A 115343-nucleotide genomic window follows, 5' to 3' on the forward strand; every position below is an offset into this window, starting at 1 on the left:
AGGCCAGCGCCGATGCGAACGCCCAAACGCCATCGTCAACGACCGATGACACCACACCGTTGCCCAACGCAGATGCCGATAGCGGGGAAGACAACGCAACACCATCGGTTATAGATGCCAGCGACACTGCCCCGACGGGCGAACCCGAAGCCGCGCCGGGCGAGCGCGCGGCGGATGCGAACGAAGCCGAAGACAACGCCGTCGCGACGACGACCGTGGCTGTTGACGATGCCGATTCCGAACCACAGGCCGACGCGCACCGCGCCGACCGGAGCCAAGTAAATGAGTGACACCACCCGCAAGCCATCGTTGAACACGCTCTCGCTCAAACGCGACGCGAGCGCCACCGAGCAGCCGAAACTGGAAGAACGTCTGCACAAGGTCCTGGCCCAGGCCGGGCTAGGTTCGCGCCGCGCGCTCGAACAACGCATCGCCGATGGCCTAGTCAAGGTCAATGGCGAAGTCGCGCAAACCGGCATGTCGATCAAGAGCGGAGACAGAATCGAACTGGATGGACGCAACTTTGTCGCCAGCGCACTGACCGAGCCCTCGCGCGTGCTCATCTACAACAAGCCCGAAGGCGAAGTGACCACGCGCGAAGATCCCGAAGGCCGCCCCACCATTTTCGAGGCACTGCCGGCACTGAAGGGCGCACGTTGGATCGCGATCGGCCGCCTGGACATCAACACCACCGGCCTGCTGCTGCTCACCACCGACGGCGAACTGGCCAACGCGATGATGCACCCCTCCTACGAGATCGAACGCGAATACGTGGTGCGCGTGCGCGCCCCGGAAGGCGAGGAAAGCGTGCCGGACAGCATGATCGAGCGCCTGGCACGCGGCGTCCTGCTGGAAGACGGTAGCGCGAAGTTCGACGAGATCGAACGCATCGGCGGGACCGATTCGCACGACTGGTTCCGGGTGGTGGTCAAGGAAGGACGCAACCGCGAAGTGCGCCGTCTGTGGGAATCGCAAGGGTGCCAAGTCAGCCGACTCAAGCGTACCCGTTACGGCAAAGTGGCGCTGCCGCGGGAAATATTGCGCGGACAATCCATGGAACTGGCGCAAGACAAAGTCGAGGCGCTACGCGCCGAACTGAAGCTGGAAGAAGGCGCGCCGTCGGCACTGACCTTGCAGCCGGTGATCGGCCAACGCAAAGCCGCCAAGGCGGCCATGCATGTGGGTCGCGGCGGCAATGCCTACGTCAACGGCCATAACGCCGCCGACGAGGGCCGCGAACTGCGCCGCTTCGACACCTTCCGCGAGGATCGCGGCCGTGGCCGCGGCGGCAAGAAACCGCACGGTGGGCTGACCGTCAGCGGCGAAATGGCCGCCAAACAGGCGCAAAAGCCATTCAAACAACGCACACCGAAGGGACCCAAGCCACTACCGGACGGCAACCCCGCCGCCTTCCGCACCTGGTACGTCCCCGATGGCGTCAGCACCGGTCCAAGCGGGCACCGCAACGCTGGTCCAGGTGGTCGCGGCCAAGGGCAAGGCCAAGGGCGTCCCTACGCCAAGCCGCGTCCTGCAGGCGCAGGCGCAGGTGCAGGTGCAGGTGCAGGCCAAAGCCGCAGTCAAGGTCAAGGCCAGCGCAAGGCGCATCCTTACGGACACCCGGGCAATGCACCCAGCTTTCCATCCGACCACGCCAATCCTGGTTTCAACCCTTACGGCGCCGCACCGCGCTCCGCACGTCCCGCCGGCCCGCGCGCCGACGGACACAAACGTGGCCCGGGTGGGCCAGGCGGTCGCCCGGCTGGTAATCGTCCCGGTGGCGGGCGTCCAGGTGGTGGCCGTCCGGGTGGCGGTAATCACGGCCCACGCGGCGGCGGCTGAGTCTGCTGACACTGGCGCAGGCGCGGACGATCACCGACATCCATCAAGGGTGCCTGCGCAAAGGCACCCTTTGGGGTGGCCAGCGATAGCAATCGGGAATGCGGAGACAGTGATGAACGCACATCCGACTGCGTTCGCATTGCATCGCGCATTCGTCGCACAACACAGCATCGCCCGCGCAAGCAGAGCACCGCACCACAGCGCACGCAGCACACACCGCGGGAGATCGTGACGTTAGCGAGCGTGGTCAGTCGTGATAGCGAAAAACCAGACGCCAAGCAGCATCGCGAGGCGTCGAGCAGCACCAGCCTCTCTCTGTCATCCATCAAAACCACACGTGTGGATGTGAGAGCGACCTCACTAGCTGTGCGGTCGGCAGTCGGGCCCATAAGCAACGCGGTAGGGTCGGCGCATGCAACGCGCCAAGCCCTCGACCACGTCAATATTCATTGGCCAGCGCATTTCGAACGTCTGCCCGCCGGGCAATGGCATCCGCAGCATTCCGTGCTGTAGCGGTGGTAAGTCCGCAGACGGCCGCACTGCTTTCAGCGCACGCTTGGCTTTGGCAAATCCCGCGCGATCGTGCTCCAGGAACGCCACGGTCGCATCGACATAAGGATTCCAACCGGTGATGTCCTGCGAAGGCGGCTTCTTGGCCGCCTGCATCAACGCGATGGCCGCAGCGCTGTCGCCAGCGAATGCGCGCAATTGCCCTTCGTGCCAGGAGAGCAACCCGACATCAGCCGAGTGGGGATGGGCTTTCCTGTAATCGCGGATCAAATCGGCAGCGGCCAGTTCGCAACCTGGGCGCGCCGCCAATGCACGCCAACCACCGCCACCGTTGCTGACATCCTGGTCGAACTGCTGCTGGTCAAGCGCCAGCAATGCCGGCCGGTCGACTGCGCACGACGCCACCGCCAACTCGACAGCGCTGCAAATAGGAACAAGCAATAGCGAGAACAACAGCGCAACAACGGCAGCCATGGCAATTGGCACATCGCCTCGATGCAGGTCGTGCGGGTAAAAAGACATTGGCATCTTCTCCTGGGTCATACGCACTCGGCAGATTTTCTTGTGCGACCAGACCACGCGCTAGCGGCACATTGGCGCGACTCCGGCAAAACCAAGATATTGTGCGGACACTGCGCCCGTCACACGCGACCGGCAGCACCGACCAAAAAGGCGGATGACACGTCGTGTGGTTAGCTGTCGGCGAACATTGCGCATCCTAGCGACACCCTTGCCACTGCGCACCATTGCGTTCGCCTGACCGCATCACACCCGAGTACCATGAAGTGGAAAAAGTGCGCGCTATCGTCATCAACGACAGCGCCATCACGCCGAACGCGCGCTATCCGAATATCTTCATCTCGGACACACCTCCTCCCCCTCGCTCGGCCTGCTTTCGTGGCTGTCGGCAGTAAAAAAGCGCGCCCTTCGACGCGCTTGTACAAGCCAATGAAATGCCACCGGCCGACGCATAACAGCGACCGGCCGGTGGCAGTCCGGCTTACCACACCATACCGGCCCCCACTGCCACACCTGTATCGCCACGGGTGGTGGCACTGGCGTTGACCTTGAACAGGTAACGGCCACTTTCGCTGATCTTCGACACGCCCAGCGCAATCGCCTGCTCGCCATGGAACGAGCTCAACGACACGCCTGCCACGCTTTGATCGGGCTGGTACGCCTGCGGCAAGCTGGACATCGCCATCGCCGCTGCGACGCCGGCACTGGCGCGCCGATCGACCTGACCCACACGCGCATCGGTGTAATTGCGCGACCAATCCGCCACACCGCTCAGTCCATCGTTCAATTGGCCTAGGTTGACCGCATCGGTGCGCTGCGTTCCCGCCGCCACATTGGTGATCTGGCGCTGATTCGTGGCCGAACCCACCGACACGCTATTGGCACGATCGGCCACCGATCCCTGGCCCAAGGCGACGCTGTTGTCCTCCGTGGCATTGGCTCCCTTACCTACGGCCACGCTACCGGTACCGGAAGCGACCGCATCCGCACCCATCGCCGTCGCGTTCAAACCACTGGCCTGACTGTTGTTGCCGGTCGCCGTGGCACTGGTGTTACTGGCCGTGGCCATCGGCCCAAGCGCCACCGAGGTCCCGTCGTTGCCAACGATCACTGGCACCACCTGAATGACTGGGTCGACATTGGCGGAACTGGCATCGCCCGTGCTGCTAGTTCCCCTGCCAGCCGACGAGGCACCGCCGCTGTCGGTAGTCTGCTGAATGGTGGTCATCGAGCTCTGCAACGTGGAGATCGCGCTGGAGTTGTCTTGCACTTTTTGGTTGGTGGCATACAGTTGCGAGCCATTTACCGCATCGGTGCTGCTGGCACTCAGGCGGCCGGCAGCGACATTCTGGATCTGTCGCTCCGCACCCACCGCACCGACGCTGAACGCACCGACCGGCGCGCTGCCCGCGAAGTTGTAGCTGGAGCCACCGAGAGTCGTCGATGCCACCGCCGTGGTCGCCGCCGTGCGGGTACTCGCACCAATCGCCACATCATTCGCGTTGCTGGCGACCGCATCGGAGCCGATCGCGACGCTGTCGGTACCCGTGGCGACGCTATCGTCCCCGCTCGAATTGACCCGCATGTACTTCACACCATCGCCGCTCTTGATGCCCTTGATCGCATCGTCGATCTTGCTCAACTCGGTGTTGGTCGCATGCAACTGCGAACCGTTGACTGCATCGGTGCTGGTGTCGGACAGACGACCAGCAGCGACATTGGTCACGGTGCGCTCCTTGCCTTCACTCCCCACGCTGACCGTGCTGGTCGGCGTGGTACCGGCAAAGTCGTAGCTGCGACCATTGAGCACGACGCTTTCAGTGGCAACCGTCGAACTGGTCTCACTACGGGTCCCCAGGGCGACATCGCTGGCGTAGCTGGCCACCGATTTGCTGCCAAGGGCAAGCGCGCCGTTAGCATTAGCATTCGCGTAGAAGCCCAACGCCGTCGCACCGGCTTCGGTGGCTTGGGCTCCATAACCGACGGCGCTTGCCAGGCCGGCGGTCGCCTGGGCCAGATAACCGAAGGCGCTGCTTCCAAAGCTGGTGCTATTGGTCCGACTACCGACCGCGACACTGCGCGGCCCAGACGCCATGCCGTAGCTGCCAAACGCCACCGCGTCGCTGCCGCCGGCGTTGGCAGCAACACCGATGGCACTACTATAATTGCCGTTGGACTTGGCAAACGAGCCAAGCGCCAGCGAGTCGGCGCCGCCGGCGTTGGCTTTATAACCGAGGGCGCTGCTCTCTATGCCGGAGGCCTTGGCCACCCTGCCCAACGCCAGCGAGTAGTTGCCGCTGGCGTTGGCTTGATAACCGAGGGCGTTCGCGCTGTCGCCACCCGCCGTGGCAGCGTAGCCCAGCGCAATGCTGTTGCCGCCAGTGGCCTTGGCCGAATTGCCCAACGCCACATCGTTGATGATCGTCGAGGAGTTGTCCGGCTGGTCGGTCGTGTTAGCCTTGCCCGCAACCGCACCATTGCCCAGCGCCAGGGCATTGTCACCATAAGCCGTCGCCGCTGGTCCCATCGCACTGCTATCGGTGCCACTGGCGTTACTGTCGTCCCCAGTGGAGTTGGTATGGGCGTACTTCACGTCCGTCACCGCTTCTGCATTCACATTGCAGACCAGCATTGCTAAGGCCAAACCAAGAAACGGCGAATAGCTCGCCCGCTTCTGCCGCCCTCCCTTGGCCTTGGTCTTGGCCAATTCAGACACGATCACCCATGCGCCCATGACACGATTCCACACGATCTTGAATGCCCTGTTCATTTCTATGCTCCCGCTGAAGATTGCATAGAAATGTAGAGTTCGCCCGGCACCACGACGATGGGATCGCCCCCAATTCATCATTGGGCCAACGCCTAAAACAGCCGTGTCGCACGCCATGGTTTGCTTAGCAAAAAGCAAGGATTTGCGGCAGCCACGCGGCTCTTTCCGCTGAGCCATGGCTGCCAGGGTTGCCGTATGATTCGTCGGATAGGCGCGCCGATGACGGCAATTACCCACAGGAACTGAACAATGGACAGGATCCGTGTCGGCATCGCCGACGACCACCCGATCGTGCTGCTCGGCGTCACCAGCGTGCTGAAAGACAATCTGGACATCGAAGTCGTGTTCAGTTGCGATGCCATCGACCAGTTGCTGCGGTCGCTCGCCGAGCAGCCGGTGGATGTGCTGTTGTGCGACTACGAGTTCGAAAGCGACCCACAAGCCGATGGCTTGCACCTACTGCAGCGCCTGCGCCGGTTCTCTCCCAATATGCGACTGTTAGTGCTCAGTGCGCATACGGCACCGTCGATCGTCTCGGCAGCCTTGCAACTCGGCGCTTCCGGTTTCATCGGCAAGAGCCGTGCCGATTTCGGCAACCTGGTCGCCGCGGTACGCGACGTGGCAAGCGGCCGCCTCTATGTACCAAGCTCGCTGTCGGCGGCGCTGCTGAGCACGCGCTATAGCAGGAGTGGCGCCACCGGGGTGAACACCCTCTCCGCCAAGGAAGCCGCGGTGGCACGGATGACCGCCGATGGATTGTCGCTGGGCGAAATCGCCGCGCGACTCAAGCGTAGCCCCAAGACGATCAGCAACCAGAAGATCGCGGCCATGAGGAAGCTAGGTGTCAAGAACGACGTGGAACTGGCCGCCTTACTGCGCGAACTGGACATCCAGGACACCTAGCCCGCCGCAGAGCGGCGACAGACAGGAACCCACGAACCCGGGTCACGCACGCTCAACTCAACTTAGCCTCTATATGCGACAGGAGTTGCCGGCAGAGCGACCTCAGCAACATCCAATCGCCGCCAGCATAAGCCTGCTGCAGCAATTGCAGTTCTTCCACCAGCTCGTCCATTCCCAAGGCCATCAACGCTCCCTGCAGGCGATGTATACGTCGGCGTAGCGACTCCAAGTCCTGTACGGCCAACGCCTGCTCAATGAGCTGCCGCTCACTGCTCCATTCAGCGTAAAACGCCTGACGCAACATCGCGTCCAGTTCATCGGAGCGGTACTCCTGAGGCTTTGCGGAACTTGTGGAGGAGGATCGGGACAACATGGCATTCCTCAAGACGCGACGCAGGTCGCTCAATAACACCGGTTTTTGCAACGAATCGGAGAACTGCTCGGTATCGGCACTGATTTCCGCCGCCGCCGACGCCGAGGTCGCCACCACCCGCGCGCCCGGATCGAATTCGCGCAACTTGCGCAGCAAACCGACGCCATCCAGGTGCGGCATGCCCAGATCGGTGATGACCAGATCGGCGCGGCGCTCGAGCCATAGCTTGAGCGCTTCCATACCATCGATCGCCACACGTACCCGGGTACACCCCAGCGCGGCCAGTTGGTGTTTGATCAACGTGCGGTTCACCGCATCGTCTTCGGCAACGAGAATGTCCAGATTCTGCTCCACGCCCTCCACCCCGGCTCCGCTCGCGTGCCGCTGTGCATGCTCGGCGGCTGTGCCCGTCAGCTCGGCCAGCGCTTCCAACAGCCCCGCATAGCTCAACGAACTCACTTCGACCTGATTTTCGTGCCGCTTCGGAGTCAGCGGTCCTTTGGCCGAAACAAAGACCGTGCCGAGCACGGGAACCGCACTCAGATCGGCGGTGCGCCAGGCGCGGTTATCGGCTTCGGCCACGATGCGCACATGCAGCGAGGCGTTCGCAGCGTCGGCAGTATTCAAGGTCGCGCCCCAGCGGCGCAGACGCTCGGCGAGCATGGCGCGCCAGGCAGGATGCGGACACAGCACATCGACGACGAAACCCTCCAAAGGTCGCGCTTCGGCAAGCAGAGCGCGGCCAGTGCGCTTGAACGGCAGATCGACCCAGAACACGCTACCAGTGCCGGGCTCGCTGCGCACACTGATGCGCCCACCCATCAGATGACACAGATTACGGCACAGGAACAGGCCCAACCCGGTCCCGCCGAAGCGCCGGCTGATACTATCGTCGGCCTGCGCCAACGGATTGAAAATCGCCGACTGCATCGACGCGGGAATGCCGATTCCGGTATCGGCCACCTCGAAGCGCGCCCATAGCTGGCCGTCGGCCTGCTTCAGGCAACGCGAGGAGATCATGATCGAACCGCGTTCGGTAAACTTGGCGGCATTGCCGAGCAGATTCTGCAGAATTTGCGCCAAGCGTTGATCGTCACCCTCCAACATCGCATCCAGATCCGGATCGGTGACGCAGTAGAACGCCACCCCACCCTGCAGAATCGACGCACCGAAGCTGCGGGCGCAACGCTCCAGCACCTCGTTGGGCGACATCTGCACCGGATTGATCTTCAGGGCATTGGCCTCGAGCTTGGTCGAATCGAGCAGATCGTTGACCAGGTTCAACAAGGCGTCGAACGAGCGGCGGATCATGTCCACCCACTCGCCCTGCTCGAAGCTCAGCGCACTGCGCGAAAGCAGCTCGAGATGCCCCATCGCCCCGTGCAACGGTGTGCGAATCTCATGGCTGACGATCGCCAAGAACATCGACTTGGCCCGATTGGCCTCGTCGGCGGTCTGCTTGGCTTCCATCAACAGCATTTCGTTGGCTTTGCGCTCGTTGATATCCACCAGACCCAGCAGAATCACCGGTTGTCCGCCGAAACGGGTCTGCGAAGACGCCACGCCGATGTAGCTGCTCTGCCCTTCGGCCAGATCCCAACGCACCTCGATGAAGGAATGGTGGTCGCCAGTCACGGCTTCGGCGTTGCGTTCGCGCATGACATGACGATAGAAGCCCAGGCTTCCCTCATCGAGGCGATTGCCGAGCATGCGCTGGGCCACCCCGTTCTCCAGCATCACCGCATCGCTGTCTGGCGCGTAGATACCAATCCCGATCGGCAAGGTATCGATAATCGCCTTACTGAAATGCTCAGCCTCGATCAATTTCTCGGCATTTTTGAGTAGCGGCTTGGTTACGCGCAGGTCGAAATACACTGCGGCGGCCCACATGAACCCAAGCGCCAGCAAACAGACCAGCGCGCCGGTGACGAACTCGTGCTGCAGATTGGCCAACACGTCTTCCCAGGTGTAGGCATAGACAGCGATCCAATCCGGGCCACCGATGCGCTGTGCCACGAAGAAGGTGCCACTGCGGTAGAACGCGATCGGCTCGCCACCCACACGGGAAAATTGCTCAGTCTGCGCGCGCACCCTACGCAGCAAGTCCACTTCCTCGGCACTGCGCGGGGAATCCCCCAGATTCTCTTGACCGGCATTGCTCAACAAAAAGAAACCGGGACGCCGGGTCTCCTTGCGCAGGAAAAAGCGCATGAACTGACGATCCGGCAACGACAGCGCAATGGTAAAAACACGCTGCCCATCACGAAACATCGGCACGATGAGTTGCGATACCGACAAGCCTCCGTCACGTTCGTCGGCGGGCCGCCACAGCGGCCGCTGGCTGCGCAGGTCTTGCGTGGGCGTGGCCGCGATCAAACGTTCTGGCTCGTCGATACGCTGGCGGATGAATGCCCTCACTCCGTCGCTGCGTGCGCTCTGCAACTGAGCCAATCCCATGACCGGCGACACCGCCATGAAGGTGGCATCGGGTGAGTAAAGGAAACCATCCAGAGTCACTCCGGTTTTCCTGGCATCGATGGAAGGCGCTGCGGACATGTCGCGCACCACGCGCAGCGCCGTGGCCAGCCGAGCCACATCTGCTGTGCCGTTCAATGAACTAATCAAGGTAAACGGCGTCGCGGTGAGGTCGTCCTCGGTGACAGTGACACCCTTCCCCTCTGCAAGCTTGCGCGCATAATGCTGCACCGGCACCACGTCGTTCTGACGCAGATTCCATACGCCTTCGTAAAGATCGGCGAACTGGACCAGCCGCGCCGAAAGTTCGTCCACCTGCGTCTGCACCTCTTCGCTGCTCTTGACGAACTGTGCGATCTGCTTATCGCGGTACTGGTCGATAATGCCGCTGCAGAACAGCAACGCGGCGGCGACGATGGACATGGACAGCGCGGTCGCGGCACCGTAGAGGATGCGCCGGTAGTATCGGCCCGTTCTGGCGAGCAACTTTTGCGGCATGTTTATTCCCGAACGAGCACAACACGTGACGGCAGGGCAAAAAGAACATTGCGCTTCAGCATAGCCCAGCGTCTGCGCTATCACCAGCGAAGATATTTCCAGCACCTAGCTTACATGCGCCACGCACGCATGTATCGCCAACATGGCGACCATCAGCATTTTGGGCAACCGCCTATGTATAGCTAGGCAACGCGCCATCGCGTAAGAACTGGCATACCCACATGCTGAAACTCCTCGATTGTATCGATTATGCAATCGCACACCATTGCCAGCAGCCTTGAGCGGATCAACCATGAACAGCACCACGCACATTCCTTTTATCAGCATAAAGAATGCCATCGTGGCTTACGAAAACGAATTGCAAGGCAGCTACGTGAGCAAGCTCTTGCAACGTCTCGGTGCAACGCACATCTACAGCACCCCTGATAGCGGAGCAGTGTTCGAACAAATCCGCACGACATCCTTCGACCTACTGGTCGCTTCCGCGCGTCTACCGGGTGCGTCGATCCTGCAATTAGTGGATGCCCTGACCCAGATCCGCTATAGCGGCCACATGATCGTGAGCGGCTTGACGGACATGCGTATCCAGAGCGCGATCTATGAGTATGCGAGGCAACACGCCAGTAGTTCGATGCAGGTGATCTTCGCTGGAGAACCCCTGCGCCTGTTCGATTTCACCGACATGCTATACCGGGCGGCAACACCGATCACCGCCGATGCGAATGGTCAGGTGATCGAGGATCCTGCCCCACTCATTGGCGCCAACGAAGTGTTTCGCGCCTATCGCGCCGGCGAGATCGCCGCCTTCTTTCAGCCAAGCTACTACCTGACCACTGGCACCATGGTCGGTGCGGAAGCGCTGGTGCGCTGGCACCACCCAACGCTGGGCATCATAAGCCCGGATCGCTTTCTGACCAACCTACAAGAGTGCGACCTTGGCTGGGAACTGATCGACCAATTCATCGACACGGTTGCCAGCGTCAGCCAATCGCTGACTGCAACACACCCACTCAAGCTGTCGATCAACATTTCTTCCAGGGATATCGCCTCAGCGACCTGGGCGGACAACATCGTGCAACGCCTCAAACACTCTGGTGGCAGCAGCAATCAATTCGCCATCGAAGTGACAGAGAGCGGCAGCACGAACAACAACGACACCATCATTGCTGGCGCGGTAGCGCATTGGCGCCTGAATGGCATCGATTGCGTCATCGACGATTTCGGCACTGGTGCGTTTTCGCTCAACCGTCTGTGCACCGCGCCGTTCAATCTCCTGAAAATCGACCGGCGAATGGTCTGGCGCTCACGACTCACCCGTCATGTATTCGACATGCTCGAAGCGATAGTGCAATTGGCGCACGGACTGGGCATGCGTGTCATTGCCACAGGCATCGAAACCGAAGAAGACCTGATGCGGATGCGCAGCATCAAATGCGACATCGGCCAAGGCTATTACTTCAGCCGACCGTTGCCGATCACCCAGTTCCAGGATCTTGCCAACTCCCAACAGAACATCTTCGGGCGGAGCACCAGCAAAGCCCACTAACCAGCGGGACAATCACCGCACCGAACACGCGCGCTTACCTGCACGAATCGATCATCCAATCGCATGCTGCGGCCGTCTCGCCCGCACTTGCTTACAGGGCGAGACGGCGAGAATTGCAGTGCGGGCGCAGTCAGCGGCGCTCGATGGTGAAACCGGCAACGTCCAAGCCCAGATCCACGCCCTTACCGGTACCGGCCAACGCCAACGAGATATCGCCCTTGGTCATCACCTGGGCATCGGAGGACTTGACCACACCGGCATGCGCTTCTGCCGACGCATAGGTGCCAAACAGATCGTTGAGCGAATAGGCGCCGGTAAAACGCCCACGGCCATTGACGATCTTGGATTTACCCACGCTCAGGCCGCCGCCCTTGACGTTGATCCGGACCGGGATGCTCGCACCGTTGTCGCAGGTGATGGTGCCGTTGCCTTTAGCAGTCTTGTACAACAGCGACCAACCGGACAAGTTGAAATGCAACTGGCAGTCGATGTTGCCGGCGGCATGCGCCTGCGGCATGAAGACAATACCGGCAAGCAACGCGGCAGTCGTGAGCAATTTAGTCATGGCAACGCTCCGTTTGGATAATCCGGGGCGAGCCTAGCAGCGCCTACGACTAGGCGGTGTGTGCGCCGCCAGCGCCGTCACGGTGCCGTTCAGGCATCGGCATTGGGTGCGCCGAGGACGAAGCCATCGGCATCGAGCATCGCCGGGAAGCGCGCACGATGTGCCGCCAATGCCTCCGCAGAAATGGTCGTGGTCGCGACCTGTTCGCGCCCGCGGATTTCCAACTGCGGCTGACCGAGGAAGTCGATCACCGCGCTGTCGCCCGCGTAATGCAGATCGTTGCCATCCACACCGACGCGGTTGACTGCCGCCACGAAGCAAAGATTCTCGATCGCCCGTGCGCGCAGCAAGGTCTGCCAGGCATAGGCACGAGCCGATGGCCAGTTGGCGACGAACAATTGCAGGTCGAAATCCATCTCCCCCGGACGTTCGACGTCGTAGCGGTTGCGACAGAACACCGGAAAACGCAGGTCGTAGCAGACCTGCGGATTGATCCGCCAGCCTTTCCATTCCACGCATAGGCGCTCGCGCCCAGCGGCATAGCGCAGATGTTCGTTGCCGTAGCGGAACAGATGACGCTTGTCGTAGTGGTGCAAAGCGCCGTCGGGCGTGACCCACAACAAACGGTTGAACACCCTGCTGCCGCCGTGTGCATCGGATACGCGCAGTTGCACGCTGCCGGTCACTGCCGCATTCAATCCCATCGCCTGCGCGCGCATCCACGCCACCGTCGGCCCCTGCATGTCTTCGGCCTGCTCCAGCGCGTCGTTGGAGAAACCGCTGGTGAAGGTCTCCGGCAGAATCACCAGATCGGTCACGTCGGCCAGCGGCGCCAGCAGTTCGGCGTAATACAGGCGATTCCCAGCAGGATCGTGCCAGCGGGTGTCGCCTTGGACGAGAGAAATGCGCAGGTCGTGAGTGGGGTACATGAGATGTCCGCAGGAGTGAAAGATCCGGACCGGTGATCCGGAAAATCAACAGCGAGATCGGTGTCGATGAACGCTTCCGAGTGCTGGGCCCCGGCAATGCATCAAAGCCGCCGCAGCCGCTCGATCGCCGTATCCAGCGTGGCCGCATTCTTGGCGAAGCACAGCCGCGCCAGCCGTTGGCCGTGCGGCGGGGTCTGATAGAACGACGACAGCGGGATCGCCGCCACGCCTTTCTCGATCGTCAGCCACTTGACGAACTCGGTGTCGGGCAGATCGCTGATCGCAGAGTAATCGACCAGTTGGAAGTAACCGCCCGGCACCGGCAGCGGCGTGAGCCGTGTGCCGCGCAATTGCTCGGCGAAGCGGTCACGCTTGGCCTGGTAGAACGCACCGAGTTGCTCGTCGTGTTCTGGCTCTTCACGGATCATCGCGGCGAACGCATGCTGCGCCGGGCCGAAGCTGGTGAACGTGTTGTATTGGTGGACCTTACGAAACTCGGCGCTGAGTGCTGGCGGCGCGATTGCGTAGCCGATCTTCCAGCCGGTGCAGTGATAGGTCTTGCCGAAGCTGGAGATGACGAATGCGCGCTCACGCAGTTCCGGCCAGCGCAGCACCGATTCATGACGGCGGCCGTCGAACACGATGTGCTCGTAGACCTCGTCGGAAATCAGAAAGATGTCGCGACCGCGCAGCAGTTCGGCGACCGCCTGCAAATCCTCGGCGCCGAGCATCGCGCCGGACGGATTATGCGGGCTGTTGATCATCAGCAGCCGTGTGCGCGGCGTGATCGCTGCACGCACGCGCTCCCAGTCCACGGCGAAACTGTGCGGGTCCAGCGGGACATGCACCGCGCACGCGCCAGCCAGATCGATCGCCGGCTCGTAGCAGTCGTAGGCGGGATCGAGCACGATCACCTCATCGCCGGGCCGCACGACCGCATGAATGGCGTTGAACAACGCCTCGGTGGCACCGCTGGTCACGGTGACCTCCGTGTCCGGATCAACCTGCGCGCCGTAGCAGCGCAGCGCCTTCTCGGCGATTGCCTGACGCAACACCGGCACACCTGTCATCGGCGGGTACTGGTTGTGGCCTTCGCGCGCCGCCTGGGCCAGTGCGTCGATCAGGCGCGCTGGCGCAGGGAAGTCGGGAAACCCTTGCCCCAGGTTCACCGCGCCATGCTCAGCGGCCAATTGCGACATGACGGTGAAGATGGTGGTGCCCACCTTGGGCAGCTTGGTCTGCAGGTGCATGGGGGAAAAATGCGGCAGTGGGAAAGCACCCAGTGTACGCAATGCCGTTTGTCAGCGATGCGCCACGACGGCGCAAAATCGTGTGGCGGCACACACCGGCAACAACCGCCGGACGCCCGCATCTCTTACAATGCGTCTTCTCTTGCCAAGCCCGCCGCCGCGCGATCCGTCGCGGCTCTTCGCCGATGACCGATCCGCTGCATGCTTCGCCACCGCTGTTGGCTGCGCACGGGCTCACCTTCGCCCGCGACGATGCGGCCGTGTTCGGCCCGCTGGACTTCCGTCTGGATCCCGGCGAGGCGCTGCTGGTGCAAGGCGACAACGGTGCCGGCAAGACCACCCTGCTACGCGTGCTGGTGGGCCTGCTGCGTGCGGAGGCTGGACGGATCGAAATCGACGGCCACCCGGTCCGACGCGGCGACCGTGCCCGCTTCATGGCCTACCTCGGTCATCTGGGCGCATTGAAGGCGGACCTGAGTACGCTGGAAAATCTGCACTACGTCTGTGGCCTGCAAGGCCGCCGCGCCAAACAGATGCCCGGCAGCGCATTGGCCATCGTCGGCCTGGCCGGCTATGAAGACACACTGGTCCGACAACTCTCCGCCGGACAGAAGAAGCGCCTGGCGCTGGCGCGCATGTGGTTGTCGCCAGCCCCGCTCTGGCTGCTCGACGAGCCCTACGCCAATCTCGACCTGGACGGCATCAATCTGGTCAACCGCATGATCGCCGCACACCTGCGCAGTGGTGGCGCGGCCTTGGTCACGACCCATGGCGCCTATGCCGCGCCGCCGGTGCGCACCCGGCTGCTGCAGTTGAGCGGAGTGCAGGCATGAGCCCGGCAGCGCCCGTTCCCGGCCTGTGGCAAGCCACACGCGCATTGCTGCGGCGCGACCTGCGCCTGCTATGGCGCCGCCGCGGCGATGCGCTGCAGCCCGTGCTGTTGGCGCTGCTGATCGTGGTCCTGTTCGCACTGGCGTTGGGCAACCAGCCACGCCTGCTTGGCGAAGTCGCCGCCGCCACGCTGTGGCTGGCCGTCCTGCTGGCCGGACTGCTGGCACTGGACAGCCTGTTTCGCAGCGACGCCGAGGACGGCTCGCTGGAGCAATGGCTGTTGGCGCCGGTCCCGTTGGCCTGGCTGGTGCTGGTACGGGTGCTGGTGCACTGGACGACCACCGCCTTGCCGTTGATCGTGGCGACGCCCTTGCTGGGCGAATTACTGCACCTGCCGCATGAGCGCATGCCGGCGCTGCTGGCATCGTTGGCGCTGGGAACTCCGCTGCTCAGCCTCATCGGCGCCGTCGTGGCCGCGTTGACGGTCGGCATGCAGCGCGCGGGGATTCTGGTCGCGCTGCTGGCGCTGCCGCTGTACGTCCCGGTGCTGGTGTTCGGCGCCGGCAGCGTGGCGGCTGCGGCGCAGGGACTGGATCCTGGCGGTGGCTTGCTCTTGTTGGCGGCGGGACTGGTGCTGGGGCTGGTACTGGCGCCACTGGCGGCGGCGGCGGCAATCCGCATCGCGCTGAGCTGAGTACTGTTGGCGCAGCGTCGACGCCGTATGGGCCGTACCATGCAGCGGTGGCGTTGCCGCAGCGCATCGCTGTCGCCGCATCGACGCCCGCCTTCCGCCCGCTAGAATCGACCGCATGGCCTCCTTCGTCCGCTGGTTTCACCAACTCGGTTCGCCGCCCATTTTCGATCGTCTCGCCGCGCGCTGGACACCGTGGTGCTACCTGCTTGCACTGCTGCTGGCCGGCGTGGGCATCTGGCAGGCGCTGTTCGTGGTGCCGGCCGACCGTCTGCAGAGCGACGCCTTTCGCATCCTCTACATCCACGTGCCCTGTGCCTGGATGAGTTTGTTCGTGTTCGGGCTGATGGCCGTGTATGCGGCCATCGCGCAGGTGTGGCGGATCAAACTCTGCGAGATCCTGGCGATGGCCTGCGCGCCGATCGGTGCCGCCTTCACCTTGATCACCCTGCTGACCGGCAGCATCTGGGGGCGGCCGATGTGGGGCACATGGTGGGATTGGGATCCACGCCTGACCAGCGAATTGATTCTGCTGTTCCTGTACATCGGGGTGATGGGCCTGTACCGGGCGATCGAGGACCGACGCATCGCTGCGCGTGCCGCCGGGCTGCTGGCCATCGTCGGGGTGGTGTTACTGCCGGTGATCCGCTATTCGGTGGTGTGGTGGAACTCGCTGCACCAAGGCCAGACCATCCGCCTGTTCGGCCAGTCCAGCATGGACCCGAGCATGCTGCCGCCGTTGTGGTGGATGGTCGCGGCGACCAAATTCTGGTTCGCCGGCGCGTTGCTGACGCGGGCACGCGCCGACAACCTGCGCCGCGAAGCCGGCAAGGACTGGGTCGCGCAACAGGCGCAGGTGCGCGGATGAACTACCTGCCCTACGTGATCGGTGCCTATGCGGTATTCGCTGGCGTGTTGCTGGCCGACTTCATCCTGGCGCGCGTGCAACTGCGCAGTGCCGTGCGTGCGGCGCGGCTGCGTGCGCAACGCAAGCGCCAGACCAAGACCGAGCCAGCCGCGCCGCTGGATCTGAGCCGATGAATTCGCAGCACCTCGGCATCGTCCGCTTAGGCTCTGCCTGGACCATGGATTCACCGTCCCTTGTCCCAGCTTTATGGTTCAAGGATCGCGAGCTGTGGGACTGGCACCATGTTGCCTGAACTGGGCCAACTCCTGCTGATCCTCGCCCTGCTCACCGCCGTGCTACAGGCCGTGGTGCCGCTGGCGGGGGCGCAACGCGGGGACGCGCGCTGGATGGCGGTGGCACACCCGGCGGCATACGCGCAATTGTTGCTGGTTGCTGGCGCGTTCGCCGTGCTCACCCATGCCTTCGTGACCGGGGATTTCTCGGTGGCCTACGTAGCCGACAATTCCAACGCGCTGCTGCCGCTGGTGTACCGTTATTCGGCGGTGTGGGGCGCGCACGAAGGGTCGTTGCTGCTGTGGACGCTGATTCTTGCGCTGTGGACCGCGGCCGTGGCGCTGTCGTCTCGGCATCTGCCGGCCAGCGTGATGGCGCGGGTGATCGGCACACTGGCATTGGTGAGCACCGGTTTCCTGGCGTTTCTGCTGTTCACCTCCAATCCCTTTGCGCGGCTGTTACCAGCGCCACTGGAAGGGCACGATCTCAATCCGCTGCTGCAAGACCCTGGCCTGGTGATCCATCCACCGCTGCTGTACGCCGGTTACGTCGGTTTCGCGGTGCCGTTCGCGTTCGCCGTGGCTGCGTTGCTGGATGGTCAGGTGGATGCGCGCTGGCTGCGTTGGACGCGGCCGTGGACCAATGTGGCCTGGGGATTTTTGACCATCGGCATCGCCCTCGGCAGTTGGTGGGCGTATGACGAATTGGGCTGGGGCGGCTGGTGGTTCTGGGATCCTGTGGAGAATGCCAGCTTCATGCCGTGGCTGGCCGGGGCGGCATTGCTGCATTCGCAGGCGGTCACGGAGAAGCGCGGCAGCTTCACCGCGTGGACGCTGCTGCTGGCGATCGCCACGTTCTCGCTCTCGCTGCTGGGCACGTTTCTGGTGCGCTCGGGGGTGCTGACGAGCGTGCATTCGTTCGCCGCCGATCCGGCCCGTGGTCTGTTCATTCTGGTCTTCCTGAGCTTGCTGTGCGGTGGCGCGCTCCTGTTGTACGCGCTACGCGCCGGCCATGTGGGGGCCAGCGCGGACGCTGCGCGGCAAACCTTCGCCGCCGCCTCGCGCGAGACCCTGCTGCTGATCAACAACCTGCTGCTGACCTGCGCCTGCGCGATGGTGCTGCTGGGCACGTTGTATCCACTGCTGGCCGATGCGCTGGGCCTGGGCAAGCTCTCGGTCGGCCCGCCCTATTTCGGCACGCTGTTCGTGGTGCTGATGGCGCCGCTGGTCGCCCTGCTGCCATTCGGGCCGCTGACCCGCTGGCAGCGCGAACAAGCATCGCGGCCACTGGCACTACTGGCACCGTGGGCGGCGCTGGCGCTGCTGGCCGGGATACTCGGCTTTTTCCTGGCGCCGCAAAGCCCATGGAAAACCGGCGTCGGCATCGCCGCGGCAGCCTGGGTGCTGCTCGGCACGGCACGCTTCGTATGGAGTCGGATGCAGCTCAAAGGCAGCCGTTTCAGCGCAGAAATGCTCGGCATGAGCTTGGCTCATGGCGGTATCGCGGTGTTCCTGATCGGCGCGCTGCTGGTGCAAGCGCTGGAACAACAGCGCGAGGTGGCGTTAGCACCGGGGCAGCATGTGGAGATAGGCCGTTACCGCTTCGAACTGCGCGATCTCCAGCAGCATCGGGGACCAAACTACATGGCCGAACGCGCCCACCTACAGGTGCTGTACGACGATCACCCAATGACACGACTGTTTCCCGAGAAGCGCCTGTATGCCAGCGGCGGCCAAGCCATGACCGAAGCAGGCATCCACGCTGGTCTATTCGGTGACATCTACGTCTCCCTGGGCGAACCACTGGGCGGCAACGCCTGGGCGATGCGCCTGCACGTCAAACCCTTCGTGCGCTGGATCTGGCTCGGCGCGGCACTGATGGCGCTGGGCGGTTTCGTCAGCGCGGCCGACCGGCGCTTCCGTCGTTCTCCGGAGACCCCATGATGTCCAACCCCACCTCCGCTCGCCTGCCGCTGCCGGTCATCCTGCTCGGCGCACTGTGCGGCCTCTGCCTGCTGGCGCTGTTGCTCTACGCGGTCAAGCATTCCGGCAGCGGCAGCAGAAATGCTCGGCATGAGCTTGGCTCATGGCGGTATCGCGGTGTTCCTGATCGGCGCGCTGCTGGTGCAAGCGCTGGAACAACAGCGCGAGGTGGCGTTAGCACCGGGGCAGCATGTGGAGATAGGCCGTTACCGCTTCGAACTGCGCGATCTCCAGCAGCATCGGGGACCAAACTACATGGCCGAACGCGCCCACCTACAGGTGCTGTACGACGATCACCCAATGACACGACTGTTTCCCGAGAAGCGCCTGTATGCCAGCGGCGGCCAAGCCATGACCGAAGCAGGCATCCACGCTGGTCTATTCGGTGACATCTACGTCTCCCTGGGCGAACCACTGGGCGGCAACGCCTGGGCGATGCGCCTGCACGTCAAACCCTTCGTGCGCTGGATCTGGCTCGGCGCGGCACTGATGGCGCTGGGCGGTTTCGTCAGCGCGGCCGACCGGCGCTTCCGTCGTTCTCCGGAGACCCCATGATGTCCAACCCCACCTCCGCTCGCCTGCCGCTGCCGGTCATCCTGCTCGGCGCACTGTGCGGCCTCTGCCTGCTGGCGCTGTTGCTCTACGCGGTCAAGCATTCCGGCAGCGCCGATCGCGATACGCTGCCATCGGCGCTGATCGGCAAGCCCGCGCCGACCTTCGCGCTACCCTTGCTGCACGACGCCACGGTACGCGTGCGCAGCCGCGATCTACTCGGCGCACCCTACGTACTCAACGTCTGGGGTAGCTGGTGCCCGTCCTGCCGCGAAGAACACCCGGTGCTGACCCAATTCGCCCTGAGCAAGCGCGTGCGGGTGATCGGCTACGACTGGAAAGACAACCGCGACGATGCCCTGCACTGGCTGGAGCAGTTGGGCAACCCGTTCCTGGCAGTGCTGTTCGATCCCGAGGGCCGCACCGCAATCGACTGGGGCGTGGCCGCAGCGCCGGAAACATTCCTGGTCGATGCGCATGGTGTGGTGCGCTGGAAACATGCCGGCCCACTGAGCGAGCGCATCATCCAGGACGAACTGCTGCCAGCGCTGCGCCAGGCCGAACGCGACGCTCCCGCAGCGACACCAAGCCAGGCAGGCCAATGAACCACTGCCGGCACGCGTTGCGGGGTGGATTGCTGGTACTGCTGGCGTGGTCCACGCTAGCCGGTGCCGTGCCGGTCTCCGACCCGACCCCGCTGGCCTACCGCTCCGCCGCCGAGGAAGCGCGCTTCCATGCGCTGACCGCTGAGTTGCGCTGCGTGCAATGCCAGAACCAATCGCTGGCCGACTCGCATGCGCAGATCGCCATGGACTTGCGTCGCGAGGTGCTGGAGCTGATGCAGCAGGGCCGTTCGGATGCACAGATCAAACAGTTCCTGGTCGCGCGCTATGGCGAGTTCGTGCTGTACCGACCACGACTCGAAGCACGCACCTGGCTGTTATGGTTCGGGCCATTGGCATTGCTCGGCGCTGGTGCGCTGCTGCTGGTCCGACTGGTGCGTCGACGCACCCCGGCCGCGGACACCAATGCACTGCTGGATCAACAGGAGTGGTGAGGCGATGCTGAGTTGGCAGATGTCCAGCATCGCCGTGGGACTGGCAGCGTTGCTGTTCACGACGGTGCTGTGGCCGCTGCGCGGCGATCGACGTCGTGGCGTGCTGCTCGTGGTCGCGGTGCTGGCGCTGAGTGCTGCGACCGCCGCGCTGTATGCGCTGGTCGGCACGCCACAGGCGTTGCAGGTGCAACAGCGACAAGCGCCGCACACGCTGGAAGAAGGCGTCGCACAATTGCAGGCGGCATTGCGTCAAGACCCCACGCGCGCCGACGGCTGGGCGTTGCTGGGCCGCAGTCAACGCGCGCTAGGACGCAACACCGAGGCCGCTGCCGCCTTCGCCCGTGCGGCACATCTGGCACCGGACCAGGCACCGATCCTGATCGAAGCCGCACAGGCGCGTGCGCTCGCCGACCCGCAGCGGCGTTTCGACGACCAGGCGCTCGCCTGGCTAGAACAGGCGTTGCAAATTGCGCCAAACAGCGAACGCGCGGCGTGGTTCCTGGGGATCGCGCAACGCCAACGCGGCCAGAATGCCGCCGCTGCCGCCACGTGGCAGGCGCTGCTGCCACGTGTGGATGCGGGAACCGCGCAGGCATTACGCCAGCAGATCGATGCTGCCCGTGCCGCCGCTGGCCTACCGCCATTGCCACCAGCCGCGATCGCCGGCACCATCCGCGCAACCGGCAGCGCAGCGCCCGCCGCCGCGACGCTCGCCGTGGTGGTCTCGGTGGAGCCCGATGTCGCCGCACGCATGCGCCTGCGCAAAGACGCCAGTCTCTTCGTGATCGCACGCGTTCCCGGTGGCTCCCCGATGCCGGTCGCGGTGCAAAAACAACCGCTGCGGGCACTGCCGTTGCAGGTCACGCTCAGCGATGCGGACAGTCCGATGCCCACGCAAACGTTGTCGCAACTGCGGCAAGTCGAAGTGGTCGCGCGGCTATCGGCCAGCGGCGATGCCAGGCGTCAGGACGGCGACTTGGAATCGGCAGCGGTCATCGTGACGCTGCCGACCAGCACACCGGTGCAACTGCGCATCGGCAAGCACTGAAGCAAACCTAGCATCCACGCACCACGCTCCATGCCAGAACTGGCGAGGTGCGCGAGGCAACCTACGAGTCGGCACCGAGCCGGTGTGGATGCGGCGACAGCGCGCGCCGTATCACGGTGGAACGCGCACTCGGATTGCGTACATCGCCCAGTGATCGCACTGGCGAGGCGGCGCTCGGCCGATCTCCACGGCGGCACCGCCAACCTACATCACACGCTCTAGAATCGGCACATGACCGAATTCATCCCGCCCGGTAGCCGTTTCCTCGCCCTGCCCTCGCCGTTCCCGATGAAACGCGGCGGCCATTTGCTCAACGCGCGGGTGGCTTACGAAACCTGGGGCACACTGGCGGCGGATCGCGGCAACGCGGTCCTGATCGTCACCGGCTTGTCGCCGGACGCGCATGCCGCCGCGCATGCCGACGATCCCACACCGGGCTGGTGGGAAAACATGCTCGGCCCCGGTAAACCGATCGATACGCAACGCTGGTTCGTGATCTGCATGAACGCACTGGGCAGTTGCAAAGGCTCGACTGGTCCGGCATCGCCGCATCCGGACGATGGCCAGCCGTACCGCTTGCGCTTTCCAGAGTTATCCATCGAGGACGGCGCCGACGCCGCCGCGCATGTGGTGCGTGCGCTGGGCATTGCGCAACTGGCCTGCCTGATCGGTAATTCCATGGGCGGCATGACCGCATTGGCGCTGCTACGCCGGCATCCCGGACTGGCGCGCAGCCATCTCAACATTTCCGGCAGCGCACAGGCACTGCCGTTCTCGATCGCGATCCGCTCGTTGCAGCGCGAGGCGATCCGCCTGGACCCGAATTGGAACGACGGCGACTACGACGCAACCACCTATCCCGAATCTGGCATGCGCATGGCGCGCAAACTCGGCGTGATCACCTACCGTTCGGCGCTGGAATGGGATGGCCGCTTCGGCCGCGTAAGACTGGATTCGGACCAAACCGACGACGATCCGTTCGGCCTGGAGTTCCAGGTCGAAAGCTACCTCGAAGGCCACGCGCGGCGTTTCGTGCGCCGCTTCGACCCCAACTGCTACCTGTACCTGAGCCGCTCGATGGACTGGTTCGACCTGGCCGAATACGGCAATGGCGACGTCCTCGCCGGGCTGGCGACGATCCGCGTCGCGCGCGCCCTGGCCATCGGTGCCAACACCGACATCCTGTTCCCGGTGCAACAACAGGAACAGATCGCCGAGGGCCTGCGCAATGGCGGTGCCGACGCGCAGTTCATCGGCCTGGACTCGCCGCAGGGGCACGATGCCTTCCTGGTCGATTTCGCACGCTTCGGGCCAGCGCTGCGGCAGTTCCTGGACACGCTGTAAATCACTCGCCGCCATGCACCAATGCGGTCCTTGCCGCTATCGCCGCCGATGGCGACGCGCTCGCCCTCGACGGCGGCGCGACTACGCACGCACCTTGGTAGCATCGCCGCAGTCGTCCTACGCCGCCGCCAGAGACCCCGCATCATGCGCATCGTCGGCCTTGTGCGCTTTCCCTGCCTGACACCACCCTACTTCCAACCAGCTCCGTCTGGGATGCCGGCATTACCATGTTCGATGACATGGGATTGGGGCCAGACGAAGTTAAGCTAAGCAAGGCCACCAGCCCGACATGCTGAAAATTTTTCGCCAAGGATCTTGCCGAAGGCGGGGGGTAACCCGTATCATGTGCGGCTTATTCGGGGTGTAGCTCAGTCTGGTAGAGCGCTACGTTCGGGACGTAGAGGTCGCAGGTTCGAATCCTGTCTCCCCGACCATCAATCAAGCCTGGAAAACGACAGTTTTCCGGGCTTTTTTGTACCTCGAACAGTCGATCCGGCGATCCATCGCACCACTGGTGGTAACGCATACGACATGCCATCGCCTTGGCTGAAAGGATATTCGCGGCTGCACCAGGCGAAAAAGCACGGGGAGATGGCGGGCACTGTGCATCGCAGCACTTGCGTGCAAAGCACATTGCACAGTCCCAACCGAAGTTGCGGCAGAGCAAAAACACGCGCGAATGGCGATGATCCAAGCACCGAACATCGCAAGACCAAACTGCGCGCGAAGAATGCAACGCCCAATGGACGGAACCTGAGATTGACAGTGCGGCCTGAGTGAATCGTGTTGCATTCCCCGCCCTCAGAACGAATCCTAAAAACCCTCCTTCAGCACCGCGCAGCTCGATACAAGGGACATTGCAAGCCCAGCCGCGATATTCACGCCGCGGTGGTGCGCATGCTGGAGCGCCTACCCCCATGGAATGCGCGCTCGCGCTGGCCATGGGGCCATCGCACTGGAGAGCGACTACCAAACCCGTGCCGCACCAATCGACGCACCGCTATCACCACGGCTGTTGGAACTGGCGCTCAGCCGATAAACCCAACTGCCGCTTTCGGAAACCGTGGAAAGACCGATCGCGATACCGCTTTGTCCGTGGAAGCTACTCAATGCCACCGCCATCGCGCTCTGATCCGGCTGATAGGCCTGCGGCAAGCTCGCCATCGCCATCGCGGAGGCAGTGCCGGCATTGGCGTGCTCACTGACTCTGCCGATATTACTGTCGAGGTTTGCGAAGCGTTGGTCGGTATACGACTTCGACCAATCTTTTGCAGCCTGAACACCCGCATTCAGTTGGCCGACATTGACCGCATCGCTCGTCGCCGTACCAGCGGCCACGTTATGCACGGCCACCGGAGCGCTGACACCAGCGGGATTGGCACGCCCCAGGGTCAGGCTTTGGTAATTGGCGCTGCCATCGGGATTGGTGTCGTAACCGACCGAACCGTTCTGCACCTGTTGCACCTGCGACTGCACACCTTTGAGCTGCGCGACGTTGACCGCATCGCTGTCCTGCGAACCTGCCGCCACCCCGTTGATCTGGCGATAAGTACCGTTAGCCGCATCGCCGACCGACACACTCGCCAGTGTGCTGGTGGTGGCATTGATCGCGACGGCCTGACTCGCGCTGGCATTGGCGGGCACATACCCGGCCGCACCGGCGGCCGTGGAAGCCACCGCGCCTGCGCCCAACGCGACGCCGCCAGCCTGGCTCACCTTGCTGCCGGCCCCCACCGCCACACCTTGCGTGGCCGCCGCCGATGCCTGCGTCCCCAATGCCACCGCATCGGCCAACTGAACATTGGCGCCCTGACCAATTGCAATGCCGCCGGGCGCAGCTCGCTGCACCACCGCACCATTGCCGACACCGATGCCGTTATCGCCGTTGACCACGGTCTGCGGCCCCACCGCCACCGATTCGGCACCGATTGCCAATGCATCGGTCGCGGTGGAGTTGGCATGGAAATACTGTACCGGGGTCACCGCAAAGGATGTCAGCGCACCGGCCAACTGACGCACGGTCACCGCATCCTGCGCTTGCGTACCGTCGGCGACATTGGTGATCTGCCGATAGCTGGTGCTACTGCCAAGGCTGAGCGCACCAAGCAAGGTGCGATCGGTGGTGTTGTAACTGATCAACGAACTTCCCGCAGGAATCGTGCCGGTAGCGGCGGCCACCGCACGATTGGAGACCGCACCCGCCCCCAGCGCCACGCTGTTGTCGATACTGGCCGATGCGCCCAGGCCAGCCGCAAACGCCCACTGGCCCGAAGCCGATGCGTTCTTACCCACCGCCGTCGCATTGCCGCCAGTGGCAGCATCGTTCGCGAAATTGCTGCCGACCACGCCATTATCGTTCGCGCTGTAGTAGTGGATGGTGGTGGCCTGCACCGAACTGGCCAGGCTTTGCATGGCACTGTTGGTGGCGAACAACTGGCTGCCGTTGACCGCGTCGGTACTGCCGAGACTGAGCCGGCCAGCGGCCAGATTGGTCAGCGTGCGCTCGTTGCCGGCGGTGCCGATGCTGAGCGTGCCGACCGGCGCGGTCCCAGCGAAGGAATACGCGGTCCCGTTGATCGTGGCGCCCGTGGTGGCGACCGCCGCCGCGGTCACACCGCTGCCCTGCCCCAGCGCCACGTTGGCCCCGGCGATGCCCGCCGCAATGCTCGCGCCACGGCCAATCACCACGCTGTTGCTGGCGCCGCTGCCGGCCACCACCGAGCCCACACCGTTTGCCGTGGTGGAGAAACCCAGCGCAAGCGCATTTGCAGCCTGAACACCCGCATTCAGTTGGCCGACATTGACCGCATCGCTCGTCGCCGTACCAGCGGCCACGTTATGCACGGCCACCGGAGCGCTGACACCAGCGGGATTGGCACGCCCCAGGGTCAGGCTTTGGTAATTGGCGCTGCCATCGGGATTGGTGTCGTAACCGACCGAACCGTTCTGCACCTGTTGCACCTGCGACTGCACACCTTTGAGCTGCGCGACGTTGACCGCATCGCTGTCCTGCGAACCTGCCGCCACCCCGTTGATCTGGCGATAAGTACCGTTAGCCGCATCGCCGACCGACACACTCGCCAGTGTGCTGGTGGTGGCATTGATCGCGACGGCCTGACTCGCGCTGGCATTGGCGGGCACATACCCGGCCGCACCGGCGGCCGTGGAAGCCACCGCGCCTGCGCCCAACGCGACGCCGCCAGCCTGGCTCACCTTGCTGCCGGCCCCCACCGCCACACCTTGCGTGGCCGCCGCCGATGCCTGCGTCCCCAATGCCACCGCATCGGCCAACTGAACATTGGCGCCCTGACCAATTGCAATGCCGCCGGGCGCAGCTCGCTGCACCACCGCACCATTGCCGACACCGATGCCGTTATCGCCGTTGACCACGGTCTGCGGCCCCACCGCCACCGATTCGGCACCGATTGCCAATGCATCGGTCGCGGTGGAGTTGGCATGGAAATACTGTACCGGGGTCACCGCAAAGGATGTCAGCGCACCGGCCAACTGACGCACGGTCACCGCATCCTGCGCTTGCGTACCGTCGGCGACATTGGTGATCTGCCGATAGCTGGTGCTACTGCCAAGGCTGAGCGCACCAAGCAAGGTGCGATCGGTGGTGTTGTAACTGATCAACGAACTTCCCGCAGGAATCGTGCCGGTAGCGGCGGCCACCGCACGATTGGAGACCGCACCCGCCCCCAGCGCCACGCTGTTGTCGATACTGGCCGATGCGCCCAGGCCAGCCGCAAACGCCCACTGGCCCGAAGCCGATGCGTTCTTACCCACCGCCGTCGCATTGCCGCCAGTGGCAGCATCGTTCGCGAAATTGCTGCCGACCACGCCATTATCGTTCGCGCTGTAGTAGTGGATGGTGGTGGCCTGCACCGAACTGGCCAGGCTTTGCATGGCACTGTTGGTGGCGAACAACTGGCTGCCGTTGACCGCGTCGGTACTGCCGAGACTGAGCCGGCCAGCGGCCAGATTGGTCAGCGTGCGCTCGTTGCCGGCGGTGCCGATGCTGAGCGTGCCGACCGGCGCGGTCCCAGCGAAGGAATACGCGGTCCCGTTGATCGTGGCGCCCGTGGTGGCGACCGCCGCCGCGGTCACACCGCTGCCCTGCCCCAGCGCCACGTTGGCCCCGGCGATGCCCGCCGCAATGCTCGCGCCACGGCCAATCACCACGCTGTTGCTGGCGCCGCTGCCGGCCACCACCGAGCCCACACCGTTTGCCGTGGTGGAGAAACCCAGCGCAAGCGCATTTTGCGCAGCAGCGGTGGAGGCATTGCCCAGCGCCACCGCACTCTGCGCACTGGCACTGGAGGCTGGACCAATCGCCACGCTATCGGTGCCGCTGGCGGTCGCATCGGCTTGGGTCGAATTACTACGGAAATACTTGATGCCGCCACCGTTATTGATATTGCCCACGCTACTGCCCAAGCTCTGCACCGCACTGTTGGTGGCGAACAACTGGCTGCCATTGACCGCGTCCGTGCTGCTGGCGCTGACCTGACCAGCAGCCAGATTGGTCAGCGTGCGCTCGTTGCCGGCGGTGCCGATGCTGAGCGTGCCGACCGGCGCGGTCCCGGCGAAGGAATAGGTGGTCCCGTTGAGCGTGGCGCCCGTGGTGCCGACCGGCGCCGCGGTCACGCTGCTGCCCTGCCCCAACGCCACGTTGACCCCGGCGATGCCCGCCGCAATGCTCGCGCCACGGCCAATCACCACGCTGCTGGTGGCGCCGTTGTCGCTGGCACCACTGCCCACCACCACCGAGCCCACACCGTTTGCGCTGGTGGAGAAACCCAGCGCGACCGCGTTGGTGCCAGTGGCAGCGGCGGATTGACCAATCGCCACCGCACGTTGCGCACTGGCGTTGGAGTTCCCCCCTAGCGCGATGGCGTTCGAGCCATTGGCCGTCGCGGTATCACCCAGCGCGATGGCGCTCGCCGCACCGGCGGTGGACGCGTTGCCCAAGGCCACCGCGCCTTGCCCGATCGCGCTATTGGCATTACCGATAGCGACCGCGCCGTTGGCCGTGGTGTTGCCAGCGGCATCACCGGCCGCCGTGTTGTTCTCACCCACCGCCACCGCACCGGTACCGTTGGAGACGTTGGGATCGCCAATGGCCACCGCACCGTTGCCGGTGGCGTTTTGACTCAGGCCGATCGCCACCGCACCGCCCGCCGTCGTGCCGCTATTGGCCGACGCCGAGGAGCCGATCGCCACGTTCTGGCCAGTGGCGCCGGATTGAGCGGTATTGCCGATGGCGATACCCGACGCGGCCTGCGCACTGGAAGACACACCGATGGCGATGGCCGAGGCATTGGCGCCGGCATTGGCCGCATTGCCCAGCGCCACCGCAGAGGTACCGCTGGCAGTGGCACCACTTCCCGCCGCCAAGGCCCTCGTCCCGGCGTTGGCCCCGTTACCCAGCGCGGTTGCCAGCAGCGCGTTGGCGAACGCGTTGTTGCCGATGGCCACGGCTTGCGCCGCCGCCGTCGCATTGGTGCCCATCGCCATCCCACCGCACTCTGCGCACTGGCACTGGAGGCTGGACCAATCGCCACGCTATCGGTGCCGCTGGCGGTCGCATCGGCTTGGGTCGAATTACTACGGAAATACTTGATGCCGCCACCGTTATTGATATTGCCCACGCTACTGCCCAAGCTCTGCACCGCACTGTTGGTGGCGAACAACTGGCTGCCATTGACCGCGTCCGTGCTGCTGGCGCTGACCTGACCAGCAGCCAGATTGGTCAGCGTGCGCTCGTTGCCGGCGGTGCCGATGCTGAGCGTGCCGACCGGCGCGGTCCCGGCGAAGGAATAGGTGGTCCCGTTGAGCGTGGCGCCCGTGGTGCCGACCGGCGCCGCGGTCACGCTGCTGCCCTGCCCCAACGCCACGTTGACCCCGGCGATGCCCGCCGCAATGCTCGCGCCACGGCCAATCACCACGCTGCTGGTGGCGCCGTTGTCGCTGGCACCACTGCCCACCACCACCGAGCCCACACCGTTTGCGCTGGTGGAGAAACCCAGCGCGACCGCGTTGGTGCCAGTGGCAGCGGCGGATTGACCAATCGCCACCGCACGTTGCGCACTGGCGTTGGAGTTCCCCCCTAGCGCGATGGCGTTCGAGCCATTGGCCGTCGCGGTATCACCCAGCGCGATGGCGCTCGCCGCACCGGCGGTGGACGCGTTGCCCAAGGCCACCGCGCCTTGCCCGATCGCGCTATTGGCATTACCGATAGCGACCGCGCCGTTGGCCGTGGTGTTGCCAGCGGCATCACCGGCCGCCGTGTTGTTCTCACCCACCGCCACCGCACCGGTACCGTTGGAGACGTTGGGATCGCCAATGGCCACCGCACCGTTGCCGGTGGCGTTTTGACTCAGGCCGATCGCCACCGCACCGCCCGCCGTCGTGCCGCTATTGGCCGACGCCGAGGAGCCGATCGCCACGTTCTGGCCAGTGGCGCCGGATTGAGCGGTATTGCCGATGGCGATACCCGACGCGGCCTGCGCACTGGAAGACACACCGATGGCGATGGCCGAGGCATTGGCGCCGGCATTGGCCGCATTGCCCAGCGCCACCGCAGAGGTACCGCTGGCAGTGGCACCACTTCCCGCCGCCAAGGCCCTCGTCCCGGCGTTGGCCCCGTTACCCAGCGCGGTTGCCAGCAGCGCGTTGGCGAACGCGTTGTTGCCGATGGCCACGGCTTGCGCCGCCGCCGTCGCATTGGTGCCCATCGCCATCGAGGCAATCGCCGTGGCCTGCGCATTCGTGCCAATGGCAATGGTATTTTGCGCAGAGGCCACCGACTGACCACCGATGGCAATGGCGCCGAGGCCAGAAGCTTGCGCGCCGCTGGTGGAATTGCTGCCAATTGCCACTGAATTGGCTCCCGAGGCGGTCGTCGAGTTGGCCTGAGACAGCGGGGTAGTACCGTCGCCGCCGGCCCCACCAATGGCCACGCTGTTCAATGCGCTGGCAGTGCTGCCGAAACCCAACGCGGTGCTGGCCGTGCCGCTGGCCTGGTTTTGCAGACCGAACGCCGAAGCCCAGCGCGCGGCCGTGGACTGGGAACCGAACACCGATGCGCCGGCGCCCGTCGCCTGACCGAAGCTGCCGAAAATACTGACCGCATCCAGGCCAGCGCCGGTCGCATTGCAACCGGCCACGCTTGCAAAGGTACCCGAACCATCGGTCGGATAGGCGTTGGTGGCCCCCGGATTGCTCCTGCCTACGAGAACTCCCCCGCCAGAGGTGCAGCTAGTGACATTGCCAGCGGAATTCACCGGCGCAAAGACGCTGGCCCAGCCCGCTCCCGACCAACCCACACTTGCCAGGGCCACAGCCAATGCGGATGCGGTCAAGCGCAATCGGCGCCGCTGCTCAAGTTCGCCGCCAGTGGAGGCATCGCGCACAGGTGCCTCCAAGAACATTCTCGCGTGTGCCGCCATTGCGTTCTGGCGCTTGCCATATCGCTTTCTCATATTGGGTGTCCTGGGTTTGCACAAAGGAAAGCACTCGATCAATCGCCCATTGGGCAATTCAAGTATCGAAATGCTGCATTATTTTTTTCAGTCACGATGCCGGAGTACTGACGAGGCAGCACCGTCGAACAGAAACAATCCGGAGATCTCAACAAAAAACGTCTTTAGATTCACCAACAACACCACTGTAGTGCCGCCGGACAAACGCGGAAAATGCTGGAAATATTCATGCATAACCTTTGTGCATCGCGATTCCCGCGCGCCGCGCATGCTCACCCCATCACGACTCGCGACGCTTTTTTAACCACAGTCAATGCCAATCAAGGCATGGACAGCGCGAATGCAGAAAGATGGCAACAATGTATTTAAAAAGCTCTGAAAGCCCAGAATGAGATTGGCTGCTTGATAATGGAAATTACGCAGACCTTGCAACTTCCAGACCACATTGCACATGCATGAAAATATTTCCAATACGTATACACTCGCACACTCGGACCATGGGTAGACAAAATTCAGGAATGAACAATCAACGCGCAACCCTAATTACATTGTGATTTTTATGAATACGCAGCCGCATGAGAAAATATGCAGAAAATACTCAGAAATCCGACTGAAAAAAGCACGAAACCTTCGAATTATTTTTCGCACTCGAATCCAGAGACCATACTTTTTGCAAATGCGGCGATGCAGATGGGCCACTGAAAATGTCTACGCAGCACTCACGACCTGATGCGTTCAATCAGGTTTTCCGCTGATATATGCGCATCCAGCAGGACGCCGTATGCTTGCCGGAATCAATCGAGCGGGCTTGGCGTTTTCGGTCCGCATGCACACACTCGGCACGGATCGTGCGCAAGCGATTGACCGCATTCGACAAACGCCCAACAGGCCCGCGCTCATGCACGTTCGCGTCACTGACGACACCACTTGCAAGGCGCCATGCGCCGCACTGCGGGGCGCCCGGTGGTGGGCGTCCCGCAGTGCGGCACTGATGCGCTCACGGCATGCTCAATACACCGGCAGCTCGATGAAGCTGGGCTGCTGCGGCGTGTGCCAGATCCGCTGCGTGGCTTTTTGATAATCGCCGGGCTTGACGAAATAGATATTCGGCACGTAGGTCTGCGGGTTACGGTCGTACAGTGGGAACAGGCTGGATTGCACCTGCACCATCACCCGGTGACCACGCTGGAAGATGTGGTTGGCGGTGGGCAACCCGAACGTGTAAGCCAGCGGCTGGTTCGGCGCCAGCGGTGCGGGATGCTCGAAACTCTCGCGGTAGCGGCCACGGAAGATCGCCAGCGATATCGGCAATTCGTAGCCGCCCATTTGCGGATCGGAAGCCACCTGATCCGGGTACACATCGATCAACTTGACCACCCAGTCACTATCACGGCCGCTGGTGGATGCCTGCAGATGCACCTGTGGCGCACCGGCGATGCGCAACGGCGCTTGCAACGGCTCGCTGACGAAGGTCAACACATCCGGGCGGCCATCGACGAAACGTTGATCGTGGACCAGCCAGGTGGTCCACATGCCGCGGTCACTGAACACAACCGGACGCGGCACGAACGGCACCGGCTTGGCGGGGTCGGACACATATTCGGTGTACTCGCCCTGCCCGGCCTTCGGCGCCTCGAACGACACCGTGCCGCCAGCTTCCAGGTACAGCGGCTTGCTCTGCGCCGCGCAGCCCTGCGCGCAGCTCAACGGCCAGTGCTGCAGGCGATCCCAGTGGTTGGCGCCGGTGTTGTAGATCAGCACCGGCGGCGTGTCGGCCTTGGGCGCGCCATCCACCAGGTATTGGTCGAAGAACGGCTTGAGCACGTCGCGGCGGAACTGCAACGTGGTATCGCCGTCGAACTGCAATGCGCCCAACGATGTGCCGCTGGCGTTGACCTGACTATGCCGCCACGGCCCCATCACCAGATAGTTGCGGTCGTTGCCGGTGTCGCGCGGCTCCATCGCCGTGTAACTATGGATCGCGCCCCACATGTCTTCCTGATCCCACAGACCCTGCAACCACATCGTCGGCACTTTCAACGGCGTGCGCGCCATGACCTTGTCCAGCGCCTGAAGTTGCCAGAACGCATCGTAAGCCGGGTGCTCGGTGAGCTTGTGCCACCACGGCAGTTGCTCCAGGCCAGCGGCCTTGGCATAGGCGCCGGCCGAACCGGCGCGCAGGAAGTTGCTGTAGTCGTCGTACCCCTGGCGCGCAATGCTCGTGCCCTTGCCGCGCTTGCTCAGCTGGGCGGTGAAGTAATCCAGGTTGACCTGGCGGAAAGCGCCGTAGTTGAGCCAGTCATCGCCCATCCAGCCATCGATCATCGGGCTTTCCGGCGCTGCCACCTTCAGCGCCGGATGCGGATCGGTCAGCGCCATGACCACGGTAAAACCTTCGTAAGACGAGCCGATCATGCCGACCTTGCCGTTGGACTCGGGCACATGCTTGACCAGCCAGTCGATGGTGTCCCAGGCGTCGGTGGCATGATCCACCTTGGTGGAATTGAGCGGGCCGCGCAGTGGCCGCGTCATCACGTAATCGCCCTCGGAACCGTACTTGCCGCGCACGTCCTGGTATACGCGGATGTAGCCGCCGTCCACGAAGACCTCATCGCTCTGCGGCAGCAGCTCGCGCATCTGCGGGGAGAACAGACGTTTGGCGCGCTCGCTGGCGTCGTAGGGCGTGCGCGTCAGCAGGATCGGCGCGCCATGTGCATGCTTGGGCAACACGATCACCGTATGCAGCTTGACCCCGTCGCGCATCGGGATCATCACCTCGCGCTTGATGTAGTCGTCCATCGCGGTCGGCGCGACGAAAGGCTTGCCGGTGATGTCCGGCGTCATCGGCGCGGTCTGGGCGATCGCGCCACTGGCGATCATGACGGCGACGGCGGTGGCAAACAGACGGGGAACAAGACGGCGCATGGGCTGATCGCATCACATTGGAAGGCAGGTGTTTCAGGTTAGACGGCGACAGGCCGCCAGGGGAGTGTCAAAGGTCGCAGATCGCCTGCTTCGATGCTCGCCAGAGAGTACGGCCTGCCGATGACGTATGGCGCAACCAGACAACACAACTGCTGCGGCCGCCAGCGCGCACCACAACTTGGTATGAGCGGATACATCAGGACGCAGTGTCCGGATGCCGCACCTGGCCTTCGCCGCGCACCACGAAACGCTCCACGGTCAACGCGTCCAACCCCATCGGGCCATAGGCGTGCAGGCGTGTGGTCGAGATGCCGATCTCCGCACCCAGGCCAAGCTCGCCACCATCGGAAAACCGCGAGGAGGCATTGACCATCACCACCGCCGCGCGCAGCGCCTGCACGAACGCCTCGGCATTGGCGGTATCGGCGGTGGCGATGACCTCGGTATGGTCCGAGCCGTAGCGGCGGATATGCGCAATCGCCGCATCCAGATCCGGCACCACCGCGACCGCCAGAATCAGGTCCAGGTACTCGGCGGCGTAGTCGTCGTCGCTGGCCGGGTCGATCTGCGGTAGCAGCGCGCGGGTGGCGGCGTCGCCACGCAACGCCACGCCGCGTTGGCGCAACGCCTGTGCCGCCAACGGCAGGAAGCGCGCGGCGATGTCGGCGTGGACCAACAATGTCTCCAGGGAATTACAGGCCGCCGGACGCGTGGTCTTGCCGTCGATCAGCAACTTGACCGCCAGATCCAGGTCGGCCGAGGCGTCCACGAACAGATGGCACACGCCTTTGTAGTGTTTGATCACCGGCACGCGCGCGTGTTCGGCAACGAAACGGATCAAGCCCTCGCCGCCACGCGGGATCGCCAGATCGACGAGATCGTTGAGCTGCAGCAACTCCAGCATGGTCTCGCGGCGCAGGTCCTCGACCAAGGTCAGCGCGGCCTCGCCGAGACCGGCCTCGCGCAGCGCGCGGCGCAGCGCTGCGGCGATGGCGGTATTGGAATGGATCGCCTCCGAGCCACCGCGCAGGACGACTGCGTTACCGGCCTTGATGCACAGCGCGGCAGCATCGGCCGTCACGTTCGGCCGCGCCTCGTAGATCATCGCCACCACACCCAGCGGCACACGGATCTTCTGCACGCGGATGCCGTTAGGGCGCACGTCGTCGCGGGTGATCTGTCCGACTGGGTCGGGTAGCGCGGCCACCTCGCGCAACGCCGCGGCGATGCCGTCCAGGCGCGAACGGTCCAGCGCCAGCCGATCCAGCAGCGCGGTACCGACGCCCTTGGCCCGCGCCGCATCCAGATCGCGCGCATTGGCGGCGAGGATCGCCTCGGCATCGGCCTGCAGCGCCGCCGCCATCGCCTCCAACAACGCCTGCTTGGCTGCGGACGACAACTGCGCCAGCGCCTGCGCGGCATCGCGGCATTGCAGGACGAGGTCGCGGATGGAGGTCATGACTTGGCTCCAGAAGATGGATGATTGAGGCGCAATGAGATATCCGAGAAAAGCGGCGCGTTCGCCGAATCGTATCGAACCAACGCACTGGCGCTGACGCGTGGCCGCGGCGCCAGCAAACCAGGGGAGCGCTATGCCGCTGTTCCGCGTCCCGAGTCCCCGGTCCCGGGCCCGGGACCGGGGACCGGCTCCTGCAGCACCAGATCGTCCCGATGGATCACGTTCTCGCCATAGTTGTAGCCCAGGATCGCCTCGATGTCGCGCGAGTGATGGCCGGCGATGCGGCGGATGTCCGCCGCCGCGTACTGGCTGACCCCACGCGCCAGGCAGCGCTCGCCAGCGGCCTGACGCAGACATACCTGGACCATGTCGCCGCGACGGAATTCGCCGTCGGCCCCCGCGACGCCGCCCGGCAACAGCGAGGCGCCCTTGTCGACCAGCGCGGCCGCAGCACCGGCGTCGATCCAAATCGCACCGGGTTCCACCGGCACATGGCGCAGCCAGTACTTGCGCGCGGCGATGCGGGTGCGTGCGGCATGGATGCGGGTACCACGCAGACGATCCTGCGCCAGCGCGCGCACCACCTCGGCATTGCGACCATTGAACAGATAGGTTTCGATGCCCGCGGCACCGGCCTTGGCCGCCGCCTCCAGTTTGGTGCGCATGCCGCCGGTACCGACACCGCTGCCGCTGCCACCGGCCATCGCCAGCACCGACGCGCTCAATTCCTGCACCACGTCCAATGGCTGCGCCTGCGGATCGCGGCGCGGATCGGCGGTGTACAGGCCGTCGATGTCGGTGGCGATAAACAAAGCATCGGCATCGATCAACGCGGCGACGATTGCGGCGAGATTATCGTTGTCGCCGAGCGTGAGTTCGTCCACCGACACGGTGTCGTTCTCGTTGACCACCGGCAGCGCGCCCAGCCGCAGCAGTTCGCCCAGAGTGGCGCGCGCGTTGAGATAGCGGCGGCGGTTGCGCAGGTCGTCGTGGGTCAGCAGCACCTGCGCCACCGGTCGTTCGAAGAAACGCTGCCACAGCGCGATCAATTGCGCCTGACCGAGCGCGGCCAGCGCCTGCCGCGCCGCCAGAGCAGCACCCGCCTCGGCGGCTTTGGGCACAATCGCGCGGCCAGCGGCAACCGCGCCGGAGGAGACGATCACCAGTTCGCGCCCGGCTGCCAAATTGGCGGAGACGAACTGCGCCAGGCCCAGCGCGAAACGCGGACTGACGCCACCGCCATCGGCGGCCAACAGACTGCTACCGACCTTGAGCACCGCGCGCCGCCACGGCGGCAGCGCCTGCTCGGCGAAGGCGGACACGGCGACGGATGCGGTCGGTGTACTCATCGTGCTCTCGTGCGGCTCAGTGGGTATTCCAAGCATAGATGGTCAACTCGGACGCATTGCGCAACAGCAACGGATCCTCGGCGACAATCGCCCGCGCCTGTTCGAGACTGGCGACATTCTTCAGCACGTAAGCGCCGCCACTGCCGTCGGCGAAACCACCCGTGAGTTCCAGCAATCCCTGCGCACGCAACGCGGCAAGAAAATCACGGTGCGGCTGGATCACCGACTGTGGAAACTCCGGCTTGCGCATCGCCATGAGCAAGTAATGTGTCATCGTTTCGTGTCTTGTTGGATCGATTCGGTTGGGTCTGCGCCAAATGCAACGACGCGGCAGCCAGCATCAAACGCCCAGTGCGTGCCAGCGCGCATGCAATTGCGCCAGGCGCAGATCGGCGGCGGCGCCGGGCGACACCCGCGCGGCCAGGCTGCCTTGCGGAGTGCGTCCCTGTCCGGCGCGATCGGCCGTGGCCGCCGCTGCCTGATACGCCTCGCGGAACGGCACACCGGCCAGCGCCGCTTCCACGGCCACGTCGGTGGCGTACATGCCCGAGTCGATCGCCGCCCGCAGTTTATCCTCGCGCCACTCCAGGTTGGCCAGCAACGCCGGCAACAACTCAAGTGCGGCCAGACCACGACCAAACCCGTGGAAAATCGCGCCCTTGCTGCTCTGCAAATCGCGGTGATAACCGGAGGGCAACGACAGCAACTGTTCGATCTCGGTCCGCGCGGCGGCCACGCTGGCATGGGTGGCGCGCATCAATTCGATCACATCCGGATTGCGCTTGTTGGGCATGATCGAACTGCCGGTGGTGTACTGCGCCGGCAGCGCGACAAAACCGAACTCGCCACTGGTGAACAGCGACAGATCCCAGGCTAGACGACGCAGATCCAAGGTGGCGCTGCCGAGCGCTTCCAGTGCCGCCATTTCGAACTTGCCGCGCGACAATTGCGCGTAGATCGGGCTGACCTGCAACCGCGCGAAGCCCAGCGCGGCGGTGGTGTGGTCGCGATCCAGCGGCAAATTGACCCCGTAACCGGCAGCGGTGCCGAGCGGATTGCAATCCACCAAGCGGAGGGTGTCGGCAGCGCGCACCGCATCGTCGATGAACGCCTCGGCCCAGCCGGCCCACCACATACCCGCCGACGACACCACCGCGCGTTGGATGTGGGTATAGCCAGGCACCGGCAAGTCCTGCTCGGCCTGCGCGCGGTCCAACGCGACCTTGGCGATGTCGGCGCTGAGCTGGGCCAAGCGGGCCAACTTGTCCTTGAGCCACAGCCGGGTGGCGACCAGAATCTGATCGTTGCGGCTGCGTCCGGTGTGGATCTTGCGTCCGGCATCGCCGAGGCGCTCGGTCAACCGTGCTTCGATCGCCGAATGTCCGTCTTCAAAACGTGCGTCGAGGACGAAGACACCGCTGCGAAAATCCTCGGCCAGCATCGCCAACTCGCGTTGCAATCCGGCCAGTTCGTCCGTCGAGAGGATGCCGATACGCTGCAAACCTTCGGCATGCGCGCCGCTGGCGGCGATGTCGTGCAGGAAGAATTCGCGGTCCAACAACACGTCATCGCCCGCCAGAAATGCCTGGATTTGCGCATCGACAGCGACGCCGGGTTTTTGCCATAGGAGATTGGTCATGGGAGCCCTTTTTTGCGGGACCCGGGTTGCGGGCCCCGATGATGTCACACCGGAATCGACGTCAACTCGTCCAGTCCCAGCGCCAGGTTGAGATTCTGCATCGCCTGCGTCGCCGCGCCCTTGAGCAGATTGTCCAACGTCGCCACCAGCACCAAGCGCTTGTTGCCCGGCGCAAGAGTGAAACCGCCGATCTGCACACCGTGGCGACCCGCGATACGGCTCACCCACGGTGCGGTATCCAGCACCTCGATCAAGGCTTCGCCGGTATAGCGCTCGCGATAGCAGCGCTGCACCGCGTCGAGCTTCATCGGCTGCTGCAGCCACAGGTTCACGGTCATGGTGATACCACGGAAATGCGGTGCCACGTGCGGCATGAACTCCACCGGCACACCGAGTTGTGTGGACACTTCACGCTCGTGCAGGTGATCGGTCAGCGCATACGGCATCAGGTTGTCGCGCAGCAGCGCCGGGTCGTTCTTGTCCGAGGGCGTGGTACCAGCGCCGGAATAACCCGACACGCCAAAGCATTGTGGTGGGCCGGCGAGTTGCTCGAGCAGCGGCGCGATCGCCAACTGCATCGCGGTGGCATAGCACCCAGGATTACTGATGCGCCGCTGCCCGGCATAGCGCGTCCGGGTCAGCTCCGGCAAACCGTAGTACCAACTAGAATCGAAGCGATAGTCCGCGGACAGATCGACGATCAGCGGATCCACCGCCGTCGCATTCGCCTGTTGCGCCTCCTCCAGCGCGACCACGTAAGGCGCGGCCTTGCCGTTGGGCAGTGCCAGCACGACCACGTCGGCACGCTTGGCCGCAACCGCCTGCGGATCCAGATTTTCGTAGCGCAGCTCCCCCTGGTAGGCGTCGTGATGCGCCTCGACGCGCTGGCCGTCCAACTCGCGCGAAGACACGAAGGCCAGGCGCAATTGCGGATGCGCCGCGATCAGGCGAATCAATTCGGCGCCGGTATGGCCACGCGCACCGACGATGCCAATGGAATAAACGGAAGTGCTCATGCGTGCGAATCCAGGCGGAACTGCAGGTGGCGTTTCACCCCGGCCCATTCCGTATCGATGATGGAGAAGATCACGGTATCGCGCGGCGTGCCATCGCAGTGGCGCTTGTGGTTGCGTAACACGCCATCCTGCTTGGCACCGAGCCGCGCGATCGCCACACGCGAGGCGTGGTTGAACCAGCTTGTCTCGAACACCACGCTGATGCAGTCGAGGGTGTCGAAGGCATAGCCAAGCAACAGCAACTTGGCCTCGGTGTTGACGCCGGTACGCTGCACGCGCGGCGCGTACCAGGTGTAGCCGATCGACAGCGTCGGCACCTGCGGGTCCAGGCCGTAGAAGCGCGTACTGCCGACGATCTCACCGTGCGTGTCGCGCACCACGAACGGCAGCACGCGACCCAGCGCCTGCACCTCCAGGGCCTCGGCGACATAGGCATCCACCCGTTCCGGCGCCGGTACGCTGGTGTACCACAAGGTATCCAAGCCGCTACCGGCCAGCGCAGCACGCAACCCCTGAGCATGCGCAGACTGCAGCGGCTCCAGGCTGACGTGACGTCCGCGCAGGGTGGGGACGCGACGCCAGGCCTCGGCAAGATCGCAGGAGGATGCAGACATGGCGGCGGCCGGGTTCATCCCAGCAAGGTCGGCGTGCGTGTGGCGCAGTGCGCTACGCAGTGCTGGATCTGCTCGAAATTCTCCAGCCCGTACCAGAACACCTTCCACTTCTCCTGCTTGAAGCAGCCGTCGGATTCGGCGTAGTAAAAAATGTTGACTTGGTTGTTGTGCCGCGAACGCCAGAACAGTTGCGGGGTTTCCTCGCGCATCACATTCCACACCGCGCGACCGAGGCCCTCGCCTTGTGCGTCGTCGAGCACCGCGAACTTGTCCAGGTAGGTGTAACCATCCTCGTTGGTCAAAATGACCGCGGTACGATAGTTCTCGCTGACGTAGGCGCGCAGCAACCGAGTCGTATCGAAATAGTCCGGCGCCAGCGTGCGACCGAAACTGGATTCGATCAGCGTCTTCAAGCGTGGCATATCCAGCTCCTGCCACGAGGTCGCGCGCAACACCCTCTCGCCACGTCGCACCAGGGTGCCGGAGCCTTTATGGGTGAACAATTCCTTGGCCAGATCGGCCGGGCGGGTGATCGACACAGACGACTCCAACGGCAGCCGGTCCAGCAGATCCTTGATCTGCTCGATCTTCAGCCGCATGCCGCCGTTGATCCACGGCTGCTGCATCAGATGGGCATATTCGGTGGACAGATTGATGGAGTCGATCACCGTGCCGCACTCGTCGAGCAAGCCACCCGTGCCGGTGAGGAAGATGATCTTGTACGGCTGCAACTCCCGCACCAGTTCGTTGGCGGCGATATCGGCATTGACGTTGAGAATCTGTCCACTGGGGGTTTCACCCAGGCTGGTGATGACCGGAATCGAGCCGGCCTGCAGACTGGCCTCGATCGGCGCCAAGTTCACCGCGGTGACTTCGCCGACCAGGCCATACGTGGCTTGATCCAAGTAGTGCGCCTCGAACACTCCACCGGTGATCGAGGTGGCACGCGCACCGTTTTGCTGCAGTGCCTCGACCAATTTCAGGTTCGAGGTCTGGAACACCCGACGCACGATCGCCAGTGCTTCCGGCGAAGTCACGCGCAGGCCATTGACGGTGCGTTTTTCGATTCCGGCTGCGGCCAGTTCCGCATCCAGTTGCGGGCCGGCACCGTGCAGCACAATCGGCGTCAGCCCCACTTCCTGCAAGAACGACAGCGATGAAGTCAGCGCTTCCAGGTCGTCGCGCAGCACCGCGCCGCCGACCTTGACCACGGCGAAACGCTTGGCGTCCAACTGCGAGAAACGCTTCAGATACTGGCTGATTTCCTTCGCGCTCGCCATGCTCGAAAGCAGGCGCACGATGGTTTGACGGGTTTGACGGTTGGCGTGCATGGCAGAAAGGGATGTCCGAAAAAATCCAGTGGGGTCGGGCACAGTGGACGCGCGGATCAGCGCGCGCCGTTGAGGATGCGATGAACAGAGGTGGCGTAGCGCTGCAACTGCGCCAGCGTCACGAACTCGTCGGCGGTGTGCGCCTGGGCGATATCGCCTGGGCCATACACCAGCGCGGTATAACCACCTGCGGAAAACAGCGAGGCTTCGGTCCAGAAGTCCACCGCATTGCCAATCGGCAGTTCCAACGCATCGGCGATATCGCGCGCGGCCAAGCGGCGCTCCTCGGCCCGGGCGATGTCGCCGGATGGCAGGCTCGGCCCACGGAAAGTTTCCTCGAAATGCGCGGCCACCGGATCGGCAAAGCCGGCGAACGTTGCCAGTAATGCGCCCACCTCCATCGACGGCAACGGACGGAAACCAAAGCGCAGCTCGGCTGCCGGCGCGATCATGTTGGCCTTGATTCCACCTTCGACCCGGCCGATGTTGAAACGCAGCCCGGTGAGGCCGCCGAAGCGCGCATGCGCCAGCGATTCCACATGATTCAATGCGCGCTCGCCCCAGCGGATCGCCTGGTGCAGCGCGCTGGCGGACGGATCCTGCTTGCCGGACGCATGCCCGGCTCGGCCAGCGAAACGCATCAGCACCGAACTGATGCCACGATGCGCCAACACCGCCTCGCTCATCGTCGGCTCGGCCACCAGCACGGCGTCATAGGGAATACCGCGCGCCAGGAACGCGGCAATGCAACGCGGGTCGTTGGCTTCTTCGTCGCTGGAAAACAGGAAAGCGGCATCGCCATCGCCGGCATTGGCCGCGGCGATCAGCGCGGCCGCCGCGCCCTTGATATCGCATACGCCCAGGCCGATCACCCGATCCTCGGTGCGACGCATGACGTGCGGATCGGCGCTCCAGTGCGGGGAGTCCGGCACGGTGTCCAAGTGCACGTTGAACAGGTACTTCGGCGCACCACGCACCGCGTAGAGACTGACCGCGCCGGCACCGTGATCGATCACCTCGACTCGGAAACCCGGCAGTTGCGCGCGGATATAGTCGAAGATGCCAGCCGTGGTGATCGCGCGCGGCGGGTTGCGGGTGTCGAAGGACACCAGTGTTTGCAGATGCGTCAGCGTGGAATCGAGCAGGTCGGTCATGTCGGTTCGATTGGATGGACGCGGTGGCGACCAACTAGGCGCGGAGGGAAGCACCTCCTCCCACCGTGGGAAGAGATGCCGTGGGATCTATTTGAGGATAGGCGACACAGCTTCATACACTAGGCGGTCGAAAATCTGAATAAGCCAGGTAACGAAGCAGCATCGGCTTAAACTAAATTTTATGCTGCATGCCGACCAACCCCAAACAAAATAGCTTGTAAATCAGCGGCAGCTACGGCAGCTGATTTTGTGGAGTCACGACGCATGATTGAGACCATATTAATAAATGCTGCCTGTTGCTCAGGATTTTCCATAGCTCCGCCCAGCTTATCAAAATGAGCGAACGCAGCAATCGCCTCATATGATCCGTACAAGCAAGTACGACATTTAGCGTCCATGATACCGGCCAAAATTTCATGACCATCAGATGATCTCGTCTGATCTGGATTGATACTCTCGCTTAAGCAACGCAGGTAGTCAGTGTAGGCATTTGTCCGAGCATCTCGATGAGCACGAAGGCTATCCAAATGGCGGGAGAAGAAATACTGGAGTGCAGCGCCGACGATGATGCCGAAGAAAGAGAAAATTGCCACTGTCATTTGCGTTACCTGCTATGCAACATAACATCACTTGAACGAATGAAAGGCCCGCTTCTCTCACATCAAGAAGCGGGACTCTCGTCGCTCAGCGATTCACCTGCGCGTACAGCGTGGAGCTCATCCCGAACAGTTTGATGAAACCCTCGGCCTCGGCCACGCCCCAGTCGGCCGACTGCGCGTAGGTCGCGCCCTTGGCATTGAGCAAATGCGGCGACTGCACCGCCACCGCATCGACGCGACCGCCGCGCGTCTCCAGCGTCACCTCGCCGTTGACCATGGTCTGCGAGGAATGCAGGAACGCCTCCAGATCGGTCTTCAGCGGATCGTGGTAGAAGCCTTCGTAGACAAGCTCCACCCACTTGCGCGCCACGTCCGGCTTGAAGCGATTCTGCTGCTTGGTCAGCACCGCATCCTCCAACGCGCGGTGCGCGGCCAGCAACGCGACCAGGCCCGGCGCCTCGAAGACGATGCGGCCCTTCAGACCGATCACGGTATCGCCGGTGTACATGCCACGGCCCACGCCATATTGGGCGAACAATTTGTTGAGCTTGGCCAACAACGTGGCGCCTTCCAACGGCTTGCCGTCCAGCGCCACCGCCTCGCCGTGTGCAAAGGTCAGCGTCACCGTCAACGGCTCGGTCGGCCAGGCGCTGCGCGGCGCGCACCAGCCACGGGTGCCCTCGCCCGGCGCTTCCCAACGGTCGATCTCGCCCCCGGACATGGTCACGCCGAGCAGGTTTTCGTTGATGGTGTACGCCTTCTGCTTGGCGCGCACGCCGAAGCCGCGCGCCTCCAGATACTTCTGCTCGTAAGCGCGGGTCTGGGTATGCTCCTTCTGGATTTCGCGGATCGGCGCGACGATGGTGTAGTCGCCCAGCGCCTTGACTGCCAGATCGAAACGCACCTGATCGTTGCCCATGCCGGTGCAGCCATGCGCGATGTGCTTGGTGCCGAGTTCGTCGGCGCGCTTGAGCGCGGCATCGACGATCAAATAGCGGTCCGACACCAGCAGCGGGTACTGGCCCTGATAGCCCTCGCCGGCCCACACGAACGGCTTGACGAAGCCCTTCCAGATCGCTGGGCCGCCGTCGACGGTGACGTGGCTGGCCGCGCCCAATTCCGCAGCGCGCTTCTCGATGAAATCGCGCTCATCGGCATCCACGCCACCGGTGTCGGCGAACACGGTGTGCACGGCATAGCCCTTGGCCTGCAGATAGGGAATGCAGAAGCTGGTGTCGAGGCCGCCAGAAAAGGCGAGAACGATGTCTTTACTACTCATGACGAAGATCCTGGGGGAAGGTGGAAAAGGAAAACGACTGGACAACCACGACGCGCGGCTCGCAGCGCACCGGGAAGTTGACCGAACCGGCGATGAAACAGGCGGCATGTGCGGCGCGGTGCGGCGCCTGCGCGGCTGCCGGATCGCCGGCGCTCAGCGTGACAACCGGATGCAACACGACCTGGTTGAACTGGCCGCCGCCGGCGATGGTGGAGGTCACCGCTCACGTCCGGCCCTGGCCCACCAACGCGGCCATCACCGCCTTCTGCACATGCAGCCGATTCTCGGCCTCGTCGATGGCGATGCAATTGGGCGAGTCCATCACCGCGTCGGTGGCCTTGACGTTGCGGCGCAGCGGCAAGCAATGCGAGAACACGCCGTTGTTGGTCAGCGCCATCTTGCGTTCGTCGACGATGAAGTGCTGATACTGGTCGCGGATCGGTTTCTCCGGGCCCCAGTTGCCGAAGAACGGCAAGGCGCCCCAGCTCTTGGCGTAGACCACGTCGGCACCGGCATAAGCGCTGTCGATGTCGTGACTCACCGTCAGCGAACCACCGCTCTGTGCCACATTCTGCGCGGCCCAGCCCATGTAGCGTTCGTCGAGTAGATAATCCGGCGTCGGGCACAGCAGGGTCACGTCCATGCCCAGACGAGTCGCGATGGTCAGCGCGGAATTGGCCACCGCCGTGTTCAGCGGCTTGGGATGGTACGTCCAGGTCAGCACGTATTTCTTGCCGCGCAGGTCCTGGGTGCCGAAATGTTCCTGCAACGCCAGCGCGTGGGCCAGTTCCTGGCAGGGATGCGTGATGGTTTCCATGTTGATCACCGGCACCGGCGAATATTTGGCGAAGCTCTTGAGCACTTGATCTTCGCGGTCCTTGGCCCAGTCGATGAACTTCGGAAACGCGCGCACGCCAATCAGGTCCACGTAGCGTCCGAGCACACGCGCCACCTCGGCAATGTGTTCCTCGGTCTCGCCATCCATCACCGTGCCCAGATCGAACTCGATCGGCCAAGCATCCTTACCCGGCTGCAACACCACCGCATGGCCGCCCAACTGAAACGCACCGAGTTCGAAGCTGGTGCGGGTGCGCATGGACGGATTGAAGAACACCAGCGCAATCGATCTACCCTTGAGCTCATTGCCAAGACGATTGCGCTTGAACAGCGCCGCCTGCGTCAGCAACGCGTCCAGATCGGTGCGGCTCCAGTCCTGGGTGTTCAAGAAATGCTTCAGAGACATCGATCCATCCTTTGCTGCGAGGAACCATCGAGAGTCGATGGCATGCGCGGGGCGCGCGATAGCTTCTTTACGGGTGAAACTTTTCCGGACAATGAAAACGAAAAAACCCAGCCTCTGGCTGGGTTTTCAGAACGCACGCAGCGACGCCCCGGTTACCCAGCCAAAATGTGGGATTCCGGTCGACGCGCACGCGAGGTCATGCCCGAGGCAAGACAAGCGGCACTGAGGACATGCTGAGGCAGGTTCGCTTTCATTGGCGCGCATCCTCGCACGCGCGCGACGCAGGCGCAAGCTGGGCTCATCGCGGCGGCACCACCACCGCGTCTGGCACGTATGGCACCACCGACACGCGGATGCGCAGGCGGTTGCCCGGGTCTTCGGGCAGGCGCGAGCGATACTTGGTGCCCTTATAGACATAATCCACGTCGTAAGCGATCGGCCGGCGGAACTCCCGACCGACTGTCACCGTCCTGCAATTGCGTCCGCTCGATGGCGCCGCCGCAGGCGTTGGAGCGGCTGCGAGCTCCTCATGCCGGCGGCTGAAAATGTCCTTCACCGAATCCATCATCCGACCGATCCGGCTATCGTCCTGAACCGGCTTCGGCAGCTCTGGCTCCAGCTCTCGCGCCGCCGCTGGCAGCGGGTCGCACTGCTGTTCGGTGCGGGTGGCGCGCAAGGTCTGATAGACCGGCTCCACGTTGAGCACCTGCGCATACTCCAGCCTGACGTTCTCGATCACCACCACCCGATTACGCGTCTCGCTGTCCTGCGCTGCGGACGCCGACGCAGCGCAAACAAGCATGCCGACTAGCGGCGACAAAAGCTTTAGACGCATTGGAAGCAAGCTTCGCGATTGCAGGCTTGTCAGTGTAGGCATTGCGGCTTGCGTCGGGCTGAACGCACGCCCACGCCCGCATGGCCCACCCAGCCCGCAACGACTGCCGGTAGAATCCGATAGCCCCTCCATGCTCGATGCCGATGCGCCTGCGCCTGTATAACAACCTGACCCGCCAGCTCGATGCCTTCGAACCACTCGATCGCAATGCCGGCCCGACCTTCTACGTCTGCGGCCCGACCGTGTATAACTACGCGCACATCGGCAACGCACGCGGCCCGGTGGTGTTCGACGTGCTGGCCAAGCTGCTGCTGCGGCGCTACGGGCGGCTGCGCTACGCGCGCAACATCACCGACGTGGACGACAAGATCAATGCCGCCGCGCAGGCTCAGGGCGTGCCGATCAGCGCGATCACCGACCGCTTCACCGCCATCTACCGGCAGGACATGGCCGCGTTGGGCGTGGCCCCGCCGGACATCGAGCCGCAAGCGACCACCCACATCCCGCAGATCGTGGCGATGATCCAGCGACTGATCGACAACGGCCACGCCTACGCCGCCGAGGGGCATGTGCTGTTCGCAGTGGCCAGCTTCGCCGACTACGGCAAACTCTCGCGGCGCGACCCTGAAGAAATGCTGGCCGGTGCCCGCGTCGAGGTGGCACCTTACAAACGCGACCCAGGCGACTTCGTCCTGTGGAAGCCCTCCAGCGACGACCTGCCCGGCTGGGATTCGCCATGGGGCCGTGGCCGCCCGGGTTGGCACATCGAGTGCTCGGCGATGGCCGCCGCGCACCTGGGCGAGACCATCGACATCCATGCCGGTGGCGTGGACCTGCAGTTCCCGCATCACGAGAACGAAATCGCGCAGAGCCAGTGCGCCCACGGTGGCGCCACCTTCGCCCGCTTCTGGCTGCACAACGGCATGCTCACTTTCAGCGGCGCCAAGATGAGCAAGTCACTGGGCAACATCGAAACGGTACACGAGCTGATCGCCAAGCATCCGCCCGAAGCACTGCGCTACGCGCTGCTGAGCGCGCATTATCGGCAACCGCTGGACTGGTCGCAGACGCTGATCGCGCAATCGAAAAACACGCTGGATCGGTTATATGGAACGCTGCGCGACCTGTCCGATTATGCCGCCGAACAGGAGATCCCGGCCGAAGTGGACATCGCGCTCGACGACGATCTCAACACCCCACGGGCGCTGGCCGAGCTGTCCGCGCTCGCCTCGCGCGCGCGGACGATCCTGTCCAAACCCGAGCGCATTGGCCCGACCGAACAGGCCGAACTTGCTCATGTAAAAGCCAACCTGCTCGGTGCCGGCCTCGCCCTGGGCCTGTTGCAGCAGGATCCCGGCGTATGGTTCAAAGGCAGCGATAACGAGGACGATGCGTCCATCCAAGCCTTGATCGACGAGCGCAGCGCCGCCAAGCAACGTCGCGACTTCGCCCGTGCCGACGCCATCCGCCAACAACTCGCCGACACCGGCATCGTGCTCGAAGACACCCCGCAAGGCATCCGCTGGAAGCGTGCCTGATCGGCATCTCGCCCCCTCTCTCCTGAGCCTACCCTGCCAGTGACCGACACCGATTTCCCGCTCGAACCCACGCCCACCGCCGCCCAGGCCGCCATCGCCGAGGAGTTCGGCTTCTTCGGCGACTGGTCCGAGCGTTACCAATACCTGATCGACCTGGGCCGCAAACTCCCCGCCTTCCCCGAGGCATGGAAGACCGAAGAACATCGCCTGCACGGCTGCCAGTCGATGGTATGGATCGTGCCCGAGGGGAACGCCGAGCGCCTGGTGTTTCATGCCATCAGCGATTCGGCCATCGTCTCCGGGCTGATCTACCTGGTGCTGCGGATCTACTCCGGGCGCAGTGCCGCCGACATCCTGGCCACCGCGCCGGACTTCGTCACGGCCATCGGCCTGGGCCAGCATCTCTCGCCGACCCGCAGCAACGGTCTGGCCGCCCTGCTGGCCTTCATCCAAGACACAGCCCGCGCACAGCAGACATGAGCGCATCATTGCACACGCCGCACACGCTGCGCACCTTGCTTGCGCATCCCGGCTTCCCTCTGGTGCTGGGCTATCGCATCTGCACGATGCTGTCCTACCAGATCGTCGCGGTCACGGTTGGCTGGCACATCTACGAAATCACCCACAATACGTTCTCGCTGGGCCTGATCGGGCTGGCCGAGATTCTGCCGTTCTTCTGCATCGCCCCATTTGCCGGCTACCTGGTCGATCACCTGCCGCGACGCCGGCTGGGCATGCTCTCCTGCCTGGGCCTGATCGCCACCGCTGGCGTGCTGACCGCGGTGAGCCGCAGCTGGCTGCCCGTGCATGGGGTGTGGCCAATCTACGCGGCGATTGCGCTGACCGGCGCAGCGCGCGCGTTCCTGACACCGGTCTACAACGCGCTGTTCGCGCATGCGCTGCCGCGCGCAGCGTATGCGCGCGGCGCCGGGATCGGCAGTGTCGCGTTCCAGGCCGGCATGGTGATCGGGCCGGCACTGGGGGGCGTGCTGGTCGGCTGGGGCGGCAAAAGCCTGGCCTACGGCACAGCCATGGGCACGGCCACCCTGTCACTGCTGGCGCTGTGGTTGTTGCGCGTCGCCGAACCGATCCATGACGGCCCACGCGCACCGATCTTCCGCAGCATCGCCGAAGGCGCGCAGTTCGTATCCTCCAATCAGATCATGCTCGGCGCGATGGCCCTGGACATGTTCTCGGTCCTGCTGGGCGGCGCGGTGTCGATGCTGCCGGCCTTCATCCACGACATTCTGCACCACGGCCCCACCGGCCTGGGCATCCTGCGCGGCGCGCCAGCGCTGGGCTCGATCCTGATCGGCGTGTGGTTGGCGCGGCATCCATTACAACGCAATGCCGGACGTGTATTGCTGATGGCCGTGGCCGGCTTTGGCCTGTGTACCATCGCCTTCGGCTTGTCGCGGCACTTCTGGCTATCGGCCGCGATCCTACTGGTCTACGGCATGTGCGATGGGGTCTCGGTGATCGTGCGCTCGACCATCCTGCAACTGGTCACGCCAGATGCGATGCGTGGCCGGGTATCGTCGATCAGCAGCATTTTCATCGGTTCGTCGAACGAACTGGGTGCCTTCTACGACGGCGTCATGGCGCGGCTGATCCATCTGGTGCCGGCGGTGATCCTGGGAGGCTGCGTCACCCTGGGCGTGGTCGGCATCACCGCCTGGAAGGCGCCCAAGCTGCGCCGGTTGGATTTGCGCGACCTGCAGTAGCAAATGCGCCCCGCATGCGCCGCCGCCATGCTCAATGTGCAACGGGGGACGACAACGCGACGTCATGGCTCCACGCGTGCGCGCAATCGGGCACACCCAAGGGTTGCGCCAGCCCTGCCCGAGTGGCCAAAAACCGGCACGTCGCCGCGAACACCGCCGGCACCGCCCTGGAACGGATCGGCGAGGCCAGGACATGGTCGTTCGCCATCGGAAAATTCACCGCCTGGCGCAGCGCAGGCGATGTCCCCAACTGTTTGAACATCGCCTGCATGGACGCCACCGACACCGTTTTGTCCTGATGTCGCGCGTCGCGGTAGTAATACCCCAGGAAGACTGGTACGTGGATCCGCGCGTAGGTCGCCGGCTGCATGCCGCCGCGCGTCAGTGCCGCCAACGCACGATAGCCATCCACATGCGTTGCCTCGGCCCAGTATGCGTTCTCGACTGGATGGCGCAAGATCGGATCACCGCCGTTGTAAATCAGGGCGAGCATCTGCACGCCCCAGGGCCACAGCATCGGTTGCAACTTTGCGTCGCATTCGCGCACCAACGGCGACCACAACACCAGGGCCTGCACTTGGCGCGGATTCGCAGCCACCGCTTGCACCGCCAATGCTCCGCCCATTGAATTGCCGATCACCACCACCCGCTCGCCCAACACCCGCGTCACCGCCAGGGCCTCGGCGGCGCCGACGAGCAAGCGTCCGGCATCGACACCGCGCAACGCATCGACCGCAACCAGACCATGCCCCGGGAAGCGTGGCAGATACAGATTGCAACCGAAGCTACGCGCCAGACGCACATGCGTGGGCGCCCCTTCGCCTTGGCTGGCGGTAAAACCATGCAAATAGACCATTGCACAGCCGCGCCGCCCCGGATGCGCCGGGTCGGCCCAGACGATGCGCGCCTGATTGTCCGCCCGCAGCCCTGGCGTGGCGCGTTCGCGCGCATCGATCCACTTCTGTAGTGCCAGCGGATCCTGTGGTACCGCTGGCGCCGCGATCCGAGGCAAGACCACACTGACTCGTGGCCCCAGCACAATGATCGCCGCCAGCAGCAGTAACACGCTGGACAACAGCCAGCGCCATCTACCACGGCGACACGGTTGCTGCCGCGCCGTCACGCGTTCGAACGCATCACGCATTGACTTCCCCATGCCCACCCACTCTCACAACGACGATCAAACAGAAACGACGATTGGATGACATGAACGCGCAACGACCACATGGCGATATCGCCATCTACTCAGCGTGCGGTAGTGGCATGACAAGGGCATGTAGGACATGGGTGGAGTATGTCGCATCGCAGTTGAATCACGGCATCATCCGTTCGCTGCAGTGACGGGCATGCACCGCAACGCCGCGCGGGGGAAAGGTGGGCGCAGTATCGGCGTCATCAGCGAGAACTGTGCGCACGCCAAAGCGAATGGCACCAGACACAGCGAGCGTGCGTGGCGCAGACGTCATCGCCACCTCACCTTGCCCAGCGGATCGCACTACTTGGCGGCAGGCGATCCCGGCGGATAGGCGCGACGATCCACCAGAAAACGCAAAGCCCCGCGGGTGCGGGGCCTTGGCGACGCAGAAGTGGCTGTGGAGAATCAGTCGCCCTGCTGCTTCTGCAAATGCTCCCAGCGTTCCTGCGCGTCGATCGTGCGCTCGGCGGTCAGACGCGCATCCAGACGCTCCAGGCCAATTTCCTCGCCTGTGTCGACGCAGTAGCCGTAATCGCCTGCATCCAGGCGCTTGAGCGTGCTGTCGATCTTGCCGATCAACTTGCGGTAACGGTCGCGGGTACGCAGCTCCAGCGAGTTCTCGGTCTCACGGGTGGCACGCTCGGCTTCGTCGCCGATGTCGCGGACCTCCTCGCGCAGATTCTCGATGGTCTGCTTGGATTCCTCCACCAGATCGGCACGCCAAGTGAGCAGGCGCTGACGGAAGTATTCCTGCTGCAACGCACTCATGTATTCCTCGTCCGCCGCAGGCTTATAACCCTTGGGCAGGATAGGACGGCCGGTCGCCTCGTCGGTCATGTAATCGACCACTTTGTATTTGGCTGGCTTGACCGGCGCGCTGGACTTGGCAGCCACAGCCACGGCGACTTTGCCAGTGGGCCTGGCGACCGGCGCCTTCGGGGTGGGTTCGGATTTGGTGGGGATTTTCGCGGAGGATTTCGAAACGGACACAGGATTCTTTTGTGGCGGGGCCGGAGACGTCACGGGCGCGGCGGCGACGGGCTTGGGAGCCGGTGCCGCAGCTGGCGCGACAGACTTGGCCTGGACAGGCTTGGCCGCAGCCGGCTTGGATGCCGGCGTCGGTACGGAAGTGGACGTCGCAGGGGCGGCGACCGGTTTGGACTTGACGGCCGGTTTGGATTTGGCGGCAGGCGCAGCCGGCTTGGCAACAGGCTTCGGCGCCGGTTTCACTACCGGTTTGTTGGCAACATGCGCAGACTTGCCGACAGATTTGGCGGCGGGCTTGGCCGATTTTGCCGCTGATTTTGCCGACGTTTTTTTGACAATTGCGGATTTGGCGGCTGCGACAGGCTTACCCGCCGATTTTTTGACCGCAGGCTTATTTGCGGGCTGCTTCGCAAGCGCAGCCTTCGCCACTGGCTTGGCCGGCGTTTTTTTCGACGGCTTGGCAGCAGCAGCGCCGGCCGTCGCTTTCTTGGCGACCTTAGCGACCTTGGCGACAGGCTTGGCGGGTTTTTTGACGGCCTGGACGGCCTTCTTTGCAGGTTTTTTGGCAGCCACGAAACGCTTCCTTGATCTTCCCGGGGCCCGGGAAAGCGGGCCTTTATAGCCTACCCTACCCTTAGCGGCAACAACGCCGCGTATACGCCGACCTACAGCGCCTAGTCCAGTAGGTGGCATATCATGGTGGCGTGATCGTCCGCGCGCTCATTATTCTGCTACGCCTGTACAAGCACTTCATCAGTCCGCTGCTGGGGCCGCGCTGCCGTTTCGTGCCCAGTTGCTCGACCTACGCAATGACCGCTATCGCCCGTTATGGCGCGCTGCGTGGCGGCTGGATGGCCGTTTGCCGCGTCAGCCGCTGCCATCCCTTCCATCCCGGCGGGTTCGATCCGGTACCAGACCCCACCACTCCCCCAACCTGTCGCTGCCGAGGAAAATCCTGATGTCCGCTTCCACACTCATCGTCAACGCGCGCCTGGTCAACGAAGGCCATGAAACCCAGGGCGACCTGCGCATCGCTGACGGCCGCATCGCCGCGATCGCCTCGCAACTGAGCGCACGCGAAGGCGAGACGGTGGTCGATGCCAAGGGGCGCTGGCTACTGCCAGGCATGATCGACGATCAAGTGCACTTCCGCGAACCAGGCCTGACCCACAAAGGCGACATCGCCAGCGAATCGGCGGCCGCAGTGGCCGGCGGCCTGACCAGCTTCATGGACATGCCCAATACCAATCCGCCGACCCTGGACGCTGCCGCCTTGCAGGCCAAGTACGACGCCGCGCGCGGCCGCGCCTGGGGCAACTACGGCTTTTACCTGGGCGCCAGCAACGACAATCTGGCCGCGATACAGACACTGGATCCGAAGACCGCGCCTGGCATCAAGGTGTTCATGGGCGCCTCCACCGGCAACATGCTGGTGGACAATCCGCACACGCTGGACGCGATTTTCCGCGACGCGCCGACACCGATCATCACCCACTGCGAAGACACGCCGACCATCGACGCGACCCTGGCCGCGTTCAAGCAGCAGTACGGCGAAGCGCTGAATGCGCAGATGCATGGGGACATCCGCTCGCGCGAGGCCTGCCTGAAATCCTCGCAACTGGCGGTATCGTTGGCAAAGAAGCATGGCACCCGCCTGCACGTGCTGCATATTTCCACCGCCGACGAACTGGCACTGTTCGCACCGGGACCGATCCAGGGCAAACGCATCACCGCCGAGACCTGCATCCACTTCCTGCGCTTCGACCGCGCCGACTACGCCACGCTCGGCAACCTGATCAAGTGCAATCCGTCGATCAAGGACGCCAGCGACCGCGAGGCGCTGATCCGCGCACTGACCGAGGACGTGATCGACGTGCTCGCCACCGATCACGCCCCGCATACCTTGGAAGAGAAGAGCAAACCGTATGCGCAGGCGCCGTCGGGGTTGCCGCTGGTGCAGTACGCACTGGTCGCGGCGCTGGAACTGGTCCATGAAGGCCGGCTCAGCGTGGCCCAGGTGGTGCACAAGTTCGCGCATGCGCCTGCGCTGCTGTTCGACGTGCACGAACGCGGTTTCCTGCGCGAGGGCTATCACGCCGACCTGGTGCTGATCGACGACAGCGCCTTCACCGTGCAGCGCGAGGATGTGCTGTCCAAATGCGGCTGGTCGCCGTTCGAGGGCCGCCGATTCCGCTCGAAGATCGCCACCACCTGGGTCAACGGCGAGCTGGCCTGGGATGGAACGCGTTTGGTCGGCCATCCGAATGGGCAACGTCTGATCTTCGACCGCTGATGTTCCGCAGCATCTTGCCGAGCAGCGCGTGGCGGGCGTTCGGCCTGCTGGTGACGGCGATGGCCCTTCCATTGCGGGCGCAGCCAGCAGGGGCCATCGGCGCCGAAACGCGCAGCGTAATATCCCCGACCGATCAGTACCAGCATATGTTGGCATACTATTAAAAAATATTTATTCCACTCAGAACAACCTATGCAAGCAGTGTGGAATGCACATGAAACATGCCAATGATAAATCCCGCGACGACACAACCATCGAATTCAGCGAATAGCAAGAATACGATGGTTACCTTAACGAATAAATTAACCGCAACACGGTCGGAATTGCACTTTCTAAATTTCCATATTTTTTGGAAAATTATCAAAAATAAAAAAATATTGATCATTATCCACAATGGAAAGCCACATAAAAAATCCGAACATGTACGCACCACATCCCGTTTAAGATACCGGCTATCAAAAATCCGAACATGTACGCACCACATCCCGTTTAAGATACCGGCTATCACCTTGAAATAGAAGACCCATATGCGACTTCCAACTTGGCTGTACTCCTGCGCATTACTGACGCTCTTCCACTCCCTCGATTGCAATGCGCAAAGTTTGATAAACACTACCGACAGACCGCAATTAAGCGACGCCGATGCAAAGAACTATACGGCTTCCACCTATCTGGCCCAAGCCGGCACGATCGGCTCGCTGGTCACCGACAATTGGGACCCAAGCGCGGGCGTGGCGTTGCTGAGCCCCGACTATCTCGTCGATGCCGATGGCTCGACACCGTTCACCAGCGTCCAGGCAGCGGTGGACAAGGCTGTGGCGGACGGCGGCACCATACGCCGCTACATCGGCATCAAGCCAGGAATCTACAGAGAAGTAGTGTGCATCCCTGAGACAGCGCCACCGATCACGTTGTTCGGTCTCGGCGCAAGCCGTAGTAGCACATTGATCACCTTCAACAACGCCAATCCGACACCAAAACCCGTCGGCAAACCCACCAGCCCCTGCGCCAATAATGCCAATGCTGACATTATTGGCACATCAGGCAGCGCCACGTTCACAGTGAAAGCGGACGAATTCCAGGCGCGCAATCTGACCTTCGCCAACGATTATGTGGAGGACACCTACCCAAACATCAACCAGTCAGCGGTCGCCTTGGCCGTACGCGGCGACAAGATGATTTTCGACAATGTCGCAGTGCTGGGCAACCAGGATACCCTGCTCATCAGCCCTGCTAATGCTACATTAGTGAAACGCGCATTCTTCAAGAACAGCCTGGTGCAAGGCGACACCGACTTCATCTTCGGCTCAGGCACCGCGGTCTTTTCCCACAGCATCATCCGCTACGATGCCAGACGCTTGAAAAACATTGACAACACCTATTTATTCGCCCCAAGTACCAATCCTGGCAACACATATGGCTTTCTTGCCATCGATAGCATCTTCGATGTGATCGGCCCTGCCATCAGCAATACCATATCTCTGGGCCGCGCCTGGGACCAGGGGGTTGGCAACCTTTCCAATTATGTCAACGGCAAATCACCTAATGGTCAGGTGACAATCCGCAATTCGACTCTCGGCGAGCATATCCGGAAATATGCGCCATGGGCGACGTCCACCTCCGGACGTCCTTATTGCAATGCCAATTGCATCTATTCTGCCAACCGTTTCTACGAGTATGCCAACACCGGCGCAGGCAGCGCCATCTCCCCTCCTCCCAATTGACATAGACCGAACCGCAACGACGTCCGCTCCAATCAATCAGCAAGCCGACACATCCTGCGCACTTCTTATTGAAAAACACTTTCATGACCACTGCAAATCCGTTTTCTTGCCTCACATACAGTCTGTCGCTACTGGCGACTATCTCACTTCATGCCTCTGCAACTTCACTCCATGACCATGCAAGACCGCAAAAATTCCAACATTACAGTGACGAAAAGACTTCGATCGCTACCTCCTGGGGAGTGATCGACGAGCCGACGCTACCAGAGAACGTCTGCACGACACTGGCTGCAACGCTGCAACCGATCAACGGATCGCTGGACAGCATCGATGCGGACCCCACCTACTCGGCACCGGATACACTACGCATCCAGAATGCCATTAACGACTGCCCTGCCGGCAGCGCGGTGAAGCTGGCGACGGGAGACGATGGCGAATCCGGTTTCCTCACCGGTCCGTTGACTCTAAAGAGCGGAGTGACCCTATGGATCGACGGGGGCGTCACCTTATTCGCCTCGCGCAACCCACAAGATTACGATACCGGCGTAGGGAGTTGCGGTACCGCAAATAACGACAAAACCAAAACCTGCAAACCGCTCATTTACGGCAACTCTCTCAGTGGCAACGGCATCGTCGGCGACGGCAAGATCGACGGGCGTGGCGGCAGCGTCCTGACCGCAGGCCCCAACGCGGGCAAGCGTAGTTGGTGGGATGTGGCCTACCAGACCGTGAGCCAGGGACTCATCCAGCACGCGCCGCGTCTGCTGCAAATCGATAACAGCAGCAATATCGTCATGTATCGGTTAACCCTGGAGAACTCGCCGAATTTTCACGTGATCACCAACAATGTGACAGGCATGACCGCCTGGGGCCTGAAGATCCTCACCCCGAGTCTTGTCTACACGCAACCAGGCTATAACTGCCCAGCCGGCACCACACCGGATATGCAAACGCCTGCCACTTGCTTCACTCCGGGAAACGTCAAAAACACCGATGGCTTCGATCCAGGTCAGTCCAAGAATGTCCTGTTGGCATATTCCTATATCAGCACCGGCGACGACCACGTCGCCATCAAAGCGCATGCCACTGGCACATCGAGCATTCCGTCGACATATATGGCCTTCGTCAATAACCATTTTTATTATGGCCATGGTATGTCGCTAGGTAGCGAGACCGACTCTGGTATCAATAATATCGTGGTGAGCAACCTGAGCATCGACGGACTCAATTCCACCGATTCAGGCACAGACACTGCGTCAGGTAATGGCCTACGGATCAAATCCGACAGCACCCGCGGCGGACAGGTTTCCGATGTACTGTTCGAGAATATCTGCATGCGCAGCGTGGAACGTCCGCTGGTGTTCGACACATTCTACAGCAAGCCGGCGAGCAGCGCCCAAAAGGCATCTTATCCGCATTTCAATGGAATCACCTTGCGCAACGTGCACTCGCTGGGCTTGAGCAATTTCGGCGCTGGTCAATTGAGTTTCTACGGCTACATGGATAAAAATGCATCCTATCCAATCACGATTTCCCTGGATAATGTCGTGATCGACGGTGGCAATGTCTCCTTCGCCTTCCCGCACAATAGTGGACCGAACGCCAATCCGGCGGCCGCGCACTTCAATTTTACCGGCGGGCCGGTCAGCTTCGCTAGTTTGCTAGCACCCTCCAAGCAGTACGACGTGCAGTTGAATGGCACACCTGGACAAGGCACGCCGCTGGATTGCAGTAACGCGTTCGTCCCCTACAGCAGCGTGTTGCCCGATTCGCCGATCTGATCGATCCAACTCGCACCGCTCTCGTCACCCCGCAGCGCTGGAGCCATCATGCCAGCGCTGCGTTCATGGTAAGGCTGCGGCGGATACGCTGGGTTACGCCCTCACCCAAGCCCCGCCCACCATGCACGCCATAGTGTGGACATTGCGCTAAGCGAGGTGCGCGAAGCGCTTGCACGTCGTGCAAGCCGTGCCCGCGCCAGCGTCGAGAGAATGCGGCGTGGACGCGCACCCTGCACGCGCCGCGGCCAGCGCTGCAAGATGGCCTGCGCCCAGCGCTGTTGTGCCTGCGCCTCGTCGCCAGTGCGCAGCGACATCGGCAACGCGGCAATGCCGGCTTCGGCCAGCCGCTGCGCCAGCACCTGGGCTGCCACCGGGCCGGGATCGCCATCGGTGAGGGGATCGAACAGGATTCGCTCGACCGCGACCACCGCATCGGCGAACGGCCGCAGGCGTTCCAGCGCATGCGCCGCATCGGCGGCGGCGGCGCGCGAATCAGGCAACGTCAACAGTGCATCGGCTAACGGCACCCAAGGCGCAGCGACCGGCTCCAGAACCCGCCCCAACGGATGCCGCGAACGCCGCACGGCCCAACTGCGTAACTCTTCTCCCCACCATGCCAGCTTGGCGTCGGCCGGTAGCGGATCGCCGGCGATGTTGAGGATGTCGTCGAACTCCTGCAGCAAGGCGAACCAGGCCAGGGTGCGGGCGCGCTGGGAGACGGGCACGAAGGTCTCGGCCACGGCCCATTCCGGCCAACGACGGCGCCATTTGTCGAGAAAAGCCTCCAGGGCGGACGAACTGCTCATGCAATCGGGGCTCCGGACAATCAGGAAGATGACGCAGCCAACGGCCACGCCGCGGCGGTGTACAGATCGAGTGGATCGGCCACCAAGGCGTCGGCACACCAGGCCAGCGGGTCGTCGTCGTGCAAGCGGTAGCCCCACAACACCGCCACCGAGGCCATGCCGGCAGCGCGCGCGGCGAGGATATCGCGCTCATCGTCGCCGACGTAGACCACATCCCGTGGCGCCATCGCCATGCGCTGCGCGGCGACCTGCAGCGGCAGCGGATGCGGCTTGCGCTCGGACAACGAGTCACCGCCGATCAACACCGCACAGCGCTGCTCCCAGTGCAGTTGGGGCAGGATCAGCCGGGCCAGAAACTCGGGCTTGTTGGTGACAATGCCCCAGACACTGCCAGCGTCTTCCAGCCGTTGCAGCAACCCGGCGATCCCGTCGAACGGATGCGAATAACGACCGATCAACGCCTCGTAGTGGCTCAGGAACGCCGGAATCAACGCATCGCGGGTGTCGGCCGCCAGGTCCGGGAAGGCGACACCGAGCATCGCCCGCGCGCCTTTGGACACCACCGGCCGCAGTTGCTCCAGCGTCAGAGCGGCACGGCCGTGTTCGGCCAATAACACGTTGGTCGCGGCCAGCAGGTCCGGCGCGCTATCCAGCAAGGTACCGTCCAGATCGAAGAGCACCGCGCGCGGGAACCCACGGCGCAGTGGTTGCTGGCTACTGCTGCGCATCCAGCGCGTCCGGCTTGGCCGCGCAGGCCAGATAGTTGACTTCGGTGCGCGTGGACAGACGCGCGCTGTTACGCCAAGGCTCGTAGCGCAAGCCGGTGACATCGCGCAATTGCAATTGCACCTGGCGCAGCCAGGCGGCCAGCTCCGCTGGCTTGATGAAACCCTGATAGTGGTGGGTGCCGGCAGGCAGCAGACGCGCCACGTATTCGGCACCGACAATGGCCAGGGCGAACGCGGCCGGGGTCCGGTTGAGGGTGGACAGGAACAGTTGACCACCCGGCTTGAGCAAGCGTGCGCAGGCAGCGATGATCGCCGCAGGATCCGGCACGTGTTCGAGCATTTCCATGCAAGTGATTGCATCGAAACTGGCCGGCTGCGCCGCCGCGAGCTCCTCGACCGACTGCACCCGGTAATCGACCTCGACCGCGGATTCAAACCGATGCAGGCGCGCCACCTTGATCAGCTCCGGCGCCAGATCGATGGCGGTGACCTGCGCGCCTTCCTTGGCCAACGCTTCGCTGAGCAGGCCGCCACCGCAGCCCACGTCCAACACGGTGGCGCCACGTAGCGGCACCCGCTCGGCGACATAGCGCAGACGCACCGGATTGAGCGCATGCAGCGGCTTCTGCGGGCCATCGGCATCCCACCAGCGGGTGGCCAGGGCACCGAACTTGTCCAGTTCGGCCTGATCGAAATTGGCGGAAGCGTTGGCGGCGGGAGCGGTCATGACGGCATCTCGATGGGGCCACGCGCAGCGCGGCGCGGGAAAAACGGATCAGGCACGAACACTGCGGATGCGTTCGCGCCATTCCCGTGCATTGGCGACCAGCGCCTGGACATCCATATCCACCAACACCCGCTGGGTCAGCTTGGGCTGGCCGGCAATCCAGACATCGCTCACCTGCTGGCGGCCAGCGGCGTACACCAACTGCGAGAGTACGTTGTGCAACGGCTGGGTTTCCAGGGCCGACAGATCCACGCAGATCAGGTCGGCTTGTTTGCCGGGCTCGATCGAACCAATCCTATCGCCAAAGCCCAGCGCACGCGCGCCGCCCAGGGTGGCCACGCGCAGCGTGCTGGCCGCATCCAGCGCGGTGGCGTCATTGGCCACCGCCTTGGCCAGGAGCGCGGCGGTGCGGTTCTCGCTGAACATGTCCAGATCGTTGTTGCTGGCGCAACCGTCGGTGCCGATCGCCAGATTCACTCCGGCGCGTTGCAGCGCGCAGGCCGGGCAGAAACCGGAGGCGAGTTTGAGGTTGGATTCGGGGCAATGCACGACGCTGACCCCGCGCTCGGCGCACAGGTGGATCTCCACCTCGGTCAGTTGGGTCATGTGCACCGCGATCAGGCGATCGTTGACCAGGCCGAGCCGATCCAGCCGCGCCAGCGGGCGCTGACCATATTGTTTGAGCGAATCGGCGATCTCCTGCGCTGTCTCGTGGGTGTGCAGGTGGACCGGCACATCGAGCTGGTCGGACAACATCCGCACCCGTTCAAAGTTGGCGTCGTTGACCGTGTACGGCGCATGCGGAGCGAAGGCGATACCAACCAGCGGATCGTCGCGCCATTGATCGTGCACCTCGCAGGCGCGGGCGAAGTATTCGTCGGCGGTCTTGGCCCAGGCGGTGGGGAAATCGATGATCACCGTGCCGACCCGCGCGCGGAAGCCGTGCTGCTTGTAGACCGCGGCCTGCACGTCGGCGAAGAAGTAATTCTCGTTGGCGCAGGTGGTGCCGCCGCGCAGCATCTCGGCAATCGCCAGCGCGGTGCCGTCGGCGACGAACTCCGGGCCGATCACCGCGGTCTCCACCGGCCAGATGTGCTGCTGCAGCCACACCATCAACGGCAAGTCGTCGGCGATGCCGCGCAGCAGCGTCATCGGGTTGTGGGTATGCGCATTGACCAGGCCGGGCAGCAGCGCCGCATCGGGACGCGAGACGGTGCGCGTAGCGGCGAAGCGCGCGCGCGCCTGGGCGGTGGGCAGCACGGCGAGAATCTCGCCGCCGCGCACCGCCACCGCGTGGTCCTCCAGCACCACTGCATGCGGTTCGATCGGGACGACGTAACCGGCTTCGATCAACAGGTCGCAGGATTCAATCGGAGGGACGGTCATGGCGCGTCTTGGCAGGGATCAAAGTGGCAGCGCCTGGAATGGCGCCTTGTCGGGGGAACGGGACAATCGCCCTGTTCGTCTTAGCATAACGTCTGCCACACCTAGCCGCGGCGCCTGGCAGTGGGTCCTCGCGCCGCAGCACAGCCGGCAAGCCGCGCCTTCCGATCACGCAAGGATACGCGGCAGGCCGGCGTTCGCGCCGCGCGCCAGATCCAAGCACAACACCGCCGCGACCCTGCCGGAGACGCACGCTGCGACTCCGGCAACGACGCGCTTACTTGACGCGCGAGAAATACTCGCCCGAACGCGTATCGACCTTGATCACTTCGTCCTGGCCGACGAACAAGGGCACGCGCACCACCGCGCCAGTCTCCAGCGTGGCCGGCTTGCCGCCACCGCCAGAGGTATCGCCACGCACGCCTGGATCGGTCTCGACGATCTTCAGCTCGACGAAATTCGGCGGGGTGACCTGGATCGGGGTCCCGTTCCACAACGTCACCACGCAGTCCTCCTCGCCCTTGATCCACTTGGCGGCATCGCCGACGCCGGTCTTGTCGGCCTGCACCTGCTCGAAGGTCTCCTGCTGCATGAAGTGCCAGTATTCGCCGTCGGTGTACAGGTACTGCATGTTGGTATCGACCACGTCGGCGGCTTCCACGTTGTCGGTGGCCTTCATGGTCATTTCGACCACGCGCCCGGACTTGATGAAGCGATATTTGACCCGGGTGAACGCCTGGCCCTTGCCCGGCTTCACGTATTCGGTATCGGTGATGATCGCAGGTTCGCTGTTGACCAGGATTTTCATCCCGTTCTTGACATCGTTCATGCCATAGCTGGCCATCTGAAACTCCTCGGGTAATGTAAACCCGCCGCGTTCGGCGGCCGGCCGGATAGAATGGGCACCCCGCCGCAGCGGCGGGTGCTCGCTTGATAACCTCCTATGATAACCGCAGCACCACCCTCGATGCAGCCGTCACCGAGCCCCCCCGTCCTCGCAACGCCAAGCTGGCAGCAGGCCTGGCGCGACGCCGTGCGCGATCCGCACGAACTGCTGACACTGCTGGGGCTGGATCCGCAGGGACTGGGCATTTCCACCGAGGCGGCGACGCAGTTCGCGCTGCGCGTGCCGCGCGGCTTCCTCGCACGGATGCGGCATGGCGATCCACACGACCCATTACTGCGTCAGGTGCTGCCGCTGGATGCCGAATTGCAGCGGGTGCCGGGCTTCGCCCTGGATGCGGTGGGAGACCACGCCGCCAAAAAGGCCGATGGCGTCATCCACAAGTATCGCGGGCGCGCCCTGCTGGTGGCGACCGGCAGTTGCGCGGTGCACTGTCGCTACTGCTTCCGTCGGCACTTCCCCTACGCTCAGGAGAGCGCCGCGCGCGATGGCTGGGGCGATGCGGTGGCCGCCATCGCCGCCGATCCGAGCATCGAGGAAGTCATCCTGTCCGGCGGCGATCCGCTATCGCTGGCCACGCCGAAACTGGCCGAGCTGACCCAGGCACTCGCAACATTGCCGCAACTCAAACGCCTGCGCCTGCACAGTCGGCTGCCGGTGGTGCTGCCCGAGCGCATCGATGCGCCGCTGCTGACCTGGCTACGCGCCCTGCCCTGGCCGCTGGCCGTGGTGATCCACGCCAACCATGCCAACGAATTCGACGCTGCGGTGGATGTCGCGCTGGCACGCCTGCGCGATGCCGGCGCGCAGTTGCTCAACCAGGCGGTGCTGTTACGCGGCGTCAATGACACTGTGGATGCGCTGGCCGCCTTGAGCGAACGCAGCTTCGCCGCCGGCGTACTGCCCTATTACCTGCACCAGCTCGACCGAGTCCAGGGCGCGGCCCATTTCGAGGTGGACGATGCCACCGCATTGGATTTGCATCGAGCGCTGGCCGCGCGGCTATCGGGCTACTTGGTACCAAAGCTGGTGCGCGAAATCCCCGGCGACAGCGGCAAGCGCCCGCTGATGCCCTGACCGGCACCATCGCCGCGCACCTGGCGCATCGCAACCGCGCCCAAGACCTGTCTCAATTGCGTGGATAGAGGATCGGCAGGGATTCGTGCAGAAAAGAGCCAAACGTGAGCTGACTCGCTATCAGCCAAGAACTTTTCATGGAATCCCTACAGACCCTCCCAAGCCTACGGCGTGATTCCGGCATACAGCGCCGATTAGCTGGCCCGCAAACGCGCCAGCAACGAAGTGCTAGCGTAACCATCCTGCGGCAATTGCTGGCTGCGCTGGAATTCACGGATTGCCTGACGAGTTCGCGCCCCCACCACACCGTCGACGGTGCCTACGTCGAATCCCTTGGCGTTCAGCAGCTTCTGCAGTTCGGTGATCTCGGCCACGCTATTGAGCGGAGGATCATCTTTGGGCCATGACTGCTTTACCCCGGCACCGCCCGCATAACCGTCGGCCAGCAAACCGACCGCCAGGGCATAGGCGCTGGAACTGTTGTAGCGCAGAATGCTGCGGAAATTGTCGAACACCAGGAACGCCGGGCCGCGGTACCCGGTGGGCAACAATACCGATGCCTGCTGCTGAGCCAGTGCGCTCGCAATCGGTTTGCCAGCACACTTCACCCCCAGGCGCAGCCATTCGGCTACGGTTTTCTTGATCGTCAGGTCGGCTTGCGCGTAGTCGAAGCCGGCTGGCAGATGGACCTCCTGGCCCCAGGGAATATCGCGGGTCCAATTGCTCTGCTTGAGATAATTCGCCGCAGAGCCCAAAGCGTCCGCATAGGAATTCCAGACATCGCGTTTATGGTCGCCATCCTCGTCGACAGCGTATTGGAGATAGGTGGTCGGAATGAATTGCGTCTGCCCCATGGCGCCGGCCCACGAGCCGATCAACCGCGAGCGATCAATGCCGTTTCCCGTCTGTAAGATCTGCAAGGCCGCAAGCAGTTGCGTATTGCCATATGTGGTGCGCCGCCCCTCATGCGCCAGTGTCGCCAGCGAGCGGATCACGTAAAGGTCACCGATATTTTTGCCGTACTGGCTTTCCATGCTCCAGATGGCGGTCAGTATGCCCGGATCCACACCGTACTGCTGCTTCAATTTCTGAAACAGAGCGTGGTGGCTACTCAGTAGTTGCTGTCCTTTCTGGATGATGGAAGGCGTGACACGGTCGTCGAGATAGTCCCACAGAGGAAGGGTGAATTCGGGTTGCTGCTGATCCAGCGCCTGCACCGATGGATCGGGTGTGACGCCAGCGAATGCCTTGTCCAGCGTGGTTGCTTCGATGCCGGAGGCAAGCGCACGTTGGCGGAAGTCGGCAAGCCACTTTTCGAAGCTTGCAGTGGGTGCGCTCTGTTGGGCGGTGGCAGTGGTTGGGGAGGATGAGGTTGTTTCGGGAGCTGTGGTTTGTGCTGCCGCACTGGTAGCAACCACACATCCGCTGACACATAGCGATAAACGCAAAATACGCGAAGGCATAATCATGGCTGGCAATACCTGCAATGAGGGGGAGAATTCAGAATAGCCCTCCTGCTCCCTGGACAAAAGTATTGGCACCGTACTTTTATTGAACAGCCCTTGGGTAATCCATCCCAATTAGGGACGGCATGAACAAGCCCATCCCACTCTATTTTTGGCATAAACGATTGATTTTGTAAGGCCCGACATATTCAAGCCATCCTTGATTATCACGGCTGAGCCGGCTCAACTCCGGTCTGCTGCAGTTCAGGCAATACATCCAGCCCCACAACAATGCCGCGCTGATATTGGGATTGAGCACTACAAAAAAAGTAGACAACGCGTCATTCACGAATAGAAGCGACCAGGCTCCAGCGAAAGGCGAAGGCGGGAAACAACATTGCTATCCAGTACTGCAGCATATTGGCACCGCCTGGTGCCCACCCCGAACGCCGGCACGCTGAACCCACGCAACAAATCAACTGGCAAGATTCACGACGGCACGGCAATTAATGCTTGCTCTGCCCCGCCAGGCGCGCCATACGCTGTGCGTCGGACAACACCCCGCGCAACAGCCGCACTTCCTGCTCACTGAGCGCATTGCGCAGGAACAGCCGGCGCAACTTACGCATCGCCGACTCTGGCGCGCGGCCCTTGTGGAAATCGATGTCATCCAGGGTTTCGGCCAACTGCCCGAACAGGCCTTCCAATTGCGCGTGGCTGGCCGGCGCTTCGCGCAACCCAGGCGCGGCCGCAGCGGGTGCGACGGCCGCGCTGCGCAACTGGGCCAGCCGCACTTCATAGGCCAAGACCTGCACCGCCGCGGCAAGGTTGAGCGAACTAAATGCCGGGTCGGAGGGGATATGCACCGCCGCATGGCACTGCTGCAGCTCTTCGTTGGTCAGGCCGGTGCGTTCGCGCCCAAACACCAGCGCCACCTCGGCCGACTCGGCCACTGTCGCCATCAGACGCTGTGCGGCGTCGGCCGGCAATAATTCCTGCAACGCGACCCGGCGACTGCGCGCGGTACAGCCCAACACCAGTCGACAATCGGCCAGTGCATCGGCCAGCGTCGGCAACACCGGCGCTTGCTGCAACAGGTCTTCGGCACCAGCCGAACGCCGGTAAGCGTCGACGTCCACGCTGCATTCCGGCGCCACCAGCACCAACCGCGCCAGACCCATGGTCTTCATCGCTCGCGCCGCAGCCCCAATGTTACCGGGATGTTGGGTTCCCACCAGGACGAAGCGAATGGGGGCAGGATCGGTCATGGCAGCACAGCAGAGGGAAGCGAATGTGGGCGTAGATGGTAAACTGTGCGGCCGGCCTTCGCGCCGGGGTGCTCTTTTCCTCGTTCAGCCCTACTCCGCCCTTTCGGGAACCGTTGCCGTGCAAAAACCCGTCGTTACCGTCATGGTCAAGGCCGCCCGCCTCGCCGGCAACGTCCTGTTGCGCCACATCAACCGCCTGGAGGCACTGAACGTAGTGCAGAAGGACCGCATGGACTACGCCAGCGAAGTGGATGCCGATGCGGAGAAGGTGATCGTCAAGGAATTGCGGCGCGCCTATCCGGACTACGGCGTGATGGGCGAGGAAGGCGGCGTGCAGGGAGGCGGCCGCTACATGTGGGTGATCGATCCACTGGACGGCACCAGCAACTATCTGCGTGGATTCCCTCACTATTGTGTGTCAATCGCCTTGGTCGAAAACGGCGAGCCGATCGATGCGGTGATCTTCGATCCACTGCGCAACGAGCTGTTCACCGCCAGCCGCGGCAGTGGCGCGGTGCTCAACGACCGTCGCATCCGTGTCAGCGAACGCAAGGAACTCGATGGCACCATCATCAATACCGGCTTCGCCCCGCGCGAACGCAAACGCACCAGCGCCCAGCTCAAATGCGTGGATGCGCTGATGGTGCAGGCCGAGGACATCCGTCGCACGGGTTCGGCCGCACTGGACTTGGCCTACGTCGCCTGTGGCCGCGCCGATGGCTATTTCGAGGCCGGCGTGAAAGCCTGGGATATCGCTGCTGGCGTGTTGCTGGTACGCGAAGCCGGCGGTCGCGTCACCGACTTCAAGGGCGCCACGCCAGGCCGCATCGACGATCGCGGCGCCCCTCAATTCCAGATCGTCGCCGGCAATCTCAAGGTCAGCGATGCGCTGCAGAAGCTGATCGTCAACAGCGGGTATGCCGGCGAGTTCGACCCCAAGTTCTAAATAACTGGCCCCAGTGAGGGCCATCGAACTGGAGAACCGAAAGCCGCGCGATTGCGCGGCTTTTTTATTTCCGACATGCGCGCAATCGGCACCACATCGACACTCCAAGCCCAGACCGAAATGCTGGCGGACGAAGCGGCTTAACGCGTTTATATGCCAAAGACGCGCGCTACTCCGATTGCACAGCGGCCATGACCAGCATGTGCCACAAGACTGCCATCACAATTTCACGAGAAATTGATTGGCGAGTGCGTAGACAGTGATCGCCATATATCCTGAAATTGATCGGTATATCTCCGAAGTTATAGCGATGCGCACAGGTAACGCTCAATCGCAGATGGCAGCCATCGATAGTTTCCCTCAAGACCGGCGATAGATGGTCGATATCGGTGCGGGTTTTCGCCCAAAGCCTGGCCCCCACCAGAGCTCACCCGACACCGCGTTGATGGCCCGGTCCGATCACGCAGTCGATAGCTCGTACCTTCCGCTCGGAGATTTTACCAAATGTCGTTCAATCATCTCACCGTCAGCAAACGCCTGGCGATCGGCTTCTGCGGCGTGATCGCCATGTTATTGCTGGTCGGTATCGCCAGCCTGATCGGGTTCCGCAAGTTCATCGCAGCTGCGGCAATGGACGCGCATACCTACCAGGTCATCACCATGGGCGACCACATGCTGTTGAGCCTGCTCAATATCGAAAGCGGCGCGCGCGGCTTCGGCCTCACCAAGGACACCACCTATCTTGAGCCGTTCGAGCAGGGTAAACGCGAATTCCGCACGCAATGGCAGCAATCCAAACAGTTGACCGCAGACAATCCGACCCAGCAGACGCGTCTGCAAGCGATCGCGCAGTCCTACGAACAATTCCTCGCAATCCAGGAAAAGACGCTCGATCAGATCCGTGGAAACGCGAGCGATAGAACTTCCAGTCTGTCAACGCTCAACACCCAAGGCAAGCAGCAGATGGATGGACTGCGGGACAGTATCAGACAGTACGAAGCAACCGAACAGGAGTTGTTGAAAGTGCGCCAGGCAGCAAGCCAGGCGCGCGCGCACGCGGGCGAGTGGACCAACATCGGCGGCATGCTGATCGGCATTTTGGCAGCGATATCGCTCGGCCTACTGGTGCGCAACAGCCTGATGCGCCAGCTTGGTGGCGAGCCAGCCTATGCCGCCGAGGTCGTCCGCCGCATCGCCACTGGCGACCTGTCGCGGGACGTGCAACTGGCTACAACATCACCATCGTTGTTGAACGACATGCGACAGATGCAGGAGCAGTTACGCGCCGTGATCCAGGCGCAGACCGAGATGGCAGACCATCACGCAGCAGGACAAATCAGCTTCCGCATGGACGAGAAACACTTTCCTGGTGATTATGGGCGCATGGTGCGCGACGCCAATGCGCTGGTCCATCGCCACATCGACGTGAATCAGCGGGTGATCGCACTGATGGGCGAATACGCCGAGGGCGACCTGAGCCGCGACCTGGAGCAATTCCACGGCGAGATGGCGATCCTAACCGAGACCATGCACAAGGTGAAAGGCAACCTCGGTGCAATCAATCGCGAGATCGACGTCCTGGTCCGCGCGGCCGCACAGGGCGATTTCTCTCGGCGCGGCGACGAAACGCGTTTTGGTCATGCCTTCCGCTCCATGGTGACCAACCTCAATCGCATGATGGTTGATACCGAGACGAATCTGGCAGCGCTATCGCAGTTGCTACGCGCGATCGCCGCTGGCGATCTCACCCAACACATGCAGGGCGAATTCCACGGCGTTTTCGCACGCATGCGCGACGACGCCAACGCCACCGTCGGGCAATTGACCGAGATGGTCGGTCGCATCCAAACAGCATCCACGAGCATCGACAACGCCGCTGGCGAGATCGCCACTGGCAACAACGACCTATCGCGCCGCACCGAACAACAAGCCGCCAGCTTGGAGGAAACCGCGGCATCGATGGAAGAACTCACCTCCACCGTGAAGCAGAACGCCGAGAATGCACGCCAGGCCAATCAGTTGGCGGTTAGCGCCGCGTCGGTCGCTTCGCAAGGAGGCCAGGTGGTCGGCCAGGTCGTCAACACGATGAGTGGTATCGAATCTTCCTCAAAGCGCATCGCCGACATCATTAGCGTCATCGACGGCATTGCCTTCCAGACGAATATCCTCGCACTCAACGCGGCGGTGGAAGCGGCACGTGCCGGCGAACAGGGCCGCGGGTTCGCCGTGGTGGCCAGCGAAGTGCGTACCCTCGCACAACGTTCGGCCAATGCCGCAAAGGAAATCAAGGGCCTGATCGACGACTCGGTGAACCGCATCGCCGAAGGCTCGGTCCTGGTTGCCCGCGCAGGCACGACCATGCAGGAGGTCGTGGCCTCGGTACAGCGCGTCACCGACATCATGAGCGAGATCTCCGCGGCATCGCAGGAACAGTCGACTGGAATCGAGCAAGTCAATCAGACCATCGCCCAAATGGACGAAGCGACCCAGCAAAACGCCACGTTGGTCGAAGAGGCGACCGCTGCGGCACGCTCCATGGAACAGCAGGCAAACCAATTGGTTGAGATCGTCGGACAGTTCCATGTGCAAAGGGAAACCTATCCGACAGTGGCAAAGATGGTGGCGCGCGTCACTTCACGCGTGGCCCCAGCCATGCACGTCGCCTCCTGATCAGCAGCATGCACGGGGCGGTTCTGGCCGTCCCGTGTAACGCCGCTCACGGGAAAAACACCGCGCGCCGCTGCAACGACACAGAAATACATTCGCCCCTTATCCCTCTGCGCCAGAGGCAATGTCCGCTGTTCGGGCGCATCGGTCGCCACCGTTCCACCACACACGACACCTCAACAGGCATCCTGACTGCGCCCAAAAGAAAAGCCGCGCATTCGCGCGGCTCTTACAGATTGACGACAGCAGCAGAACCGGGCGTTGCTCGCGCGCCGGTCGGTCGTGGGCAGCGAGTTCACGGCCTGCGCGCCAGCGCCTCCACATCCTTGGTCTTTGGCAACAGGTCCTGCTTGGTCACCTGGAACGGACCGATCGACAACAACGGCACCGCCACGATCACCGAGGACACCACCACGATCACCGCACCGATCATGTGGGTCAGCGCCAAGCCTTGCATCGACGCGCCGCCGTACAAGTACAACGCCAACGCGGACAGGAAGAACATCACCGCCGTGATCACCGTGCGTGACAGGGTCTGGTTGATCGAACGATTCAACACCTCGACCGGCTCCACACGCAGGCTGCGGAAGTTCTCGCGCACGCGATCGAACACCACGATGATGTCGTTGATCGCAAAGCCCATCACCGACAACAGGCCGGCAAGCACAGTGAGATCGAACTCGCGACCGGTCAGCGAGATATACGCCACCGTCACCAGCAGATCGAACAACGCGGTCATGCTGGCCACGACCGCGAATTTCCATTCGAAACGGAAGGCGATGTAGATCAGGAAACCGACCAGCATGAACACCGTCGCGTAGACGCCGTTCAACGCCAGGTCCTTGCCGACCTGCGGCCCGACGAATTCGCCCGGTTGCACCGTCGCCGGGTTCTGCGGCGTCGTCACCGCGTTGCGCACCTGTTCGGCCAGGTTCTTGGTGATGTCCTCGTTATTGTGTTCGCCCTGCGGCTGCAGGCGGATCACCACCTGGTTGCCACTGCCGACATTCTGCACCTGCACGTTCTCGAAGCCGGCCTTGGCCAGCTGCGTGCGCACCTGATCCACGTCCACCGCCTTCTGGAAACTGGTCTGTACCAGCGCACCGCCGGTAAATTCCAATGCGTAATTGAAACCCTTGGCGAAGATGATCCCCAACGAGGCCAACGCCAACACCGCCATCAGCACCAGGGTCGGATGCCGCCAGCGCATGAAGTCGATCTTGGTGTCGTTCGGAATCAGGTGAAGCGGGAAAATTTTCATAGGATGCCGCTCTGCGTTTTTTGGGAGCCCGCGCCAACGGGCGCGGGTTCTTGCGAAGGATGGCGTGCGCGGCTCAAATCGCCACGGACTTGAGCTTCTTGCGACGGCCGTAGATCAGCACCGCCAGCGCACGCGACACGGTGATCGCGGTGAACATCGAGGCGAAGATGCCGATGATCATGGTCAACGCAAAACCCTTCAGCGGACCGGTGCCGAACGCGTAAAGCGCCACACCCACGATCAGCCCGGTGAGGTTGGCGTCGAGGATGGTGCCGCCGGCCTTTTCGTAACCGGCCGCGATCGCCGACTTGGGCGGCACGCCCAGGCGCAACTCTTCACGGATACGCTCGTTGATCAGCACGTTGGCGTCCACCGACAAGCCCACCGACAGGGCCAGACCGGCGAAGCCCGGCAAGGTCATGGTGGCCCCGAACAGCGACATCACCGAGACCACGATCAGCAGGTTCATCAACAACGCCACCGAGGTGATCGCGCCGAACATGCGGTAGTACACACCGAAGAACACCAGGGTGAACAGGAACGCGTAGACCACGGCGGTGATGCCACGCTCCACGTTCTCAGCGCCCAGGCTGGGACCGATCACATACTCCTCGACGAAGTCCATCGGCGCGGCCAGCGAACCGGCACGCAGCAACTTGGCCAGATTCTCGGCTTCGTTCTTCTCCAGCCCGGTGGTCTGGAAATTCTTGCCGAACACACCGGCGATGCGGGTCGGCGCCAGCGCCTCTTCCTTGACCCGCACGCTGCGCACTTCCTTGCCATCGACCATGGTCACGGTCGGAATGCGCTCGATGTAGACTACCGACATCAGCTTGCCGGTGTTGGCACTGGTGTAATCGAACATGCGCTGACCGGCCGCGTTGTTGAGCGTCACCGCCACCGCCGGCAGGCCGTTCTGGTCGGTGCTGACGCTGGCGTTGACCATTTGATCGCCCGACACCAGCACACGCTTGTTCAGCAGCACCGGCGCGCCATTGTCGCGCCGATAGTAGACCTTGGCATCGGGCGGAATATTGCCCGAGCGCACCGCATCATCGGCATTGCCGTCGACCACGCCACGGAACTCCAAGGTGGCGGTGGCACCGATCATGCGCTTGGCCTCGGCGGTGTCCTGCACACCCGGCAACTCGACCACGATGCGGTCCTCGCCCTGCCGCTGGATGATCGGCTCGGCCACGCCCAACTGGTTGACGCGGTTGCGCAGGGTGGTCAAGTTCTGCTCGATGGCGCCAGCGGCGATCTGCTTCAACTCGGCATCGGGCACGGTCACCGCGATGGTCTGCCCGGACACCGCATAGCTCAACGTTGGCTGCGCCTTGGCCAGAACCGCGCGTGCGGCGCTGGCATCGGCGCCCTCGCCCAGGTTGGCCTGGATGCTGTTGTCTGGGCGACGCTCCACCGAACGGTAGGCAATGTGGTTATCGCGCAACGTGGTGCGGAGGTCTTCGGCGAAGGCATCCAAGCGTTTCTCCAGCGCGGCCTTCTGATCCACCTGCAGCGCGAAATGCACACCGCCGACCAGGTCCAGGCCCAGCACCATCGGCTTGCCGCCGAGCTTGGACAGCCAACCTGGCACCGTCGAGGCCAGGTTCAACGCCACCGTGTAGTTCTCGCCCACCTGTTCACGCAGGATGTCGTTGGCGCGAGTCTGCGCCTGCAAGCTCGGCAACCGCACCATCAGGCTGTCGCCTTCGTTGGCGACCGATTTTGCGGTGATCCCGGCCGCCTTCAGGTCGGCGAGGACCCGTTCGCGCAGGGCATCATCGAGCTTGCCACCGCGACTGGCGGTGATCTGGACCGACGGATCCTTCTGGTACACGTTCGGCAGCGCATACAACGCGCTCAACGCCAGCACGATCAGGATGAGGACATACTTCCAGCGCGGAAACTCGAGCATTGCGGGACCCCGCACGACGCCACGCCGGCGTCGCGCCTAGCAGTAGGAGGAATGGATCAGGCGGACTTCAGCGTGCCCTTCGGCAGCACGTTGCTGATGGCACCCTTCTGCACACGGATGCGCACGTTGTCGGCCACTTCCACGGTGATGAAGTTGTCGCCGATGTCCACGACCACGCCGGCCACGCCACCGGAGGTAATGACCTCGTCGCCGCGACCGAGCTTGTCCAGCATCGACTTGTGTTCTTTCTGCCGCTTCATCTGCGGGCGGATCATCGCGAAGTACATCACCGCAATCAGGATGACGGGCAACAGGAACATCTGCAGACCACCACCGGCAGATGCGGTGCCGCCGGCGGTCTGTGCTTGGGCGGCGGGAATCAGGAAATCGAGCGGATTCATCGGGTATGTCCTATAAGTTTGTGCAGCCCGCGCCCTCAGGGGGCGGAGCGCTGGTTTGCCGGGAGGCAGCAAGCAGCCGCCGATTATGCCACGATCTGCCTTCACTCTCCCAAACCGCCACCGGAGCCTACCCTGCCCCGGGACAAAGGCGAATGCGGTTCCGCAGAAGCACGCCATCCGAGACGAGCAGAACGTCACAACGCAGTACGACCGCCTGCCCACGCGCGCGACGAAAAGCCTGACCGACTACTCCGATGGAAGCGGTGTCGCCTCGACCCCGCGCGCCATATAGAAGGACCGCCTGAACTGGGCAAAGGTTCCTGCCGCAATCGCAGCACGCATCTGCGCCATGAGATTTTGGTAGTACCAGAGGTTATGCAAGGTTCCCAGCATCGGCGCCAGCATCTCGTTACAGCGATCCAGATGGCGCAGATAGGCACGCGTATAGCCGTTGCTGCAGGCATAGCAACCACAACCCGGCTCGATCGGGTCCAGGTCGCGCTCGTATTTGGCGTTGCGGATGCGCACCGTGCCGAAGGAAGTGAAGTAATGGCCATTGCGCGCATTGCGGGTCGGCATCACGCAATCGAACATGTCCACGCCACGGGCCACGCCCTCGACCAGGTCCTCCGGGCGTCCCACGCCCATCAGGTAGCGCGGACGGTCGGCCGGCAACTGCGGGTGCAGGTGTTCGAGCATGGCGTTGCGCTCGTGCTCCGGCTCGCCCACCGCCAAGCCACCGATTGCGTAGCCGTCGAACCCAATCGTCTGCAAGCCCTCGATCGAACGGCTGCGCAGGTCCGCATGCACGCCACCCTGGACGATACCGAACAACGCCGCATCATTGCCCAGCGCGTCGTGCGCGTTGCGCGAGCGCTGCGCCCAGCGCAGGCTCAGCTCCATCGAGCGCCGCGCCACGTCTTCTGTGGCCGGGTATGGCGTGCACTCGTCGAAAATCATCACGATGTCCGAGTCGAGCACCTGCTGAATCTGCATGCTCTCCTCCGGGCCGAGGAACACCTTGGCGCCATCGGTGGGGGCGGCGAAGGTCACGCCCTGCTCGCTGATCTTGCGCCGATGCGCCAGCGAGAACACCTGGAATCCACCGGAATCGGTCAGGATCGGCCCATCCCAGCGAGCGAAGCCGTGCAGGCCGCCATGGTCGCCAATCACCTGCAAACCCGGCCGCAGATACAAGTGGAAGGTGTTGCCGAGAATGATCTGTGCCCCCAGCGCTTTGATCTGCTCGGGCAGCACACCCTTGACCGAGCCGTAGGTGCCGACCGGCATGAACGCGGGCGTCTCCACGGTCCCGCGCGGGAAAGTCAGGCGACCGCGGCGCGCGGCGCCATCGGTGGTGTGGAGTTGAAACTGCAATCGGGACATGGCGCTGGAAGGCGAAAAAGCGGAAATGGGAAACAGCAATGGACACCGCAACGGCAACGAGGCGCTAGGACTCCACCTCGGCCAGGGACGCCTGCGCACTCCACAACAACATGGCATCGCCGTAGCTGAAAAAGCGGTAGCGCTGCGCAATCGCGTGACGGTAGGCATCGAAGATCCGCTCGCGGCCAGCGAAGGCAGCGACCATCATCATCAACGTGCTTTCCGGCAAATGGAAATTGGTCACCATCGCATCGACGCTGCGGATACGGTAACCGGGCAGGATGAAGATCTGCGTCTCGCCGGCGAACGGATGCAACTCGCCGTCCTTGGACGCGCTTTCCAGCGCGCGCACCACCGTGGTTCCGACCGCGATCACGCGCCCGCCAGCGGCGCGGGTGCGGCGGACCTGCTCGACCAGACTAGCGCCGACGTTGAGCCATTCGCGGTGCATCCGATGCTGTTCCAGCGCCTCCACGCGCACCGGCTGAAAGGTCCCGGCACCGACATGCAGGGTGATGTGGCCGACCTCCACGCCACCTGCCTGCAGTTCCTGCAACAGCGGCACATCGAAATGCAGCCCTGCGGTCGGCGCGGCGACGGCACCGGCCTCGCGCGCGAACACCGTTTGGTAGCGCTCGCGATCCTCCAACCCCGGCTCGCGCCGGATATACGGTGGCAACGGCAGCCGCCCGGCCTGCTGCAGCCAGTGTTCCAACGTGCCATCGACATGGAACCGCAACTGGTAGAACACGCCATCGCGGCTCAGCACCTCCGCCTCGCCGCCAGCGTCCAGGGCGATGCGCGCACCGACCTTGGGCGACTTGCTCACGCCAAGTTGCGCGCGCGCGCACTGACCACCGAGCAGGCGCTCGATCAGGATCTCGACCCGCCCGCCGCTGTGCTTCTGCCCGAACAAACGCGCCGGGATCACCCGCGTATCGTTGAAAATCAACAGGTCGCCCGCACGCAGCAACTGCGGCAAGTCGCGCACCTGACGGTCCTGAAATGGCGCTGGAGCCGGCGGCACACACAACAGACGACTGGCCGAGCGCTCGGCCAACGGCGCCTGCGCGATCAGCTCCTCGGGCAGGTCGTAGTGGAAATCGGATTTCTTCAAGGCCGGCGAATCGCAGAACCAGGGCCGAGCATTGTAGCCGGCAACGGCATCGCCGCCGGGTACCCCCATGCGAGAGCGGCTCTAAACGCAATCGCAGTGCCAGGCGCCACGGCTCAACGCTCGAACTTGGTCGCCAGGATGATCGACGAGGTGGTGCGCTCCACCCCATCCAACGCGCCGATGCGGTCGGTCAGTTCGTCCATCTCGTTGACCGCCGGCACCACACCCAGCGCGATCAGGTCGTAGGAACCACTGACCGAATGCAACACGCGCAGCGCATCGATCTCGCGCAGCGCCTTGACCACCGAGGTCATTTTTTTCGGCGACACGGTGATGAGGATATGCGCACGGATCGCGCCCTGTTCGTAGTCGTCGCGGGTACGCACGGCATAGCCGCAAATCACCCCCTCCCGCTCCAGGCGCTCGATCCGGCTCTGCACCGTGGTACGCGACACGCCGAGCCGACGCGCGATCTGCGCGGTGGATGCGCGCGCATCCTCGCGCAGAAGCGACAGCAGGCGTTCGTCTGAGGCCGTGATCTTCATGGCAACCCATTTCGTCGATTCGACGAAATTACCTTATTTCCCCAGCAAATCAACGCTGTCACTCGACGGCCCCATTCGGATAATGGACTCAGGGCTAACCGCTGGACGATCCGTCATCAGGAGAACTTCATGAGCGTACTCAGCCTTCTCGCCTCGCTCCGCGCCCATGCCGGCGAACGCCTGACGCACGGCTTGGACGATGCCGACATTCTCCGTCTGGCGGCCTCGCATCCGCAGCTTAGCGCGGCGATCACGGCGGCGGCGGTCGAACATGATCACCTTATCAGGGAGTTCGGCGATCTGCTCGACCTCGACGAGGTGGCGCAGATGCGCACCATACAAGCGGGCTTGGTGAATTTTTACGCCGACGACGCGGTGACCCCCTATGTGCCACTGACCGCGCGCGGCCCATGGGTCGTCACACTGAAAGGCGCGGTGCTGTACGACGCCGGCGGCTACGGCATGCTCGGCTTCGGCCACACCCCGGAGGCAGTGCTGGAGGCGATGGCGCGGCCGCAGATGATGGCCAACGTGATGACCCCCAGCGTGTCGCAACTGCGCCTGACCCGCGCGCTGCGCGCGGAAATCGGCCACAGCCTTGGCGGCTGCCCGTACAGCAAATTCATGTGCCTCAACTCCGGGTCCGAAGCCGTCGGCCTGGCCGCGCGTATCGCCGACATCAATGCCAAACTGCAGACCGATCCCGGCGCGCGCCATGCCGGCGCCAAGATCAAACGTGTCGTGGTGAAGGGCAGCTTCCACGGCCGCACCGACCGCCCCGGCCTGTACTCCGATTCCAGCCGCAAGACTTATCTGCGGCACCTGGCCAGCTATCGCGGTGAAGACTCGCTGATCGCAATCGCGCCCTACGACGTGGACGCACTGTGTCGTGTCTTTGCCGACGCCGCGCGGCACGACTGGTTCGTCGAGGCGGTCTTCCTGGAACCGGTGATGGGCGAAGGCGACCCCGGACGCGCGCTGCCAACGGACTTCTACGCCGCCGCGCGCGAACTCACCCGCGCGCATGGCAGCCTGTTACTGATCGATTCGATCCAGGCCGGGCTGCGCGCGCACGGCGTGTTGTCGATCGTGGACTATCCCGGCTTCGAGCGACTCGATCCGCCTGACATGGAAACCTATTCCAAGGCGCTCAACGCCGCGCAATATCCGCTGTCGGTGCTGGCACTCACCCAATCCGCCTCCCAGGTGTACCGCAAGGGGACCTACGGCAACACCATGACCACCAATCCTCGCGCGCTGGAGGTCGCCACCGCCACCCTGACGCAACTGACCCCGCAATTGCGCGCCAACATTCGCGAACGCGGGGCCGAAGCAGTGCGAAAACTGGACAGGCTCAAGGCGCAACTCGGCGGCGCGATCACGCATGTCCAGGGCACCGGCCTGCTGTTCTCCTGTGCGCTGGCACCGCAGTTCAAGTGTTGCGGCGCAGACTCCACCGAGCAATGGCTACGCCAGCACGGCGTCAACGTCATCCATGGTGGCGAGAATTCGCTACGCTTCACCCCGCATTTCGCGATGGACAGCGAGGAACTGGATCTGCTGATCGGCCTGATCGGCCGCGCGTTGCGCGAAGGACCGCAGATAGCGCAAACCTCGGCGGCCTGAGCCCACATGCGACAACGCTCGGCCGGTGCGCGATCCGAGCAACGCACACGCCGGGCACCTGTTCACCCGTTCGGGCTGAGGTCACATGCCAGGGCGCAGATCACAGCGCATGACCTCCCGCGGCAGCGTGACATTGGCGCACAACGATCATTCAGCGTTGCAACACCTGCACCGCCGTGCTGACGTACACCAACGGGGCATTCCAGTTGATCGCCACTTCGTTGGTCGCGTAGCTACACTCCTTGTCCAGGTAGGACAGCGCCGGCAGCGTCGAGGTGTAGGCATGCTTGCACATCTGTGCATCCTGCTGGCCCGGCTGCGGACCGCCGACGAGCAGGCCGGGCACCGGCGTGGCGAGGCCATCGGCGATGGAAATGCGGTGATGGATGTGCATCGGCGAACGCGCACCGATGCCGGTGACGAAGGACATCCCAAGTGGGTTGCGCCCGAGCACGTAGTCCAATTGCGACTGTGCGGCCTGCAGGTACTCTGGCTTGTGCTGCAGCTGATAGGCCTGCAGTAACAACATCGCCTGCCCCAGCACAGCGCTGTTGCTGCCCCATTGGAAATCCTGCGAGGTCATCGCGATCCGCCAAGCCGAGTGTTGCCAGACCTGCGTCAGATGGTCGGCCAAGCCTTCGATCTCACTGGCAATGCGCGCTTGGTCGGCATGCGGGGTCAACCGCGCGCGATGCTGCGCCAGTGACATCCAGGCCAAACCGCCAACATCGCGCCAATCCGGCACGTTGACCGGCACATGGCGCGCCATCGCCGCGTCGTAATACGCGTTGTCGGCGGTGGCCAGATATAACTCGGTGGCGGCCCAGGCGAACTCGTCGTCGAAGTGCTCGTCATCGTAACCGCCGGTATGCACATCGGGCGGTTGCCGATAGACCGCATCCGGGTGCGCCTGCGCCCAGGCCCAGGCGTGGCGCGCGGCTTTGAGCATGCGCGCGGACACCCCGCCGAATTGCGCATCGAACGGCGCGTAGATGCGACTGGCCTGCGCCATCACCGCCGCGAAGTCGAGCGTGGCCGCGGTGCTTTTCTGCACAACATAGCGCGGCGCGTTCGCCTGATCCGGCATCTGCATGCCGGAGAAATCCAGGTTGGTCAGTTTGTGGTAGACGCCGCCGTCGTGCGGGTCCTGCATCGCCAACAACCACTGCAGGTTCCAGTCGACTTCGCGCAGGATATCCGGCACTCCGCCGCCGCTGCCGGGAATACCTTCCTTGTGCGTGGCGAAATACGCGGGGAACTGCTCGTAGGCGGCCAGCAAGGTGTAGACGGTGATACCGGAATTGACCACGTACTTGTTGTAATCGCCAGCGTCGTACCAGCCCTTTGGCGCGGCGATCACGGTACCGGCCGGACGTGCAGGCGACGCCGCCGAAACATGGATGAGCACGTGGTCGTCGGGATGGCCGGACGCGCGCGCGTGGCGTCCGGCGTACTCGCCGGACAGCGCGGTACTGGCACGATTGTAGTAATAGGCCTTGAGCGCGGCGCGCGCGAGCGCGTCGTAGGCGTTCTCGGCGATGGCGAAATCGTCCGATGGCTTCAAACCGTCCACCCGTAGACGGTAGCGACCAGGGGCGCGCAAGGTAGAGAAATCGGCGATCCGTACCGTCTCCTGCGCAGGTGGCCAGAGCGCCGCAGCGCCGAGGGTACCGCGCAACACCACCTCGCCCGAGTCAGCACGCTCCACCACGAACGCGGTGCCATGACCATCCGGCACCACCGCCAGCTTGCTGGCAGCCGGCAGGAAACCGACCTGATTGAGCCGAATCGGCGATGGCGTGGCCTCGTCGGCACGCAACGCGCAACCGCCAACGAGCAGGCAGACCAGGGACAAGAACCATAGGTGATGGGATCGTTTCATATGCTGATACTCGCCGGCCACGATGACGGCTGCAAGCACGCCGTCGCCGTCCACCCTGCCATGGCGACGCTCAGCCTGCCAGCGCGTGTGCCTGCAGCGCCGGGAGTGCGTGCGTGGTCACGAAACGCCCCTTGGCATCGCGCTGCAAGTGCGCCAACGCACAATCCGGATCGTGGGTGAAGAACAGACGCACGTCGCGGGCTAGCGCATCCTCCAAGAACGCGCGCTTCTCGTCGATCAGCAGTTCGGCGTTGCGATCGTAGCCCATGGTGATCGGCACATGCACCCAGGAGCGGCCCGGAATCAGGTCGGCGCAGAACGCCATCCCGCCGTGCGCCTGACCATCGCCGGCATCGGCGGGACCGACGATCTCGGCCAGCATCAGCCCCGGCGTATGTCCGTCGCTGAAACGGAACCGCACCGCCTCGCCCAAGGTCTGCGAGTACGCACCGTCGACCAGTTCCAGGCGACCGCTGGCCTGGAGCAATCCAGGCAGTTCTGGGATGAAACTGGCCCGGTCGCGTGGATGCGGCTGCACCGCGCGCTGCCAGTGCGCCGTTCCCACCAAGAAGCGCGCATTGGGAAACAGCAACTGCGGCGCGGCTCCCTCGCGCCAGGGTGCCAGCAAACCACCGGCATGGTCGAAATGCAGATGACTCAGCACCACCACGTCGATGTCGTCGTGCGCAAAGCCGGCTGCCTGCAACGACTCCAGCAACACATGATGCGCCTCCAGCACGCCATAGCGCTCACGCAGCGCGGGTGGAAAGAACGCACCGATACCGGTCTCGAACAACACCGTCTTACCGGCCAGTGGGCTTGCCAACAACGCGCGGCAGGCCAAGGCGATGCGGTTGCTGTCATCGGGTGCAGCCCATTGCTGCCACATCGCCTTTGGCGCGTTGCCGAACATGGCGCCGCCATCGAGTTTCTGAGAATTACCTTGGATCGACCAGAGTTTCATTGCCAAATGCTAACGCATCGGCATTGGCGCATCTGCACCAATGCGGACTCACCTCCAATCGCTGCGGGTCGGCACCAAATCCACACTGGCCTCAATGGTGCATTCCTTGTGCAACAAAATGCAGTGCCCGCCGCAGTAATTCGCAATGCAGTTGAGCCCCCCCCTCGGCGAAAGCTCCGAAGGGGGTTTTGAAATGGCATCGCGCGTTCTGGTTGCGACACAGTTGGTGGCTGATCGTGCTCGGGGTACGCTCATATACCTCAGCGACGGCACGCATCGACTGCCGATTTTTACAGCGCATGGAGACGGTATGGTGCTGACAGATTCAGGCGTCTGGATGACATGGGCAACTCCACTCGGCCGTGAAGTGGTCCAGATCAGGTCGCCCGGACCACTTCACGAACACCGCTGTTGCGATCCAGAGTTGAACCTGCCCTACTCACCTTGTCTACCTAGCGCCGATGATAGTCAGCATACTCAATGCTTAGCTGGTCAGCGTAATGTAGTGATGTTAGTCCACGATGATCGCCGATACGCTGCTGACACCGCAGTCCGGCACCGATCCGCAACGGCCGGCCTCGGCAACTTGGCAAATACCAAGCTGGAAACCTATTTCCAGAACAGCCACAGCGACTCGCCAAACCCATCGCGGTCGCAGCCTAGTTGTCTCGTCTGCCATATCGTCGTCGTCATCTCCAGCAATGCGATCCCGGCCAGTTGCAAAGGTGAAGACCAACTCACCCGGCGACAACAGCTTCGGGTTCAGCAGGCTAAGCAATCCCCCGACGCTCAACCAAAGTTCCAAAGAGACCCCATGAAACAACGAACGCTCGCCACGCCGCTGACCTGGAACAAGCCATTGCTGTACCAGCACCTGCAAGGGGCGATGGACCTGGAACTGTGGACCATCCCCTACTACCTAACCGTGCTTTACTCGATCAAGGACGTCAGTTCGGTCCCCTACCGGCTGATCCAGTCGGCGGTATACCAGGAAATGCTGCATGTACAACTGGTCAGCAACATCGCCAATGCCTACGGCTATTCACCAACGCTGACCATACCTGTCTATCAAGGCACTGCGGTCCCGCATCTGGACTTCAACTTAGACACGCCCAACCCTACCGAGGAATTCAACCCATATAGCGCCGAACTGGGGCCGCTGGACGCGACGCGCATCAACACCATGTGCCTGATCGAATATCCGCAATGGCTGACAGAACGCGAGCCGGACCTGTCCGACACACAACAGAAATACGGTTCGATCGGCGAGTTCTACGCTGCACTGCGCAACGGCATGGCGGAACTTCGCCAGCATGTGCAGGGCGGCGTGCGCCAAATGGACGAGTTCGGCCCGTTCTACCAGAAAGCCGGCAACCTGACAGTGAGCGAATATGGCGACGCCGGCTTTCGTCAGGCACTGACCCTGACCGACATCATCATGGATCAGGGCGAAGGCCAGACTGAGGCAAACGAAACCGTGACCGCGCCATACCAGAGCACCGCCGACAGCTTCCACAACGCTTGGTCGCACTTCCAGAAGTTCGACTACGTGCGCTGCTTGCCACAATGTCCAGACACCTATAGCGGGCAAGCCAACCCCGCAAAAGATACGCCGGGATATGCGGCACAGCAGATACTGATCCGAGATTTCGCTTCGTTCCTTGGGACATTGAATGGAATTTTCCGCGGCGAACAGATCCCCCCCGCATTCGGCGTGCAAATGGCAAAACTCGGCGGCGATGTGCTGTCGTGCTGGCAGCACAACGCAATCCCACGTTTTTCCTAAGAGGCGCCTATGTCGATATCCAAGGCAGTGTTTCGCATCCATCCGGCGTTCGGCATCGCGCGGGTAGGCAACAGCGAAGAGTTTTATCTCGGACCGGAAACGATGGCGGGCTTGCCTATCCCCGAAGGGATCGACACCGGCAATCCGAATGTCAGCGGCGGCCTGCCGATCAAGCCGGATACCGAGGCCGAGGTCATCTCCAGCAACGATCTGCGCGACCGCAGCGGCCGCATGAAGCGGCAGGCAGCGCGGTTCCGCATCTATCACTATCCATCCGGCAGCAGCGACAACTATCCCAGTGGCGCCGGCAACGAAGTGGTCGTGGGCACGAAAGTGGGCAACAAACGGGTGCGCGATATCGTCTGGACCGTGCACCTTGCCAACAAGAAAGCCAACGCGCACGTACTCAATGACGAGCTCGGCATAGCGGTCTACGAATCGGCCAACGCCGCGCAGCTACGCCTGCGCAATGCCGCCGAGGGCAGCGATCCGAACAACGCCGCGCGCCTGAAGAAGCTTGTGATCGATCCCGGTCCGCGGGCCATTCGTGGCACACAATCGGAGGGTGTGCATCTGGACAAGGCGACCGTCGCCAGCTATGCAGATGCCGACACGACCATCCGGCCGATGCCCTACTACCCCAAATCGTTTCCGGACGATGGGTTCGCCAAGCTCTATACCCCCACCGGCAAGATCGAGACACTGGGCGAGCTGCGCACCGACGCGCGGGGCCGCCTGCTGGTGTTGCCGGGCTTTGGTCGCGCCTGCAGTTGGCTGCAAGCGGACGGTACGCCGTTCCCGTTGCTCAGCGGCGTGATCGCCCCGAACGAATATGGCGACGTCAATGCCGACGGCTGGTTCGACGACACCGGCGACGGCCCGGTCTCGGCGCTGATCGTGTTCGATGACGACAGCATCGCCGAGGTGGTGCCGGCCTGGGCCATCACCACCGATCCGAGCTACGCCCCCCAGGCACTGAACGTGGTGAGCCTGTGGGACGACATCTACGACACCTGGGTCAGGCGCATGAAATTAGTGCCGTCTCTGTTCAAGAATCGCTTCGACTCCAAGTTCCGGCCATCGTTCGCAGATCACTTGCAACCGATCTTTCGCGCGCCGGCACTGCAACGCTGGAATAGTAACCTGCCGCAGCGCGCGATCGCCGCGCACGACGCCGTCGGCGCGATCAGCGCACACAACGCACCGGCCGAGACGATCATGAATGGGCTGGCCTACGTGCGCGATCCAAACCCAGCGGCGCAATCGAACATCGGCGCACCGTTCATGCCCTTGGCGATGGGTGACGTTGGCAAAGCGTTCCTGACGGTGACGCAGACCCAATACTTTTTCCTCAGCCAGTGGAACCGCGGCGAATTCGAGGCCGAGGCGCAGATCGAATTCGGGCCTGGCGAGTACCTGGACCGCGCAGTGATGGTCAACTGCCAGGGCGGAAGCTTCGCTCCCGGCATCGAGATGACTTTCGTCGTGCGCGATCCGGCGCTCTACCGCGCCGACTGGCAAAGCAGCGGCTGCGGGCCATTCCGAATTCGAGCACGTGCGATGGACTACGCCAGCGTGCAATACGGCCAGCCATTTCTGAGCGTTGGCTATATCCCCTACCAACCCGGTCCGGATGGCATCGACCCCGCGCCGCTGGAGCCAGGCGACCTCTCCAAGTTCATGTCGGTTCCTTGGCAAACCGACTACAACGCCTGCGCGACGTTCACTGCCGACCCGAATCCGGACAACAGCACCACACTTTACTGGGCCTGGCCAGCACAGCGCCCATTCACCGTGCATGTGGCCACCGATGTCAGGGACGGCAAGCCAGGCCCGCAACGCTATTCCATTCGCGGTGCGGGCACCACATCCGACGATCTGAGTAACGCTGGCCGCTTCCAAAACCATATCGACATGGTGAACAACTGGCACCGCATCGGCTTCGTCATCCAGGGCAGCGCGATCGCCGGCGATATCCGCTACAGCCCGGACATGTACCTGGAAGTGGCCAGTCAACTGGACGAACCGGAGATCGCGCCCTGGCCGATGAATTCCAACAGCGCGGACACTTGAAGCATGAATACCCACTGCGACGTGGCGGTCATCGGCGCAGGGCCGGCGGGATGCGCGGCGGCCATCGCGTTGCGCCGTGCCGGCGTCGGCAGCGTGGTGCTGATCGATGCAGGCGACGGCCAGCACCCGCGTTACGGCGAGAGCCTGCCGCCAGCGACCGGCCTGCTGCTGCATGCGCTGGGCGTGGCCGATACCTTCGCTGCGCTGGACATGCGCAGATGCATCGGCAACGCCTCGTCATGGGGCGCGCAAACGTTGGGCTACAACGACTTCCTGTTCGATCCACACGGGCCCGGTTGGCAGGTGGATCGCCGCGATTTCGATGCGTTCCTGCTGCAACAGGCGCGCAGCGGCGGTACCAGCGTGCGCTTGCATACCCGCCTGGAGAGTGTCTCCGACGCGGACCCGGATGGCCTGCGACTGCGCTTGCGCTCGCACGGTGCGGCGCTGACCACGCTGCATGCCCGTTTCGCCGTCGATGCCAGCGGCCAACGCGCACGGCTGGCACAGGCGCTGGGCGCCGAACGCGTCACCGGTGATCGCCTGATTTGCCTTGCCGCGCTGTTGCCGGTGGACACCACGAGGAAACTCGGGCAACGCTCGCTGCTCGAAGCGGTCGACTATGGCTGGTGGTATGCGGCACCGCTGACGTCCGGCGAAGCCATCGTCGTCCTCGCCACCGATGCGGCGGTCCTGCGCGAACAGCGTCTGCAAGAACCCGCGCGATGGTCGGTACAGTTGGCAAAAACCCACCATATCGGTGCCACCGTCGGCTGGATGCGCAGGGCACCACCAGACTGTCTGTCCACGCGCCAAGCGCGCTCTGCACGATTGAGCCACTGCGGTGGAGCACGCTGGCTGGCGATCGGCGATGCGGCCTCCAGCTACGATCCGCTGTCCTCGCAAGGCGTGCACAAGGCATTGGCCGATGCGGTCGCAGCCGCCCCGCGCATTTGCGCCGTGCTCGAACGGCCTCAGGACGCCGCAGTGATGGAGCAGGCACAACAGATGCTGGCGCGTTTCGAAGGCTACCAGCGCATGCGCGAGCATTTCTATCGACAGGAAGCACGCTGGCCGAATGCGCCATTCTGGCGCCGGCGCCGTGCCGCGCAAATACCTGCCCCGCCCCCCACGGACCATTACCCTATGAAAACCCGCCGCATGAATGTATCGCTTTGACACATCATCAATACACCACAATACCCACGGCATATGTTCATGCTGGGACGACGCTGCACCTGAGCCACATGCCGATGTTCGGCAAGCAGGATCACATCACTAGCAATTGATGCTACAGGTCGGCCTTGACTCGGATGTGATGCAACGCTAACGGGCTGACAAAGCCGGCCATCGGCAACAGACATTACTGTGCAATAACAGCGGTGCGGACATCTTCAGAGTACTCGACGGTAACCAGACCAGCGACAGCGGCCTTGCCGCCGAAGACATGTTGGTCCCGTCGCCGGCCATCCGTTCTCGCTGCAAGCCCTGAGCTGGGTCGCAACGCAGGAGCCGATCCGGATCACCCATTTGCGCCAGTTGTGGGAGTTCCGCGAGATCGATGGCAAGGCAGCGTCGGCTGAACAACGCTAACGTTGTCGCCCGCGCGACGCGCAGGCTTGCCCGGACGCAAGCCATGTAGCTCGGCACCAGGACCGCTGCCGCACGCATCGCATGGTCAGTGCGCCGGCATTGCCAGTTGCACCTCGGCACTGCCGACCTTGTTGCGCGGGTCGCTGGCGGCACCCAGCTCGTTGCGGTGTTTGTCCCATTCCACTGTCTGCAGATTGCCCCAGACATGGCTGGAACCGCGCCCATCCTTGGCACTGTCGCCAGGCAGCTTGAGCGGATGGCCCATCGCCTTCAGCCCCTGCACGGTGGCCGCATCGAAGGTGCCGCTCTCGGCCTCGATCGTGTCCGGCAACCACTGGTGGTGGTAGCGCGGCAGCGCGGCGACCTGTTGCGGATCCAGGCCGTCGTCGTAGCCGAGGATGCCGAGCAGGACCATGGTGATGATGCGACTGCCGCCCGGGGTACCGAGTACGATCGCCTTGTCCGCATTCTCCATGAAGGTCGGCGTCATCGAACTGAGCGGGCGCTTGCCCGGTTTGGGGGCATTGGCCACATAGCCCATCACCCCGAACACATTGGGTGTGCCCGGGCGCAGCGCGAAGTCGTCCATCTCGTCGTTGAGTAGCACGCCGGTGCCCTTGGGAATCAGCCCGGAGCCATACAACAGATTGACCGTCTGGGTGGCGCCGACGCGATTACCTTCGCGGTCGATGATCGAAAAATGCGTGGTCTCATCGTCTTCCAGCGGAGTCGGCTGACCCGACAGCAAGTCGCTAGGCGTGGCCTTGTCCGGGTTGATGGTCGAGCGCAGGCCGACCGCATAGTCCTTGCTCAGCAAGACCCGCTGCGGCACCACGGTGAAATCCGGGTCGCCCAGGAAGAAGGTACGGTCGCGGTAGGCACGGCGCATCGCTTCCACCGTCAGATGGATACGGTGCACCGGGTCCATCGCCTTGAGGTCGTAGCCTTCCAGGATCTGCAGCATGCTGGCCAGGGCAATCCCACCGGAAGACGGCGGCGGCGCCGTGGTAATGGTCCAGCCCTTGTAGTCGAAGCGAATCGGGGTGCGCTGTTTGACCCTGTAGCTGGCCAACTCGTCAGCGGTCCAGCGGCCACCGGCCTGCTTGACCCCGGCCAGCAGCTTCTTGGCGGTGACGCCACGATAAAAGCCGTCGAAGCCCTTGTCGGCCAGCAACTGCAAGGTGACGGCCAGTTCCGGCTGCTTGAACAGATCGCCCTCGGCAATCGGCCGGCCATGGCGTAGATAGACCTCGCGCGTGCCCTGATAACGCTCCATCACCTTGCGCCGGGCCTGATAGCCCTCGGCCATGCGCGCGTACACCGGAAAGCCCTCCCTGGCGATGCGGATTGCTGGCGCCAGCGACTGCCGCAGCGGCAGCCGACCATGCCGGGTCGCCAACTCCACCAGCGCCGCCGGCAGGCCGGGAATACCAGCGGACCATGGGCCGTTGACCGAGCGGTCGTGGTCCAGTGCGCCCTTGGCGTCGAGGAATCTGTCCGGCGTCGCCGATTCTGGCGCGACTTCGCGCGCATCCAGCATCGTGTCCTGGCCCGTGCTGGCATCGTGGAGGAGAAAGAAACCGCCACCACCAAGACCGGAACTGATCGGCTCGACCACAGACAGCGTCGAGGACACCGCCACCGCCGCATCGAAGGCATTGCCGCCCTCGCGCAGGATCTGCAGGCCCGCCTCGGTGGCGAGGTGGTGGCCGCTGGCGATCGCGTCACCGGGCGGATGCACCACCGGCGCAGTGGCGCTCGCGGCGCGCGGCACCTGCGCCCACGCCGATGGCATCAGCATCCAGACAAGCAACAAAACACGAAGAATATGACGCCTCATGCGCAACTCCCGGTATCTTGCGGATACAGCTCGGGGTTCTCGCGGCGCAAGCGCGCCAGCTTGGCGAGCAACTGCGGATGGGTTTCCGGCACCGCAGGATCCGGATCGATACACTCCACCGGGCACACCACCACGCACTGCGGCTCATCGAAATGGCCGACGCATTCGGTGCAACGAGCCGGATCGATCACGTAGATCGTCTCGCCCATGGAGATGGCCTGATTTGGGCAGGCCGGTTCGCAAACGTCGCAGTTGACGCAGAGCGCGTTGATCTTGAGGGACATAGTGCGCCATCGGACCGTGACCGGGGCATCTTACCGGATCGCGACGGCACGGCCATGCGCTACCTCGAATAACCATGCCATGGCGCGTGCTATGACGCGAACCCAGCCATGGCGGCACCGCGGGCGATGACGGCAGACAACCCGCGCAATCGTGCACAGAGCAGGCGCAGCATGACCACCGTTGATCGCCTGCGCCTGCGCCGTCGCCCGTTGCGGGCGATGCGCCGATGACGCCGCCGACGCGCGCAACGCGCGCCGGCGATGCCCGGCTTACTTGGCCTCGACGAAGATGTAATCGGCGCCGGTCGGCTTCACCACTGCCTCGACACGGGCATTATCCGCCGGGGCACCGATATAGACCACGCGCACGCCCTTCATGCTGTTCGGCTCGACCTTGGCGAAGACCGCGGCGATCAGGTCGGCCATCTTGGACGATGCAGAGGAGCCGAACGCCAGCATGTTCCCCGACTGAATACCACGACCGATGGCGGTGGTGGCGCTTTCGACCTGACGATCGTACTTGGCCTGGAACTCGGCATCGGACTCCGGCGGCAAGTAGTACAGGAACGGGCTGTTGGTGACGTTGCCCATGTTCTGGATCGCCACTTCCTGCAGATATTTTTTCCAACCGGCATCGTCGTCCTTGGCCGGGGCGGTCAGCGCCGGTTGCGCATCGGCGACCGGCTTGGCCGCCTCTTCCTTTTTGCAGGCGCTCACGCCCAGGGCCAACGAGACAATCAATAACGCGCGTGCGGTGGTCTTCATGGAACGGTTTCCTCTGTGTAGTCGATGAATGACGGGCGGCTCAGGCCCGCGTCGCTGCCTGGCGGGCCTGAACCAGCGCTTGCAGCACCGACGGCGGAACAAAGCCGGACACGTCCCCGCCAAGGCGCGCAATCTCGCGCACCAGCGAGGACGAGATGAAACTATGTTGCTCGGCCGGAGTGAGGAACAGCGTCTCCACCTCCGGGATCAGATGCCGGTTCATGCTCGCCATCTGGAACTCGTACTCGAAATCGGACACCGCGCGCAAACCGCGCAGCAGGACCCCGCCCCCGACCGAACGCACGAAATGCGCCAGCAGCGTATCGAAGCCGATCACCTCCACGTTGCGGTGTCCGGCCAGCGCCTCGCGGGCCAGGGCCACGCGCAATTCCAGCGACAGGGTCGGCCCCTTGGACGGACTCTGCGCCACGCCGACCACCACCTGCTCGAACAGCGGCGCGGCCCGATTGACCAGATCGATGTGCCCGTTGGTGATCGGATCGAAGGTGCCGGGATACACGGCGATGCGGCTATGGGCCACGGTCATGCGTTGGATACCGCGTGAAAGTCGCCGGGCAGTGTAGCAGCGGTACGTCGGTACAGGGCAGCGCGGACCTCGCGGCTACCGCCCTGCCGGTATAACGCCCAGCCGACCGGTAGTGCCGGCACTTGCCCGGCGGGCGATTCCAAGTACAGCCAGGCATCGGGCGCCAACCGCGCCGGCAAACGCTGCAACGCCGCTTCCCACAGACCCGCAGTGAAAGGCGGATCGACGAAAGCAATGTCAACAGACGCATCGCCATCGTGCTCGGCCAGCCAGCGCAGCGCATCGCCCTGCACCACCTGCACCTGCGACTGCGCCTGCAATCTGCCGACGGTGGCGCGCAACTGCGCCGCCTGCGCCGGGTCGCGCTCGACCAGGCAAGCGCTGTGTGCGCCGCGCGACACCGCCTCCAGCCCCAGCGCGCCGCTGCCGGCGAACAGGTCCAACACGCGCGCACCCGGCAACATCGGCTGCAACCAATTGAACAGCGTCTCGCGGACCCGGTCGGAGGTCGGGCGCAACCCGGCCAAGTCCGGCACCGGCAACCGCGTATTGCGCCAACGCCCGCCGATGATGCGCACCTGCCCCGCGCCGGGACGGTTCATCGGCAGCCTCGCGCAGATTGGACAACAACAGAAACCAGGCGCGGGGTCGGCATCGACGGCAAACCGTGCGGAACGGAGCCGGGATGATAGACCAGCACGCTTGTCTGGCGTATGCGTGGCACACGGCTTGAAGCAGGCCACTGCCGCCACCATGTCCGCTGGCAGAGCCGCGCGCCCCTGTGCACGGCCATCCGTCCTCCATGGAGCACTTACCGATGAGCGTGGAAACCCAAAAAGAAACCCTGGGCTTTCAGACCGAGGTCAAACAACTGCTGCAGTTGATGATCCATTCGTTGTATTCCAACAAGGAGATCTTCCTGCGCGAGCTGATCTCCAATGCCTCCGACGCGGCCGACAAACTGCGCTTCGAGGCGCTGATCAAGCCAGAACTGCTGGACGGCGATGCGCAACTGCGTATCCGCATCGGCTTCGACAAGGACGCCGGCACCGTCACCATCGACGACAACGGCATCGGCATGAGCCGCGAGGAGATCGTCGCGCACCTGGGCACCATCGCCAAATCCGGCACGTCCGATTTCCTCAAGCACCTGTCCGGCGATCAGAAGAAGGATTCGCACCTGATCGGCCAGTTCGGCGTCGGCTTCTACAGCGCTTTCATCGTCGCCGATCAAGTGGACGTGTACAGCCGCCGCGCCGGGCTGCCGGCCAGCGACGGCGTGCACTGGTCCTCGCGTGGCGAAGGCGAGTTCGAGGTCGCCACCGTCGACAAGCCCGAGCGCGGCACCCGCATCGTGCTGCACTTGAAGGACGAAGAGAAAGGCTTCGCCGACGGCTGGAAATTGCGCAGTATCGTGCGCAAGTATTCCGACCACATCGCCCTGCCGATCGAACTGACCAAGGAACACTACGGCGAGGACAAGGACAAGCCGGAAACCCCGGAGTGGGAGACCGTCAATCGCGCCAGCGCGTTGTGGACGCGGCCGCGCAACGAGATCAAGGACGAGGAATATCAGGAACTGTACAAACACATCGCCCACGACCACGAAAACCCGGTGGCGTGGAGCCACAACAAGGTCGAAGGCAAACTGGAGTACACCTCGCTGCTGTACCTGCCCGGCCGCGCCCCGTTCGACCTGTACCAGCGCGATGCCTCGCGCGGGCTCAAGCTGTACGTGCAGCGCGTGTTCATCATGGACCAGGCCGAGCAGTTCCTGCCGCTGTATCTGCGTTTCATCAAGGGCATCGTCGATTCCAGCGACCTGTCGCTGAACGTATCGCGCGAAATCCTGCAATCGGGCCCCGTGATCGACTCGATGAAGTCGGCGCTGACCAAGCGCGCACTGGACATGCTGGAGAAGCTGGCCAAGGACGATCCCGAACGCTATCAGGGCGTGTGGAAGAACTTCGGTCAGGTGCTGAAGGAAGGCCCGGCCCAGGACTTTAGCAACCGCGAGAAGATCGCCGGCCTGCTGCGCTTCGCGTCTACCCACAGCGGCGACGACGCCCAGAACGTGTCCCTGGCCGACTACGTGGCGCGGATGAAGGACGGCCAGGACAAGCTGTACTACCTGACCGGCGAAAGCTATGCGCAGATCAAGGACAGCCCGCACCTGGAAGTGTTCCGCAAGAAGGGCATCGAAGTGCTCCTGCTCACCGACCGCATCGACGAGTGGCTGATGAGCTATCTCACCGAGTTCGACGGCAAATCCTTCGTCGATGTGGCGCGCGGCGACCTGGACCTGGGCCAGCTCGACAGCGAAGAAGAAAAGCAGGCGCAGGAAGAAGCGGCCAAGGCCAAGCAAGGGTTGGCCGAGCGCATCCAGCAGGTACTCAAGGACGAGGTCGCCGAGGTGCGGGTCTCGCACCGATTGACCGATTCACCGGCAATTCTTGCCATCGGCCAGGGCGATATGGGCCTGCAGATGCGGCAGATCCTGGAAGCCAGCGGGCAGAAGCTGCCGGAGAGCAAGCCGGTGTTCGAATTCAACCCCGCGCATCCGCTGATCGAGAAGCTGGATGCGGAACCGGATGTCGATCGCTTCGGTGATCTGGCCCGGGTGCTGTTCGATCAGGCGGCGCTGGCCGCTGGCGACAGCCTCAAGGACCCAGCCGCCTACGTGCGCCGGCTCAACAAGTTGTTGCTGGAATTGTCGGCGTAAGCGGTGGCGGGCCTGCATCGCTACGCCATGCAGGCCACAATGCACTGACGCTGAGAACGCAAGCGGAAACGAAAAAAGGGCCTGCGGGCCCTTTTTTCGTCCATCCTCGGCATCGACATCGGCTTGCAGGATGCGAGCAACACTGCAATGCGCAGTCGCACCGCATTAGCAGCGCGAGCGCTAACGGCCACGCCGGCACCAGTCTAAAACTTCTCCGACCTAGAACTTCAGCGTCGCCCGCACCCAGTAGTAACGTCCGATCAAATCGTAGGTCGCCACATCGGTGTTGGCATTGACGACGTTGTTGGCGTAATACAGCGGCGGCTGTCGGTCGGTCAGGTTGTCCACCCCCACTTCGAAGCGGGTGTGCCACGGCTTGACCTGATAGCCGACCTGCACGCTGTGATAGACATAAGCGCCGATATTGCGCACGACATTGGGCTGGCCGACATCGGCCGACAATCCCTGACGCGCGTCTGCACTACCGATCTGGGTAGGACCGACATAACGCATGCGCCACGTCGCGCTCCAGTCGCCCAAATTCCAGCTCAACGTGCCGAGGCCGCGCCAGCGCGGGAAATTGCCGTAAGCGTAGGTGTACTTGCCGGCGTTGTGGATGGTGACAGTATCGGGATCGGCGGTATTGGGATTGATATCGTAGCGAATCACATAGGTGCCGTTGAGGCTGGCGTTGAAGCTCCCCCAGGCAGTCTGCGGCAAGCGATAATTCAAGCTGAAATCGGCGCCGCTAGCCCACAGCTTGCCGAGATTCACCGTCGGCTCGGCGATGTAGTTGACCGTGCCGTTGTCGTTGCGATGAATCAGCGAGCAGAATGGGCTGGCGTCGTTGGCGTAGCACTGATTCAACACCGTCTGCGCCGACACTCCGGTGATAGTGTCCTTCAAATTGATCTTCCACAGATCCGCACTGAGCGACAGGCCATCCACCCAACCCGGATCGTAGACCATGCCGAAATCGTAGGACTTGCCCGTCTCCGGTTTCAGCCGGTAACCCGCCACCACCGCGCCGGAGGCCTTGGCGGAGACCTGATTGTTCTCCTGCTGATAACTGCCGTCAGTGGGCACATGGGCACAGGCCGCCGCGTGGCCACCACGGTAGCCGTCGCACGGATCGTTGACCGACGGGGCGTCACCGACCACGCCCGAGTACAGCTCGCCGATATTGGGAGCACGGAACACCTGCGAGACCGTGCCGCGCAGCAACAGGTTCTCGATCGGGCGGTACTCCAACGCCAATTTGCTGTTGGTCTTGCTGCCGACGGTGTCGTAATCGGAAAAGCGACTGCCGACAGTCAGGTTCAGCGAATGTACGCCATGCAGCCCAGACAGCAGCGGGAACAACGCCTCGGCATACGCTTCTTTGACGCTGAAACTGCCACCGAGCACGCTGGCACAGTATTCGAGCACACCGCAGATGCCGTTCTCGTCGCCCGTCCATAGTGGATCGGCGGCGGTGGAGGTGCTTTCCTTCCGGTAGCTCACACCGGCCGCCAGGCTCACCGCGCCGGCCGGCAGATCGAACACGTTGCCGTTGACGTTGGCTTCGAACTGTTTGACCGTGTACACACTGGTCACGGTCGGATTGACTTGCAAGGCCCGCAACGCGGCCTGATTGGCTGGGTTGTTGAGGTTGAACACATCGACCGGGGTACAGCCGGCGATCACCGCACCGGCGCTGCCGCATTTGACCGTGCCGTCGCGATCCAGGAACGATGGCCCGACCGCCGCATTGAAACCGGCGTAGTCCAGGAAGCCCTCATTGATCGACTTCTGCTTGACCTTGCCGTAATTGACGCTGGCATCCCACTGCCAGGAACTGTCGCCGAAGCTACCACGCAGACCAGGGCTGATCTGAAAATTGTAGGTGTTGTATGCATAGCGGCGGTTGCCCAGCACCGTGGCGCGGGTATTGAAGCTGCTGTAGGAATTACCGCTACTGCGGTCGGTGCCGAAATCGATCCCGAACGGGTTGTAGTAACTGTTCGCCGAGACCAGGAAGTTGTCGCCGTTGGCGAAGAGCGGGATCGGCGCGATGACCGAGGCCGAGGTGGTCTTGCTGAAGTACGTGTTGAGGTAGCCTTCCAGGTGATCGTCGAAGCGGAACGTGCCGATCACGAAGGCATTGGTGCGCTTCTGCGGCGTCTGCAACAGGTTGTACGGTTGATAATTATAGGAATCGGTGGAAGCGACGTAGCAGTGATACTGACTGGGATCGGTCGGGCTGCTGTTGCCGCCGTTGAAGGTCACCCGAGAACAGCCATTGCGGACCGCCAGCGCCTTGGCGGCGGGCGAGCCATCGTTGAAGCTGACGGTGCCGGTGGGGGTGGCCGAGGACCCCTGCTTGACCGACTTGCCGTCGATCAGCGACAGCGCGTTCCTGGAGTAAGGACGCTCGCCGGCAGAGACCGGATCGATGTCGTGATAGGACAGCCCCGCGACGAGACTGCTGCGCTCACCGGTCTTGCCCGCTGTGAGCGAAAAATTGCGTCTGTTGCCATCGCTGCGCGCGCTGGTACCGAAGTCGCTACTGAATTCGACGCCATCAAAGCCCTTGCGCAGAATGAAGTTGACCACACCACCGATCGCATCCGAACCGTACACCGCCGAAGCGCCGTCGCTGAGCACTTCCACCCGCTCGATCATCGTCGCGGGAATCGCGTTGACATCGTTATTGGCCAAACGCGTGCCATTCACCAGAATCAGCGTGCGCTTTTCGCCGAGACCGCGCAACGACACCACTGATGCACCGGTACCACCACCATTGTTGGTATTGGGATTGGTCGCGTTGCCGGCGATCGACGGCAATTCCTGGACCAGATCGCCAAGCGTGGCCTTACCGGTCGCCTCGATCTGCGCGCGATTGATCGTCACCACCGGATTGGCGGTTTCCGCATCGACCCGGCGCAAGCGCGAACCGGTCACCACGACGCTATCCAGGGTCTGCGGCGCACCATCGGCAGGGGCCTGCTGTGCTTGCGCCGACCACGCACTGCCTAACGCGGAAGCGACGGCGATCGCCAATGCCAACGGCGATACGGCATGGCGATGAGAAGATGCGCATGGTGGCGGAAACGGCATGAAAACTCTCCTTGGGCAATGACAAAGCACAACAGCATTCAAAAAACGCAGGCCGAACGACACCACGCCAGCGCGGAGCCGACGTACCGACCTGCAACGAATGGCACCTTGGCGGTGCCGGGGACGCTACGGCGAGTTCAGTCCGTCCAATGGCCGCATGACGCAATACAAAATCCATATCGCGCAGATCCATGCACCTGCATGCAAAACGAACAAGACCAGCGCGTCGCAACAATCCCGAGCGCAGTTGGATTCACTGACAAAATCCGGGATGAAATCTTCATAATCTGGTCACAATTTGCACCGGATCGTATATTCGCGTCTTGTCGCAATTAGCGGTTTCGCATGCGGAATAACGCATGGTCGCGGTGACGCGACACGCTAGTGCCAATCACCGGACGGCATGGCGCAAGGTATTGGATGAGAGCAGACGCGGCAGCCATCCATCACTCAATCCAAACGCACGCCCAATATGCAAATGAATGCGCGGCGTCGCGGACGCCATGCATACAACACCGCATCGTCTTACTGCCGATTCAATGCGTGGCGTACAGCCGGTGGCGGCGACAGCCGCAGCAACACCACGCCATGCGCGGCAACCTGCACGCTGCGGAGTTGATGCGCCGGGTGCGTCTGGCCGTGCCATAAATCGCGCCAACGACGGCCCCGCAATATGGTTCCCGCGTCCTGCGCGGTCAACGCCACCTGGTGCGGCTGCGCATCGCGGTTGAACACCCCCAGGGCAATACCGCCATCGGCCAACGGCTTGCGCCAGATTTCGATTGCGCCGTCCGTGCGTACCGCCCTGCCCTGCACGCCCAGCGCATCCTGGTCGATGGCCAGCACCTCCCGGTTGCGCAGTAACGCCAATGTGGCCGGGGTCATCTGGCGCAGGTCGTTGCCCAGCAGCAACGGTGCTGCCGACATGGCCCACAACGCCAGATGGGTGCGATATTCGTCCTCGCTCATGCCACCGTTACCGACCTCGAGCATGTCCGGATCGTTCCAGCCACCAGGCCCGGCATCGGCCGGATCGCCGTTATGCTCGAAGCCGTTGGCGGCCATGCTCGCGTAGGTGTCCTTGATGTCGCCGGTGGTGCGCCACAAATGCCCGCCGACCTCGCGCCCCCATTGGCCGACATGATCGCGCCCGTACTCGCACAGGCTATAGACGATGGGTCGCCCGCTGGCGCGCAACGCCTGACCCATCTGCAAATAGGCGCGGCGCACCTGCTGCGGTTCGCGGAAGATACCCTCACCCGAGCACAGGTCGTATTTGAGATAGTCGATGCCCCAGCCTGCCCAGGTCCGCGCGTCCTGTTCGACGTGGCCGTAGCTGCCCGGATAACCGGCGCAACTCTTTGGCCCGGGCGAACTGTACAGGCCGAGCTTGAGCCCCTTGCTGTGCACGTAGTCGGCCAACGCGCGCATGTCCGGGAAACGTGCGTTCGGCTGCAGCACACCATCGCGGTCGCGCTGGCCCTGCCAGCCATCGTCGATGTTGACGTAGACGTAGCCGGCATCGCGCAGGCCCGAGGCGACCATGGCATCGGCGATGCGACGCACGGTGGCGTCGTCGATGTGCTCGGCGAAACGGTTCCAACTATTCCAGCCCAGTGGTGGAGTCCGCGCCAGGCCATCGCTCGGTAGCGGGGCGTATGCCGGCAGCGGTGCGATTTGGAACGCCAACCGCGCCGCGTCGGCTTCACTGCCACGGGTGGCGCGCAGGTCGATCTGTTTGTGCCAGATGCGGCCGACCACGTGCAGTTGGCCATGCTCCAGGGTCGCGGTCCATGGCTGCGCGGACAAGTGCGCATTGCCGTTGTCGATTGCGAACCGGGCCACGGTGCCGTCCAGGCGCAACTGCTGCATCGGCAGATCGCCGTACCAGTCGGTGGTGATGCTGCCCTGCGCCTGACCGTCGCGCTGGGCGATGCGCAGATAGCGCAGACCTGGAAACGTCGGCTCCGGCGCGATGACCCACACGCCCTGCAACGGACTGGCCGCCGCCATGGCGGCACCGGCAGTGGGCGCATGCGCGCACCCCGCGCCGGCAAGCGCGCCCAGACCGAACAGGCCACGCCACAACCAGCCGGTCGCGCAAATCACGGCGCGCAGGCGCGAGGCGCTCCTCAAACGGCACTCAGACACACTGCCGTGTACACAGCGGGCGATCATGCGCGCGCGACCGGAATCAGCCAGCCGCCGAACAGCGGCCCGGCGGTATCGCCATGCTGCGGTTCCAGGCGGAAGGTCAGCATCGCGGCATCGGCGGTCAATGCCGGCGGCAGTGGGTAGTTGCGATCCACGAAATCGATCACCTGTCCGCCTTCCACTTGCACCTCCACGGCCAGCTTGCCATTCACCAGAATATTGAAACGGCCCTTGTCGCTCCCCCAGAAACGCAGGCGCAGCACCAATGGCTGTTGACTACCGCGCATCTGGAATTCGACAAAGCCCTTGCCACGCACATCGCGACATTGCTGGCGACGGTAGGCACCACCGAAGGAGGTATCGCTGCGCAGTTTGTGCGCTTTCTCCGATGCCTCGTCGCCGAACTGGATCATGTCCACCGCAATCGCACGCAGACTATCTTGCTCGGCCTGCTGGCGCGCGCGCCGCGCCGTTTCCTGCGTCCACTGCGCCGGCTGCATGCGCTTGAAGTACAGCGCACTGCGCCGCTCGTACTGGGCATAGAACGGCACGAAGGTCAGCCCTGGCGGCTGCGTGTCACTGGCGAGGAAATGCCCCGGCTGCGGCAATTCGGCGAAACCGGCCAGCGGATCGGCCGCCGCCACCAACGCCGGATCCGGCGCATCGTAGGGCGTGCCGACCGGCCCGAGATCGGCTGCCAAGGCCAACGGACCGCGCATCACCACCACGGTCTGCGGATCGCCGGCCGCATGTTCCAGCCGCAGCGGCGTGGCCAGTTCCAATTCGATCACATCGCCACTGCGCCAGTCGCGCTCCAACGTCAGATAGCCATCGCTGGGCGTACGCCGCAGCCGCTTGCCATTGAAACGCAGCGTATAGCGTCCCTGACACCAGGCGGGCACCCGCAACAACAGGCGCCGTGGCGCGCGCGCGCCGGCACGCAGCACCTGCAAACGCACCTTGCCGTTTTCGGGCACGCCACTGTCCAGCTCCAGCGACAGATCGCGCTCGCTCCAGTCCAGCCGCGAGGGAATGTACAGGTTGACATACAACGCCGCCTCGTCCTGCCAGTAGATCGCATCGCCGAACTGCGCATGCGCTTCCATGCCGCTGCCGACACAACACCAGAACGAATCGAACTTATCGGAAAACCCACGCTCGCCGCCGCTGATCATCGGCGTCATGTAAGTAAACATGCCGGTGGCCGGATGCTGCGCGGCCATCGTGTGATTGTGCAAAGTGCGCTCGTAGTAGTCGAAATAGCGCGCCTGCGGCGTCCATTGGTACAGATGCCGGGTCAGCTTGAGCATGTTGTAGCTGTTGCAATGCTCGCAGGTCTGCTCGGTGAGGAACCCGGCGATGCTGTCCGGCTCCTGGAAATATTCGCGGTCCGAATTACCGCCGATCACATAGCTGTAGTGCGCGGTCACGGTCTCCCAGAAAAAGCGCGCCGCCGCCGCCGCATCGGCATCGCCGGCGACTTCGAACTGGCGCGCCTCGCCGATGAACTTGGGCACCTGGGTATTGGCATGGATGTGCGGCAGCACATCGTGCCCGGCGGCGAGCGGGTCGATGATCTTCTCGTGGCGCAGTCGCTTGCCGATCGCAATCCAGCGCTCCTGCCCGGTGCGCGCGCCCAGCTCGATGAAGGATTCGTTGAGTCCACCGAACTCGGTATCCAACAAGGTCTGCATCTGCGCATGGTCGAGCGCGTCGAAGACTCCGGCGAAGTAACCGGCCACCTTCAGCAGCACCGTCAGCGCCTGCGCGTTATCGCCCAGGGCATGCGCGTCGAGCAGGCCGGCGAACAGCTTGTGCTGGGTGTACAGCGGCGACCAACTGCCGTTGAGATTGAACTTGCTGCCCTTGATGATGCCGCGACGCACGTCCTCCATCACCGCCTTGCCGCCTTCGATCTTGCCGTTGTCGGTCTTGCGGGTGAAGCCGCCGACATAGCCGTCCGGATCCTTCGCCTGGGCGCGCGCCAGTTCGGCGACGATGTAGTCGATGCGCACGCGCAAATCGCCATCGCGGGTCTGCGCATGCATCTTGGACAAGGCGCTGAGGTAATGCCCCAGTGTGTGCCCGGCGATGGTATCGCCCTCCCAGCCGCCGTAGACCGCGCCCTTCGGCGGCAACCCGGCATACTGCAGGAAGTTGTGCAGCAGGCGATCCGGCTCCAGTTCCAGCAGGTAGCGACGGTTGGTCTGCAGCGAATCCAGAAACAGCGACGGTTTGAGCGTGATCTGCCGCAACGGCAGCGCCTGCACCCGCCCGGGGGTGGACGCGGCGGCATCTTGCGGAAAGCGCAGCAATCCGGCCGCCATCGCCAACGCGCTCCATTGCAGGAAGCGACGCCGTGATGGATCCAACGCGGCGCTTGCGGCGTGATCGCGATGACGCCCGAAGGCATCGCCCATTGCGCCATCGCAGCTCCAGGGTGTCTTGCTCATCGCGCGCGCGCTTGCAGACAGGCGAACGAGACACGGCTCAACATCGGCATCTGGGACTCCTCTTGGACGATCACCCGCACGGCACGGATGGGATTGACGCACTTGCCTGTCCGAATACTCCAGGCACCGCAGCAGCGCCCCACACCGCACCAAGGCATCCGCACACCACCCTGACTATCCCATCGCCCTCGCACAGTGTCTTGTCGGCGACGGTGGCAATGTATGCGGAAATTTGCATGAATGGGGAACATCGAACGTCTCCGTGAGGCGTCATCGATGCTCGCTGCGCTGGGTGGTGGGCGAGCGGTTCCAGTCCGGGGTTGGCGCGTGCTGCAACCAACGCACGAAGAAATCCAGCAAGCGACGCTCGCCATACGCGCCACCGGCACCATGGTCGCCACCGGGGACCAGCAGCAAATCGAACTCCTTGCCGGCCTTGACCAGCCGATCGACCACCTGGAAGGTGCTGGCCGGATCGACGTTCTTGTCCATGTCGCCAGTCACCAGCAACAGATGGCCCTGCAACCGCCAGGCGTTGTCGACATTGGACGAGGCCGCGTACCACGGCCCGATTGGCCAGCCCATCCATTGCTCGTTCCACCAGATTTTGTCCATGCGATTGTCATGGCTGCCGGAATTGGCCACGCCGACGCGGTAGAACTCGGGATGGAACAACAGCGCGCCCAACGCATTCTGGCCGCCGGCGGAAGTGCCGAACACGCCGATACCGCCCTGGATCGCATACCAGGGATAACGCGCGGCGACGGCCTGGTGCCACAGAATGCGATCAGGGAAACCGCCATCCTTGAGATTGCGCCAGGCCACATCGTGGAAAGCGCGCGAGCGGTTGTTGGTGCCCATGCCGTCGATCTGCGCGACCGCAAATCCCAGCGCGGTCAGCGCAGGGACCCAGGTGGTGAACGTCTTCGGCACGAACGAGCCCTGCGGCCCGGCATAGATGGCCTCCACCACCGGGTACTTGCGTGCCGGATCCAGCGCTTGCGGACGGTGGATCACGCCCCAGATTTCGGTGCGGCCGTCGCGACCAGGCGCATGAAACGGCAACGGCGGCTGCCAGCCGGCGGCAAGCAGGCGGGAAATATCGGCATGCGCGATGGTGCGCACCACCGTGCCGTCTTCGGCATGGCGCAGCACTAACACCGGCGCTTGATCCACACGTGAATACAGGTCCAGCAGCCAGCGTCCGTCCGGCGACGGGAACACCTGGTGGTCGGACGCCTCCGGGGTCAGCGCCACCGGATCGCCACCGTCCAGGCCGATGCGATAGGCATGGCGATAGTACGGATCCTCGCCGGGGTTCATCCCCGAGGCGGTGAACCAGAGCTGCCGCGTCGCCGGATCGACACGATCGACCTTGCGCACCACCCACGGCCCGTGTGTGACTTGCCGCACGACACGCGCACTCTTGCCGTCGTACAGGTAAAGGTGTTCCCAACCATCGCGCTCGGAGCCCCACAAAATCTGCTTGCCGTCGTCCAGATCCTGGCGGAAGTGTTTGCCGCCGTTGATGTGGTCGCCACCGAGGTCGGAATAATCGATGAACGTTCGCGAAGTTTCTTCGATCAAGGTGCGCGTGTGACCACTGCCAGCATCCACTTCAATCACCCGGTAAAGCTGATGACCACGCTGGTTGTACTCGAAGGTGATGCTGCGGCCATCGTCGCGCCAGCGCGGCGGTGTAAGCCCGAACGCAGTGGGAAACAACGCGTTGTCGATCTCAATCGCACGCCCGGAGGCAACATCGAAGAGCACCGGACGGATCACAGGCAGCGGGTCGCCAGGTTTGGTGTAGACCTGTTGATGCAACTTCGGTTGCAACTGATCGGCAGGGGCCGATTCGATGTAGTACACCACGTGCGGCGGCGCGGGCGTCACCCGCCAGGCGATCAGCCGACGCGCATCCGGCGACCAGGCAATGCTGTCGGCGGCGTAATAGCTGTCCTTGCCGCCATCGCGGCTGAGCCGGACCTTGCCGCTGCCATCGGCGCGGTCGACCACCAGATTGCCCTGCTCCACCCAGGCGCGCTGACGGCCATCGGCAGACAGCTGCCCGTATTCGGGGCCTTCCTGGCGTGGCGGGGCCATATCGTAGGAATCGGCATCCTCACCACTATCACGCTGAGGTTCACAGCGATACGCATGCAGATCGCAACGCCAATGTGCTGCGGTACCACGCACGAACGACAGCATGCCATCGGCGCTCATGCTCACCTGGCGCAGTTGCAGATCGTCGGCAGCCACCGTGCCGTCCCCGCCCTGCGTCAGGGCGTCGGCCAACCGCTGCGGATCGAACAGGGGGCGTTGCTCGCCACTGCGTACATCCACCAGCAAATAGTCCTGTCGTGGGGCCTTGCCCGCGCGTATCCGGCCAATGCGGTAGAGAAAGTGCGCGTTATCGACCCAGGCCGGATAGGCGGGCTCCTGATCCACCAGCGCGGCATAGCGTGTGCGCAGCGACTGTGCGTTCTGATAATCGGCCTCACTGGGCGCGCCGGCCGCCGCCGCGTAAAAGGGCATTGCCGTCAATAACAGCATCAAACAGCCACGCACGCCCATGGCAAGCGGCTGCGACGACCGCAATTGCTGCACAGACCTGTCTGCAACCACAGCGGCCTGCATGGAGTTACCTTCTGATTTCACTGATTTCATTGTCTGCTTTCTCCCACATCACACGATGCCTGCGCATGCGACGGCGCACGCGGCGGCAATATCTGCGCTCGCGGCGCGAGCATTTCCCACTCCTGCACTGCCACCGCAGCGTATGTGCGGCCATCACCGGAGGCATCGAACACCGCGCGCACGCAGCGTGTGCGCACCGGTGCGAAGGCGACGCGCTGGAATCGCCCCACCGCATTCGGGTATCGGCTGACTCCGGGAATCGGCAACCAACGTCCCTGCGTGCGGTATTCCAGATGCCAGGCACGTGGCGGCGCCACGCCGATGGCAGCCCCGGCAGGCTGGTCGGCGAAGAACACGATGCGGCTGCCATTCAATGTGACCGGCGCTGCCCAGCCATATTGGATCCATTGTTGCGACGGATTGTGCGAGGTCCAGCTCCCCCACATCTGCGGCGGCAACGGATGCGCATTCACCACGCCATCGTTGAGCGCGGCGATCCAATACTGCACCGGAATGGCCGGGCTATTGGACGCGGTGGCGATGGCCGCCGCGGCGAGGTTGCGCGATGGCGACGGCGCTGGCCTGGGCCGGTGCGTCGGCAATACCTTGCGCATGCGCGCAGGGCTCACGCTATCGTCCCACTGCAATGTATCGATGGCCACGCTACGGCGAAAATGACCGCCCCCCTTGGCATCGGCGGTGTGATAGACGAGGTACCACTGGCCCTTGAACTGGACGATGCCAGGATGCGAGGTGGCCGAAGACACCGGATCCAACACCACACCGCGATACGTCCACGGCCCCAGCGGCGATGGCGCGGTGCCATAGGCGATGCAGGCGTGATACAGCGTCGGCGTGCACGCCGAATCGGGGCCGGCGTTGTTGGCGGCGTAAGCCATGTAGTAAGTGCCGCGACGCTTGAACACCCATGGCGCCTCGAAATATCCATCCAAGCTTTTCACCGCGACCACCGGCCCCTTCGGCGTGACCATGTCCCGTTCCAGCTCGATGCCGAACAATGTCCCGAACGTGCCCCAATACGCATAGACGCGGCCATCGTCGTCGACCAGCACCGTGGGGTCGATGTTCTGAATCGTGTTGCGCACCGGCAGCGACTGCGACAGGATCGGCCCCTGCGGATGCGCATCGCGCCACGGCCCCAGCGGACTGTCGGCCACCGCCACACCAATCGCGAATGCATCGGCATTGCGCGAATGCGCTTCTTGCACCGGGGCATACAGGTAATAACGTCGATCCGTGCCCTGCACGATCTGCGCGGCATAGGCATGCCCCGGTGCCGCCCACGCGAACACCTGCTCCGGGCGCAGCAGGGCCGGATAATGGGTCCAGCGACCACGGCCAACGTCGTCAGTGACCAGCAGTTGCCAACGCGGGATGACGAAGTCGTTGACCTCCGGTGGCGCTTCGTCGCGACCGGCGATGATGTACAGCTTGCCGTCGGCCACCAGCGGCGCCGGGTCGGCGGAGTAATCGCGGCCATCGGCCAGGATTGGATTGCCGAGCGCATGCACCTGACGCGAACGCAACGCCGCTGGCGATGCTGCCACGGCACCGGTCATCGCGCATGTCGCCAGCAGCAACAGCGCCCGCGCGCACAGCCCGCTCATGGTGCCGACGCCGGGTCGATCAGCAGTTGCATACGCACCGGCATGCTTCCACTGCCGTCGCGTCCCTGCGCCTGTCCTTCGACACGCACGCTGCCCGGCATGGCAGCGACCGTCGGCGCCAGCGGCGACCAGCGCACCGGCACGCGCTCGCGCGAGCCGTCGTTGTATTGCACGCCGACGAACGCCGGCAGCACCGGCGTTTGCCCGACACGCACATGCACCGGCGGCGGCGCCTGCACCGTGTTGATCTGACCCGGCGCATTCGCGCGCACCCAGAGGCTAGCGCTCACTGGAACTGCGCCATCGGCCAGACCCTGCACCTGGACACGCCCCTCGACAGCCAACGCGGCCGGATCCAGTTGCGACCAGCGCACTCCCAACCAAGCCCAACGACCATCGGCGAAATAACCGGCGATCCGTTCCGGCAGTGCCGGCACTTGCCCCGGTGCAACGCGCACGTCCACCGCCTCGGTGCCCACCGCACGCTCGGCGAACACTTGCCATTCGTCGATACCAACCGCCGCATGTCCGTCGCCCTGCATCGCCGTTTGCAGGACCACGCGCAGCGCAGTGGTGGTCACCGGCGCGAACGCGACCCGACTCGCCGCGCCGCCGCCCAGCACCGGATAATCACCGCGCACAACCACCTCGCGCCACTGCGTGCCATCGCGATACTGCAGCGTCCAGCCGCGTGGCAACGCCACCCCGCCCTGCGGCTGATCGTCCCAGAAATACAGCGCGGTCGCATTCAACCGTTGCGGTTGCGGCCATTGATACTGCACCCACAGCGACGCCGGTTGCGCACGCCCCCAACTGCCCCAGCGCCGATCCGCCGCTGGCACCTGCCCCGACGCCGGCCTCCAACCATCGTTGAGCGCCTGCAGACGATGATGGGCCGCAGTGAACTGCGCACTCGGTTCGGCCTCGCCCTGCACTTGCAATGCCTGCTCGGCAGGCAATGGCCGAGCGATCACCTCGACATCCGCATGCCCCTGCAATGCGCCATCGTCGGCCTGCAAGCGCAGCGTGTAAGCACCGGGAACGGTGAAGCGCACCGCACTGCTGGCGTCCTGCGCTTGCGCGAAGATCGCCGCACCACCCGGCGGCGTGCGCAGCGCGCGCCACTGCAACGCCAGCGTGCCGTTGGGCCGCGCGTCGTCACCGACGCGGCCACTCACATGCGCCGCGCCGTCGGCGGCAACACCGTCCTGCTGCCAGGCTTCGACTTGCGGCGCATCGTTAGCGCCGGCCACCGGCGCCGCGATGCCGGTGGCGTAGGCCTGGATTTCCTTGATCCCGGTGCGCTGCGCGCCAGCGTGGGTCACCTGCAGACGCCAGCGCTGCGCGCGCAGTGGCGGGAAACGGATGCGGTTGCGGTTGCCCTGCGCGATCAGCCTGTCGCGAACCTGGCCCGGCACGGTCTTCCAGACGCCCGCATCGAAATACTGCAACACATACAGCCATGGCGGCGCATAGCCGGCGCGCGTCCCTGAGGGGAAGCCGTGCTGCTCGCCGGGCGGCGATGAACTGCGATAAAAATACACCCGCACATCATCCAGCGTCTGCGGTTGGCCTAGATCCAGGGCGATCCAGTCGCTGTGCGCCGCCGATCCGACGGTCCCCCAGAACGGTTCGTTGGCGGTACTGCCGTCCACCGCCGCCGTCGCCGGGAAACCCTCGGCAGCGAAGCTCGCACTGACCGCCGCACCCTGCGCCAGATTGCGCGCGGCGGCTGGCAGGCCGATATCCACCCCGGCATCGGCCAGGACCGTGCCGATCCGCGCGCTGGCAGGGAATCGCACCTGCTGCGGCGCTTGCAGTGCCAGCGTGTGCGCGGCCAACACCTGCACCTGCGCCGCATCGGCGTTGACCGCATCCGGCGCTGCGCGCACGCGACCACTGGCCGGGTCGTAAATGACGTGCGCGAGGCGATCGACAGTAAAAGCGAGCTTGCCATCCAGGTACAGCGAATACCCCTTGGGCGCAGCGCCAGCGTAATGACGACCATCGCGGTCCCAGACGATGCTCAGATCGCGGTCGCGATAACGCAGGTGATCGGCGGCGAAGTGATCCCAGCCGATGTCGATGGGATACAGCTCGATCATGGCGTCGCTACGCGGACGCAGGCCCATCGCATCTTCGATCACGGTGAAGTTGGTGGCACCGAGTTGAGTATGGTGGATCCACGAGCGATAACCGATCTTGCCGCCATCGGCAGCAATGCCCTCGGCCCAGAATTCGTTCTGATCGGGATAGCGATTATCGCCATCGACATCATGTGCCCAGGCATTCCAGTACAGCAGTTTGCGATAACTGCTCGCATCCAGATAAGGGCTGGGATAATCGCGCAGCACGCTGCCAAGCAGGCGAAAAGCGACAGTGGCATTGATCACCGAGAAATTATTGCTACCGTCACCGCCGCGCGCGTGCAGATCGGCCTGGTTGGCGGTGTAAAACGGAAACAGCGGAAACTGCCGTGCATCGGCGAACAGACGCAGCGCGCGCACGTACTTGGCGTCATCGTCCGGGTCGCCGCGCTTGGGCATCAGACCGACACTGAAGGGGTAATAGTTATTGGTTTCCTTCCAGTCCACCGGCAAACGCGCGCCCTCGGCCTGACGCTGCTTGAGCAGGTCGCCATGCAGGCCCATGCTGTCGGCGCTGGCGCTGTGGTCCTGCCACAGCACCTGCAACACGGCACGGCGGATCTTCGCCGCCAGTGCCTGCATTCGCGTTGCGGTGACGGTGTCGCCCGCCAGTTGCGCCGCCTGCGCGGCAGCCAGCGCATTGGCGTACACATAGGCGCTCTCGCTGCGGTCCATGCGCGCCTGGCCGTGGCGCTTGGCCCAGTCGAAGGACACCGCATCGGCATCGTTGCCGGTCATCGCCGCCCAGTCGTACTCGATCAGGCCGTTGCCGTTGCGATCGTAGGCGCGCAGCAATGCGTCCACGTCGGCGCTGGCATAGCGCGCCAGTTGTGCGGCGATGGCCGGCGGCCCGCCATGCACCTGATAGGCCCGCCACGCCGCGGCACTGAGATACTGGGCGTAGGAGTTGGACCAGTTTTCCGGCGCACCGGGGTTGTCCACGTACTTGCCGCCGCCGGCGGTCTCGCCCGCACCGAGCCAGGAACCATAGGCAGCCGTCGGATCGCGCAGATATTTGAGGTCGTCGATGAACATGCCGGTGGTCAGCACGATCGCGTTGTCGTAGCCGAGCACGCCTTCGATCGCCACCGGAAACTGATAGTCGTTGCCGGGCACCGCGGCATCGAGAAAATTGAAGCGCAGCAACCACCAGCGATAGAACAGGGTCTTGTCGAGATTGTCCTCGGGCGTATCCAGATACGGCAGGTTGTCGGCCCACCAGCGGTTGTAGGCGACGACGTGCTCGGTGTAGGCCTGCTGTGGCGACTGTGCGGCGATGCGCCGGTATTGCTGCAGCGAGGCCGGCAACTCGCGTGTGACCAGGCCCAATTGCAGCTTCAACGTGGGTGTCGCCCCGGTCGCCGGGACAACCACGCGCCGCAGCAGGCTGCCGCCATCGACCACAAAACCATCTCCGGACAGGCGCGGGAAGAGCGTGGTGATCGCGTTGTGGGTGACGAAGGCGCCAATCAATTCCGCGCCATCGGCGTGCGTGGCCATCGGCGAGGTCGCACGCACGCGCAACCTGCGTGCCACGCCATCGGTGCTGGACAACGTGACCTCGGCCACCGCCACGTTCTGTTCGGTGATGAACTTGACCAGATGCAGGCGCACGCCGGCACCGGTGTACACGCTGCTGAAATAGCTCGGTGTCTGCCGCCGTTGCGCGCTGTCCTCGGTCAACGCCAGCGGGGCGCCATCGCCTTCCAGCTGCAACCGGAACAAGGCATCGTGGCCGGTCTTGTGCACATAGGCCACATCGCCGACGAAACCCGGCACCTCGGGTCGATGGGTGTACATGTACGCGGCGCGGCCGCGCGTGAACAACCAGCGATTGCCGTCCTGACCATCGCGATCACCCTCGCGACCACGACGCGCGAGCATGCGATCGATCCAGAAATCCTTGCCAGGCGCACTGCCGGCGCCGGCCGCGCGGTCGACCGCGAAGACCCGTGGCAAATAGCCTGTCCCTGGAACGAAGGCCACGCCAGTCGCCGACACGGGCTGCGCATCGCCCTTGAAACGCGGCATCCCGAGTGCAGCGTTGCTGTGGTCCAGACCTTCGTCATCATCGGCCAGCTGCGTCGCGTCGGCCTGCGCGAATAACCCTGCCAGCACCAGCAACGCCGCGCCGATCCGCTGGGTGGTCGCGCGCCGCAGGCACCGCGCGACCACATCCCCGTCTTGCCGCTGCTGCCTCAAAACTCGGTCCTGATCCGCGCCCAGAAATACCGCCCCAACGTGTCGTAAGTGAAGGCATCGGTATTGGCCGCGCTGGAATAACCGTAGTAGCGCGGCGGCGTGCGGTTGCCCAGGTTGTTCACGCCAGCGGACACAGTGCTGTGCAGGCTGTCGAATTTACGACTCAACGTCACGTCGTGGTACGTCACCGTGCCCACGTGGAAGTACACGCAACTGCCATCGGCGGCGGTGTTGATGCAGGCATCCTCATAGGCGCTACCGACAGTGGTGTGCCCGATCAGCCGCGTATTCCAACTGGCATGCCACGGACCGTTGTCCCAACTCAGATTGAAGTTGGCGCGCCAGTGCGGCATGTTGCCGAAAAAGGACATTTCCCCAACGTAGTTATGCGGATCGCCGCTGAAGCTATAGCGGGACAGATAGGTCGCATCGACGCCGGCATGGAAGCTACCCCAGGCGGTGTCACGCAAGGCGTACTTGATGCCGATGTCGTCGCCACGGATATCGACCTTGCCACTGTTGATCGTAAATGGCACGGTCACGCTGACCAATTGTCCAGCCGCATCGCGTTGGATCAAAGGACAAAACGCGTTCTTCCCGTCATAGCAATTCTGCAACACCTCATCCAGACTGGTGCCGTTGAGCATGTCGTCGAGCCACACCCGCCAATTGTCCACATTCAACGACAGCCCCTCCCTCGGCCCAGCCTGGATCGTAGACTGCACCGATGTTGTAGGAGCGGCCCTGCTCGGGTCTGATCGCAAAGCCCGCGTTGGCCGACCCGGTGGTGATGACCCTGAACGAAGACGTGTTGACGAAGCTGCCATTGCGCGGCACGTTGACGCACGCCGCAGGATTGCCACCACCGGTGTAGCCATTACACGGATCGCTATAGTCGCCGGTGTCGTCGACTATCCCATTGAACGGCGAACCGTACAGATTACCCAGCGATGGCGCACGGAACACCTGCGAGCCGGTGGCGCGGATCAACAAGTTATCGAGCGGGCGCCACTCCAGCGCGATCTTGCTGTTGGTGGTGTTGCCCCAGTAATCGTACTTGGAATACCGCGTGCCCAGGTCGAGATTCAACGCCTGCGCACCAGGCACACCCTTGAGCAGGGGAATCAACAATTCGGCGTAGGCCTCTTTGACCGTCTCGTCATGGCCCTGATTCATGATGCAGCCGTCGTTATAATCGCAACTGCCATACATATCGGCCGCCGCCACCGGGTTTCTGGTGCCTTGCGCAAAACCATCCTGCCGCAGCGACAACCCAAACGCGGCCTGCACCATGCCGGCAGGCATCTTGAACAGATCGCCATTGACACTGGCTTCGGCGAATTTCGGCCCAGCCTGGATCGTAGACTGCACCGATGTTGTAGGAGCGGCCCTGCTCGGGTCTGATCGCAAAGCCCGCGTTGGCCGACCCGGTGGTGATGACCCTGAACGAAGACGTGTTGACGAAGCTGCCATTGCGCGGCACGTTGACGCACGCCGCAGGATTGCCACCACCGGTGTAGCCATTACACGGATCGCTATAGTCGCCGGTGTCGTCGACTATCCCATTGAACGGCGAACCGTACAGATTACCCAGCGATGGCGCACGGAACACCTGCGAGCCGGTGGCGCGGATCAACAAGTTATCGAGCGGGCGCCACTCCAGCGCGATCTTGCTGTTGGTGGTGTTGCCCCAGTAATCGTACTTGGAATACCGCGTGCCCAGGTCGAGATTCAACGCCTGCGCACCAGGCACACCCTTGAGCAGGGGAATCAACAATTCGGCGTAGGCCTCTTTGACCGTCTCGTCATGGCCCTGATTCATGATGCAGCCGTCGTTATAATCGCAACTGCCATACATATCGGCCGCCGCCACCGGGTTTCTGGTGCCTTGCGCAAAACCATCCTGCCGCAGCGACAACCCAAACGCGGCCTGCACCATGCCGGCAGGCATCTTGAACAGATCGCCATTGACACTGGCTTCGGCGAATTTCATCGTGCTTTTATCCACCAGATCCACCGCGCTTTGCGTAGCCTTGATCCCCGCGATGGTGGCGGGGTCATCCGGATTGAAGATGTTGATCGGGGTGCAGCCGGCGATCACATTACCAGGCGTGCCGCATTTGATCGTGCCATCGCTGTCGCGGAACGAGGCGCCCACGGCGTTATTCAGCCGCGAGGTGACCGAAAAACCATGACGAATCAACGTGTCCTTGTAGTGCGCATAACCGGCGGCCGCATCCCACTGCCAACTGGTGTCGGCGAATTTGCCGCGTAGCCCGGCGACGATGTTGGTCTGGTACATCGTGGAAGTGTAGACGCGGGTATTGGCTTGCACCGAACGTAGCAGGTAGCGGGTCAGTGCGCTACCGAACGGGTTATAGTAATTCTGCGCGGCATCGGGCATTTCCAGGCCATAGGCGCTGAGCTGCGAGGTGGTCTGGCTGCGAGTCCAGAAGACGTCCAGATATCCCTGCAGGTCCGGCGTGAAATCGAAACTGGCGTGTGCCGAGGCATTCGTTCGCTGCACCGGCGTAATCAGATACTGCCCGTCATAGTAGTTATGGCCATCCGTGGCCACATCGTAGGGATGAAAATTCCCGGCATTGACCGCGCCTGGCGCCAATCCAGCATTTGGGACCAACACCTGGCCATCATTCAAAAACGCACGCGTGCCGCCGCTGCGCAGTTCATACGCAGTGCCGTTGTGATACCCCTGCGCCGTTTGGGCATAAGGGCGATCAGCATCGTAAAGCGCATTCATCGAATTATGACTAACCCCGAGGATCAGCCCACCACGGTCCCAGCTCTTACCCCACTCCACGCCCAGCCCACGGCGATTGCCATCGCCATGCGTACTCTGGCCGTAATCGGCGGTGACGGCGAAACCATCGTATTTGTCTTTGAGGATAATGTTGACCACCCCGGCGATGGCATCGGAGCCATAGACCGAGGAGGCGCCGTCGGTCAGCACTTCGATCCGTTCCACCATCGCCGCCGGGATCGCGTTGACGTCAACGCCGGGGGCGGCGGACACGCTGCTGGCAGGCCCCGCCATCCGATGACCATTGACCAACACCAAGGTGCGCTCGGGACCGAGATTGCGCAGCGAGACCAGCGCGCGACCATGGCTGAAACCGGAATTGAGCGCAATATTTGGCATATTGCCGGCCATCACAGGCAGTTGCTGCAGTAACTGGCCCAGGGTGTTCTGGCCGCTGTCCTCGATCCGCTGGCGGTCGATGGTGATGACCGGGCTTGCGGTCTCGGCATCGATGCGGCGGATATGACTGCCGGTCACGCTGACCCGCTCCAGTGTGGTCGCCGAGCGGTCCTGGGTCTGGGCATCCTGTGCCCTCGCTGCAAAAACCGGAAGCAGCGACAACGCAGCGCAGATCGCCGCGCTCAGCGGAGCATGACGCTGCGTAAGACACCATGAACGAGGGGACAGCGGCACCACGCATTCGAGTAAGGACGGCATCGGATTCTCCTTGGCTGCACGCGGTGCGATCGGTGAGGCGTTCCCTGCATGGTGCCTGCATCTCATCGCCAGCGCCTGTGGACGAGTACGGAAACCAACGTGTCCACGCATGCAGCCGGGGCCAAGACGCCCGGACACTGCACGCACGACGACGCGCCAGGTTCCGCTGTGTCGTGCATGAATCCACCCTGAAAATTCACTGCACTGACACAATGTGCGCGTATAGCGGATATCCCGTCTTGTGGTATTTACCGGGAAACCGTGCGGAATACCGCACTGCCCCCCCAAGGGACGCTCCCGACGACTCCGCACGCAGCTCAACCGTAGACGGCGGCAATCGTCAGCGTTTCGGCACCGCCAGCCGGCACCTGCACGCGCTCGTTGCGCGGACCGGATAGTGGCACGCGCCGCCCATCCAGCATCACCTCGCGCAAGCGCGTGCCCGCCGGCACGCGCAAGGTCAACCAGGTCCGCGATGGCCGCGACGGCGGCAAGTGCATACGTCCGTCGATGCGCTGCCGTGCCGGATCAGCGCACAGACTCAACGACACCGCACCCCAGCGCGTCGGCGCAGCGGCAATGGCGATTGTCTGACCACTGCCCAGCCAGTCGCGCGGCAGCGCCCGCGCCAGGAACAGCTCCTCGCCGGCGCTATCCTCGAACACCAGCATCCAGCGCAGCAATAGCGGGATCGTCAACTGCGCCGGGATGCAGAACAACGGCATGCCGCCGGTGATGCCGCTGACCTCGCCCGCGGTCCAACTGCCACGGGTATGCACGTGATAACGATGCGCGTACAGGAACAGCAGGTATTCCTCGATCCGATCCAGACGCAGCAACTGCTGCGCGTAGCCGTAGGAGATGAAACCCAGCAGATCGCGTCCTTCGGGCGTGGGCGCGGTGATGTTGCCGACCACGCCGAGGCTGGTGCCGCCATGACCACGCACACAGTCGATGACCAAGTGCGCCAGATCCTCGGGCAACACGTCGGCCTGCAACAATTCGGAATAGGCGCGATGCGGCCAGCCCTGCTCGCTGGGCTGCTCCTGTTGCAGCGATTGCCGGAACGTGAGTTTCACGCCCGGCAGCGGGCCGATGTAGGGCGGGGTCAGGTCGCGCCGGATATTACCGCGCACGCTGCGCTGTAGCTGCGTGACAAGCTGCTGCGCATGCCGCTGCCATTGCGTGGCGCTGGCCTGCCCGCCGAGGCCGGCAATCGCAGGCCAGACCCCGGCGATGTCCCGCCAGCCGCGCACGGCCAGCGCGCTGTTGGCGTAGTAGGGTTTCCACCATAGCTGCGGATCGGCAGACAGACAGGCATCGGATTCGTTCCAGCCGTGGATCAGCCCGTGCCCTGGCGCCGCTGCCGGCAAACGCAGGCTGGCATCGTGCAGTTCCACCAGCACCTGCGCGGTGGCGGCGATCTTGTCGCGATGCTTGCGCAGCAGCGCCGCATCGCCGGTATAGCGCAGGTAGCGCGCCAGCAGGGACAGGGTCAGCCCGAACTGCCCAGTCTCCGCGCCGCGCATGTTGATCATGCCGTCGGCCTGCACGAAATCGCTGAAGTACCCATCCAGCACCGCCGCGGCCTGGGCGAAGCGGCCCCACTCCAGGTTGGCGTACAACGAACTGGTGAAGGTGTCCTGGAAACCATCGTATTCGTTGCCGTAGTAATCGCGGTCCACCGCGCCGTACTTGGGATAGGTGCCGCCTGGACGCACCACCAATTCGCGGGCGAAGGCAAAGCGCGCCATCGCGCTCCAACTGGGGTCGGGCAACTGTGCCTGCGCCATGTCGGCAAGCAGGCCATGCCAATAGCCAGCGAAGGCGAGCAGGCCACGGTAGAAATCCTCGGCGCTGCGTGGGCCGCGTCGCGGTGGGTAATCCGGGTAGCTATAGCCGTAGACCACCTCTTGCGGACCTTGCCATGTTCGACCAGCGCGCTGCGGTGCCAGGTCTGCACCACGAAGCGGTCCGTCGCCAACACATCGGCGAACAGCAACAGGTCGTAATAGCGGCCCTCGCCCGCGGGCACCACTTTGCGCACGGCCGGCATCCAACCGCCGATCAGGCCTTCGCGACGACGCTGCACCAGCGCGTCTTTGCCCAGTTCCGGGAACGCCTGCACCGCCCGGTAAGTACGCGTGCGCCCATCCGGATACACCGGCATGGTATCGGCGCATTCGCGAGTGCCCACAAAGGTGGTCCAGGGCAAGCGCCCGTTGTAGTCCTTCGCATCCAGTTGCGACGCTGGCGGCGGCGCCACGTCGCGTACCTCGTCCTGGCGCGGATCGCCATCGCGCAACAGGCGGTCGGCGAGCAGGTCGGCTTCGGCCATCGCCACTTCGGCCAGCGCCATGCCGAAGTACGGCGCTTGCGCGGCGGGATAGACCGGCTCGGTACGCTTGCCCAACACCAGCGCGCCGTCCGGGCCAAGCAGGGTCAGGTCGCCATCGGGATGGCGCAGGTCTTCGTACACCGTCCAGCGCACGCCTGCTTCATCGAAGTGGCACTGCATGGTATGCCCGACCAGCGCGTCGCTGGATAGCGCACGCAACGGCGGCAACGCGGGCGCGGAACGCGCGGTCGGCGTCGCCGTGGCGGTGCCGGCCAGCGCCTGGACACCGGCCACCGCCCCGACCGCCAGCCCCTGACGCAGGAAATCTCTCCGATCCATCGACCATCCTCGGATATAGGCAATCGTGCATCGTGCGCTGCGCGTATCGCAGCGTCTTGCGCGCTGTGCCGAGGATCGATGCGGAAAACCGCATAGCCGCAAGCCTTCCGCGACCTCACCGCGCTGTCACGACGCGGCACCGGCGCGATGGCGCGGCAGAACGCCTCAGGCGAGGACGTCTGCGGACCTTGCCATGTTCGACCAGCGCGCTGCGGTGCCAGGTCTGCACCACGAAGCGGTCCGTCGCCAACACATCGGCGAACAGCAACAGGTCGTAATAGCGGCCCTCGCCCGCGGGCACCACTTTGCGCACGGCCGGCATCCAACCGCCGATCAGGCCTTCGCGACGACGCTGCACCAGCGCGTCTTTGCCCAGTTCCGGGAACGCCTGCACCGCCCGGTAAGTACGCGTGCGCCCATCCGGATACACCGGCATGGTATCGGCGCATTCGCGAGTGCCCACAAAGGTGGTCCAGGGCAAGCGCCCGTTGTAGTCCTTCGCATCCAGTTGCGACGCTGGCGGCGGCGCCACGTCGCGTACCTCGTCCTGGCGCGGATCGCCATCGCGCAACAGGCGGTCGGCGAGCAGGTCGGCTTCGGCCATCGCCACTTCGGCCAGCGCCATGCCGAAGTACGGCGCTTGCGCGGCGGGATAGACCGGCTCGGTACGCTTGCCCAACACCAGCGCGCCGTCCGGGCCAAGCAGGGTCAGGTCGCCATCGGGATGGCGCAGGTCTTCGTACACCGTCCAGCGCACGCCTGCTTCATCGAAGTGGCACTGCATGGTATGCCCGACCAGCGCGTCGCTGGATAGCGCACGCAACGGCGGCAACGCGGGCGCGGAACGCGCGGTCGGCGTCGCCGTGGCGGTGCCGGCCAGCGCCTGGACACCGGCCACCGCCCCGACCGCCAGCCCCTGACGCAGGAAATCTCTCCGATCCATCGACCATCCTCGGATATAGGCAATCGTGCATCGTGCGCTGCGCGTATCGCAGCGTCTTGCGCGCTGTGCCGAGGATCGATGCGGAAAACCGCATAGCCGCAAGCCTTCCGCGACCTCACCGCGCTGTCACGACGCGGCACCGGCGCGATGGCGCGGCAGAACGCCTCAGGCGAGGACGTCGAGCAGATGCCCCAGGCTGTCGTCGGCCGCGCGCAGCACCCGCGCATTGGCCTGAAACGCATTGCGCGCGGATAGACCACCGACCA

The 115343-nt window shown here is 63.6% G+C and carries 78 protein-coding genes, 1 tRNA gene and 6 pseudogenes (2 of these 85 cut by a window edge); 30 read left to right on the forward strand and 55 right to left on the reverse strand.

All coding sequences use genetic code 11. From position 1 onward, the window contains the following. Positions 1-290: the final stretch of an SMC-Scp complex subunit ScpB gene (gene scpB, locus XANALMUS060_RS07490; RefSeq protein ID WP_045737856.1), read on the forward strand. The gene continues 586 nt to the left of window position 1, outside the view; only the last 290 of its 876 coding nucleotides appear in the window; its start codon lies off the left edge, out of view; it ends in the stop codon at positions 288-290. After that, entirely contained in the window at positions 283-1839 is a 1557-nt protein-coding gene (locus XANALMUS060_RS07495) for a pseudouridine synthase (protein WP_045737857.1), read from the forward strand. The genes scpB and XANALMUS060_RS07495 overlap by 8 nt, the downstream gene beginning before the upstream one ends. Before the next feature lie 360 nt (positions 1840-2199). On the opposite strand, the gene XANALMUS060_RS07500 is transcribed toward XANALMUS060_RS07495, so the two are convergent. Both XANALMUS060_RS07500 and XANALMUS060_RS07505 read right to left on the reverse strand, forming a co-directional pair. Beyond that, complete coding sequence (locus XANALMUS060_RS07500) at positions 2200-2871, reverse strand: hypothetical protein (protein WP_235430399.1); 672 nt, start codon at positions 2869-2871, stop codon at positions 2200-2202. A gap of 478 nt (positions 2872-3349) precedes the next feature. After that, positions 3350-5638 (reverse strand): ESPR-type extended signal peptide-containing protein, encoded by a 2289-nt coding sequence (locus XANALMUS060_RS07505; protein WP_052688118.1) that lies wholly within the window; start codon positions 5636-5638, stop codon positions 3350-3352. Between the two features lie 249 nt (positions 5639-5887). Here XANALMUS060_RS07505 and XANALMUS060_RS07510 point away from each other — a divergent pair, with 249 nt between their 5' ends. Beyond that, entirely contained in the window at positions 5888-6541 is a 654-nt protein-coding gene (locus XANALMUS060_RS07510) for a response regulator transcription factor (RefSeq protein ID WP_045727775.1), read from the forward strand. A 52-nt stretch (positions 6542-6593) separates the two neighbouring features. Here the strand turns inward: XANALMUS060_RS07510 and XANALMUS060_RS07515 are convergent, their stop codons facing one another. Beyond that, positions 6594-9887, reverse strand: coding sequence for an ATP-binding protein (locus tag XANALMUS060_RS07515; protein WP_045737858.1), 3294 nt, complete (start codon positions 9885-9887; stop codon positions 6594-6596). 340 nt (positions 9888-10227) lie between these two features. Here XANALMUS060_RS07515 and XANALMUS060_RS07520 point away from each other — a divergent pair, with 340 nt between their 5' ends. Continuing rightward, positions 10228-11433: an EAL domain-containing protein gene (locus tag XANALMUS060_RS07520; RefSeq protein WP_235430401.1), complete on the forward strand. Its 1206-nt coding sequence runs from the start codon at positions 10228-10230 to the stop codon at positions 11431-11433. Positions 11434-11563: 130 nt separating this feature from the next. On the opposite strand, the gene XANALMUS060_RS07525 is transcribed toward XANALMUS060_RS07520, so the two are convergent. The 3 genes from XANALMUS060_RS07525 to XANALMUS060_RS07535 all read right to left on the reverse strand — a co-directional run bounded on the left by XANALMUS060_RS07525 (position 11564) and on the right by XANALMUS060_RS07535 (position 14177). Continuing rightward, a complete protein-coding gene (locus XANALMUS060_RS07525) occupies positions 11564-11998 on the reverse strand; it encodes a hypothetical protein (RefSeq protein ID WP_045737860.1) in 435 nt (144 codons plus the stop codon). An 89-nt stretch (positions 11999-12087) separates the two neighbouring features. Beyond that, positions 12088-12927: an amidohydrolase gene (locus tag XANALMUS060_RS07530; RefSeq protein WP_045737861.1), complete on the reverse strand. Its 840-nt coding sequence runs from the start codon at positions 12925-12927 to the stop codon at positions 12088-12090. Positions 12928-13028: 101 nt separating this feature from the next. Beyond that, on the reverse strand, positions 13029-14177 hold the full coding sequence (locus XANALMUS060_RS07535; RefSeq protein ID WP_045737862.1) for a pyridoxal phosphate-dependent aminotransferase: 1149 nt from the start codon (positions 14175-14177) through the stop codon (positions 13029-13031). A 185-nt stretch (positions 14178-14362) separates the two neighbouring features. On the opposite strand from XANALMUS060_RS07535, the gene ccmA reads away from it, so the two are divergent. The 11 genes and pseudogenes from ccmA (at position 14363) to XANALMUS060_RS07590 (ending at position 23257) form a co-directional block, all read left to right on the forward strand. After that, a complete protein-coding gene (gene ccmA / locus XANALMUS060_RS07540; protein WP_045737863.1) occupies positions 14363-15010 on the forward strand; it encodes a heme ABC exporter ATP-binding protein CcmA in 648 nt (215 codons plus the stop codon). Continuing rightward, entirely contained in the window at positions 15007-15702 is a 696-nt protein-coding gene (gene ccmB / locus XANALMUS060_RS07545; RefSeq protein ID WP_045737864.1) for a heme exporter protein CcmB, read from the forward strand. The genes ccmA and ccmB overlap by 4 nt, the downstream gene beginning before the upstream one ends. 115 nt (positions 15703-15817) lie before the next feature. Next, positions 15818-16567, forward strand: coding sequence for a heme ABC transporter permease (locus XANALMUS060_RS07550; RefSeq protein WP_045737865.1), 750 nt, complete (start codon positions 15818-15820; stop codon positions 16565-16567). After that, positions 16564-16740: a heme exporter protein CcmD gene (locus XANALMUS060_RS07555; protein ID WP_045727784.1), complete on the forward strand. Its 177-nt coding sequence runs from the start codon at positions 16564-16566 to the stop codon at positions 16738-16740. The genes XANALMUS060_RS07550 and XANALMUS060_RS07555 overlap by 4 nt, the downstream gene beginning before the upstream one ends. A gap of 108 nt (positions 16741-16848) precedes the next feature. Beyond that, entirely contained in the window at positions 16849-18783 is a 1935-nt protein-coding gene (locus tag XANALMUS060_RS07560) for a heme lyase CcmF/NrfE family subunit (protein WP_045737866.1), read from the forward strand. Between the two features lie 114 nt (positions 18784-18897). Further along, positions 18898-19377: pseudogene (locus XANALMUS060_RS07565) on the forward strand (cytochrome c-type biogenesis CcmF C-terminal domain-containing protein); the annotation flags it as partial. Continuing rightward, on the forward strand, positions 19377-19979 hold the full coding sequence (locus tag XANALMUS060_RS07570) for a DsbE family thiol:disulfide interchange protein (RefSeq protein WP_045737868.1): 603 nt from the start codon (positions 19377-19379) through the stop codon (positions 19977-19979). The pseudogene XANALMUS060_RS07565 and the gene XANALMUS060_RS07570, both read left to right, overlap by 1 nt. Next, a complete protein-coding gene (locus XANALMUS060_RS07575; protein ID WP_045737869.1) occupies positions 19976-20431 on the forward strand; it encodes a cytochrome c-type biogenesis protein in 456 nt (151 codons plus the stop codon). The genes XANALMUS060_RS07570 and XANALMUS060_RS07575 overlap by 4 nt, the downstream gene beginning before the upstream one ends. Before the next feature lie 4 nt (positions 20432-20435). Beyond that, positions 20436-21479: a cytochrome c biogenesis protein gene (locus tag XANALMUS060_RS07580; protein ID WP_045737870.1), complete on the forward strand. Its 1044-nt coding sequence runs from the start codon at positions 20436-20438 to the stop codon at positions 21477-21479. A gap of 231 nt (positions 21480-21710) precedes the next feature. Beyond that, complete coding sequence (locus XANALMUS060_RS07585) at positions 21711-22823, forward strand: homoserine O-acetyltransferase (protein WP_045737871.1); 1113 nt, start codon at positions 21711-21713, stop codon at positions 22821-22823. A 357-nt stretch (positions 22824-23180) separates the two neighbouring features. After that, positions 23181-23257: transfer RNA gene (locus XANALMUS060_RS07590), tRNA-Pro, on the forward strand. A 532-nt stretch (positions 23258-23789) separates the two neighbouring features. Here the strand turns inward: XANALMUS060_RS07590 and XANALMUS060_RS21880 are convergent. From XANALMUS060_RS21880 to XANALMUS060_RS07660, 16 genes and pseudogenes are all read right to left on the reverse strand, one after another. Then, a complete protein-coding gene (locus tag XANALMUS060_RS21880; protein WP_235430413.1) occupies positions 23790-28049 on the reverse strand; it encodes a YadA-like family protein in 4260 nt (1419 codons plus the stop codon). Continuing rightward, positions 27980-30253, reverse strand: a complete 2274-nt coding sequence (locus XANALMUS060_RS18460; protein ID WP_161795391.1) for a hypothetical protein — start codon at positions 30251-30253, stop codon at positions 27980-27982. The genes XANALMUS060_RS21880 and XANALMUS060_RS18460 overlap by 70 nt, the downstream gene beginning before the upstream one ends. Positions 30254-31318: 1065 nt before the next feature. Beyond that, positions 31319-33235, reverse strand: coding sequence for a CocE/NonD family hydrolase (locus tag XANALMUS060_RS07600; protein WP_045737872.1), 1917 nt, complete (start codon positions 33233-33235; stop codon positions 31319-31321). A gap of 196 nt (positions 33236-33431) precedes the next feature. Further along, a complete protein-coding gene (locus tag XANALMUS060_RS07605) occupies positions 33432-34694 on the reverse strand; it encodes a glutamate-5-semialdehyde dehydrogenase (RefSeq protein ID WP_045737873.1) in 1263 nt (420 codons plus the stop codon). Between the two features lie 131 nt (positions 34695-34825). Continuing rightward, positions 34826-36043 (reverse strand): glutamate 5-kinase, encoded by a 1218-nt coding sequence (proB, locus tag XANALMUS060_RS07610; protein ID WP_045737874.1) that lies wholly within the window; start codon positions 36041-36043, stop codon positions 34826-34828. A gap of 16 nt (positions 36044-36059) precedes the next feature. Continuing rightward, positions 36060-36317, reverse strand: a complete 258-nt coding sequence (locus XANALMUS060_RS07615; protein ID WP_045737875.1) for a YciI family protein — start codon at positions 36315-36317, stop codon at positions 36060-36062. A gap of 66 nt (positions 36318-36383) precedes the next feature. Next, positions 36384-37682 (reverse strand): argininosuccinate lyase, encoded by a 1299-nt coding sequence (gene argH, locus XANALMUS060_RS07620; protein WP_045727794.1) that lies wholly within the window; start codon positions 37680-37682, stop codon positions 36384-36386. A gap of 44 nt (positions 37683-37726) precedes the next feature. Continuing rightward, a complete protein-coding gene (gene argC, locus XANALMUS060_RS07625; RefSeq protein ID WP_045737876.1) occupies positions 37727-38698 on the reverse strand; it encodes an N-acetyl-gamma-glutamyl-phosphate reductase in 972 nt (323 codons plus the stop codon). Then, on the reverse strand, positions 38695-39312 hold the full coding sequence (locus XANALMUS060_RS07630) for a GNAT family protein (protein ID WP_045737984.1): 618 nt from the start codon (positions 39310-39312) through the stop codon (positions 38695-38697). The genes argC and XANALMUS060_RS07630 overlap by 4 nt, the downstream gene beginning before the upstream one ends. 14 nt (positions 39313-39326) lie before the next feature. Next, positions 39327-40643: an acetylglutamate kinase gene (locus XANALMUS060_RS07635; RefSeq protein ID WP_045737877.1), complete on the reverse strand. Its 1317-nt coding sequence runs from the start codon at positions 40641-40643 to the stop codon at positions 39327-39329. Between the two features lie 56 nt (positions 40644-40699). Next, entirely contained in the window at positions 40700-41797 is a 1098-nt protein-coding gene (locus tag XANALMUS060_RS07640) for an acetylornithine deacetylase (protein ID WP_045737878.1), read from the reverse strand. Positions 41798-41976: 179 nt separating this feature from the next. Then, a complete protein-coding gene (locus tag XANALMUS060_RS19735; protein WP_152640429.1) occupies positions 41977-42396 on the reverse strand; it encodes a hypothetical protein in 420 nt (139 codons plus the stop codon). Between the two features lie 85 nt (positions 42397-42481). Next, positions 42482-43675 (reverse strand): argininosuccinate synthase, encoded by a 1194-nt coding sequence (locus tag XANALMUS060_RS07645; RefSeq protein ID WP_045737879.1) that lies wholly within the window; start codon positions 43673-43675, stop codon positions 42482-42484. After that, positions 43668-43871 (reverse strand): annotated as a pseudogene (locus XANALMUS060_RS07650) (hypothetical protein); the annotation flags it as partial. The gene XANALMUS060_RS07645 and the pseudogene XANALMUS060_RS07650, both read right to left, overlap by 8 nt. A gap of 27 nt (positions 43872-43898) precedes the next feature. Next, positions 43899-44918, reverse strand: coding sequence for an N-acetylornithine carbamoyltransferase (locus tag XANALMUS060_RS07655; RefSeq protein ID WP_045737880.1), 1020 nt, complete (start codon positions 44916-44918; stop codon positions 43899-43901). A 298-nt stretch (positions 44919-45216) separates the two neighbouring features. Further along, entirely contained in the window at positions 45217-45753 is a 537-nt protein-coding gene (locus XANALMUS060_RS07660) for a hypothetical protein (RefSeq protein ID WP_045737881.1), read from the reverse strand. 143 nt (positions 45754-45896) lie between these two features. On the opposite strand from XANALMUS060_RS07660, the gene cysS reads away from it, so the two are divergent. Genes cysS through XANALMUS060_RS07675 form a run of 3 tightly spaced genes read left to right on the forward strand, consistent with a single transcriptional unit; the run spans position 45897 to position 49015 of the window. Beyond that, on the forward strand, positions 45897-47291 hold the full coding sequence (gene cysS / locus XANALMUS060_RS07665) for a cysteine--tRNA ligase (protein ID WP_045737882.1): 1395 nt from the start codon (positions 45897-45899) through the stop codon (positions 47289-47291). Positions 47292-47330: 39 nt separating this feature from the next. Beyond that, entirely contained in the window at positions 47331-47771 is a 441-nt protein-coding gene (locus XANALMUS060_RS07670) for a SufE family protein (RefSeq protein WP_045737883.1), read from the forward strand. Further along, positions 47768-49015: an MFS transporter gene (locus tag XANALMUS060_RS07675; protein WP_045737884.1), complete on the forward strand. Its 1248-nt coding sequence runs from the start codon at positions 47768-47770 to the stop codon at positions 49013-49015. The genes XANALMUS060_RS07670 and XANALMUS060_RS07675 overlap by 4 nt, the downstream gene beginning before the upstream one ends. 31 nt (positions 49016-49046) lie before the next feature. Here XANALMUS060_RS07675 and XANALMUS060_RS07680 read toward each other — a convergent pair whose 3' ends face one another. Beyond that, positions 49047-50171 carry an alpha/beta hydrolase gene (locus tag XANALMUS060_RS07680; RefSeq protein ID WP_235430403.1) on the reverse strand — a complete coding sequence of 375 codons (1125 nt, stop codon included), beginning with the start codon at positions 50169-50171 and terminating at the stop codon, positions 49047-49049. A gap of 444 nt (positions 50172-50615) precedes the next feature. Continuing rightward, positions 50616-51770, reverse strand: a complete 1155-nt coding sequence (gene dksA, locus XANALMUS060_RS18465; RefSeq protein WP_082064974.1) for an RNA polymerase-binding protein DksA — start codon at positions 51768-51770, stop codon at positions 50616-50618. A 113-nt stretch (positions 51771-51883) separates the two neighbouring features. Between dksA and yidD the strand changes: the two genes are divergently transcribed. From yidD to XANALMUS060_RS07710, 4 genes are all read left to right on the forward strand, one after another. Next, positions 51884-52156, forward strand: a complete 273-nt coding sequence (gene yidD, locus XANALMUS060_RS18470) for a membrane protein insertion efficiency factor YidD (RefSeq protein WP_152640431.1) — start codon at positions 51884-51886, stop codon at positions 52154-52156. Next, positions 52156-53490, forward strand: a complete 1335-nt coding sequence (locus tag XANALMUS060_RS07700; RefSeq protein WP_045737888.1) for a dihydroorotase — start codon at positions 52156-52158, stop codon at positions 53488-53490. Before yidD ends, XANALMUS060_RS07700 begins: the two co-directional genes overlap by 1 nt. 527 nt (positions 53491-54017) lie before the next feature. After that, complete coding sequence (locus tag XANALMUS060_RS07705) at positions 54018-55214, forward strand: putative acyl-CoA thioester hydrolase (RefSeq protein WP_045737889.1); 1197 nt, start codon at positions 54018-54020, stop codon at positions 55212-55214. 83 nt (positions 55215-55297) lie between these two features. Then, positions 55298-56995 carry a glycoside hydrolase family 28 protein gene (locus XANALMUS060_RS07710; protein ID WP_045737890.1) on the forward strand — a complete coding sequence of 566 codons (1698 nt, stop codon included), beginning with the start codon at positions 55298-55300 and terminating at the stop codon, positions 56993-56995. A 101-nt stretch (positions 56996-57096) separates the two neighbouring features. Here XANALMUS060_RS07710 and XANALMUS060_RS07715 read toward each other — a convergent pair whose 3' ends face one another. The 5 genes from XANALMUS060_RS07715 to efp all read right to left on the reverse strand — a co-directional run bounded on the left by XANALMUS060_RS07715 (position 57097) and on the right by efp (position 61483). After that, positions 57097-57801 carry a phytoene synthase gene (locus XANALMUS060_RS07715; RefSeq protein ID WP_045737891.1) on the reverse strand — a complete coding sequence of 235 codons (705 nt, stop codon included), beginning with the start codon at positions 57799-57801 and terminating at the stop codon, positions 57097-57099. Positions 57802-57821: 20 nt separating this feature from the next. Beyond that, positions 57822-58529, reverse strand: coding sequence for a phosphoglycolate phosphatase (locus XANALMUS060_RS07720; protein WP_045737892.1), 708 nt, complete (start codon positions 58527-58529; stop codon positions 57822-57824). Further along, the gene (gene ubiG / locus XANALMUS060_RS07725) at positions 58516-59256 is read right to left on the reverse strand and encodes a bifunctional 2-polyprenyl-6-hydroxyphenol methylase/3-demethylubiquinol 3-O-methyltransferase UbiG (protein ID WP_045737893.1); all 741 of its coding nucleotides are present in this window, start codon (positions 59254-59256) and stop codon (positions 58516-58518) included. The genes XANALMUS060_RS07720 and ubiG overlap by 14 nt, the downstream gene beginning before the upstream one ends. A 48-nt stretch (positions 59257-59304) precedes the next feature. Then, positions 59305-60642 carry a TRZ/ATZ family hydrolase gene (locus XANALMUS060_RS07730; protein ID WP_045737894.1) on the reverse strand — a complete coding sequence of 446 codons (1338 nt, stop codon included), beginning with the start codon at positions 60640-60642 and terminating at the stop codon, positions 59305-59307. 274 nt (positions 60643-60916) lie between these two features. After that, positions 60917-61483 carry an elongation factor P gene (efp, locus tag XANALMUS060_RS07735; RefSeq protein ID WP_045727814.1) on the reverse strand — a complete coding sequence of 189 codons (567 nt, stop codon included), beginning with the start codon at positions 61481-61483 and terminating at the stop codon, positions 60917-60919. A 99-nt stretch (positions 61484-61582) separates the two neighbouring features. On the opposite strand from efp, the gene epmB reads away from it, so the two are divergent. Continuing rightward, on the forward strand, positions 61583-62620 hold the full coding sequence (gene epmB, locus XANALMUS060_RS07740) for an EF-P beta-lysylation protein EpmB (protein ID WP_045737895.1): 1038 nt from the start codon (positions 61583-61585) through the stop codon (positions 62618-62620). A gap of 194 nt (positions 62621-62814) precedes the next feature. On the opposite strand, the gene XANALMUS060_RS07745 is transcribed toward epmB, so the two are convergent. Together XANALMUS060_RS07745 and XANALMUS060_RS07750 are read right to left on the reverse strand one after the other, a co-directional pair. Further along, positions 62815-64089: a lytic murein transglycosylase gene (locus XANALMUS060_RS07745; RefSeq protein WP_045737896.1), complete on the reverse strand. Its 1275-nt coding sequence runs from the start codon at positions 64087-64089 to the stop codon at positions 62815-62817. A 482-nt stretch (positions 64090-64571) separates the two neighbouring features. Further along, a complete protein-coding gene (locus XANALMUS060_RS07750) occupies positions 64572-65333 on the reverse strand; it encodes an RNA methyltransferase (protein ID WP_045737897.1) in 762 nt (253 codons plus the stop codon). A gap of 118 nt (positions 65334-65451) precedes the next feature. Here XANALMUS060_RS07750 and XANALMUS060_RS07755 point away from each other — a divergent pair, with 118 nt between their 5' ends. Both XANALMUS060_RS07755 and XANALMUS060_RS22820 read left to right on the forward strand, forming a co-directional pair. Continuing rightward, positions 65452-66279, forward strand: a complete 828-nt coding sequence (locus tag XANALMUS060_RS07755) for an inositol monophosphatase family protein (RefSeq protein ID WP_045737898.1) — start codon at positions 65452-65454, stop codon at positions 66277-66279. A gap of 504 nt (positions 66280-66783) precedes the next feature. Then, a complete protein-coding gene (locus tag XANALMUS060_RS22820) occupies positions 66784-68949 on the forward strand; it encodes a methyl-accepting chemotaxis protein (RefSeq protein WP_045737899.1) in 2166 nt (721 codons plus the stop codon). A 292-nt stretch (positions 68950-69241) separates the two neighbouring features. On the opposite strand, the gene secF is transcribed toward XANALMUS060_RS22820, so the two are convergent. The 6 genes from secF to XANALMUS060_RS07790 all read right to left on the reverse strand — a co-directional run bounded on the left by secF (position 69242) and on the right by XANALMUS060_RS07790 (position 75574). After that, positions 69242-70207 (reverse strand): protein translocase subunit SecF, encoded by a 966-nt coding sequence (secF, locus tag XANALMUS060_RS07765; protein WP_045727820.1) that lies wholly within the window; start codon positions 70205-70207, stop codon positions 69242-69244. A gap of 73 nt (positions 70208-70280) precedes the next feature. Next, the gene (gene secD / locus XANALMUS060_RS07770) at positions 70281-72125 is read right to left on the reverse strand and encodes a protein translocase subunit SecD (protein WP_045737986.1); all 1845 of its coding nucleotides are present in this window, start codon (positions 72123-72125) and stop codon (positions 70281-70283) included. Positions 72126-72181: 56 nt separating this feature from the next. Further along, positions 72182-72526 carry a preprotein translocase subunit YajC gene (gene yajC, locus XANALMUS060_RS07775; protein WP_045737900.1) on the reverse strand — a complete coding sequence of 115 codons (345 nt, stop codon included), beginning with the start codon at positions 72524-72526 and terminating at the stop codon, positions 72182-72184. A gap of 246 nt (positions 72527-72772) precedes the next feature. Beyond that, positions 72773-73912, reverse strand: a complete 1140-nt coding sequence (gene tgt, locus XANALMUS060_RS07780) for a tRNA guanosine(34) transglycosylase Tgt (protein ID WP_045727823.1) — start codon at positions 73910-73912, stop codon at positions 72773-72775. A 64-nt stretch (positions 73913-73976) separates the two neighbouring features. Next, on the reverse strand, positions 73977-75029 hold the full coding sequence (queA, locus tag XANALMUS060_RS07785) for a tRNA preQ1(34) S-adenosylmethionine ribosyltransferase-isomerase QueA (RefSeq protein ID WP_045737987.1): 1053 nt from the start codon (positions 75027-75029) through the stop codon (positions 73977-73979). Positions 75030-75142: 113 nt separating this feature from the next. Then, complete coding sequence (locus XANALMUS060_RS07790; RefSeq protein ID WP_045737901.1) at positions 75143-75574, reverse strand: Lrp/AsnC family transcriptional regulator; 432 nt, start codon at positions 75572-75574, stop codon at positions 75143-75145. 129 nt (positions 75575-75703) lie between these two features. On the opposite strand from XANALMUS060_RS07790, the gene XANALMUS060_RS07795 reads away from it, so the two are divergent. Beyond that, positions 75704-77200 carry an aminotransferase class III-fold pyridoxal phosphate-dependent enzyme gene (locus XANALMUS060_RS07795; RefSeq protein WP_045737902.1) on the forward strand — a complete coding sequence of 499 codons (1497 nt, stop codon included), beginning with the start codon at positions 75704-75706 and terminating at the stop codon, positions 77198-77200. Positions 77201-77351: 151 nt separating this feature from the next. Here XANALMUS060_RS07795 and XANALMUS060_RS07800 read toward each other — a convergent pair whose 3' ends face one another. Both XANALMUS060_RS07800 and XANALMUS060_RS07805 read right to left on the reverse strand, forming a co-directional pair. Then, the gene (locus XANALMUS060_RS07800; protein WP_082064984.1) at positions 77352-79082 is read right to left on the reverse strand and encodes a glycoside hydrolase family 9 protein; all 1731 of its coding nucleotides are present in this window, start codon (positions 79080-79082) and stop codon (positions 77352-77354) included. Positions 79083-79152: 70 nt separating this feature from the next. Then, positions 79153-80046, reverse strand: coding sequence for an MBL fold metallo-hydrolase (locus XANALMUS060_RS07805; RefSeq protein ID WP_045737903.1), 894 nt, complete (start codon positions 80044-80046; stop codon positions 79153-79155). A gap of 145 nt (positions 80047-80191) precedes the next feature. Between XANALMUS060_RS07805 and XANALMUS060_RS21225 the strand changes: the two genes are divergently transcribed. The 3 genes from XANALMUS060_RS21225 to XANALMUS060_RS07825 are packed head-to-tail and all read left to right on the forward strand — an operon-like array spanning position 80192 to position 85084. Beyond that, entirely contained in the window at positions 80192-81832 is a 1641-nt protein-coding gene (locus tag XANALMUS060_RS21225) for a ferritin-like protein (protein ID WP_200894022.1), read from the forward strand. A 9-nt stretch (positions 81833-81841) separates the two neighbouring features. Beyond that, positions 81842-83905, forward strand: coding sequence for a LodA/GoxA family CTQ-dependent oxidase (locus XANALMUS060_RS07820; protein WP_161795392.1), 2064 nt, complete (start codon positions 81842-81844; stop codon positions 83903-83905). Between the two features lie 3 nt (positions 83906-83908). Then, on the forward strand, positions 83909-85084 hold the full coding sequence (locus tag XANALMUS060_RS07825) for an FAD-dependent monooxygenase (protein ID WP_045737906.1): 1176 nt from the start codon (positions 83909-83911) through the stop codon (positions 85082-85084). Positions 85085-85583: 499 nt separating this feature from the next. Here XANALMUS060_RS07825 and ggt read toward each other — a convergent pair whose 3' ends face one another. From ggt to rsmD, 5 genes are all read right to left on the reverse strand, one after another. Further along, entirely contained in the window at positions 85584-87338 is a 1755-nt protein-coding gene (gene ggt, locus XANALMUS060_RS07830; protein ID WP_045737907.1) for a gamma-glutamyltransferase, read from the reverse strand. Beyond that, entirely contained in the window at positions 87335-87622 is a 288-nt protein-coding gene (locus tag XANALMUS060_RS07835; RefSeq protein WP_045737908.1) for a YfhL family 4Fe-4S dicluster ferredoxin, read from the reverse strand. Before XANALMUS060_RS07835 ends, ggt begins: the two co-directional genes overlap by 4 nt. Positions 87623-87892: 270 nt before the next feature. Continuing rightward, positions 87893-88387 (reverse strand): hypothetical protein, encoded by a 495-nt coding sequence (locus tag XANALMUS060_RS07840; RefSeq protein WP_045727833.1) that lies wholly within the window; start codon positions 88385-88387, stop codon positions 87893-87895. Between the two features lie 40 nt (positions 88388-88427). After that, positions 88428-88934 (reverse strand): pantetheine-phosphate adenylyltransferase, encoded by a 507-nt coding sequence (gene coaD, locus XANALMUS060_RS07845; protein WP_045737909.1) that lies wholly within the window; start codon positions 88932-88934, stop codon positions 88428-88430. Then, positions 88931-89536 carry a 16S rRNA (guanine(966)-N(2))-methyltransferase RsmD gene (gene rsmD / locus XANALMUS060_RS07850; RefSeq protein WP_045737910.1) on the reverse strand — a complete coding sequence of 202 codons (606 nt, stop codon included), beginning with the start codon at positions 89534-89536 and terminating at the stop codon, positions 88931-88933. Before rsmD ends, coaD begins: the two co-directional genes overlap by 4 nt. 215 nt (positions 89537-89751) lie before the next feature. Between rsmD and htpG the strand changes: the two genes are divergently transcribed. Next, positions 89752-91656, forward strand: a complete 1905-nt coding sequence (htpG, locus tag XANALMUS060_RS07855; RefSeq protein WP_045737911.1) for a molecular chaperone HtpG — start codon at positions 89752-89754, stop codon at positions 91654-91656. A gap of 219 nt (positions 91657-91875) precedes the next feature. On the opposite strand, the gene XANALMUS060_RS07860 is transcribed toward htpG, so the two are convergent. The 11 genes and pseudogenes from XANALMUS060_RS07860 to XANALMUS060_RS07915 form a co-directional block, all read right to left on the reverse strand. Beyond that, the gene (locus tag XANALMUS060_RS07860; RefSeq protein ID WP_045737912.1) at positions 91876-94755 is read right to left on the reverse strand and encodes a TonB-dependent receptor; all 2880 of its coding nucleotides are present in this window, start codon (positions 94753-94755) and stop codon (positions 91876-91878) included. Between the two features lie 525 nt (positions 94756-95280). Further along, the gene (locus tag XANALMUS060_RS07865) at positions 95281-96864 is read right to left on the reverse strand and encodes a glycoside hydrolase family 27 protein (protein WP_235430405.1); all 1584 of its coding nucleotides are present in this window, start codon (positions 96862-96864) and stop codon (positions 95281-95283) included. Between the two features lie 65 nt (positions 96865-96929). Beyond that, positions 96930-99329, reverse strand: a complete 2400-nt coding sequence (locus XANALMUS060_RS07870; protein ID WP_045737913.1) for a glycoside hydrolase family 127 protein — start codon at positions 99327-99329, stop codon at positions 96930-96932. A gap of 303 nt (positions 99330-99632) precedes the next feature. Continuing rightward, entirely contained in the window at positions 99633-101918 is a 2286-nt protein-coding gene (locus XANALMUS060_RS07875) for a S9 family peptidase (protein WP_235430407.1), read from the reverse strand. 110 nt (positions 101919-102028) lie between these two features. Next, complete coding sequence (locus XANALMUS060_RS07880; RefSeq protein WP_235430415.1) at positions 102029-103582, reverse strand: family 43 glycosylhydrolase; 1554 nt, start codon at positions 103580-103582, stop codon at positions 102029-102031. Between the two features lie 44 nt (positions 103583-103626). Further along, positions 103627-107808, reverse strand: coding sequence for an Ig-like domain-containing protein (locus XANALMUS060_RS07885; protein ID WP_152640438.1), 4182 nt, complete (start codon positions 107806-107808; stop codon positions 103627-103629). Between the two features lie 167 nt (positions 107809-107975). Beyond that, positions 107976-109452, reverse strand: a pseudogene (locus tag XANALMUS060_RS21895) (TonB-dependent receptor). Continuing rightward, positions 109334-111457, reverse strand: a pseudogene (locus XANALMUS060_RS07900) (TonB-dependent receptor); the annotation flags it as partial. The pseudogenes XANALMUS060_RS07900 and XANALMUS060_RS21895, both read right to left, overlap by 119 nt. Before the next feature lie 317 nt (positions 111458-111774). Then, positions 111775-114134: pseudogene (locus XANALMUS060_RS07905) on the reverse strand (Tat pathway signal protein). A 184-nt stretch (positions 114135-114318) separates the two neighbouring features. Next, positions 114319-115077 (reverse strand): annotated as a pseudogene (locus tag XANALMUS060_RS07910) (Tat pathway signal protein); the annotation flags it as partial. A gap of 165 nt (positions 115078-115242) precedes the next feature. Further along, positions 115243-115343: the final stretch of a flagellar basal body protein gene (locus tag XANALMUS060_RS07915; protein ID WP_045737920.1), read on the reverse strand. It continues 208 nt past the right edge of the window; 101 of the gene's 309 nt are visible here — the last part of the coding sequence; the start codon falls outside the window, past its right edge; its stop codon occupies positions 115243-115245.

The sequence above is a fragment of the Xanthomonas sp. MUS 060 genome (assembly GCF_000963215.1).
Classification (GTDB): Bacteria; Pseudomonadota; Gammaproteobacteria; order Xanthomonadales; family Xanthomonadaceae; genus Xanthomonas_A.

Excerpts from the sequence above, each read along its gene's own strand:
- XANALMUS060_RS07495 (WP_045737857.1), top strand. The coding sequence starts at position 283 with ATGAGTGACACCACCCGCAAGCCATCGTTGAACACGCTCTCGCTCAAA.
- XANALMUS060_RS07500 (WP_235430399.1), bottom strand. The coding sequence starts at position 2,871 with ATGTCTTTTTACCCGCACGACCTGCATCGAGGCGATGTGCCAATTGCC.
- XANALMUS060_RS07505 (WP_052688118.1), bottom strand. The coding sequence starts at position 5,638 with ATGAACAGGGCATTCAAGATCGTGTGGAATCGTGTCATGGGCGCATGG.
- XANALMUS060_RS07510 (WP_045727775.1), top strand. The coding sequence starts at position 5,888 with ATGGACAGGATCCGTGTCGGCATCGCCGACGACCACCCGATCGTGCTG.
- XANALMUS060_RS07515 (WP_045737858.1), bottom strand. The coding sequence starts at position 9,887 with ATGCCGCAAAAGTTGCTCGCCAGAACGGGCCGATACTACCGGCGCATC.
- XANALMUS060_RS07525 (WP_045737860.1), bottom strand. The coding sequence starts at position 11,998 with ATGACTAAATTGCTCACGACTGCCGCGTTGCTTGCCGGTATTGTCTTC.
- XANALMUS060_RS07530 (WP_045737861.1), bottom strand. The coding sequence starts at position 12,927 with ATGTACCCCACTCACGACCTGCGCATTTCTCTCGTCCAAGGCGACACC.
- XANALMUS060_RS07535 (WP_045737862.1), bottom strand. The coding sequence starts at position 14,177 with ATGCACCTGCAGACCAAGCTGCCCAAGGTGGGCACCACCATCTTCACC.
- ccmA (WP_045737863.1), top strand. The coding sequence starts at position 14,363 with ATGACCGATCCGCTGCATGCTTCGCCACCGCTGTTGGCTGCGCACGGG.
- ccmB (WP_045737864.1), top strand. The coding sequence starts at position 15,007 with ATGAGCCCGGCAGCGCCCGTTCCCGGCCTGTGGCAAGCCACACGCGCA.
- XANALMUS060_RS07550 (WP_045737865.1), top strand. The coding sequence starts at position 15,818 with ATGGCCTCCTTCGTCCGCTGGTTTCACCAACTCGGTTCGCCGCCCATT.
- XANALMUS060_RS07555 (WP_045727784.1), top strand. The coding sequence starts at position 16,564 with ATGAACTACCTGCCCTACGTGATCGGTGCCTATGCGGTATTCGCTGGC.
- XANALMUS060_RS07560 (WP_045737866.1), top strand. The coding sequence starts at position 16,849 with ATGTTGCCTGAACTGGGCCAACTCCTGCTGATCCTCGCCCTGCTCACC.
- XANALMUS060_RS07570 (WP_045737868.1), top strand. The coding sequence starts at position 19,377 with ATGTCCAACCCCACCTCCGCTCGCCTGCCGCTGCCGGTCATCCTGCTC.
- XANALMUS060_RS07575 (WP_045737869.1), top strand. The coding sequence starts at position 19,976 with ATGAACCACTGCCGGCACGCGTTGCGGGGTGGATTGCTGGTACTGCTG.
- XANALMUS060_RS07580 (WP_045737870.1), top strand. The coding sequence starts at position 20,436 with ATGCTGAGTTGGCAGATGTCCAGCATCGCCGTGGGACTGGCAGCGTTG.
- XANALMUS060_RS07585 (WP_045737871.1), top strand. The coding sequence starts at position 21,711 with ATGACCGAATTCATCCCGCCCGGTAGCCGTTTCCTCGCCCTGCCCTCG.
- XANALMUS060_RS07600 (WP_045737872.1), bottom strand. The coding sequence starts at position 33,235 with ATGCGCCGTCTTGTTCCCCGTCTGTTTGCCACCGCCGTCGCCGTCATG.
- XANALMUS060_RS07605 (WP_045737873.1), bottom strand. The coding sequence starts at position 34,694 with ATGACCTCCATCCGCGACCTCGTCCTGCAATGCCGCGATGCCGCGCAG.
- proB (WP_045737874.1), bottom strand. The coding sequence starts at position 36,043 with ATGAGTACACCGACCGCATCCGTCGCCGTGTCCGCCTTCGCCGAGCAG.
- XANALMUS060_RS07615 (WP_045737875.1), bottom strand. The coding sequence starts at position 36,317 with ATGACACATTACTTGCTCATGGCGATGCGCAAGCCGGAGTTTCCACAG.
- argH (WP_045727794.1), bottom strand. The coding sequence starts at position 37,682 with ATGACCAATCTCCTATGGCAAAAACCCGGCGTCGCTGTCGATGCGCAA.
- argC (WP_045737876.1), bottom strand. The coding sequence starts at position 38,698 with ATGAGCACTTCCGTTTATTCCATTGGCATCGTCGGTGCGCGTGGCCAT.
- XANALMUS060_RS07630 (WP_045737984.1), bottom strand. The coding sequence starts at position 39,312 with ATGTCTGCATCCTCCTGCGATCTTGCCGAGGCCTGGCGTCGCGTCCCC.
- XANALMUS060_RS07635 (WP_045737877.1), bottom strand. The coding sequence starts at position 40,643 with ATGCACGCCAACCGTCAAACCCGTCAAACCATCGTGCGCCTGCTTTCG.
- XANALMUS060_RS07640 (WP_045737878.1), bottom strand. The coding sequence starts at position 41,797 with ATGACCGACCTGCTCGATTCCACGCTGACGCATCTGCAAACACTGGTG.
- XANALMUS060_RS19735 (WP_152640429.1), bottom strand. The coding sequence starts at position 42,396 with ATGACAGTGGCAATTTTCTCTTTCTTCGGCATCATCGTCGGCGCTGCA.
- XANALMUS060_RS07645 (WP_045737879.1), bottom strand. The coding sequence starts at position 43,675 with ATGAGTAGTAAAGACATCGTTCTCGCCTTTTCTGGCGGCCTCGACACC.
- XANALMUS060_RS07655 (WP_045737880.1), bottom strand. The coding sequence starts at position 44,918 with ATGTCTCTGAAGCATTTCTTGAACACCCAGGACTGGAGCCGCACCGAT.
- XANALMUS060_RS07660 (WP_045737881.1), bottom strand. The coding sequence starts at position 45,753 with ATGCGTCTAAAGCTTTTGTCGCCGCTAGTCGGCATGCTTGTTTGCGCT.
- cysS (WP_045737882.1), top strand. The coding sequence starts at position 45,897 with ATGCGCCTGCGCCTGTATAACAACCTGACCCGCCAGCTCGATGCCTTC.
- XANALMUS060_RS07675 (WP_045737884.1), top strand. The coding sequence starts at position 47,768 with ATGAGCGCATCATTGCACACGCCGCACACGCTGCGCACCTTGCTTGCG.
- XANALMUS060_RS07680 (WP_235430403.1), bottom strand. The coding sequence starts at position 50,171 with ATGGGGAAGTCAATGCGTGATGCGTTCGAACGCGTGACGGCGCGGCAG.
- XANALMUS060_RS07700 (WP_045737888.1), top strand. The coding sequence starts at position 52,156 with ATGTCCGCTTCCACACTCATCGTCAACGCGCGCCTGGTCAACGAAGGC.
- XANALMUS060_RS07705 (WP_045737889.1), top strand. The coding sequence starts at position 54,018 with ATGCGACTTCCAACTTGGCTGTACTCCTGCGCATTACTGACGCTCTTC.
- XANALMUS060_RS07710 (WP_045737890.1), top strand. The coding sequence starts at position 55,298 with ATGACCACTGCAAATCCGTTTTCTTGCCTCACATACAGTCTGTCGCTA.
- XANALMUS060_RS07715 (WP_045737891.1), bottom strand. The coding sequence starts at position 57,801 with ATGAGCAGTTCGTCCGCCCTGGAGGCTTTTCTCGACAAATGGCGCCGT.
- XANALMUS060_RS07720 (WP_045737892.1), bottom strand. The coding sequence starts at position 58,529 with ATGCGCAGCAGTAGCCAGCAACCACTGCGCCGTGGGTTCCCGCGCGCG.
- ubiG (WP_045737893.1), bottom strand. The coding sequence starts at position 59,256 with ATGACCGCTCCCGCCGCCAACGCTTCCGCCAATTTCGATCAGGCCGAA.
- XANALMUS060_RS07730 (WP_045737894.1), bottom strand. The coding sequence starts at position 60,642 with ATGACCGTCCCTCCGATTGAATCCTGCGACCTGTTGATCGAAGCCGGT.
- efp (WP_045727814.1), bottom strand. The coding sequence starts at position 61,483 with ATGGCCAGCTATGGCATGAACGATGTCAAGAACGGGATGAAAATCCTG.
- epmB (WP_045737895.1), top strand. The coding sequence starts at position 61,583 with ATGATAACCGCAGCACCACCCTCGATGCAGCCGTCACCGAGCCCCCCC.
- XANALMUS060_RS07745 (WP_045737896.1), bottom strand. The coding sequence starts at position 64,089 with ATGATTATGCCTTCGCGTATTTTGCGTTTATCGCTATGTGTCAGCGGA.
- XANALMUS060_RS07750 (WP_045737897.1), bottom strand. The coding sequence starts at position 65,333 with ATGACCGATCCTGCCCCCATTCGCTTCGTCCTGGTGGGAACCCAACAT.
- XANALMUS060_RS22820 (WP_045737899.1), top strand. The coding sequence starts at position 66,784 with ATGTCGTTCAATCATCTCACCGTCAGCAAACGCCTGGCGATCGGCTTC.
- secF (WP_045727820.1), bottom strand. The coding sequence starts at position 70,207 with ATGAAAATTTTCCCGCTTCACCTGATTCCGAACGACACCAAGATCGAC.
- secD (WP_045737986.1), bottom strand. The coding sequence starts at position 72,125 with ATGCTCGAGTTTCCGCGCTGGAAGTATGTCCTCATCCTGATCGTGCTG.
- yajC (WP_045737900.1), bottom strand. The coding sequence starts at position 72,526 with ATGAATCCGCTCGATTTCCTGATTCCCGCCGCCCAAGCACAGACCGCC.
- tgt (WP_045727823.1), bottom strand. The coding sequence starts at position 73,912 with ATGTCCCGATTGCAGTTTCAACTCCACACCACCGATGGCGCCGCGCGC.
- XANALMUS060_RS07790 (WP_045737901.1), bottom strand. The coding sequence starts at position 75,574 with ATGAAGATCACGGCCTCAGACGAACGCCTGCTGTCGCTTCTGCGCGAG.
- XANALMUS060_RS07795 (WP_045737902.1), top strand. The coding sequence starts at position 75,704 with ATGAGCGTACTCAGCCTTCTCGCCTCGCTCCGCGCCCATGCCGGCGAA.
- XANALMUS060_RS07800 (WP_082064984.1), bottom strand. The coding sequence starts at position 79,082 with ATGAAACGATCCCATCACCTATGGTTCTTGTCCCTGGTCTGCCTGCTC.
- XANALMUS060_RS07805 (WP_045737903.1), bottom strand. The coding sequence starts at position 80,046 with ATGAAACTCTGGTCGATCCAAGGTAATTCTCAGAAACTCGATGGCGGC.
- XANALMUS060_RS21225 (WP_200894022.1), top strand. The coding sequence starts at position 80,192 with ATGCAGTTGAGCCCCCCCCTCGGCGAAAGCTCCGAAGGGGGTTTTGAA.
- XANALMUS060_RS07820 (WP_161795392.1), top strand. The coding sequence starts at position 81,842 with ATGTCGATATCCAAGGCAGTGTTTCGCATCCATCCGGCGTTCGGCATC.
- XANALMUS060_RS07825 (WP_045737906.1), top strand. The coding sequence starts at position 83,909 with ATGAATACCCACTGCGACGTGGCGGTCATCGGCGCAGGGCCGGCGGGA.
- ggt (WP_045737907.1), bottom strand. The coding sequence starts at position 87,338 with ATGAGGCGTCATATTCTTCGTGTTTTGTTGCTTGTCTGGATGCTGATG.
- XANALMUS060_RS07835 (WP_045737908.1), bottom strand. The coding sequence starts at position 87,622 with ATGTCCCTCAAGATCAACGCGCTCTGCGTCAACTGCGACGTTTGCGAA.
- XANALMUS060_RS07840 (WP_045727833.1), bottom strand. The coding sequence starts at position 88,387 with ATGAAGACCACCGCACGCGCGTTATTGATTGTCTCGTTGGCCCTGGGC.
- coaD (WP_045737909.1), bottom strand. The coding sequence starts at position 88,934 with ATGACCGTGGCCCATAGCCGCATCGCCGTGTATCCCGGCACCTTCGAT.
- rsmD (WP_045737910.1), bottom strand. The coding sequence starts at position 89,536 with ATGAACCGTCCCGGCGCGGGGCAGGTGCGCATCATCGGCGGGCGTTGG.
- htpG (WP_045737911.1), top strand. The coding sequence starts at position 89,752 with ATGAGCGTGGAAACCCAAAAAGAAACCCTGGGCTTTCAGACCGAGGTC.
- XANALMUS060_RS07860 (WP_045737912.1), bottom strand. The coding sequence starts at position 94,755 with ATGCCGTTTCCGCCACCATGCGCATCTTCTCATCGCCATGCCGTATCG.
- XANALMUS060_RS07870 (WP_045737913.1), bottom strand. The coding sequence starts at position 99,329 with ATGGGCGATGCCTTCGGGCGTCATCGCGATCACGCCGCAAGCGCCGCG.
- XANALMUS060_RS07875 (WP_235430407.1), bottom strand. The coding sequence starts at position 101,918 with ATGCTGTTATTGACGGCAATGCCCTTTTACGCGGCGGCGGCCGGCGCG.
- XANALMUS060_RS07880 (WP_235430415.1), bottom strand. The coding sequence starts at position 103,582 with ATGACCGGTGCCGTGGCAGCATCGCCAGCGGCGTTGCGTTCGCGTCAG.
- XANALMUS060_RS07885 (WP_152640438.1), bottom strand. The coding sequence starts at position 107,808 with ATGCCGCGTTTCAAGGGCGATGCGCAGCCCGTGTCGGCGACTGGCGTG.